General features: G+C 37.1%; 102 protein-coding genes, 1 other RNA gene and 7 pseudogenes (2 of these 110 only partly in view). 44 read left to right on the top strand and 66 right to left on the bottom strand.

Features of this window, described 5'->3' with window-relative positions:
* A protein-coding gene (gene uvrA, locus DYI00_RS02945; RefSeq protein WP_011577815.1) for an excinuclease ABC subunit UvrA crosses the window boundary here: on the top strand, positions 1 to 1,372 show its 3' end. Its footprint begins 1,454 nt before the window's first position; only the last 1,372 of its 2,826 coding nucleotides appear in the window; its start codon lies beyond the left edge, outside the window; the stop codon is at positions 1,370 to 1,372.
* A gap of 50 nt (positions 1,373 to 1,422) precedes the next feature.
* Here uvrA and DYI00_RS02940 read toward each other — a convergent pair whose 3' ends face one another.
* Positions 1,423 to 2,043, bottom strand: a complete 621-nt coding sequence (locus DYI00_RS02940) for a M48 family metallopeptidase (RefSeq protein ID WP_011577814.1) — start codon at positions 2,041 to 2,043, stop codon at positions 1,423 to 1,425.
* A 79-nt stretch (positions 2,044 to 2,122) separates the two neighbouring features.
* On the opposite strand from DYI00_RS02940, the gene DYI00_RS02935 reads away from it, so the two are divergent.
* The 14 genes and pseudogenes from DYI00_RS02935 to DYI00_RS02870 form a co-directional block, all read left to right on the top strand.
* Entirely contained in the window at positions 2,123 to 2,968 is an 846-nt protein-coding gene (locus DYI00_RS02935; RefSeq protein ID WP_011577813.1) for a glycosyltransferase family 25 protein, read from the top strand.
* A 79-nt stretch (positions 2,969 to 3,047) separates the two neighbouring features.
* Positions 3,048 to 4,082, top strand: coding sequence for a bifunctional 3,4-dihydroxy-2-butanone 4-phosphate synthase/GTP cyclohydrolase II (locus DYI00_RS02930; RefSeq protein ID WP_104709268.1), 1,035 nt, complete (start codon positions 3,048 to 3,050; stop codon positions 4,080 to 4,082).
* An 84-nt stretch (positions 4,083 to 4,166) separates the two neighbouring features.
* A complete protein-coding gene (locus DYI00_RS02925; protein WP_011577811.1) occupies positions 4,167 to 4,982 on the top strand; it encodes a DUF3943 domain-containing protein in 816 nt (271 codons plus the stop codon).
* A gap of 10 nt (positions 4,983 to 4,992) precedes the next feature.
* Positions 4,993 to 5,439 carry a hypothetical protein gene (locus DYI00_RS08385; protein ID WP_011577810.1) on the top strand — a complete coding sequence of 149 codons (447 nt, stop codon included), beginning with the start codon at positions 4,993 to 4,995 and terminating at the stop codon, positions 5,437 to 5,439.
* Positions 5,440 to 5,500: 61 nt separating this feature from the next.
* Positions 5,501 to 5,869: a hypothetical protein gene (locus tag DYI00_RS02915; RefSeq protein WP_231899491.1), complete on the top strand. Its 369-nt coding sequence runs from the start codon at positions 5,501 to 5,503 to the stop codon at positions 5,867 to 5,869.
* Between the two features lie 592 nt (positions 5,870 to 6,461).
* Positions 6,462 to 7,040: a GTP cyclohydrolase II gene (gene ribA, locus DYI00_RS02910; RefSeq protein ID WP_011577809.1), complete on the top strand. Its 579-nt coding sequence runs from the start codon at positions 6,462 to 6,464 to the stop codon at positions 7,038 to 7,040.
* Between the two features lie 155 nt (positions 7,041 to 7,195).
* Positions 7,196 to 7,978 (top strand): HpaA family protein, encoded by a 783-nt coding sequence (locus DYI00_RS02905; RefSeq protein WP_011577808.1) that lies wholly within the window; start codon positions 7,196 to 7,198, stop codon positions 7,976 to 7,978.
* A gap of 32 nt (positions 7,979 to 8,010) precedes the next feature.
* A complete protein-coding gene (locus DYI00_RS02900) occupies positions 8,011 to 8,844 on the top strand; it encodes an outer membrane protein (RefSeq protein ID WP_011577807.1) in 834 nt (277 codons plus the stop codon).
* Between the two features lie 113 nt (positions 8,845 to 8,957).
* Positions 8,958 to 10,313 (top strand): trigger factor, encoded by a 1,356-nt coding sequence (gene tig, locus DYI00_RS02895; protein WP_011577806.1) that lies wholly within the window; start codon positions 8,958 to 8,960, stop codon positions 10,311 to 10,313.
* 19 nt (positions 10,314 to 10,332) lie between these two features.
* A complete protein-coding gene (gene clpP / locus DYI00_RS02890) occupies positions 10,333 to 10,920 on the top strand; it encodes an ATP-dependent Clp endopeptidase proteolytic subunit ClpP (RefSeq protein ID WP_011577805.1) in 588 nt (195 codons plus the stop codon).
* Between the two features lie 4 nt (positions 10,921 to 10,924).
* Positions 10,925 to 11,452 carry a peptide deformylase gene (def, locus tag DYI00_RS02885; protein ID WP_011577804.1) on the top strand — a complete coding sequence of 176 codons (528 nt, stop codon included), beginning with the start codon at positions 10,925 to 10,927 and terminating at the stop codon, positions 11,450 to 11,452.
* Between the two features lie 2 nt (positions 11,453 to 11,454).
* Positions 11,455 to 12,975: a YifB family Mg chelatase-like AAA ATPase gene (locus DYI00_RS02880; protein ID WP_011577803.1), complete on the top strand. Its 1,521-nt coding sequence runs from the start codon at positions 11,455 to 11,457 to the stop codon at positions 12,973 to 12,975.
* Between the two features lie 24 nt (positions 12,976 to 12,999).
* The gene (locus DYI00_RS02875; RefSeq protein WP_104709269.1) at positions 13,000 to 15,060 is read left to right on the top strand and encodes a heavy metal translocating P-type ATPase; all 2,061 of its coding nucleotides are present in this window, start codon (positions 13,000 to 13,002) and stop codon (positions 15,058 to 15,060) included.
* 54 nt (positions 15,061 to 15,114) lie between these two features.
* Positions 15,115 to 15,748 (top strand): annotated as a pseudogene (locus DYI00_RS02870) (restriction endonuclease subunit S); the annotation flags it as partial.
* Between the two features lie 406 nt (positions 15,749 to 16,154).
* Here DYI00_RS02870 and DYI00_RS02865 read toward each other — a convergent pair.
* The 3 genes from DYI00_RS02865 to secA all read right to left on the bottom strand — a co-directional run bounded on the left by DYI00_RS02865 (position 16,155) and on the right by secA (position 21,943).
* Complete coding sequence (locus tag DYI00_RS02865; protein WP_011577798.1) at positions 16,155 to 17,654, bottom strand: outer membrane family protein; 1,500 nt, start codon at positions 17,652 to 17,654, stop codon at positions 16,155 to 16,157.
* 469 nt (positions 17,655 to 18,123) lie between these two features.
* On the bottom strand, positions 18,124 to 19,356 hold the full coding sequence (locus DYI00_RS02860) for an FtsX-like permease family protein (RefSeq protein ID WP_011577797.1): 1,233 nt from the start codon (positions 19,354 to 19,356) through the stop codon (positions 18,124 to 18,126).
* Entirely contained in the window at positions 19,346 to 21,943 is a 2,598-nt protein-coding gene (gene secA / locus DYI00_RS02855; protein ID WP_104709276.1) for a preprotein translocase subunit SecA, read from the bottom strand. The genes DYI00_RS02860 and secA overlap by 11 nt, the downstream gene beginning before the upstream one ends.
* Positions 21,944 to 22,077: 134 nt before the next feature.
* Here secA and lolA point away from each other — a divergent pair, with 134 nt between their 5' ends.
* The 3 genes from lolA (at position 22,078) to DYI00_RS02840 (ending at position 23,629) form a co-directional block, all read left to right on the top strand.
* Positions 22,078 to 22,632 (top strand): LolA-like outer membrane lipoprotein chaperone, encoded by a 555-nt coding sequence (gene lolA / locus DYI00_RS02850; protein WP_104709270.1) that lies wholly within the window; start codon positions 22,078 to 22,080, stop codon positions 22,630 to 22,632.
* A gap of 64 nt (positions 22,633 to 22,696) precedes the next feature.
* Positions 22,697 to 23,080, top strand: a transfer-messenger RNA (tmRNA) gene (gene ssrA, locus DYI00_RS02845).
* Between the two features lie 21 nt (positions 23,081 to 23,101).
* Positions 23,102 to 23,629, top strand: a complete 528-nt coding sequence (locus tag DYI00_RS02840) for a hypothetical protein (protein ID WP_011577794.1) — start codon at positions 23,102 to 23,104, stop codon at positions 23,627 to 23,629.
* Positions 23,630 to 23,635: 6 nt separating this feature from the next.
* Here the strand turns inward: DYI00_RS02840 and DYI00_RS02835 are convergent, their stop codons facing one another.
* A complete protein-coding gene (locus DYI00_RS02835; RefSeq protein WP_104709271.1) occupies positions 23,636 to 25,003 on the bottom strand; it encodes an outer membrane family protein in 1,368 nt (455 codons plus the stop codon).
* A gap of 81 nt (positions 25,004 to 25,084) precedes the next feature.
* A complete protein-coding gene (locus DYI00_RS02830; RefSeq protein WP_011577792.1) occupies positions 25,085 to 26,362 on the bottom strand; it encodes a DDE transposase in 1,278 nt (425 codons plus the stop codon).
* 161 nt (positions 26,363 to 26,523) lie between these two features.
* On the opposite strand from DYI00_RS02830, the gene csd3 reads away from it, so the two are divergent.
* From csd3 to DYI00_RS02800, 6 genes are all read left to right on the top strand, one after another.
* Positions 26,524 to 27,747 carry a peptidoglycan DD-metalloendopeptidase Csd3 gene (gene csd3, locus DYI00_RS02825; protein ID WP_011577791.1) on the top strand — a complete coding sequence of 408 codons (1,224 nt, stop codon included), beginning with the start codon at positions 26,524 to 26,526 and terminating at the stop codon, positions 27,745 to 27,747.
* Positions 27,747 to 28,382 (top strand): NUDIX hydrolase, encoded by a 636-nt coding sequence (locus DYI00_RS02820; RefSeq protein ID WP_011577790.1) that lies wholly within the window; start codon positions 27,747 to 27,749, stop codon positions 28,380 to 28,382. The genes csd3 and DYI00_RS02820 overlap by 1 nt, the downstream gene beginning before the upstream one ends.
* Positions 28,383 to 28,392: 10 nt before the next feature.
* Positions 28,393 to 29,640: a plasminogen-binding N-terminal domain-containing protein gene (locus DYI00_RS02815; RefSeq protein WP_011577789.1), complete on the top strand. Its 1,248-nt coding sequence runs from the start codon at positions 28,393 to 28,395 to the stop codon at positions 29,638 to 29,640.
* Between the two features lie 3 nt (positions 29,641 to 29,643).
* Entirely contained in the window at positions 29,644 to 31,023 is a 1,380-nt protein-coding gene (gene glcD / locus DYI00_RS02810; RefSeq protein ID WP_011577788.1) for a glycolate oxidase subunit GlcD, read from the top strand.
* A gap of 20 nt (positions 31,024 to 31,043) precedes the next feature.
* On the top strand, positions 31,044 to 31,808 hold the full coding sequence (gene dapB / locus DYI00_RS02805; protein WP_011577787.1) for a 4-hydroxy-tetrahydrodipicolinate reductase: 765 nt from the start codon (positions 31,044 to 31,046) through the stop codon (positions 31,806 to 31,808).
* A 182-nt stretch (positions 31,809 to 31,990) separates the two neighbouring features.
* Positions 31,991 to 32,185, top strand: coding sequence for a hypothetical protein (locus DYI00_RS02800; protein WP_041600198.1), 195 nt, complete (start codon positions 31,991 to 31,993; stop codon positions 32,183 to 32,185).
* 281 nt (positions 32,186 to 32,466) lie between these two features.
* On the opposite strand, the pseudogene DYI00_RS08380 reads toward DYI00_RS02800, so the two are convergent.
* From DYI00_RS08380 to DYI00_RS08345, 13 genes and pseudogenes are all read right to left on the bottom strand, one after another.
* Positions 32,467 to 33,042 (bottom strand): annotated as a pseudogene (locus DYI00_RS08380) (DEAD/DEAH box helicase).
* A 567-nt stretch (positions 33,043 to 33,609) separates the two neighbouring features.
* Positions 33,610 to 33,771: an AAA domain-containing protein gene (locus DYI00_RS08375; protein ID WP_231899510.1), complete on the bottom strand. Its 162-nt coding sequence runs from the start codon at positions 33,769 to 33,771 to the stop codon at positions 33,610 to 33,612.
* Positions 33,772 to 34,180: 409 nt separating this feature from the next.
* The gene (locus DYI00_RS08370; protein ID WP_231899497.1) at positions 34,181 to 34,393 is read right to left on the bottom strand and encodes a hypothetical protein; all 213 of its coding nucleotides are present in this window, start codon (positions 34,391 to 34,393) and stop codon (positions 34,181 to 34,183) included.
* Positions 34,394 to 34,672: 279 nt separating this feature from the next.
* Complete coding sequence (locus DYI00_RS08365) at positions 34,673 to 34,969, bottom strand: hypothetical protein (protein ID WP_011577783.1); 297 nt, start codon at positions 34,967 to 34,969, stop codon at positions 34,673 to 34,675.
* Positions 34,970 to 35,005: 36 nt separating this feature from the next.
* Entirely contained in the window at positions 35,006 to 35,182 is a 177-nt protein-coding gene (locus tag DYI00_RS08360) for a hypothetical protein (protein ID WP_011577782.1), read from the bottom strand.
* A gap of 27 nt (positions 35,183 to 35,209) precedes the next feature.
* Positions 35,210 to 35,473 carry a hypothetical protein gene (locus DYI00_RS08355; protein WP_225236247.1) on the bottom strand — a complete coding sequence of 88 codons (264 nt, stop codon included), beginning with the start codon at positions 35,471 to 35,473 and terminating at the stop codon, positions 35,210 to 35,212.
* Between the two features lie 410 nt (positions 35,474 to 35,883).
* Positions 35,884 to 36,204: a hypothetical protein gene (locus DYI00_RS08350; protein WP_225236261.1), complete on the bottom strand. Its 321-nt coding sequence runs from the start codon at positions 36,202 to 36,204 to the stop codon at positions 35,884 to 35,886.
* A 249-nt stretch (positions 36,205 to 36,453) separates the two neighbouring features.
* Positions 36,454 to 37,446, bottom strand: a complete 993-nt coding sequence (gene csd6 / locus DYI00_RS02760) for a cell shape-determining L,D-carboxypeptidase Csd6 (protein WP_011577780.1) — start codon at positions 37,444 to 37,446, stop codon at positions 36,454 to 36,456.
* Positions 37,443 to 38,348, bottom strand: coding sequence for a GTPase Era (gene era / locus DYI00_RS02755; RefSeq protein ID WP_172460799.1), 906 nt, complete (start codon positions 38,346 to 38,348; stop codon positions 37,443 to 37,445). Before era ends, csd6 begins: the two co-directional genes overlap by 4 nt.
* On the bottom strand, positions 38,348 to 39,679 hold the full coding sequence (gene hslU, locus DYI00_RS02750) for an ATP-dependent protease ATPase subunit HslU (RefSeq protein WP_011577778.1): 1,332 nt from the start codon (positions 39,677 to 39,679) through the stop codon (positions 38,348 to 38,350). The genes era and hslU overlap by 1 nt, the downstream gene beginning before the upstream one ends.
* Positions 39,679 to 40,221: an ATP-dependent protease subunit HslV gene (gene hslV / locus DYI00_RS02745; RefSeq protein ID WP_011577777.1), complete on the bottom strand. Its 543-nt coding sequence runs from the start codon at positions 40,219 to 40,221 to the stop codon at positions 39,679 to 39,681. Before hslV ends, hslU begins: the two co-directional genes overlap by 1 nt.
* 3 nt (positions 40,222 to 40,224) lie before the next feature.
* Complete coding sequence (gene rplI, locus DYI00_RS02740; RefSeq protein ID WP_011577776.1) at positions 40,225 to 40,674, bottom strand: 50S ribosomal protein L9; 450 nt, start codon at positions 40,672 to 40,674, stop codon at positions 40,225 to 40,227.
* A gap of 63 nt (positions 40,675 to 40,737) precedes the next feature.
* Positions 40,738 to 42,877 (bottom strand): annotated as a pseudogene (locus DYI00_RS08345) (GmrSD restriction endonuclease domain-containing protein).
* Between the two features lie 137 nt (positions 42,878 to 43,014).
* On the opposite strand from DYI00_RS08345, the gene glnA reads away from it, so the two are divergent.
* Positions 43,015 to 44,460 carry a type I glutamate--ammonia ligase gene (glnA, locus tag DYI00_RS02725; RefSeq protein WP_011577772.1) on the top strand — a complete coding sequence of 482 codons (1,446 nt, stop codon included), beginning with the start codon at positions 43,015 to 43,017 and terminating at the stop codon, positions 44,458 to 44,460.
* 174 nt (positions 44,461 to 44,634) lie between these two features.
* On the opposite strand, the gene DYI00_RS02720 is transcribed toward glnA, so the two are convergent.
* From DYI00_RS02720 to rho, 3 genes are read right to left on the bottom strand one after another with little or no spacing between them, the layout of a single operon-like run.
* Complete coding sequence (locus tag DYI00_RS02720; protein ID WP_011577771.1) at positions 44,635 to 45,468, bottom strand: tetratricopeptide repeat protein; 834 nt, start codon at positions 45,466 to 45,468, stop codon at positions 44,635 to 44,637.
* Positions 45,469 to 45,479: 11 nt separating this feature from the next.
* Entirely contained in the window at positions 45,480 to 46,247 is a 768-nt protein-coding gene (gene murI / locus DYI00_RS02715; RefSeq protein ID WP_011577770.1) for a glutamate racemase, read from the bottom strand.
* Positions 46,248 to 46,281: 34 nt separating this feature from the next.
* Positions 46,282 to 47,598 carry a transcription termination factor Rho gene (gene rho / locus DYI00_RS02710; RefSeq protein ID WP_011577769.1) on the bottom strand — a complete coding sequence of 439 codons (1,317 nt, stop codon included), beginning with the start codon at positions 47,596 to 47,598 and terminating at the stop codon, positions 46,282 to 46,284.
* A 261-nt stretch (positions 47,599 to 47,859) separates the two neighbouring features.
* On the opposite strand from rho, the gene rpmE reads away from it, so the two are divergent.
* From rpmE to DYI00_RS02685, 5 genes are read left to right on the top strand one after another with little or no spacing between them, the layout of a single operon-like run.
* Positions 47,860 to 48,063: a 50S ribosomal protein L31 gene (gene rpmE / locus DYI00_RS02705; RefSeq protein WP_000715278.1), complete on the top strand. Its 204-nt coding sequence runs from the start codon at positions 47,860 to 47,862 to the stop codon at positions 48,061 to 48,063.
* Positions 48,064 to 48,087: 24 nt separating this feature from the next.
* Positions 48,088 to 48,951, top strand: coding sequence for a 16S rRNA (cytidine(1402)-2'-O)-methyltransferase (gene rsmI / locus DYI00_RS02700; protein WP_011577768.1), 864 nt, complete (start codon positions 48,088 to 48,090; stop codon positions 48,949 to 48,951).
* A 12-nt stretch (positions 48,952 to 48,963) separates the two neighbouring features.
* Entirely contained in the window at positions 48,964 to 49,647 is a 684-nt protein-coding gene (gene rlmB / locus DYI00_RS02695; RefSeq protein WP_011577767.1) for a 23S rRNA (guanosine(2251)-2'-O)-methyltransferase RlmB, read from the top strand.
* Positions 49,648 to 49,658: 11 nt separating this feature from the next.
* Positions 49,659 to 50,624 (top strand): hypothetical protein, encoded by a 966-nt coding sequence (locus tag DYI00_RS02690; protein ID WP_011577766.1) that lies wholly within the window; start codon positions 49,659 to 49,661, stop codon positions 50,622 to 50,624.
* Complete coding sequence (locus DYI00_RS02685) at positions 50,621 to 51,442, top strand: hypothetical protein (protein ID WP_011577765.1); 822 nt, start codon at positions 50,621 to 50,623, stop codon at positions 51,440 to 51,442. Before DYI00_RS02690 ends, DYI00_RS02685 begins: the two co-directional genes overlap by 4 nt.
* Before the next feature lie 16 nt (positions 51,443 to 51,458).
* On the opposite strand, the pseudogene DYI00_RS02680 reads toward DYI00_RS02685, so the two are convergent.
* A pseudogene (locus DYI00_RS02680) lies at positions 51,459 to 51,813 on the bottom strand (hypothetical protein); the annotation flags it as partial.
* A gap of 163 nt (positions 51,814 to 51,976) precedes the next feature.
* A complete protein-coding gene (locus DYI00_RS02675; protein ID WP_011577762.1) occupies positions 51,977 to 52,789 on the bottom strand; it encodes a 3'-5' exonuclease in 813 nt (270 codons plus the stop codon).
* 134 nt (positions 52,790 to 52,923) lie between these two features.
* On the opposite strand from DYI00_RS02675, the gene feoB reads away from it, so the two are divergent.
* Together feoB and DYI00_RS02665 are read left to right on the top strand one after the other, a co-directional pair.
* Complete coding sequence (gene feoB, locus DYI00_RS02670; RefSeq protein WP_011577761.1) at positions 52,924 to 54,852, top strand: ferrous iron transport protein B; 1,929 nt, start codon at positions 52,924 to 52,926, stop codon at positions 54,850 to 54,852.
* A gap of 148 nt (positions 54,853 to 55,000) precedes the next feature.
* Positions 55,001 to 57,304, top strand: a complete 2,304-nt coding sequence (locus DYI00_RS02665) for a TonB-dependent receptor family protein (RefSeq protein WP_011577760.1) — start codon at positions 55,001 to 55,003, stop codon at positions 57,302 to 57,304.
* A gap of 40 nt (positions 57,305 to 57,344) precedes the next feature.
* On the opposite strand, the gene fliP is transcribed toward DYI00_RS02665, so the two are convergent.
* The gene (gene fliP / locus DYI00_RS02660; RefSeq protein ID WP_370447428.1) at positions 57,345 to 58,040 is read right to left on the bottom strand and encodes a flagellar type III secretion system pore protein FliP; all 696 of its coding nucleotides are present in this window, start codon (positions 58,038 to 58,040) and stop codon (positions 57,345 to 57,347) included.
* 146 nt (positions 58,041 to 58,186) lie between these two features.
* On the opposite strand from fliP, the gene glmU reads away from it, so the two are divergent.
* The 5 genes from glmU (at position 58,187) to DYI00_RS02630 (ending at position 64,318) form a co-directional block, all read left to right on the top strand.
* Positions 58,187 to 59,488: a bifunctional UDP-N-acetylglucosamine diphosphorylase/glucosamine-1-phosphate N-acetyltransferase GlmU gene (glmU, locus tag DYI00_RS02650; RefSeq protein WP_011577758.1), complete on the top strand. Its 1,302-nt coding sequence runs from the start codon at positions 58,187 to 58,189 to the stop codon at positions 59,486 to 59,488.
* A gap of 97 nt (positions 59,489 to 59,585) precedes the next feature.
* Entirely contained in the window at positions 59,586 to 61,952 is a 2,367-nt protein-coding gene (locus tag DYI00_RS02645) for a ribonucleoside-diphosphate reductase subunit alpha (protein WP_011577757.1), read from the top strand.
* Positions 61,953 to 62,013: 61 nt separating this feature from the next.
* A complete protein-coding gene (locus DYI00_RS02640; RefSeq protein ID WP_011577756.1) occupies positions 62,014 to 62,958 on the top strand; it encodes a Gfo/Idh/MocA family protein in 945 nt (314 codons plus the stop codon).
* A 56-nt stretch (positions 62,959 to 63,014) separates the two neighbouring features.
* Positions 63,015 to 63,782 (top strand): sulfite exporter TauE/SafE family protein, encoded by a 768-nt coding sequence (locus DYI00_RS02635; protein ID WP_011577755.1) that lies wholly within the window; start codon positions 63,015 to 63,017, stop codon positions 63,780 to 63,782.
* 35 nt (positions 63,783 to 63,817) lie between these two features.
* Positions 63,818 to 64,318: a methylated-DNA--[protein]-cysteine S-methyltransferase gene (locus tag DYI00_RS02630; protein ID WP_041600195.1), complete on the top strand. Its 501-nt coding sequence runs from the start codon at positions 63,818 to 63,820 to the stop codon at positions 64,316 to 64,318.
* Positions 64,319 to 64,362: 44 nt separating this feature from the next.
* On the opposite strand, the gene xerH is transcribed toward DYI00_RS02630, so the two are convergent.
* The 24 genes and pseudogenes from xerH to DYI00_RS02510 form a co-directional block, all read right to left on the bottom strand.
* Positions 64,363 to 65,448 carry a tyrosine recombinase XerH gene (xerH, locus tag DYI00_RS02625; RefSeq protein ID WP_011577753.1) on the bottom strand — a complete coding sequence of 362 codons (1,086 nt, stop codon included), beginning with the start codon at positions 65,446 to 65,448 and terminating at the stop codon, positions 64,363 to 64,365.
* 51 nt (positions 65,449 to 65,499) lie between these two features.
* A complete protein-coding gene (locus DYI00_RS07955) occupies positions 65,500 to 65,670 on the bottom strand; it encodes a hypothetical protein (protein WP_011577752.1) in 171 nt (56 codons plus the stop codon).
* A 137-nt stretch (positions 65,671 to 65,807) separates the two neighbouring features.
* The gene (locus DYI00_RS02620; protein WP_011577751.1) at positions 65,808 to 66,980 is read right to left on the bottom strand and encodes a pyridoxal phosphate-dependent aminotransferase; all 1,173 of its coding nucleotides are present in this window, start codon (positions 66,978 to 66,980) and stop codon (positions 65,808 to 65,810) included.
* 152 nt (positions 66,981 to 67,132) lie between these two features.
* Complete coding sequence (locus DYI00_RS02615) at positions 67,133 to 67,945, bottom strand: outer membrane protein (protein WP_104709273.1); 813 nt, start codon at positions 67,943 to 67,945, stop codon at positions 67,133 to 67,135.
* Between the two features lie 504 nt (positions 67,946 to 68,449).
* A pseudogene (locus DYI00_RS02610) lies at positions 68,450 to 69,898 on the bottom strand (SIR2 family protein); the annotation flags it as partial.
* Positions 69,899 to 71,194 (bottom strand): (Fe-S)-binding protein, encoded by a 1,296-nt coding sequence (locus DYI00_RS02605; protein WP_011577747.1) that lies wholly within the window; start codon positions 71,192 to 71,194, stop codon positions 69,899 to 69,901.
* Complete coding sequence (gene hemN / locus DYI00_RS02600) at positions 71,191 to 72,564, bottom strand: oxygen-independent coproporphyrinogen III oxidase (protein ID WP_104709274.1); 1,374 nt, start codon at positions 72,562 to 72,564, stop codon at positions 71,191 to 71,193. The genes DYI00_RS02605 and hemN overlap by 4 nt, the downstream gene beginning before the upstream one ends.
* On the bottom strand, positions 72,564 to 73,079 hold the full coding sequence (locus DYI00_RS02595) for a DUF2603 domain-containing protein (RefSeq protein WP_011577745.1): 516 nt from the start codon (positions 73,077 to 73,079) through the stop codon (positions 72,564 to 72,566). Before DYI00_RS02595 ends, hemN begins: the two co-directional genes overlap by 1 nt.
* A gap of 36 nt (positions 73,080 to 73,115) precedes the next feature.
* Positions 73,116 to 74,213, bottom strand: coding sequence for a chorismate synthase (gene aroC / locus DYI00_RS02590; protein ID WP_011577744.1), 1,098 nt, complete (start codon positions 74,211 to 74,213; stop codon positions 73,116 to 73,118).
* A complete protein-coding gene (rnc, locus tag DYI00_RS02585; RefSeq protein ID WP_011577743.1) occupies positions 74,210 to 74,914 on the bottom strand; it encodes a ribonuclease III in 705 nt (234 codons plus the stop codon). The genes aroC and rnc overlap by 4 nt, the downstream gene beginning before the upstream one ends.
* A gap of 10 nt (positions 74,915 to 74,924) precedes the next feature.
* Complete coding sequence (gene rnhA, locus DYI00_RS02580; protein WP_011577742.1) at positions 74,925 to 75,356, bottom strand: ribonuclease HI; 432 nt, start codon at positions 75,354 to 75,356, stop codon at positions 74,925 to 74,927.
* The gene (locus DYI00_RS02575; protein WP_011577741.1) at positions 75,357 to 76,364 is read right to left on the bottom strand and encodes a tetratricopeptide repeat protein; all 1,008 of its coding nucleotides are present in this window, start codon (positions 76,362 to 76,364) and stop codon (positions 75,357 to 75,359) included.
* A gap of 10 nt (positions 76,365 to 76,374) precedes the next feature.
* Positions 76,375 to 77,589 (bottom strand): SurA N-terminal domain-containing protein, encoded by a 1,215-nt coding sequence (locus DYI00_RS02570; protein WP_011577740.1) that lies wholly within the window; start codon positions 77,587 to 77,589, stop codon positions 76,375 to 76,377.
* Positions 77,589 to 79,013: an Asp-tRNA(Asn)/Glu-tRNA(Gln) amidotransferase subunit GatB gene (gene gatB / locus DYI00_RS02565; RefSeq protein WP_162494924.1), complete on the bottom strand. Its 1,425-nt coding sequence runs from the start codon at positions 79,011 to 79,013 to the stop codon at positions 77,589 to 77,591. Before gatB ends, DYI00_RS02570 begins: the two co-directional genes overlap by 1 nt.
* Complete coding sequence (locus tag DYI00_RS02560) at positions 79,013 to 80,308, bottom strand: M16 family metallopeptidase (RefSeq protein ID WP_041600194.1); 1,296 nt, start codon at positions 80,306 to 80,308, stop codon at positions 79,013 to 79,015. Before DYI00_RS02560 ends, gatB begins: the two co-directional genes overlap by 1 nt.
* A 1-nt stretch (position 80,309) precedes the next feature.
* The gene (locus DYI00_RS02555) at positions 80,310 to 81,401 is read right to left on the bottom strand and encodes a dehypoxanthine futalosine cyclase (RefSeq protein WP_081430802.1); all 1,092 of its coding nucleotides are present in this window, start codon (positions 81,399 to 81,401) and stop codon (positions 80,310 to 80,312) included.
* Entirely contained in the window at positions 81,373 to 84,117 is a 2,745-nt protein-coding gene (gene bamA / locus DYI00_RS02550) for an outer membrane protein assembly factor BamA (protein WP_011577736.1), read from the bottom strand. Before bamA ends, DYI00_RS02555 begins: the two co-directional genes overlap by 29 nt.
* Before the next feature lie 21 nt (positions 84,118 to 84,138).
* Positions 84,139 to 85,221 carry an aminofutalosine synthase MqnE gene (gene mqnE / locus DYI00_RS02545; RefSeq protein ID WP_011577735.1) on the bottom strand — a complete coding sequence of 361 codons (1,083 nt, stop codon included), beginning with the start codon at positions 85,219 to 85,221 and terminating at the stop codon, positions 84,139 to 84,141.
* 803 nt (positions 85,222 to 86,024) lie between these two features.
* Entirely contained in the window at positions 86,025 to 86,492 is a 468-nt protein-coding gene (locus DYI00_RS08990; RefSeq protein WP_496559796.1) for a KwaA family protein, read from the bottom strand.
* Between the two features lie 211 nt (positions 86,493 to 86,703).
* Positions 86,704 to 87,225, bottom strand: a complete 522-nt coding sequence (ppa, locus tag DYI00_RS02530) for an inorganic diphosphatase (protein WP_011577733.1) — start codon at positions 87,223 to 87,225, stop codon at positions 86,704 to 86,706.
* 54 nt (positions 87,226 to 87,279) lie between these two features.
* Positions 87,280 to 88,308, bottom strand: a complete 1,029-nt coding sequence (locus DYI00_RS02525) for a glycosyltransferase family 25 protein (RefSeq protein WP_041600275.1) — start codon at positions 88,306 to 88,308, stop codon at positions 87,280 to 87,282.
* 21 nt (positions 88,309 to 88,329) lie between these two features.
* Entirely contained in the window at positions 88,330 to 88,905 is a 576-nt protein-coding gene (locus DYI00_RS02520; RefSeq protein WP_011577731.1) for an adenylate kinase, read from the bottom strand.
* Positions 88,902 to 90,656, bottom strand: a complete 1,755-nt coding sequence (gene aspS / locus DYI00_RS02515) for an aspartate--tRNA ligase (protein ID WP_011577730.1) — start codon at positions 90,654 to 90,656, stop codon at positions 88,902 to 88,904. The genes DYI00_RS02520 and aspS overlap by 4 nt, the downstream gene beginning before the upstream one ends.
* Before the next feature lie 26 nt (positions 90,657 to 90,682).
* The gene (locus DYI00_RS02510; RefSeq protein ID WP_011577729.1) at positions 90,683 to 91,624 is read right to left on the bottom strand and encodes a chemotaxis protein; all 942 of its coding nucleotides are present in this window, start codon (positions 91,622 to 91,624) and stop codon (positions 90,683 to 90,685) included.
* A gap of 74 nt (positions 91,625 to 91,698) precedes the next feature.
* Between DYI00_RS02510 and ligA the strand changes: the two genes are divergently transcribed.
* Positions 91,699 to 93,663 (top strand): NAD-dependent DNA ligase LigA, encoded by a 1,965-nt coding sequence (gene ligA, locus DYI00_RS02505; RefSeq protein ID WP_011577728.1) that lies wholly within the window; start codon positions 91,699 to 91,701, stop codon positions 93,661 to 93,663.
* Between the two features lie 26 nt (positions 93,664 to 93,689).
* Here the strand turns inward: ligA and acpS are convergent, their stop codons facing one another.
* The 4 genes from acpS to DYI00_RS02485 are packed head-to-tail and all read right to left on the bottom strand — an operon-like array spanning position 93,690 to position 95,511.
* Positions 93,690 to 94,037: a holo-ACP synthase gene (acpS, locus tag DYI00_RS02500; protein ID WP_011577727.1), complete on the bottom strand. Its 348-nt coding sequence runs from the start codon at positions 94,035 to 94,037 to the stop codon at positions 93,690 to 93,692.
* A 6-nt stretch (positions 94,038 to 94,043) separates the two neighbouring features.
* Entirely contained in the window at positions 94,044 to 94,595 is a 552-nt protein-coding gene (gene fliL, locus DYI00_RS02495; RefSeq protein ID WP_011577726.1) for a flagellar basal body-associated protein FliL, read from the bottom strand.
* 8 nt (positions 94,596 to 94,603) lie between these two features.
* Positions 94,604 to 95,206: a 16S rRNA (guanine(966)-N(2))-methyltransferase RsmD gene (gene rsmD / locus DYI00_RS02490; protein WP_011577725.1), complete on the bottom strand. Its 603-nt coding sequence runs from the start codon at positions 95,204 to 95,206 to the stop codon at positions 94,604 to 94,606.
* Positions 95,185 to 95,511, bottom strand: a complete 327-nt coding sequence (locus DYI00_RS02485) for a hypothetical protein (protein WP_011577724.1) — start codon at positions 95,509 to 95,511, stop codon at positions 95,185 to 95,187. Before DYI00_RS02485 ends, rsmD begins: the two co-directional genes overlap by 22 nt.
* 482 nt (positions 95,512 to 95,993) lie before the next feature.
* On the opposite strand from DYI00_RS02485, the gene DYI00_RS02480 reads away from it, so the two are divergent.
* Positions 95,994 to 96,731, top strand: coding sequence for an outer membrane protein (locus DYI00_RS02480; protein WP_011577723.1), 738 nt, complete (start codon positions 95,994 to 95,996; stop codon positions 96,729 to 96,731).
* Positions 96,732 to 96,771: 40 nt separating this feature from the next.
* Here DYI00_RS02480 and DYI00_RS08335 read toward each other — a convergent pair.
* From DYI00_RS08335 to DYI00_RS02445, 7 genes and pseudogenes are all read right to left on the bottom strand, one after another.
* Positions 96,772 to 97,536 (bottom strand): annotated as a pseudogene (locus DYI00_RS08335) (R.Pab1 family restriction endonuclease).
* Positions 97,523 to 98,515 (bottom strand): hypothetical protein, encoded by a 993-nt coding sequence (locus DYI00_RS02470; RefSeq protein WP_011577720.1) that lies wholly within the window; start codon positions 98,513 to 98,515, stop codon positions 97,523 to 97,525. The pseudogene DYI00_RS08335 and the gene DYI00_RS02470 overlap by 14 nt, the downstream one beginning before the upstream one ends.
* A gap of 45 nt (positions 98,516 to 98,560) precedes the next feature.
* Positions 98,561 to 100,882 carry a DNA topoisomerase (ATP-hydrolyzing) subunit B gene (gene gyrB / locus DYI00_RS02465; RefSeq protein WP_011577719.1) on the bottom strand — a complete coding sequence of 774 codons (2,322 nt, stop codon included), beginning with the start codon at positions 100,880 to 100,882 and terminating at the stop codon, positions 98,561 to 98,563.
* An 11-nt stretch (positions 100,883 to 100,893) separates the two neighbouring features.
* The gene (gene dnaN, locus DYI00_RS02460; RefSeq protein ID WP_011577718.1) at positions 100,894 to 102,018 is read right to left on the bottom strand and encodes a DNA polymerase III subunit beta; all 1,125 of its coding nucleotides are present in this window, start codon (positions 102,016 to 102,018) and stop codon (positions 100,894 to 100,896) included.
* 54 nt (positions 102,019 to 102,072) lie between these two features.
* On the bottom strand, positions 102,073 to 103,140 hold the full coding sequence (locus tag DYI00_RS02455; RefSeq protein ID WP_011577717.1) for a phospholipase A: 1,068 nt from the start codon (positions 103,138 to 103,140) through the stop codon (positions 102,073 to 102,075).
* A gap of 14 nt (positions 103,141 to 103,154) precedes the next feature.
* Entirely contained in the window at positions 103,155 to 104,483 is a 1,329-nt protein-coding gene (locus DYI00_RS02450; protein ID WP_104709275.1) for a sodium-dependent transporter, read from the bottom strand.
* A gap of 9 nt (positions 104,484 to 104,492) precedes the next feature.
* On the bottom strand, positions 104,493 to 105,821 hold the full coding sequence (locus DYI00_RS02445; RefSeq protein WP_011577714.1) for a sodium-dependent transporter: 1,329 nt from the start codon (positions 105,819 to 105,821) through the stop codon (positions 104,493 to 104,495).
* Positions 105,822 to 106,026: 205 nt separating this feature from the next.
* On the opposite strand from DYI00_RS02445, the gene ybgC reads away from it, so the two are divergent.
* Both ybgC and DYI00_RS02435 read left to right on the top strand, forming a co-directional pair.
* The gene (gene ybgC, locus DYI00_RS02440; protein WP_011577713.1) at positions 106,027 to 106,428 is read left to right on the top strand and encodes an acyl-CoA thioesterase YbgC; all 402 of its coding nucleotides are present in this window, start codon (positions 106,027 to 106,029) and stop codon (positions 106,426 to 106,428) included.
* Complete coding sequence (locus DYI00_RS02435; RefSeq protein WP_011577712.1) at positions 106,418 to 106,678, top strand: HP0495 family protein; 261 nt, start codon at positions 106,418 to 106,420, stop codon at positions 106,676 to 106,678. Before ybgC ends, DYI00_RS02435 begins: the two co-directional genes overlap by 11 nt.
* Positions 106,679 to 106,932: 254 nt before the next feature.
* Here the strand turns inward: DYI00_RS02435 and murD are convergent, their stop codons facing one another.
* The gene (gene murD, locus DYI00_RS02430) at positions 106,933 to 108,201 is read right to left on the bottom strand and encodes a UDP-N-acetylmuramoyl-L-alanine--D-glutamate ligase (RefSeq protein ID WP_011577710.1); all 1,269 of its coding nucleotides are present in this window, start codon (positions 108,199 to 108,201) and stop codon (positions 106,933 to 106,935) included.
* The gene (mraY, locus tag DYI00_RS02425; RefSeq protein ID WP_011577709.1) at positions 108,202 to 109,263 is read right to left on the bottom strand and encodes a phospho-N-acetylmuramoyl-pentapeptide-transferase; all 1,062 of its coding nucleotides are present in this window, start codon (positions 109,261 to 109,263) and stop codon (positions 108,202 to 108,204) included. It abuts the gene before it with no gap.
* Positions 109,264 to 109,394: 131 nt separating this feature from the next.
* Here mraY and DYI00_RS02420 point away from each other — a divergent pair, with 131 nt between their 5' ends.
* The 3 genes from DYI00_RS02420 to DYI00_RS02410 all read left to right on the top strand — a co-directional run bounded on the left by DYI00_RS02420 (position 109,395) and on the right by DYI00_RS02410 (position 111,800).
* On the top strand, positions 109,395 to 110,228 hold the full coding sequence (locus tag DYI00_RS02420) for an HpaA family protein (protein ID WP_011577708.1): 834 nt from the start codon (positions 109,395 to 109,397) through the stop codon (positions 110,226 to 110,228).
* A gap of 84 nt (positions 110,229 to 110,312) precedes the next feature.
* Positions 110,313 to 110,501: a 50S ribosomal protein L28 gene (rpmB, locus tag DYI00_RS02415; protein ID WP_011577707.1), complete on the top strand. Its 189-nt coding sequence runs from the start codon at positions 110,313 to 110,315 to the stop codon at positions 110,499 to 110,501.
* A gap of 162 nt (positions 110,502 to 110,663) precedes the next feature.
* On the top strand, positions 110,664 to 111,800 hold the full coding sequence (locus tag DYI00_RS02410) for a potassium channel family protein (protein ID WP_011577706.1): 1,137 nt from the start codon (positions 110,664 to 110,666) through the stop codon (positions 111,798 to 111,800).
* Here the strand turns inward: DYI00_RS02410 and DYI00_RS02405 are convergent.
* The 4 genes and pseudogenes from DYI00_RS02405 to DYI00_RS02390 all read right to left on the bottom strand — a co-directional run.
* On the bottom strand, positions 111,785 to 112,366 hold the full coding sequence (locus DYI00_RS02405; protein WP_011577705.1) for a restriction endonuclease: 582 nt from the start codon (positions 112,364 to 112,366) through the stop codon (positions 111,785 to 111,787). The genes DYI00_RS02410 and DYI00_RS02405 overlap by 16 nt on opposite strands.
* A gap of 3 nt (positions 112,367 to 112,369) precedes the next feature.
* Entirely contained in the window at positions 112,370 to 112,987 is a 618-nt protein-coding gene (locus DYI00_RS02400; protein ID WP_011577704.1) for a hypothetical protein, read from the bottom strand.
* Positions 112,981 to 114,636 (bottom strand): ABC transporter ATP-binding protein, encoded by a 1,656-nt coding sequence (locus tag DYI00_RS02395; RefSeq protein WP_011577703.1) that lies wholly within the window; start codon positions 114,634 to 114,636, stop codon positions 112,981 to 112,983. Before DYI00_RS02395 ends, DYI00_RS02400 begins: the two co-directional genes overlap by 7 nt.
* 90 nt (positions 114,637 to 114,726) lie before the next feature.
* Positions 114,727 to 115,343, bottom strand: a pseudogene (locus tag DYI00_RS02390) (outer membrane family protein); it runs 824 nt beyond the window's last position.

The raw sequence follows: 115,343 nt of genomic DNA, 5'->3' as shown, positions 1-115,343 counted from the left end.
GATTAGCGGAGGAGAGAGTCAAAGAATACGAATCGCTAGTCAAATAGGGAGTGGTTTGACAGGGGTTTTATATGTTTTAGATGAACCTAGCATTGGCTTGCATGAAAAAGATACGCTCAAACTCATTAACACCCTTAGGAATTTACAAAAAAAGGGGAACACGCTCATTGTCGTAGAACATGATAAAGAGACGATTAAACATGCGGATTTTATTGTAGATATTGGGCCAAAGGCTGGAAGGCATGGGGGCGAAGTGGTCTTTAGTGGGAGCGTGAAAGAATTATTACAAAATAACCATTCTACCGCCCTATATCTCAACGGCACTAAAAAGATCGAGCGGCCTAAATTTGAACTCCCTAAAGAAAGGCATTTTTTAGAAATTAAGAATGTCAATATCAATAACATTCAAAATTTAAGCGTTCAAATCCCCTTAAAACAATTAGTGTGCATTACTGGGGTGAGCGGGAGCGGTAAAAGCTCATTGATTTTACAAACCCTTTTACCTACGGCTCAAACCCTTTTAAACCATGCCAAAAAAGCTAAAAGCTTGAATGGGGTGGAGATTGTAGGTTTGGAGCATTTGGATAAAGTGATTTATTTAGATCAAGCCCCCATAGGCAAAACCCCACGAAGCAACCCTGCCACTTACACAGGAGTGATGGATGAAATTAGGATTTTATTTGCCGAGCAAAAAGAAGCTAAAATTTTAGGTTATAGTGCGAGCCGTTTTAGCTTTAATGTTAAGGGAGGGCGGTGTGAGAAATGCCAAGGCGATGGGGATATTAAAATAGAAATGCATTTCTTACCTAATGTGTTAGTCCAATGCGATAGCTGTAAGGGTGCTAAATACAACCCCCAAACTTTAGAAGTCAAGGTGAAAGGCAAATCCATTGCTGATGTGTTGAACATGAGCGTCGAAGAGGCTTATGAATTTTTTGCTAAATTCCCTAAAATCGCTGTGAAGTTAAAAACCCTTATAGATGTGGGATTAGGCTATATCACTTTAGGGCAAAACGCTACCACTTTAAGTGGGGGGGAGGCTCAAAGGATCAAATTGGCTAAAGAATTGAGTAAAAAAGACACAGGCAAAACCCTTTATATTTTAGACGAACCCACCACCGGTTTGCATTTTGAAGATGTGAATCACCTCTTACAAGTTTTGCATTCTTTAGTGGTGTTAGGCAATTCCATGCTAGTGATTGAGCATAATTTAGACATCATTAAAAACGCTGACTATATCATAGACATGGGGCCTGATGGGGGGGATAAGGGCGGAAGAGTCATTGCGAGCGGCACGCCTTTAGAAGTCGCAAAAAATTGCGAAAAAACCCAAAGCTATACTGGAAAATTTTTAGCTTTAGAGTTAAAATAGCTTTGCATAGGTTTTGTTTGTTTTTTAATTTTAATGGTTGTTTGAGATTTTTAGGGTTCTAGTTGCTTGAGAAGTTGGGAATAAAAAATAATATTTTGTTTTAAATGATTTCTTAGAGTTTGGTAATTGTGGCAAAAGGTTTCTACGCAACGCCAAAAATTTTTAGAATGGTTTTTGTGGATCGTGTGGGCGAGCTCATGAATGATGACATAATCAATTGCTTCTTTTTTAGCACCAATCAATAATAACGCAAAACTCAAGCGGTTATGATAAGAGCAACTCCCTAAAACTTTGGCGTTATTTCTAATATTAAAACCGGTGTATGCAGTTTGCATTTTTTGCGCGATTAAGGGGAGTTTTTGCTCCAAATAAGTTTTTAAAATTTTTTTAAGATCTTTTAGGGTGTAATCGTTAGCGTTTTTGATCTCATCAAAGATGAGGATTTTGTCTTTATAAGTTTGTAGATTAGCGTGTAGGGTAAGGTATTTTTCTTGCATAATTAAAAGGGTTTTTTTTAGCCAAATTTCTTGCTCTTTTAAAAAAGCATTCGCCCTAGCTTGAGAGCAAGAATAGGGCATTTTTAAAAACACTTCTAAAGAGGGCGTTACGCTCAAACTTAAGGTTTTAATTTTTTTACTTTTTTGAATGGTAATAGGAATATTGTCTAACATAATGTGCATTTTACTAAAATTTGCGCTAAAATGGGCTTATTTGATATTGATTTTATTTGCATTAAAGATTAAGGCAATCATGCGTGTTTTTATTATCCATTTAAGCCCAAAAACCTGTCGTAATTTTTCTTTAAAAGAAACCCATATCGCCCCCCTTTTAGAGAGCCTTAAACTTCAGGGGATCTCTTATGAAATCTTTGATGCGATCTATTCTAAAATCTCTCCCACTCAATTACACCCCTTGATTTTAGAGCATTTGCACCCTTCTTTTATGGTTGAAGATTTATTGGCTTTTTGTAAAGATAAAAAACACCCCCCTTGCATGTTAAAAAATTTCTTTTACGCGCTCAAGCATTGCGGGAAGAGGATGGGGTTTGGGGAGCTTGGGTGTTATGCGAGCCATTATTCATTGTGGCAAAAATGCGTAGAACTCAATGAAGCGGTTTGTATTTTAGAAGATGACATCACTTTAAAGGATAATTTTAAAGAGAGTTTGAAGTTTTGTTATCAACACATCAACGAATTAGGCTATATCCGTTTGATGCATTTAGAAGAGAATGTGGCTAAAAAAAAGACTTCCATTAAAGGGGTTTCTCAAATCTTAAATTTTAAAGATGGTATTGGCACTCAAGGGTATGTTTTAGCCCCAAAAGCTGCGCAAAAATTATTAAAATACAGTGCGAAAAAATGGGTTATGCCCATAGATTGCGTGATGGATAGGCATTATTGGCATGGGGTCAAAAACTATGTGTTAGAAGAATTTGCGATTTTTTGCGATGAAATGAACGCTCAAAATTCCAACACAGAAAAACAAAGGCCTAAAAAATTACCCTTAAGCATCAGGATAGGCCGCTCCTTACATAAAAGTGCAATTAAACAATGGAATATTTTGAAATTGTTTTTCCCTAACCAAATAATCAAGTAATAATCGTTATTAAACATGCTATATTTCTTATTTTTTAACACTCAATATTAATATTATTGAATGAAATTAGGGAGTTAGAATGGTTTTAAAACGAGTTATTGAAGCATTAGAAGCGTATAAAAATGGCGAAATGCTTATTGTCATGGACGATGAAGACAGAGAAAATGAGGGGGATTTGGTTTTAGCGGGGATTTTTTCTACCCCTGAAAAAATCAATTTCATGGCCACGCATGCTAGGGGGTTAATCTGTGTGTCTTTAACCAAAGATTTAGCGAAAAAATTTGAATTACCCCCTATGGTTAGCGTGAATGATTCTAATCATGAAACCGCTTTCACGGTATCTATTGACGCTAAAGAAGCCAAAACCGGGATTTCTGCTTTTGAAAGGCATTTAACGATTGAATTGCTTTGTAAAGACACGACTAGACCTAGCGATTTTGTGCGCCCGGGGCATATTTTCCCTTTGATCGCTAAAGATGGAGGCGTTTTAGCGCGCACAGGCCATACCGAAGCGAGCGTAGATTTATGCAAATTGGCTGGATTAAAACCGGTGAGCGTGATTTGTGAAATCATGAAAGAAGATGGCTCTATGGCGAGAAGAGAGGATAAATTTTTGAGCGATTTTGCCCTTAAACACAACCTTAAAACCCTTTATATCTCTGATTTGATTAGCTATCGTTTGGAAAATGAAAATTTGCTTAAAATGTTTTGTCAAGAAGAAAGAGAATTTTTAAAACACCAGACGCAATGCTACACTTTTTTAGACCACCAACAAAAAAACCACTACGCTTTTAAGTTTAAAGGCACAAAAGCCAATCATTTAGCCCCTTTAGTGCGTTTCCACCCTATTAAAGAGGATTTTGATTTTTTAACGACTGGTGCGTTTGATGTGTTTTTTAAAGCGTTAGAGTATTTGAAGCGCGAAGGAGGTTACTTGATTTTTATGAACACGCATGCGAGAGAAAACGAAGTGGTGAAAGATTTTGGGATTGGGGCGTTAGTGTTAAAAAATCTTGGAATAAAGGATTTTAGGCTTTTAAGCTCTTCTGAAGATAGGCATTATAAGGCTTTGAGCGGATTTGGACTTAAACTTACAGAAACGATTAGTCTTTAAGGCTTGTTGCATTTATTGAGTATACGGTGGTGTTTTTAAGATACAATACAATCTTTTAAGTTAAGTAGTAAAGTTTATAGGCTAATGAAAACCATCATAAAATTGGCGTTAATGCCATTAAGAGCGAGTTTAAAAGCATTCCAAAAGCTTTATATTGTTTGCGTGGTTGTTTGGGGGTTGGGTTGTGGTTTTTTAAACGCTAACAGCATCCAACTAGAAGAAACGCTCAGACGCCCCACTAAAAACCTCTCATGGCATTATTTTAAAAAGAAGTTTGAAAAGAGCAACACGATCCCTTATACCCCCAATAGCCGTTGGAAATATTTAGGCACGAGCATTGGGATTTTGGGTGCGTCGTTGGTGCTAGGGATTGTAGGGTTGTATTTCATGCCAGAGAGCGTGACGAACTGGGATAGAGAAAAGTTTGGCGTTAAAAGCTGGTTTGAAAATGTCCGCATGGGGCCAAAGCTCGATCATGATAGCTTTATTTTTAATGAAGTTTTGCACCCTTATTTTGGGGCTATGTATTATATGCAACCACGCATGGCTGGGTTTAGTTGGATGGCTTCGGCGTTTTTTTCTTTTATCACTTCTACATTTTTTTGGGAATATGGCTTGGAAGCGTTTGTGGAAGTGCCTAGCTGGCAGGATTTGGTGATCACGCCTTTACTAGGATCTATACTAGGGGAAGGGTTTTACCAGCTCACGCGCTATATCCAACGCAACGAGGGCAAGCTTTTTGGATCGTTATTTTTGGGGCGTTTGGTCATCGCGCTGATGGATCCTATTGGTTTTATTATTAGGGATTTAGGGCTTGGGGAAGCTTTAGGGATTTATAACACAAAGGAATTCCACTCTAGCTTAAGCCCCAATGGTTTGAACTTGACTTACAAATTTTAAAGGAGCATTTATGTCTAGCGATTTCAAAAACATTTTCATCGGTGCGGATAACAATAAACGCACTAGCCCTAACTTGAGCGATAACGAAAAAAACCATATTAATACAATTTCGTTATCATCTATTATTGATGCTAGCCTTCTCGCCTTAAGGAATACAAGGAAGCTAGAGCCAACTACCTTCTCTAAAATCTCTGTCAATCCTAATCGATCTCTATCGGCTCAACTAAACGAGTATGATAGGAAAAAGTCAGCGTTAAAGTATAGAGAGAACTACGGAATGAAAAATTTCAACATTACAAGCGGTAAAGTCAATCAAAGTCTCATCAATGCTATGAGAATTTACAAAATTAAACCGACTTTAAAAATGACCTTAAGTGGAGCGATGAATAACCCTAACTTAAAGGCGTTTGATGAGCTTACTGAAAAAGAAAAATACAGCATAACCGCTCCTTTCTAGGTTGTATAAACACCTGCTTAACGATGAGTGCGGGTGTCTTTCAGCTAACAGAGAGCTTAAATTGAGCTTGTGGCAAGATTATGGGTTTGACACAGCCATTGATATGATTGTGGATTATTATAGCGGATCTGTTGATGCTATCTTTTCTCAATACCTAATGAGCGAAGCAGAGAATGTTCAAAGAAACAAGGAATTGGAAGCGGATATTAAAAAGCTATACCCTAAAATCGGTTACCTTAAAGCCAATGGCGTTTATTTAGGGAGTAAAGAGCCTAGTTTCCTTATTTACGCTTTACAAGAGAGCGCGGATCTATTGACAACCATTAGAGGGTTTGGATACAAACACAAACAAGATAGCGTTTTGCATTCTAGGAACGAGAGAGCGTGGTTGTATTTCACTACCCCTTTAAAATTCGCGTTCTTTGAATAAAAGGGGTCAAAGGATTAAAGCCGCTAACCACACCAAATATGGACCAGAATTGAGAAATCCCTAACTCCCCCAAATTCTTAAAGAATTAATCAGAGACTTTTAAACACACCATAGCCTTGATGAAAAAGTCCTACAAAGCAGTGTCTGTTGGTAGCGTAACGATAAAGTCCATTAAAGCCAAGCTAGGGAATAACCATTGCCATAAAGTAAGCGCTAGCCATCAAATGGGGGTGTTAAAGTGGTCTCTAGGTTCAACACTAAAACCCCTTTTCATTAGACAGCGCGCTTAAAGCCAATCAATTTGATACTAGCACAGGGTATTGTTTTATAATGAACAAGACCTTTTAAGTCAGCTTATCAATCTTACCGCTAAATTGTCTCACAATATCTCATTAGCGGTAAGGCAAGTAGAAACTCAATCAAATCAAAAATGTATTGACTTCACAAATCTATAACGGAGCTTATCAGTTTAGGGGCGATGGGCAATAATGCTCTTGGTTTTTAGAATATTTTATTAATAAAAATTACAAAGAGTTTTGATAGAATACCTTTTTTTAAAAGATGTGTTTTTAAACTAATTTTAGGAGTATTCTTGAAGCGATTAGAAGTTTCTAACCAAGCCAAATTACCCACTCAATTTGGGGAGTTTTATATCCAGTGTTTTAGAGAAAAAAACTCTAATGGCTCTAAAGATCATTTGGTGATTTTCACCCTTGATTTTCCAGAAAATCCTTTAGTGCGTTTGCATTCAGAATGCTTAACCGGCGACGCTCTAGGCTCTCAAAAATGCGATTGTGGGGTGGCGTTGCAAATGGCGTTAGAAAGGATTTCTAAAGAAGGGGGGCTAGTGATTTATTTGCGCCAAGAAGGGCGTGGGATAGGGCTGTTTAATAAAGTCAATGCCTACGCTTTACAAGATAAGGGCTATGATACTATTCAAGCCAATGAAATGATAGGGTTTAAAGACGATGAAAGGGATTATGGTATTGCAGGTGAGATTTTAGAATACTACCGCATTAAAAAAATGCGCTTGCTCACAAATAACCCTAAAAAAATCGCCGCTTTAGAAAAATACGCTGAGGTTACAAGAGAGAGCTTGATCGTGTGCGCTAATGAGCATAATCAAGGGTATTTAGAAGTCAAAAAGCTCAAAATGGGGCATTTGCTATAAAAACCTTTTAAAGAGTTTTAAAGGCAATCCAAACGGCTAAAAAAGATCAATAATCTTTTGGCATGGCTTGTAAGCTTGAAAATGTTAGGGTAAAATAACTTTTTAATAAAAGCATGTCTGTTATTGATGGAAGTTAAATATTAAGGATAGAATTGATGGAAAAAAACCGCTGTTTTAAAAATTTTGCGTGGAAAAAATGTCTTTTAGGTACGAGTGTGGTGGCGTTACTAGTAGGGTGTAGTCCTAATATTATTGAAACCAATAATGTCGCTTTGAAATTGAATTACCAATCCACTAGAACTAAAATGCAAGCGTTAGATGAAAACATTTTGCTCTTAAAACCGGCTTTTCAGTATAGCGATAATGTGGCGAAAGAGTATGAAAACAAGTTCAAAAACCAGATTGCACTAAAGGTTGAAGAAATCTTGCAAAATCAAGGCTACAAGGTCATTAGCGTGGATAGTAGCGATAAAGACGATCTCTCTTTTGCACAGAAAAAAGAAGGGTATTTGACTCTTTCATTGAGTGGGGAGATTGTTTTACGACCGGATCCTAAAAGAACCACGCAGAAAAAATCGGAACCTGGGTTATTATTTTCCACCGGTTTGGACAAAATGCAAGGGGTTTTGATTTCAGCCGGTTTTATCAAGCTCACGATCATGGAGCCTATCAGTGGGGAAACTTTGGATTCTTTCACGATGGATTTGAGCGAGTTGGATATTCAAGAAAAATTCTTAAGAACCACCCATTCAAGCCATACTGGGGGGTTAGCGAGCACGATGGTTAAGGGCTTGGATAATTCTAATGACGCGATCAAGAGCGCTTTGAATAAGATGTTTGTGGATATTATGCAAAAAATAGACAAAAAACTCACTCAAGCGAATTTAGAATCTTACAAGCAAGACGCTAAAGAACTAAAAGGTAAAAGAAACCGATAAAAACAATCAAAAAAAGTTAAGTCAAAGAACGCTTGGAAAGGTTGCTTAAGAAGGGGGTTTCGGCGTTCTTTTTGGGTGCGAGTTTGAACGCTAATGATTGGACTTACACGATTGTCAAAAAAGAAGAATTAGGGCATAAGCGATTTTTAAAAAAGAAATGTTTGAAAAATACGGCACGCCACCCATGTTTTGCTAGACCCAAAAGGGCGAAGAGAAAACCTCTTAATTTAGATAAAAATTCCTACTATTATGGCACTAGCGTGGTGCAAATGTCATGGTTAGAGAGTAAAGAAACCTTTAAAAACCATTCAGAGTATAAAAATATTCCTTTTGCTGAAGTCAGTTTGATCTTTGGTTACAAGCATTTTTTCCCTAAAAAAGAGCACTATGGGTTTCGTTATTACGCTTTTTTGGATTACGCTTATGGGTTTTTGCCTAAAAGTAAAAGCGATTTCAAGGCGAGTTTGAGAGAGAGTTTGCAAATCCCTAAAAGCTATCAAAACAAATTGCAAAAAAAAGAGACTTTTATCAACACCCTTATTTATGGCATGGGGGCGGATATTGTATATAAAAGGGCTTTTGGGACGCTGATTTTAGGGGTAAATCTCGTGGGGGAAACCTGGTTTTATGAAACAAATATCTTTAAACAATGGGCTAAAAACCCTCTAAATACTTACCACCCCAACATGTTTCAAGTGATGTTAAATGCAGGGTATCGTTACCGCTTTTCAAGGCATAAAAACTGGGCAATAGAATTGGGCACACGCATCCCTTTTTTAATTAATCGTTATTTTAAGACCCCTTTATACTCCCTTTATTTTAAGCGTAACCTTTCGATTTATCTCACTTCAACTTATGATTTTTAGCCTAGTTTTTTAAAATCCTTTGAAAACTAGAATTAAAAGCGCTTTTTATCAACCGAAATTCAAACAAATTAAGCTATAATGCCTATTTAATTTTTTAACCATTAAGGAAAAAAATGAATCTTGAAGTAAAAAAGATTGACACCGCTAACTCCCATTTGAGCGCTAAGCCTTCCATTGAAGATTTAAAAAAGCGTTATGATAAAATCGCTCAAAAAATCGCCCAAAAAGTTAAGATTGACGGCTTTAGAAGAGGTAAAGTCCCCCTTAGTTTAGTGAAAACCCGCTATCAAGCTCAAATTGAGCAAGACGCCCAAGAAGAAATGTTTCAAGAGATTTTAAAAAACGCTCTTAAAGAATTAGGGATTGAATCTAAAGACTTGATCGGTAGTCCCAATCTCACTAAATTTGAAAAAAAAGACACGCATTTTGAAATAGAAGCGGACATCGGCTTAAAACCCACGATCGTTTTAGACAAGATCAAAGAGTGTGTGCCTAGCGTGGAAGTGGAAGCGGTGGATGAAGAAAAGGTTAATGAGCGTTTGAAACAGCTCGCTAAAGACTATGCGAAGTTTATAGACACTGATGCTCAAAGAAAAGCTCAAAACGATGATAAATTAACGATTGATTTTGAAGGCTTTATAGACAATGTGCCTTTTGAAGGGGGCAAGACTCAAAATTTTAGTTTGATTTTAGGCAGTAAGCAAATGCTAGAAGATTTTGAAAAAGCTCTTTTAGGCATGCAAGCGGGCGAAGAAAAAGAATTTTCTTTGACTTTCCCTAGCGATTATCATGCAAAGCATTTAGCTGGCAAAGAAGCTCTCTTTAAAGTGAAATTACACCAAATTCAAGCGCGTGAAGTGTTAGAAATCAATGATGAACTCGCTAAAATCGTGTTAGCTAATGAAGAAAATGCGGCGTTAGAGCTTTTAAAAGAAAGGGTTAAGGGGCAATTATTTTTAGAAAATAAGGTCAGACTCTATAATGAAGAGTTAAAAGAAAAATTGATTGAAAATTTAGATGAAAAAATCCTTTTTGATTTGCCTAAAACGATTATAGAGCAAGAAATGGATTTGTTATTCAGGAACGCTCTTTATTCCATGCAAGCAGAGGAAGTCAAATCCTTACAAGAAAATCAAGAAAAAGCTAAAGAAAAGCGTGAAAGTTTTAGGAATGATGCGACAAAAAGCGTGAAAATCACTTTCATTATTGACGCTTTAGCTAAAGAAGAAAAAATTGGCGTGCATGATAATGAAGTCTTTCAAACCTTGTATTATGAAGCGCTGATGACAGGGCAAAACCCAGAAAATCTCATTGAGCAATACCGCCGAAATAACATGTTAGCAGCAGTGAAAATGGCGATGATTGAAGATCGAGTGCTTACTTATTTCTTGGATAAAAACCTATCTAAAGAACAGCAAGAAATTTTGGAAAAAATGAGGCCTAACGCTCAAAAAACTCAAGTGAGTTGAATAATAAAAAGGAGAAATGGTGGGATACATTCCTTATGTGATAGAAAATACTGATCGAGGGGAGCGCAGTTATGATATTTACTCGCGCCTTTTAAAGGATCGCATTGTTTTATTGAGCGGTGAAATCAATGACAGCGTGGCGTCTTCTATTGTGGCTCAACTCTTGTTTTTGGAAGCTGAGGATCCAGAAAAAGATATTGGCTTGTATATCAATTCTCCCGGTGGGGTGATAACAAGTGGTCTTAGTATTTATGATACGATGAATTTTATCCGCCCTGATGTTTCCACGATTTGCATCGGTCAAGCGGCTTCTATGGGGGCGTTTTTATTGAGCTGTGGGGCTAAGGGCAAGCGCTTTTCATTACCTCATTCAAGGATTATGATCCACCAGCCTTTAGGGGGGGCTCAAGGGCAAGCGAGTGATATTGAAATCATTTCTAACGAAATTATCAGGCTTAAGGGTTTGATGAATTCTATTTTGGCTCAAAATTCAAAGCAAAGCTTAGAACGGATCGCTAAAGACACGGATAGGGATTTTTACATGAGCGCTTTAGAAGCTAAAGAGTATGGCTTGATTGATAAGGTGTTGGAGAAAAATGTAAAGTGATTGCATGGCGTTATTAGAGATTATCCATTACCCTTCTAAAATCTTAAGAACGATTTCTAAAGAGGTCGTTTCTTTTGATGCAAAATTCCATCAGCAATTAGATGACATGCATGAAACTATGATCGCTAGTGAGGGGATAGGGTTAGCGGCGATTCAAGTGGGCTTGCCTTTGAGAATGTTGCTTATCAATCTCCCACGAGAAGATGGCGTGCAGCATAAAGAGGATTGCCTAGAAATCATTAACCCCAAGTTTATAGAAACTAAAGGATCAATCATGTTTAAAGAGGGGTGCTTGTCTGTGCCGGGGTTTTATGAAGAAGTGGAGCGCTTTGAAAAGGTTAAGATAGAGTATCAAAACCGCTTCGCTAAAGTGAAAGTTTTAGAGGCGAGCGAGTTGTTAGCGGTAGCCATCCAGCATGAGATAGACCATCTCAATGGCGTGCTGTTTGTGGATAAATTGTCCATCTTGAAGCGTAAGAAATTTGAAAAAGAACTCAAAGAATTAAATAAAAATCCCAAAAACAAGTCCTAGCCATGATTAACACGATATTTTGCACAACCATGCAAAGGGGAGTAGCAGAAATCGTGGCTGTGGAAGCGACTTTCACGAGAGCTTTACCGGCATTTGTGATTTCAGGGCTCGCTAATAATTCTATCCAAGAAGCCAAGCAGCGAGTCCAATCAGCCTTACAAAATAACGATTTCACTTTCCCGCCTTTAAAAATCACAATCAACCTTTCCCCTTCAGATTTGCCTAAATCAGGAAGTCATTTTGACTTGCCCATCGCTCTTTTAATCGCTTTACAAAAACAAGAATTAAGCTGTAAAGAGTGGTTTGCTTTTGGGGAGTTAGGGCTTGATGGTAAGATCAAACCCAATTCTAATATTTTCCCCATGCTTTTAGACATTGCCATTAAACGCCCCCATGCAAAAGTCATCGTACCTAAAGCGAATGAAGAGCTTTTTTCGCTCATTCCTAACTTGCAATGCTTTTTCGTGGAGCATTTTAAAGAAGCCTTAGAAATTTTACAAAACCCTGAAATTAAAGCACACACCCACATTAAAAATCTCCCTTTTGAAATGATAGAAATCCACCACAAAGAATATTATTTTTCAGACACCTACGCTTTAGATTTTAAAGAAGTTAAGGGGCAAGCTATCGCTAAAGAAGCCGCCTTGATCGCTAGTGCTGGGTTTCATAACTTGCTTTTAGAAGGAAGCCCAGGGTGTGGTAAAAGCATGATTGTTAATCGCATGCGTTATATTTTACCCCCTTTAAGCTTGAATGAAATCTTAGAAGCCACAAAACTGCGTATTTTAAGCGAGCAAGACAGCACCTATTACCCCTTAAGGAGCTTTAGAAACCCGCATCAGAGCGCTTCAAAATCTAGTATTTTAGGCTCAAGCTCTCTCAAAGAGCCAAAACCTGGCGAAATCGCATTAGCGCATAACGGCATGCTTTTTTTTGATGAATTGCCCCATTTTAAAAAGGATATTTTGGAAGCTTTAAGAGAGCCTTTAGAAAACAATAAATTAGTGATCTCGCGAGTGCATAGTAAGATTGAATACGAAACCTCCTTTTTATTTGTAGGAGCTCAAAACCCTTGCTTGTGTGGGAATTTGCTCAGCCAAACCAAGGCGTGCCGTTGTCAAGATAGAGAAATCACACAGTATAAAAACCGCTTGAGCGAGCCTTTTTTGGATAGGATTGATTTGTTTGTGCAAATGGAAGAGGGGAGTTATAAAGACGCACCGTTGCATTCTTGGACTTCAAAAGAAATGCATCAATTGGTATTATTAGCTTTCAAACAGCAAAAATTAAGAAAACAAAGCGTTTTTAATGGTAAACTTAATGAAGAACAGATAGAACAATTTTGCCCTTTAAACGCTGAAGTGCAAAAGTTGTTAGAGCAGGCGGCTGAAAGGTTTAATCTGTCTATGCGCTCTGTCAATAAGGTCAAAAAGGTCGCTAGGACGATTGCGGACTTAAACGCTTGCGAGGGTATAGAAAAATCTCACATGCTTAAAGCGTTGAGTTTTAGAAAGATTTCTTAAAATTTTTTTAATAAGGGAGAGAAAATGCAAGAATACCACATTCACAATTTGGATTGCCCTGATTGTGCAGCTAAATTGGAAAGGGATTTAAACAAACTGGACTGTGTGAAAAAAGCTCAAATCAATTTTAGCACCAGCAAGTTGTTTTTGGATACGAGCGATTTTGAAAAGGTTAAGGCTTTCATTAAGCAAAACGAACCGCATTTGAGCCTGTCTTTTAAAGAAGCCGTAGAAAAGCCCTTGAGTTTTACCCCACTCATTACGACAATTATTGTCTTTTTAGGCGCGATTTTAATCTTACACTTAAACCCTAGTGCTTTCATTGAAAAGGCGGTGTTTGTGGTGTTAGCTTTAGTGTATCTCATAAGCGGTAAAGATGTGATTTTAGGGGCGTTTCGTGGGCTTAGAAAAGGGCAATTCTTTGATGAAAACGCTCTCATGCTCATTGCGACTATTGCGGCTTTTTGCGTGGGGGCTTATGAAGAGAGTGTGTCTATTATGGTGTTTTATTCAGCGGGTGAGTTTTTGCAAAAACTCGCTATCTCGCGCTCTAAAAAATCCCTTAAGGCTTTAGTGGATGTCGCCCCTAATTTAGCCTACTTGAAAAAGGGCGATGAATTGGTGAGTGTTACGCCTGAAGATTTGCAAATCAATGATATTGTGGTGGTGAAAGTTGGCGAAAAAGTGCCTGTTGATGGCGTGGTGATTAAAGGCGAGAGTTTGCTAGATGAAAGGGCGTTGAGTGGGGAGTCCATGCCTATTAATGTCAGTGAAAACTCTAAAGTGCTTGGGGGGAGTTTGAATTTAAAGGCGGTGCTTGAAATTAAAGTAGAAAAAATTTATAAAGATTCTTCTATCGCTAAAGTGGTGGATTTAGTCCAACAAGCCACGAATGAAAAGAGTGAAACAGAGAAATTTATCACTAAATTTTCACGCTACTACACCCCAAGCGTTTTATTTATTGCGTTAATGATCGCTGTATTACCGCCCTTGTTTTCTATGGGGAGCTTTGATGAGTGGATTTATAGGGGGCTTGTGGCTTTAATGGTGAGCTGTCCTTGTGCATTAGTGATTTCTGTGCCTTTAGGGTATTTTGGAGGCGTGGGAGCGGCGAGTAGGAAAGGTATTTTGATGAAAGGTGTGCATGTTTTAGAGGTACTTACCCAAGCTAAAAGCATCGCCTTTGATAAAACCGGCACCTTAACTAAAGGCGTTTTTAAAGTGATGGATATTGTGCCACAAAACAGGCATTCTAAAGAAGAAGTTTTGCATTACGCTTCTTGTTCGCAGCTCTTATCCACGCACCCAATTGCTTTATCCATTCAAAAAGCTTGCGAGGAAATGTTAAAAGACAATCAGCACCAACATGACATTAAAAATTACGAAGAATTGAGCGGAATGGGGGTTAAAGTGCAATGCCATGCGGATTTGATCATCGCAGGGAATGAAAAAATGTTTGATAAATTCAATATCGCGCACAGCCCTTCCCCACAAAATGGCACGATCGTGCATGTAGCTTTTAACCAAAATTATATAGGTTATATCGTAATTAGCGATGAGATTAAAGATGACGCTATAGAGTGTTTAAGGGATTTAAAAGCACAAGGGATAGAAAATTTTTGCATTTTGAGTGGGGATAGAAAAAGCGTGACAGAAAGCATTGCAAAAACTTTAGGCTGTGAATACCATGCGAGCTTGTTGCCTGAAGAAAAAACGAGCGTGTTTAAAAACTTTAAAGAGCGCTATAAAGCCCCGGCGATTTTTGTTGGCGATGGCATCAATGATGCGCCAACTCTAGCGAGTGCTGATGTGGGGATTGGCATGGGGAAAGGATCAGAATTGAGTAAGCAAAGTGCGGACATTGTGATCACGAATGATTCTTTAAATTCATTAGTGAAAGTCCTAGCGATCGCTAAAAAAACTAAAAGCATTATTTGGCAAAATATCTTGTTTGCTTTAGGGATTAAGATGGTTTTTATCGTGCTAGGGCTTATGGGGGTAGCGAGCTTGTGGGAAGCCGTTTTTGGCGATGTGGGGGTTACGCTTTTAGCCTTGGCTAATTCCATGCGCGCGATGAGGGCTTAAGAAAGAGCCTTTTTATCGCTAGTGCATTAAGAAGCTTAAAGGGGAAAAATGCATAAAATAGAGCAATTACTCCAAACTCTAGTGCTGATGGGGTGGAGTTTAAAAAAATTGGGGAATTATTCAAAAGAAATGAGGGTATAAATATTGCAGTCGCACAAATGAAAAAACTGCACTCAGAGATTGGTTAAGGTTAGAATTTTTGCAGGTGGAACAACAAAAAGCTGACATAAATTATAAAGATATTTCCAAAAAAGACATTATCCATTGCGAAAGCGTCATTATTAAATCAAGGGGTAACATAGGATTTGAATACTACGATCAGCCATTTTCTCACAAAAATGAAATTTGGTCGTATTCCTCAAAAACTAACCAAACGCTAGTGAAATTTTTATACTACTACCTTTCTAATAATCAACATTATTTTCAAAAATTAGTGCAAAGCTCATCGGTGAAAAACCCCCCCCAATTAAGCGTGTCTGATACAGATGAGCATGAGATGCCAATCCCACCCCTAGAAATCCAACAAGAGATTGTTAAGATTTTAGATCAATTTTCAGCTTTAACCACTGATTTGCAATCCGGTATCCTAGCCGAAATAGGAGCGAGAAAAAAGCAATACGAGTATTACCGAGAAAAATTATTGACTTTCAAACCGCTAAATCCCCATAAAGATTTTAAAAAATGCTAAAAGTATTTTTCAAAATCAATAAAATAATTTTAAAGAGCTTGATTTTAATCAAGCGATAGTTTATTAAAAAAGCGGTCTTTTAGGGGTTAGGGGGATTTTTCCCCTTAAAAAGTGAGTTTAAAATAAAGCTTAAAAAATAAGTTTTTAAAATAAAACAAATTTTAAAATGATAAAACAAAACAAGCCAAAATCTCATTGAAAAAAAGTTTTAGTATCCATATTCAAAGCGTAATGAAATAAAAAAACTTAAAAATTTTAATGCCTTTTACAAATAAGTCTTAAGCTAAAATGGGTGGCAAAAGCTTTTTGATTTTAGGATTAAAGATAAAGTACCAGCTACTTTAATGGGTGTTTATTGCTAGGTGTTCCAACAAGCCCTTTTAAAAAGGGTTATCATTAAAGGGGTTTAAAGTTTCCACACCAATTCGGTAAAAATGTGGCTTCTGTCTTGATCGGTCGCGGGCTGGCTGTTTAATTTTGGTCCGTTCCATCCCATTCTATAGCCTTGATGCATGAAAACATTGTAATATTCAAATTTAATATCAGCTGAGAAGTTTTTAGAAAATTTATAGCCCAAGTTGAGCGACAGGCTTTGCTCGTTAGCCCTAGGTCCATAAGTCAAGCGTCCCAATAAACCCCAAACGAGTTTTTTATGCACCCCACCGCCAAAGGCAAACACGGTAAAAGCGTTCGCATCCATCATGTAAGACAAAGAATTGATGGTGTTTGCATAAACGCTATTGGTCCAAAAGTCAAAGCCCAAGCGGTTACCATGATAACCTATCATCCAGTTAGCGTTCCCAAAGGCTTTGTAAATGCCGGCACCAAAATTGTATTCATTCCATTCAAACTTTTGCTTGATCATCAAACTATGTCCGTTTTTACCGGCTAGCATGCCAAATTGATAAGTGTCCCAATACCTTTTAGGATAAATGGGGTTGAGCACGGTAATATCCGTTTGAGAGCGAAACCCCAAGCCATTAAAATGGGGGTTGCTGTCATAAGTGATGGTGAAGTTAGGATCATATTCATTAAAGGGTGAAAAATAGAAAAAAGGCTGAATGCTCCAACCCTTATAATTCCAAATTATATAGAAAGCATGCACCCCAGGGTTGATGGTTTTTCCATTTTTAAGGGTGTAGGTTTTAGGCGAATAGAAATTATAAAGCCATTCGTTATAGGCAAAGCCACGCCCAAAAGAGCTAAACCACCAGAATTTAAAACGCCCTAAATTCAAGGTCATATCCAAGCCTTGCGTGTAACCACTCATATAATCTGCCGGTGATTCGTATCTTCCGCCTCTAATTTCAAAAATATCTTTGTAGTTGTAGCGCAAATAAGCGTTGTAGATCACATAATTTCTTGTGTTATTGGCGTAACTTTTAGCGCAAGTGGAAGCCGCTAAAGCTTCTTGATTGGCTAATTGCGTCATCTCAGCTTGAGTCATTTTGTCGTATTCGCCTTGGGTTAAATTCCCTGCGGCTAACCCACAACTAGCCCATGGTTTTTGCCCCACAAGACCGCCCCAATAACCCACATAGTTCCAAGCCATAGGCCCATAGGTTTTGCCATTAACTTCGTTAATAAAATCTTTTGTATTATCATAAATAACAGCCCCTCCCCAACCTCCAAGGCTCCCATCCAAATGATGTCCTTTAGCCGTAACGCTTTTGGGTAAAATCTCGCTGAAATCCAATTGCATGTAAGCCATAACCGTCATAAAGGTTTCTGTGGGGTAGAGCCCTTTATCGGTATTGATGGGTTTGTTATTAAAACCGATTTTAGAAAAGCTTTCAGCACCTGCCTTGACCTTAGCGATTTTGCCCAAATCAAACGCTTGAGCTTGAGAAGAGATTGAAAAAAGGATCGTTGCGATAGTTTTGAAAGATGCAACTTTGACATTCATGTTTAACCTTTAACATAAACTAAATTCTAAATTGATAGAGCGAGACACAACCATTTAAAAAATTTTCATAATCAATCTCGAGCAATGGCGGCGTCTGATCAATTTGTCCATCTTTCCATCCTTTTTACTATGAATTTTGACTTGCAACATTGGTTTTCATTGTTTGTTAATATTAGCATAAAATGATTGGGTTTTTGGTAATTTTAAAAATAAAATTTTAAAAATAAAATGTTTAATGGGTTATCAATTGAAACAAAAACTCTGTTTTTTTGAATATTCAAACTCATTTCTCTTAAGGGGATAGGGGGTATTTTAAAAAACCCTCCCCTACAACCCCCAACTAAAAACCCCCTAACCCAAGAAGACCGCTTTTTTAAGAAACTATCGCTTGATTAAAATCAAGCTCTTTGGCATTAACCTTTAAAAAATGCCTTTAGCATTTTTAAAACACTCCATTAAACAAAGCCTTTTATTCATTCCTCAACACGCTTAAAGCATCAATACTAGAAGCTTTTTTGGATGGGTAATAAGAAGAAAGGGCTACGATGATAATAGAGCCTATTAAAGTGAGGAGAAAATCTATTAAAGATAAATCTAAAGGCAAGGTATTGATACCATAAACATCTTCTGGGAGCGAGATAATAGGGAACACGCTCAAAACATACATGCTCACAAACGCTAAAACCACCCCAAGGCTCACGCCGCCTAAACCAATGATATTACCCAAATAAAAGAAGGTTTTTTGAACTTCTTGCTTACTGCTTCCCATGCTAAAGAGTAGAGCGATTTCTTTACGCCTGTTCATCACCACCATTAAAAGCGAGCTAATAATATTTAAAGATGCCATTAAAATAATGAGCATGAGCACAATGAATAACGCTCTTTTTTCTAACTGCATCGCCGAGAAAAAATTCCCATTTTGTTGCCACCATCCTTCAATCCCTATGCCATGGTGGTTGATGGTTTTGAGAGCGTTGCGTAAATTTTCAATATCTTTCATAGGCGTTTTAGAATAGACATGCACCCCATCATAAAGTCCTAAAGGCAATCTCCTGATCGCGCTTACGGCTTGAAGGCTTGCATACATGTAGCTCATATCATACGATCTTAATCCTGAATCAAAATCGCCTTTGATGATAAAGCGTTTCATAATAGGGGAGAGGGTTAGACCTGTGGGCTCTAATTCAGTAAAAAACAAGTCGGCTTTTTGGTTGAGATCCAAATTCAAGCTATATCTCAAGCTTTTTCCCACAATCAAACTAAAAGGGTTTTTGATGAGATCTTTTTCATCAATATTTTTTAAAGCGTCGTTTAAAACTGCATTAATGCGTCTTTCTTTAGAAAAATCAACCCCAAACACAACCCCACCATTCATAGAATGCACGCTTTTAATCAAACTTTGGGTTTGCAAATAGGGGCTAAAAAGCAAATTAGGGAACTCTTTTTCTAAGATTTGAACCACTCCTTCGCTAATCCCATAAGGGCTTGTGGTATAAAGCGTTAAGGGGTAATTCATCACAAAAAGCTTTTTTTCAAATTCCTTACTCATGCCATTCATGATCGCCATAGCTACAATTAAAACCATCACGCCAACAGCCACGCCAAAGAAAGCTAACAAAGCGGTGATGCTAATAAAAGGTTGGCTTTTATCAAAACGCAAATAACGCTTGATAAGGAAAAAAATTAAGGATCTATTTGGCAAACAAGCCCTTTTTAGGCCCACTTTTAGCGCAACAATCTTTATATTTTTTACCGCTCCCGCAAGGGCAAGGCTCGTTTCTTTTAGGGGTTTTAGAAAAAACTTTTATGGCTGCATTCAAGTCTTCATCTAAAGCCTCTTCATGGCGGTAGGTTACGCTTTCATGCTCTCTTTCTTCGCTAAAGTTATCCAAATAACGCTCTGCATCGCTAGAATCTTGCTCATTTTCAAACTGAATCTTAGAAAAGGTTTTGATCGCTTCCACTTTAATGTCTTCAATAAGCTCCAAGAAAAGGTTGTAACTCTCTTTTTTGTATTCTACGAGAGGGTCTTTTTGGTTATAGCCTCTTAAATTAATACCGGTTTTGAGATTATCCATCGTATAAAGGTGCTCTCGCCATGCGTTATCTAAAATCTGCAAATACACAATGCGTTCAATCCGACTTCTTTGTTCGCTATCCAAAGCTTTCATTTTGTTTTCATAATCGTTTTTGAGCTTTTCGGCTACAAAATTTTCAATAGAATCGGCTTGTTCTAAATTTTCTAACTCAATGTTGGTGTTAAAATCTTCTTTTAAGATGTTTTTAAGCCCTAAAAGTTCCTCTTTAGATAAGTTTTGATTGTCAAAAGCTTTGAGTTTAGAAAAGATTTGATTGAGCGCATATTCCCTATTTTCAGCGATTTTAACGCTAATATCGTAATTGACATCTAACAATTCATCTCTAAACTTGTACACGCTTTTCCGTTGCTCATTGGCGACATCATCGTATTCTAACAAATGCTTACGGCTTTCAAAATGCAAGCTCTCCACTTTTTTTTGTGCGTTTTCCACCGCTCTTGTTACAAGCTTGGATTCAATGTGTTCGCCATCTTTGAGCCCTAATTTTTCCATCACCCCCTTAATCCTATCGCTCCCAAAAATACGCAACAAATTATCTTCTAAACTCAAATAAAACTGGCTCACTCCCGGATCACCCTGCCTCCCGCTTCGCCCTCTTAGTTGGTTGTCAATCCTACGGCTTTCATGCCTTTCAGTGCCAATGATATACAGCCCCCCAAGCTCTTTAATCTCATCAGTGAGTTTAATATCAACGCCCCTTCCGGCCATGTTGGTCGCAATCGTAACCGCCCCCTTAAGCCCGGCGTCTTTGATGATTTCAGCTTCTTTGGTGTGTTGTTTAGCGTTTAAAACGGTGTGAGGGATACGCTCTTTTTTGAGTAAAGCGTGTAAGGTTTCACTCTTTTCAATGCTAGCTGTGCCAACTAAAACGGGCTGACCTTTATCGTGTAGTTCTTTAATCTTAAGGATCACAGCATCAAATTTTTCTTTTTCACTCTTATAGATTAAATCGTTCAAATCTTTTCGTTTGATCGCTAAATTAGTGGGGATAGACACCACTTCTAAATTATAAATTTCTAAAAATTCTGTGGCTTCGGTTTGAGCCGTGCCTGTCATGCCAGAAAGTTTAGAAAACATCCTGAAATAATTTTGGAAAGTAATATCCGCTAAAGTCTGGCTCTCTTCTTTAATGCTCACGCCCTCTTTAGCCTCTAAAGCTTGATGCAAGCCCTCACTAAATCGCCTCCCTTCAGACAAACGACCGGTAAATTCATCCACAATCACCACTTCATTATTAGCTACAATATAATCTTTATCAATAAAAAAGAGATAATTCGCTTTCAAGGCTTGATCTAAATGGTGCGATAAGGTGGCGTTTTCAATCTTGTATAAATTATCCACTCCAAAAAGATTTTCCGCTTTTTTAATCCCCTCTTCAGTGATCAAAATCGCGCGGTTTTTTTCATCAATCGTGAAATCCACTTCCACTTGCATGCTCTTAGCGACTTCATCAGCCTTGTTGTAATTTTCCATGCGCCTATTCACAGGCCCTGAAATGATTAAGGGGGTTCTTGCTTCATCAATTAAAATAGAATCCACCTCATCAACAATGGCAAACGCATGGGATTTTTGCACCTTATGCTCTAAAGAATATTTCATGTTATCCCTTAGATAATCAAAGCCAAATTCATTATTAGTGCCATAAACAATGTCTTTAGAATAAATTTCTAATCGCTCATCATCATCTCGCACGCTCGCTGTGATTGTGCCTACGCTATAACCTAAGAAATGATACAAAGGCTCCATTTCTTTAGAGTCCCTATGCGCTAGGTAATCATTAACGGTTACCACATACACGCTTTCGCCTTTTATCGCATTTAAAGCCACCGCTAAAGTAGCGACTAAAGTTTTTCCCTCGCCAGTTTTCATTTCAGCGATTTTGCCATCGTTTAAGACCATGCCCCCAATGAGTTGCACATCAAAATGGCGCATGTTTAAGACTCTTTTGCTCGCTTCTCTAGTGATGGCAAAACTTTCTGGTAAGACTTCTAAAAGGGTTTTTTCTTGCAAATCTTTTTCCACCGATCGCACACGCTTTTTTAACTCTTCAAAAGCGTTTTGAAGCTCAGTATCGCTCATTTTTTCATAAGTAGGCTCTAAGGTATTGATAGCTAGGACTTTTTTTTTGTATTGTTTGATCCAGCGATCGTTTCTAGTGCCAATGATTTTCCCAATTATTGCTTTTATCATCGTTGTGATAACCTTTAAGAGTGCTTTAATCATAAAGCGTCAGTTTTTAGCTCCATTTTAGCATGGATAAAATAAAAGTCTTGTAAAATAAAGGGTTTTATTGGAATAGGATATTATTTTAAGGTTTTACTATAATGAAAGCTTTTTTAAAGATTTTGATGGTTTTAATTTTTATAAGCGTCGCTCATGCTAAAAATCCTTTGACGCTTTCTAAAGAAGAAGAGGTTTTGCATAATTTGCAAAGTTTTAGTGCACATTTCAAACAGGTTTTAAAAAATGAAAAGCCCTTAGTTTATTATGGGGTTTTAAAGGCTAAAGCCCCTAATCTGGCTTTATGGGTTTATGAAAAACCCTTAAAAAAAGAAATTTATATGAACGATAAAGAAGTAGTGATTTATGAGCCTAATTTATTTCAAGCCACGATCACGCCCTTGAAAGACAAGACAGATTTTTTTACCATTCTCAAGCAATTAAAAAAGCAAGCTGATGGCTCTTTTAAAACGATTATCAATAAAACCATTTATCGTTTGGTTTTTAAAGACAGCAAACCTTTTTCGTTGGAATTTAAAGACGAAGTGAATAATCTAGTCACGATCACTTTTTCTCAAGTAGAAATTAACCCTAAAATCGCTATTGAAATCTTTGTCTTTAAGCCTAAAGATGAAAATATTGATATTGTGCGCCAATGATTTTAACTTTTCATTACTCTTTGTTAGTCAAAATGATCTAGAATATCAAGCATTTAAAAATTATGGGGCTGATTTTGGATTTCGACAGATTTCTTGTCGTGCAGATGCATGCCAAGTGCTACTTGTAAAACAGCAACAAAAATAACTGTAAACAACACAGATTACGCTCCGGCTTACGCTAAAGTTGCGTGAGTTAATCTCCTTTTGGAGCTGGACTGATTAGAATTTCTAGCGTTTTAATCACTCCATAACCTTAAGCTAGACGCTTTTAAAAGGTGGTTCGCCTTTTAAACTAAGATAAAGAACTCTTGAAACTATCTTAAGGTTTTAGAAAGTTGGACCAAAGCTAGTTTTAAGGCTAAAAAGCTAATCAATTTTCTAAGCATGTAGAAGTTTGTGTTTAGGACAAGATTTTTGGACTGGGGTTCGATTCCCCACAGCTCCACCAAATAAAAAGTAAGGAAGGTAAATGCAGAAGTTTTTCTCTCATTTTAGAAAGTGGGCGTTGCCCTTTTATTTTGTCAGTGTTTTAGCAGCGATTGATATTGGTGAATTGACACAAGCCCAAGCCAATAGCGTGAAATTAAGCGATGCGTTAGTGAGCTTGAGCGATAAGCTTTTAGAAAAGGCAGTGGACAGGGGGCGTAATGCGGATTACATTAAAGAGTTTAACGATTTGCATGAAAAAATCAAGCATTTACGCTTGATTTTAGAGCCTAAACCCAAAGACAAAAAAAACAACCCTGAATTAAAAGATCATCAAGGCTCTGAAACAATAGAAATTGGCGAAGCGATTAAAAAGGCTTTAGGCAATCCGGTTGATCCACAAGACGCACTAGAAGTCGCTTTGCAAATTGACAAACAATTGGATCTTTACAAACAAGACGACTTGATTGATGTTAAGCCCTTAAAGGATATTTTAGACCAACTAGAAACTGAATTGAGAAAGTCTATTAATCTCCAAAAACAATGGCTCAATTCCAACAAACCTAATTGATAGGGTTTAAAAAAAGAATTTCAAACTCACCATGAGATTGCTCCTATCTTGCGTGTTCGCTTTAAAGGCTTGATTAAAGGGGCTAGTGAGGTTGTTGGTTTTATAGCCAGCATGCATGCTCACTACATAGTATTCTAAATTCACATCAATATTAAAAAAAGAATTCCATTTATAGCCCAAGTTCAAATTGAGTGTTGTTTCGCTCGCTCTCGTAGAATAAGTGTATCTCCCTAAAATCCCCCATAAAAACCCCCTATACACGCCCCCACCAAAAACATACCCACTCAAAGAATCAGGTGCGATGGCGTTACTGAAAATCCCACCATAAACGCTATTATTTCTTATGTTAATAGGGAGGGGGTTACCATACCAACCAATCTTTGCGTTAGCGTTGCCAAAATTTTGATAATAGCCAAAGCCAAAATTAAACTCGTTGTAATCAAAGCGCTGATGGATGAGAAACGATGAAGCCCATTTGCCAATCTTAGAATTGCGCCAATACACATCGTATAAATCTTTAGCATAAATGGGGAAAATCACATTAAAAAGGGTTTGAGCCCGCAACCCTAAACCTTTAAACTTTTGGTTGCTATCAATGTGGATTTTAAGCCCGGGCGCTTCGTAAGTCTTGGGTGAAAAATAAAAAAAGGGCGTGACTTGAACATATTGGCTAAAAAAATCAAGTTGCACAGCATGGATACCATCATCAACTTCTTTTCTGTCATCTTCAGTCACAATAGGGGCATACCAATCTCGTATCCATTGCCCAAAAGCTAAAGCGCGCCCAAAAGAGCTAAACCATTTTAATGCCACTTTAGAATGGATCTTATAATCCACTTCAAAGCCTTGCGTATAGGAGCTCATAAAATCCATGTTAGAAAGGTAACGCCCTAGTTTGAGCTGGAATTTATCGCCATAAGAATAGAACAAATAAGAGTTATATAATACATAATTGCGCGTGTGGGCGTTGCTTTCTAGGCGAGAATTTTTCCAAGGAGCGTTGCCTAAAAACCCCCACCAACGCCCTATATAGTTATAAATTTCTGAGCCATAGACTTGATGGGTGGCTTGATCAATTAGGGTTTTGGTAGAATCGTATGCAAGCCCTCCTAAAATCCCCCCAACGCCTATTTTTAAGCTGTGTTTTTCAATGTTTTTAGGGAGTAGGTTAGAATCCACTTGAAGTTTGATTGTAGCGGTCACAAAGGTGGCAGTAGGGAAAATCCCCTCTTTAGAATTGAGTTTGGAGTGGTTAAATCCGACTTTAGAAAAAGATTCCGCTACCCCACTAAACTTATAATCAAAAGCCAGTAAAGGGCTTTGAATATAAAGAATAGGGAGTGTGAATAAGGATAATTTTTGAAATCTTAACACCGCATCGATCCTTTCTAATTTCCCACTCGCATAATAGTCTATCTTTCTTAAAAAATCATTAAAAATGAAAATATTAAGATCTTATTCTTTGTTGGTTTGCATCAATTCAAAAGAATACCCTAAAGCCTGATAAATTTGATTGGTGTAATGGACTTGATTGTCTTCTAAACTCTCTTGAAAAGACTTTTTAAAATGCGGATCTAATATGTTTAAAAACATCTCTAGCCCTATCGCACTGGAATAATTCACCCAGTCATGCTTTAAATCGCTCTCCAATAAGGAGGCGTATTCTATAAGCGTTTCATCGCTATTTTGTAAGGCATTGACAATGAATAAACCTTTTCGGTCTTTAGGCTGGGTGAGCAAGAGTAAAGAAGGGTTGAAATTGATTTGCACCGAAAGGATTTTAATGGGTCTTTCTTTTAAAAGCCCTATTTGAGAAAGAATCAGACCGCTTTTAATCGTAGGGGTGTTTAAAATCAAGGTAGAATCTTTAAAAAAAGTATCATCTTTTTTAAAATTTTTAGAAAAGCTCGTGGCTTGTTTGTAAGAGATATTTTCTTGGTGTTTGATCTCAATGTTTAAAGACTCTGTGATTTGTTTTAAGCGTTCGCCTATTAAACCATCATCATCGTATTCAATCACGGGCGAATTAGGGCTGATAAAAGCCGTGAGCATGCTTAATTGCTCTTTATAATCAATCCCCCCAAAATACAAGCGCTCGTTTAAAGGAAGCTTGATATTGTTTTCTAATTGCGTTTTATTCACGGTGGGCACATAAGTAGGGATGCTAATAATGGTGTTTTGGAGCAAATTTTCCACGCCCTCTTTAGTCAATAAAGCTATCACAAAAGGGAATTTTTCTTTTTCAATTTCTTTATAAGTTTGATCTAGTTTTTTAGGGGTTTCTTCATCGCTGTCAAAGACTTGGATATTAAAATTATTGTTTTTGGTGTTCAAATACGCTAAAAGGGTGTTCATCACCGAAATTGCATAACGACCCACGACCTTTTTAGGCAATAAAACCGCTAATTCAATCTCAGGCTCATAGCTTTCTTTAGGCTGGATTTGAGAAGCGATAAGGATGGGGTTGAGTTTATTTAAGATGTCTTTGTAGTAGGTTTTAAGGCTTTCATCTTGATTGTTATGATCGTATTGAGACACAAAAGAAAAGATTTGATTTTGCACCATCAAGTCTTTCAAACACTCTAAAGAGCAGGGCTCTGTTTTGACAACTTGCTGGTTTGCTGGGGGCAAAGGGGAAAACAAATAGCTTTTTGCATGCAAGTTGATTGTGCAAAAAGTAGAAACAACCAATATAAGGCGTTTGAAAAATCTTTTTCTTAAGGCGTATCGCATTTTTAATATCTTTAAACTGAATTTCCTAAAATTTTATTATAGAATAATTAATCGCCAATCCCAAACAAACTAAATCGCACTTTAAACTTGTATGGTTTTTCTTTAATGGCTTATGTTATACTAATAGAATACAGATTTGATTGAAGGCATTAAGTAACTGCATGGTATTTTTTCATAAGAAAATTATTTTAAATTTTATCTATTTTTTAGTGATTGCTTTTTTATCCCATTTATCTTATGGGGTGTTTTTAAAAGCCGATGAGGTAAAAACGCAAACGCTTAACCCCTTAATGGGCGAAAGGCTTGTGTGGGATAAGCTCACGCTGTTAGGGTTTTTGGAAAAAAACCATATCTCGCAAAAACTCTATTACAATTTGAGCTCACAAGATAAAGAATTGAGCGCTGACATTCAAAGCAATGTGACTTATTACACCTTAAGAGACGCCAATAACACGCTCATTCAAGCCCTTATCCCCGTAAGCCAGGATTTGCAAATCCATATTTACAAAAAAGGGGAGGATTATTTTTTAAATTTTATCCCCATTATCTTCACTCGTAAAGAAAAAACCCTCCTTCTTTCGTTGCAAACTTCACCTTATCAAGATATTGTCAAAGCCACTAAAGACCCCCTTTTAGCCAACCAATTGATGAACGCATATAAAAAAAGCGTGCCTTTTAAACGATTGGTGAGAAACGATAAAATCGCTATCGTTTATACAAGGGATTATCGCGTGGGGCAAGCGTTTGGCCAGCCAACTATTAAAATGGCGATGATTGGCTCTCGCTCTAACCAATACTATCTTTTTTCCCATTCAAACGGACGCTATTATGACTCTAAAGCGCAAGAAGTGGCAGGGTTTTTACTAGAAACCCCAGTGAAATACACCCGCATTTCTTCGCCTTTTTCATATGGGAGATACCACCCTATTTTAAAAGTCCGACGGCCTCATTATGGCGTGGATTATGCGGCTAAACATGGCAGTTTGATTTATTCTGCTTCAGAGGGTCGTGTGAGTTTTATAGGGGTTAAGGGAGGTTATGGGAAAGTGGTTGAAATCCATTTGAATGAATTGCGCTTGGTGTATGCTCATATGAGCTCGTTTGCTAAAGGGTTGAAAAAAGGATCGTTCGTTAAAAAAGGGCAAATTATAGGTAGAGTGGGGAGTACAGGTTTTAGCACCGGACCGCATTTGCATTTTGGCGTGTATAAAAACTCTCGCCCCATTAATCCTTTAGACTATATTCGCACCGCTAAAAGCAAGTTATACGGCAAACAAAGAGAGGTTTTTTTAGAAAAAGCCAGACGATCTAAACAAAAATTAGAAGAACTTTTTAAAACCCATTCTTTTGAAACAAATCCATTTTATCTTTTAGAGGGCTTTTAATGTCTTATTTTAAAAATATTCCCAGCCAACAATCTTTGATCCATTATGCTAGCGTGTCTTTAGAGCCTTGTTCTGGCTCTCATTATATAGAATTAAAACGCATGCATTATAATGAAGAGAATATAGAAAAATCATGGGATATTATCAAATCTTTAGACAGCGTGGCTATTTTGCTTTATGAAAAAGAATCCGATTGTTTTGTGATTGTGAAGCAATTTCGCCCGGCCATTTATGCACGCCATTTTCATTTTAAGCATGAGATTGACGGATACACGCATGAATTGTGTGCAGGGCTTGTGGATAAAGCCAATAAGAGTTTAGAAGAAATCGCTTGCGAAGAAGTGTTAGAAGAATGCGGTTATGAAATTAGCCCTAAAAATTTAGAAAAAATAGGCCAGTTTTATAGCGCGACTGGGTTAAGCGGGAGTTTGCAAACCATTTATTACGCTGAAGTGCACGAGAGTTTGAGGGTTTCAAAAGGTGGGGGGATTGATGCAGAAAAGATTGAAGTGTTGTTTTTAAAAAGATCAAAAGCCCTTGATTTTATAGCGGATTTTCAATACGCTAAAACCACCGGATTGTCTTTGGCCATTTTATGGCATCTAAAAAATTTTAAAAATACTAAAAATGTTTAAAAGGAATTGTATGTTAAGGCGTTTGATAGGACTTTTTTTAGCTAGTTTTATAAGCTTGCAATCAGCCTCTTGGCAAGAACCCTTAAGAGTGAGCGTGGATTTTGTAGATTTACCCAGAAAAATCATTCGTTTTCCTGCCCATGATTTGAAAGTGGGGGAGTTTGGTTTTGTGGTGACAAAACTTTCAGATTATGAAGTTATCAACTCTGAAGTGATTATTATCGCTGTTGAAAATGGCGTCGCAACAGCGAGATTTAAGGCGTTTGACTCCATAAAACAAAGCCATTTACCCACCCCAAGGATCATCGCTAAAAAAGGCGATTTAGTCTATTTTAGGCAATTCAATAACCAAGCGTTTTTGATCGCCCCCAATGATGCAATTTATGAGCAAATCAAGGCGGCAAATACGGATATTAATTTCATTAGCTCCGATTTGTTGGTGACTTTTTTGAATGGCTTTGATCCTAAAATGGCGAATTTGAGAAAAGCGTGCAATATTTATAGCGTAGGGGTGATTTATTTAGTGACCACTAACACGCTCAATATTTTGAATTGCGAGAGCTTTGAGATTTTGGAAAAAAGAGCGTTGGATACAAGCGGTGTGACTAAAACTTCCACGCCGTTTTTTTCTAGAGTTGAGGGCATTGATGCAGGCACGCTAGGGAAACTCTTTTCAGGCAGTAAATCTAGAAATTACTTCGCTTACTATGACGCTTTAGTGAAAAAAGAAAAACGAAAAGAAGTAAGGATTGAAAAGAGAGAAGAAAAAGTTGATGCTAGAGAAAATAAGCAAGAAATCAAGCAAGAAGCCATTAAACCCTCTCACAAAGAGCCTAAAAAAGCCAATCAAAACACAGAAAACGCTACCCAACAAAGCATCAAAGAAAATAACATCTCTCCAAAAGGCACGCAAGAAAGTAAAAACGCTCCCACTTTAGAAGAGAAAAACTACCAAAAAGCAGAGAAAAAGCTTGATGCCACAGAAGAAAGGCGCCGCTTGAAAGATGAAAGGAAAAAAGCCAAAGCCGAACAAAGGGCGAGAGAATTTGAACAAAGAGCGAGAGAACATCAAGAAAAAGATGAAGCAGAACTTGAAGAAAGAAGAAAGGCTTTAGAGTCCAATTTGAAAGATGAAAGGAAAAAAGCCAAAGCCGAACAAAGGGCGAGAGAATTTGAACAAAGAGCGAGAGAACATCAAGAAAAAGATGAAGCAGAACTTGAGGAAAGAAGAAAGGCTTTAGAGTCCAATAAGAAGTAGACCATGTTAGAGAAGCGACACCTTAAATATTTTAAAAATTTAGTAGGGGAAGAGGATTTCTTCACTGATTTAGCGCATTTGAACGCTTATTGTTATGACGCTACCAAAGAAAGGCATTTGCCTAGCGGCGTGATTTTCCCTAAAAACGAGCAAGAAATCAGCCAAATTTTAAAATATTGCAACGAGCATCGCCTTATCGTTGTGCCTAGGGGGGCTGGGAGCGGTTTTACAGGGGGAGCGTTGAGCGTGAGTGGGGGGCTAGTTTTAAGCGTAGAAAAGTATTTGGACAAAATTTTAGAGATTGACACTAAAAATCTAATCGCTAGAGTAGAACCGGGTGTGATTAACAAGCATTTCCAAAACGAAGTGGAAAAATTAAACTTATTCTACCCCCCAGATCCAGCGAGTGAGAATCAAAGCACTTTAGGGGGGAATGTCGCTGAAAATGCCGGTGGCATGCGTGCGGCCAAATACGGCATCACTAAAGATTATGTCATGGCTTTAAGGGTGGTTTTAGCCAATGGCGAAGTGATAAGGGCAGGTAAAAAAACGATTAAGGATGTCGCAGGCTTTAATGTTGCAGGGCTTATGATCGCTAGTGAGGGGTGTTTGGGCGTGATTTCTGAGATCACTCTAAAGCTTTTAGCCAAACCGCCCCTAAAACAAAGCGCGATGGGGGTTTTTAATCATATTGAAGACGCCATGAACGCTGTTTATAAAACAATGAGTAGCGGTGTTACGCCTGTGGCGATGGAATTTTTGGATAATTTGAGTATTAAAGCGGTTGAAGAGAGGTTTTCTAAAGGCTTGCCCAAAGACGCTGGAGCGATACTCATCACTCAAGTAGATGGCGTAGTTAAAGAGCAGATTGCATGGCAACTCAATGAGATAGAAAAGCATTTTAAAGCCAATGGTTGCGTTGGTTTTAAAGTGGCTCAAAACGAACAAGAAGAGCAGGATTTATGGTTTTCAAGGCGTAACGCTTCCCAAAGTATTAGCGTTTATGGTAAAAAAAAGTTGAATGAAGATGTTACCGTTCCTAGGGCGAGTTTGCCTAGTTTGTTACAAGAAGTCGCTAAAATCAGCCAAAAATACGGTTTTAAAATCCCTTGCTTTGGCCATACAGGCGATGGCAATGTGCATGTGAATATCATGTTAGAAGATCCTAAAAAAGATTTAGAAAAAGGCCATAAGGCTATGGAAGAGATTTTTCAAGCCGCTATTAATTTAGAGGGGACTTTAAGCGGGGAGCATGGCATAGGCTTGTCTAAGGCAAAATTCATGCCTTTAGCGTTTAATGATAGTGAAATGGAGCTTTTTAGGAATATTAAAAAAGCCCTTGATCCTAATAATATTTTAAACCCTTTTAAAATGGGGTTGTAAAAATAAAACAAGGAAGTCGCATGAAAATCGGTGTTTATGGAGCGAGCGGTCGTATAGGGAAATTACTCTTAGAAGAATTGAAAGGGGGGTATAAAGGATTAGTGCTATCTAGCGTGTTTGTGCGGCAAAAATGCGAAATAGATTTTAGCTCTTTTTCACACAAACCCCTAGTAACCAATGATTTAAAAGCGTTTGTGAGAGCTTGCGAATGCGTGATTGATTTTTCTCTACCTAAAGGTGTGGATAGCTTGCTAGACACTCTTTTAGAATGCCCTAAAATTTTAGTCTCTGGCACAACCGGTTTGGAAGAAAAAACGCTAGAAAAAATGCAAAATTTAGCCCTAAAAACGCCGCTTTTGCATGCACACAACATGTCTATTGGGATCGCTATTCTTAATCAATTAGCCTTTTTAGCTTCTTTGAAATTAAAAGATGCGGATATTGAAATTGTAGAAACACACCATAATCTTAAAAAAGATGCTCCGAGTGGCACTGCGTTGAGTTTGTATCAAACTTGTGCTAAGGCTAGGGGGTATGATGAAAAAAACGCTCTTACCACTCATAGGGAAGGTTTGCGCTCTAAAGAAAGTATTGGCGTAGCCGCTTTAAGGGGGGGCGATGTCGCTGGAAAGCACACGATAGGGTTTTATTTAGAAGGCGAATACATAGAGCTTAGCCATACAGCGACCAATCGTTCTATTTTTGCTAAAGGGGCTTTAGAAGTGGCTCTATGGCTTAAAGATAAAGCTGCTAAAAAATATGAAATCAACGAGATTTTTGATTGAAATGAGTCCTTTTATAAAATAGTTAAAGCGTTTCTTAATCCCACTCAATGGTAGGTTTTAAAATGCGATTTTGATTGGTTTTGGTTTCATTTACTTTTTGTTTAATAATAAGTCTTATTATCCTAGCTAGATAATTTAAAATATTTAAGTTATTAAAAAATTTTAAAACAAAAGGATATAAAATGAAAACGATTAGAAATGGCGTGTTCGTCGGTGCATCTTTACTCGGCGGTTGTGCTAGCGTTGAGACTCGCTTTGACGCTCTGCGTGTTGCTTGCATTAAAGACGCTTCCATAGAAAAAGAATTGCACTACACACCTAAGGACTTTGGTAGCCCTTATTTTACCGATCAAACCCATTGGGATAGCAGGTTTTAGGGGGGTTATTCTTAAAAAATGTTTTGGTTCTTTTTGCTGAAGGCTGATTGAGTCAAACATTTCAAAATATCCCAAAATAAAGAAAAATTAAAATAAACTAAAGTCAATCTAACTCAAGCTCTCATCTAGGATCTTTGAATATTTTTAAAGTCATGCGATGGATTGGTAGATTATAAGGTTATGGCTCACCATAAAGTGAAACATTCAAAAAAATAAGTTTGTAAATTAGAGCGTTTTTTGAGATAGAAAATATCTAATGGTTATATTTAGAAATAAATTATCTATCTACAGGCTTGCAAAATAGTGCTAAAGATATTATTCTTATCGCTTTGCAAATTCTCAAAGAAAGACTTTTTACCCACAAAAATGAGATTTTCTTTTGCTCTAGAAATAGCTGCATTCAAGCGTTTAGAATCTAGTAAGAAAGAAAGATTGCCATAAGTTTTTACGGTGGAATAAATAATAATGTCTACCTTCTCGCCCTAAAAAGCATCCACGGTGTCTATTTTGGGTTTGCCAAAATTCTTGAAGTCGCATTTTTGCATCTCTGATCGCAAGCGTCTTTTTTGCGTGCGATAAGGTGTGATAACCCCTATGGTTTTTCTAATTTTTCTTTGATTAAGAGTGTGATCGATCTGCTCTAAAAGCTCTATGATTTTTTGAATCTGGGCTTTGTTATAACTGCTTGTTTTTTCTAGTTTATGCTCCCCTTCAACATTAATCTAACGGATAATATTCTTAGGATTGTAAAATTGCGAGATGTTTTTGATCGCTCCGTTCTTAAGTTTCCTTTCATAAAAAAGCTGACTAACCATCGATCCAATAGGGGTAGGCATTCTAAATTGTTCGTTGAGCATGGCTTTGTTATTCTTTGGAATATGCTTATAGAGATTTTCAAAAAACTCTCTTGCAATAATTAGCGATCAATGGCGTCTGAATTTTGAATATTATCGCTCTCTAATTGTTTTAGGAGATGTTTTGTCAATGCTAGGTGGCTAGGTGGGAGCTAGTGGTGATCGCCTATTAGGATCAATTTTTAGTGCGAAGTGCAGGAATCAAGATTTCTGGTGCTGTGGTCCTGCCCACCTCATCCACGATGGTAACATCAAATTCCATCAATTCAATCCCAATATTTTTAGCAGCAAGCCCAACACAAGTACCCCTAGGATTTGATGCTGACTCACTAAAAGTTGTTTGATGCCATCATCAATATATCAATATCTTTAAAATCCTTGTCTTTTATACGCTCATGCCATTCTTTCATATAGTGGTGTAAATCGGTGTTTTTGGATGCATTTGTTGGATTCTGTGTTGTCTTTTCTTACTATCTTTTTTTTGTATAAGATGACCACCAAGTTTCCAAAAGATAGGGTTTGATGTTTTCATCTTGCACCTTATCTTCTTTACCGATACGCACCATTGATCTAATACCCTACTTGCAAGCCGTTCAACACATTATCTACAGCTATATTTTGCTGAGAGATAATACACACCCTAGCAAAACGGCTAGCGTTGAGAATTTGAAATACGATTTCTTTAATCACGGTTGTTTTGCCTGCCCCTGGGAGACCTTGGATTAAAAAGATATTCTTTTCATTGAGAGCTTTTAAGACAATCTCTTGCTGATTTTTTGTTAGTTGCTGATTATAAAACTTTTCAAGGCGTATGCGAAGGGGGGTATGGAAAATTATCTTTGGATTGAGTAAGAAACGCTTGAAATCCTGATTAACAATCTCGTTTTATTGAACCGTTCTAATGCTCTTTTTTGTCGCTCCAAAGGGGCACTATAATCTGTCTTTAAAAGTAAATAGCCTTCTTGTGGGAATTCAACACCCATAGTTTTAAATTTTATGCAGATCTCATTGTTTGGTTTTATCAACTCCGCCGATCACTTTGCCTATTCTTTGGATTGCTTTTCACCAATAAAACCATTCACCTTCGCTTCAGTTGTTCTATCTATTAAAATGGAATCGGTAGTTGAAAGTATATAGATGATTATTTTGCATATAAGATTGAATCCACTTGAGTGTAAGAATTAGTTTGAATTTGATGTTCAATGATTTGTTGCCATTTTTTAAAAGGGTCATACTCAAGTTCTTGATGTTGGCTTAAACGCATCTTGGTTTGAATATAGATTAGCATGTCCTCCACACTCACACTGCGTGCCACCGCCAATTCATCATAATGCATTCGATCTTTTGTATACATAAAAGTGATTCCTTGTTCTAGGGGAAAAATTTTGTCATTGAGTTTTTCAGTGAAATTTTCAGGTAGTTCTCTAATCTCTTGCAACACGAGATGATTAGAAAGCGTATGTATCGCTTTCTAACAAGCTGTCATAATATTACCCACACCCTGAAAGTATCTCTTGGCGTATACTTCTTATATTTAAATTCCTTGTATTCAATGGGTAGTAGGAGTTGTATCCCATGAAACAAACACTTGGTCATTTTCCGATCAATTACATATTCATACCTAGGCGACACTTCAAAAAACACTCTCTTCTAAAATGGGCTTATAAGGCAAACCTTTACACAAATCAGCTTGGAAAAATTGGGAGTCTTTTTTATTTTGCGATGTGATCAGAATATAAAATTTCTCTTGGGGGTTATAAGAACCCCATAACTTCTTTTCATGTTCTCCAAATGCTAAACTCATGCGTTGCCCATAAATATTCCATCCGCTTTCTTTATCTCCACCATGTGCATAAATTTCACTTTTATTGACACAAGCAAGTTTTCCAACATAGAGAAAGTCTTGGGGCAAGAGATGGTTTGGTTCCATAGTTTGGATATGCGTTAAAATCTCATCTATCTTGCATTATATCTCCTTTATTTTGTTTTGAGTCTTGGTGATAAAGCGCCGAGCCTTGTTAATATTTTCTTGTCTCTCTTCCATCCACTCTTGCATTTTAGTGGCATTCTGTGAGTGCTTCGTGGTATCTTTGGTGCAAAGCCACCACTCTCTAGGCATTGTCATAAGGGAATTTTTTCTCATACTCGTCTAAATGTTCCTTGATGCATTTTAAAATTTTAAAGCTGCTCTCATAAGCCAATTTAAGCAGATGTTCTTGTCCGCACGATTGCACATTCTAGCATCTATTCTTTCTAAGTCTTGAGCAAGCTGTAATCTGATCTTCTGTTTTTCTAATTTTAACTCTACCAAAAGATTTTCATATTGCTTTCTTAAATTACTGCGTATTATTTCTAGTTGTTTGGTCTGTTCTTTAGCGGCACGATATTGACCATAGGAGTGGATCATATCAGCTAAACTAAGCGCTACATCCATACAGATTAAGACCGGACTTACTTAGCAAATCCTTTTGTTCCATAGCGTATGGCACTATAGATGATTTTTGTGTTGCACATGCCACGCACAACATCCATCAGTTTTGAAAAGATCGATACTTATCATGATTGTTTGCAGAGTGTTTCTACTTCCATAAAACACTCCTGATCCCCATGGGTTGTGCGGACATGTGTTCTCCCTTTGATCTTTGTAGGCACTAGTGCCTTTGAATCGATCTTAAAAACTAAAAACCGTTCTTATCCTTTGGTTCTAAACGCACTCCGATCTCATTTGACACATCCTTAAAGTCTTTTGCATGATCTTAATAAGCACAATACCTAATTAATATCCTTGCGTGCATTGTAAAGTTCCTTAAATTCTTGTGGGTTTAAATCTTCTCCTACGATGAGTCACCCACGATGATGAGCTACTAGATCCTCATATTCACGCCATCTTTTTACTTCTTTTGTCACTGCATTTTCCAAAAATACCACCCAATCTGTGCGGTTAAATTCTTTGGTTTTAGCATGTAAATTTAAAATGGTGTGCCCATAAGTGCTGATCTTATGTTTTTCATCTACAGAACCCCACTTTACTAAAAAATCTAGGTGTTTTTGGATGGTTATAGGATCAATCTCTGTAACTTGTGGTAATTCATTAAGATTTAATCCATCTCCAAAAGCACGCAAGCAAAACAAAGCGAATCCCCCCACATCTTCAATTCTTTCCAAACAAAGCCTTAAATTTATATCCCTAATACGGAACGCTCACATCTATAAAACCAATGTCATGCTTCACTCTTATAACTCCCAAAATTCTCTCTTCATGATTCTAATTAATATTTCTTAATCATTTGTTATTTTTAAAGCTTCATTCCTTTTTCACTCCGCAAAGTTACACGATTATTTCCAATGCCAATGACTTTAGTTTCCATTACTTTGTCTTTTATCGTGGCTTTGACCTTAGTGCCTATCTCTAACTTATTTTTCCACCACAATAGACGCTTGATTGTTTTCAATCTCTATATAGAGTTCTTTTTGAGAATTGGAGCTATAAGAGAGCTTGTTTTGTTGGTAGGCTTTGTAATCTTGGTTAAACACCACATAAAACAAGCGTTTGTTTTGAGAGTTGGGGTAAGGGATCACATTGATAGAAGAAAAAGCGATATTCTTTTTTTCGTTTTTCGCAAACACCCTTTTTTTATACTCTTTAAAAGCGTTGAATTTCATGCCGTCATAACGAGTGAAATTGGGGTTATAAAAACTCATGTAGCGTTCAAAATCGCCTTTAGTCCAAGCGTCTTTCCATTGAAAAAGGGTGCTTAAAATCATAGCCAATTCTTCTTTAGTGCTAGGGAAAAACTTGTCTTCATAGGTGATAAGAAACGCTTTTTCGCCTTTCAATATTTTATCATAAGAGCTTAAAAGTTGATTTTCAATCGCAATGCAACCCTTGGTGTTCAATTCATTCCTATCGCCATTTAAAGGCATTCCATGCACCCAAATGCCATGCCCAGTGCGTTTTTTCAAGGTGTCATACAAATTAGGGTAATTCGTTACAAAAGCTAAAACGCCATAGTATTGATCCAAGCGCTCTAATTTCTGCGTGATACGATACACTCCAATAGGCGTAGCCAAATCGCCCTCTAAAGTTTTATCGCCCTTTTTAGAACCTACGAGGGCTTTAGAGCCATTGATTTTTTTAAGCATGTTGTCATTGATTTCATAAAACTCTAAATTGGGTTTAGACTTATCAGCGACAAATAAAAACTGCTTGTTTTGATAATAGCCAAAATCCGTGTCCTTATTTTGAAGCTCTTCTGTCCAAAAAGATTTATCCGCTAAATAAGAATCTAGCTTTTGACCCACCACTTCTAAGCCTTGCTTTTGATAAAGCCGCACAATTTCTGACAAACGATCACTAGCACTCAATCCCACAAAGCCCATTAACAGAGCCGATAATATTTTTTTCAATCCCTATTCCTTTGATAAATATAACCCAGTTTTTGCAAGCTCTTTTCTTCCTTGCTCCATGATTTTTGAGCGATCACTTGCAAGTTTAAAAAAACTTTTTTTTCGCCCACTTCTTGCATTTTCAACCGTGCGTTAGTCCCGATGCGTTTGATATTCACCCCATTTTTGCCTATCACGATTTTTTTTTGGCTTTCTTTTTCTACGATGATGTGTGCATACACCTTATCTATACATTCTTCTTCTATAAATTTATCGATGATCACATCGCTTTCATAAGGGATTTCATCGCTCAAAAAACAAAACAAACTCTCTCTAATGATTTCCTTATAAATATCGCGCATTTTTTCATCGCTCATTAAATCCTTTTCAAAAAGCCATGCACTAGGGCTTAAATGTTCGCTAATGCATTCTAAAAGTGCATTTAAATTTTGAGATTTTTTCGCACTCAAAGGTATGAGAGACAAGAATTGCGATGCGTATTGTTGATACTCCTGTAATTTTTGTAAAACTTGCTTATGCGTGGCTGTATCAATCTTACTTAAAGCCAAAATGTGGGGTTTTTGACACAAATTCAAAAACTCTTCATACCCTTTTAAATCATCATGCACAGAAGCTAAAAAGACGCACAATTCAGCATCGCCCATCGCTTTTAACGCCTGTGAGAGCATGCATTGGTTGAGTAATTTTTCTTGATGGTGGAGTCCTGGCGTGTCTAAAAAAATGATTTGGCTCTCATAACCTTCTTTATCTTTAAAAGGCACAATGCATTTCATTAATTTTCTTGTCGCATTAGCCTTATGCGAAACGAGAGCTAAATGAGCGTTTAATAAAGTGTTTAAAAGAGTGCTTTTTCCAGCGTTTGGTTTGCCTATAAGAGCTACAAAGCCCACCTTAGTTTTCATTATAAAATATACTTCACTAAATTTTCATCAGCCACTAAATCCCCTAGCTTTGATTGGACTAATTCTTTAGTGATAGTCACCTTTTGCCCAGAATAATCCTCCGCTTCAAAACTAATGTCTTCTAGCACTTTTTCAATGGTGGTGTGCAACCTTCTAGCGCCTATATCTTCGCTTTTTTGATTGGCGTTATAAGAAAGTTTGGCTAACTCTTTGATCGCATCGTCTTCAAACGCAACTTCTACGCCCTCCACTTTTAAAAGGGCTTGGTATTGCTTGATGATAGAGGTTTTAGTTTGGGTTAAAATCATATACATGATTTCTTCGGTTAAATTCTCTAACTCCACCCTTAAAGGGAAACGCCCTTGCAATTCAGGGATCAAATCGCTTGGCTTAGAAAGATGGAACGCCCCTGCTGCAATGAATAAAATATGCTCTGTTTTAATAGAACCATACTTTGTATTGACTACACTCCCTTCTACGATTGGTAACAAATCCCTTTGAACCCCCTCTTTACTAGGATCTTGACGGCCTCCTTCTTTAGGGCTTATAGCGATCTTATCAATTTCATCAATAAAAATCACCCCTGAACTTTCCGCACGCTTCAAGCCTTCCATTTTAATGGCTTCACTATCTAAAAGCGTGTCGCTAATTTCTGCTTTTAGGGCTTCTTTAGCCTCTTTGACGCTTAAAGTTTTTTTGACTTTATCCTGTTCTTTATGAAAAACCTTAATCAAGTTTTCTTGAACCCTTAAAATTTCAGGCGGCACATTAGAGTCAATCTCTATGCTTTTTTTACGCACTTCAATTTCAATTTCTCTACTATCCAATTCGCCTTGCACGATTCTTTGTTGCATTCTTAAAAGGCTATTAGCGTATTCTTGTTTTTTTTCTTCGCTTACGCCACTAGGCAAGGGGGGTAAAAGTTTTTTAGCGATCTTTTCTACAACTGCCTCTTCAATCTTGTCTTTTAACTTTTCTTTATGCTCATTTTCCACTAAAAGCACGCTGTTATTGACTAAATCTCTTACCATAGACTCCACATCACGACCCACAAAACCCACTTCCGTGTATTTGCTCGCTTCCACTTTCACAAAGGGGAGTTTCATGATTTTTGCCATTCTTCTTGCGATTTCAGTTTTACCCACACCGGTAGAGCCAATCATTAAAATGTTTTTAGGCGTGATTTCTTCTTGTAAGGATTTTTCAAGTTGCAAACGCCTATAACGATTCCTTAAAGCGATAGCGATAAATTTTTTAGCTTCCTTTTGCTCAATGATGTATTCATCTAAATAAGTGACAATCTCTCTTGGGGTCATATTCAATTTAGACATTAAAGCTCCAAAATTTTAATATTCGTGTTGGTGTAAATGCAAAGATCCCCTGCGATTTTTAAGGATTCTTCTACGAGTTTTTTAGGCTCTAAATGAGCGAAACAATCTAAAGCCCTAGCCGCGCTCAAAGCGTAATTCCCCCCACTCCCAATAGCGGCGATTTTATTATCTTCAGCTTCTAAAACATCGCCTGTGCCACTCAAAATAAAAATATGATCTAAATTTAAAACGATCATCATGGCTTCCAATCGGCGTAAATACTTATCTTTGCGCCATTCTTTGCTAAAATCCACAACGCTTTTAAACAAATCCCCTTTTTTGCTCTCTAAAATGCGTTCAAACATATCAAACAAGCTAAAAGCGTCCGCAGTACTCCCAGCAAACCCACTTAAAACCTGGTTGTGATACAAGCTTCTGATTTTAGTCGCATTGGCTTTGACTACGCAATTACCCAAAGTTACCTGCCCATCGCCTCCAATGAGCGCAAACTTCTTATTATTAAATTCCCCTCTATAGCCCAAAATCGTCGTCGCTTCAAACATTTTCTACTCAGCCACTACATCAATTTTAAACACGCCCACAATCCCTGATCCAAGCTTGACTTCAATCTCATAAATCCCTGTGCTTTTAATGGGGTGTTTGAGCTCAATGTCTTTTTTATCTAAATTTAAATTTGCATGGTGTTCTTTCAAACGCTCGGTGATCTCTTCTTTAGTGATCGCTCCAAATAAAGAGCCATTCGCACCGACTTTTTTATGGATAGTTAGTGTGACGGTTTGTAAGGTCTCTGCCATTTGCAATTTTTGTGCTTTTTCTAGGGCTTCTGTTTCAGCTTTCTTTTTAACTTCGGCTTTGTATTTGTTGATCACTTCGTTAGTGGCTAGTTTGGCTTTTTTGTTGGCGATTAAGAAGTTATTCCCATAGCCATCTTTAACCTCACACACTTCACCCGCTTTGCCTAAATTTTTCACATCTTCTAGTAATAGAACTTTCATTAATATCCCCTTTAAGTTTTAAGTAGTTTGTAATTATACTCTTTATTTTAATAAGTTGGGTTTTTATTGCCTATTCTTACCATTCATCTGTTTTTCTAAAGCCTGTTTGATCAATTCTAAACAATAAGGGATATTCTCTTTTGTTTCCAACTTTACTTCCACATCTCCAACGCCTAAATGACCGGTATTGGAAACATCTCTGATCTTTAGTTTTTCCTTTATTTCATCTTGCAACTCAGAAAATTCCATTTTTAAAAACAAATTTAATTCATCTTTTTCTTTTAAGAGAACAATGCTCGCAAAAATGGTGCCATGCTTATAGGTTATGTAATGTTTCGTAAAATTTTCAATTATCCTTTCATCAAGATTTTTAATCCCTTCTCTCAAAATCTCAAATAACCCCCTTGAATAGGGTCTAAATTCATAAGAGTTTAAATCATAAACCTTTTTTGCTTTCTCAGATTTATATTCCTCTAATGTTTCAGGGTCTAGCTTTGGGTAAGTCCAAATCTTTAAAGCTAGATCTGCTAAATCATTAGCTCTTTTTTCAATCTCTTTTTCGCCAAAAGATTCCAAACCTTTCAAACTTTGATTGAGCTTTAATGGGCTTTGTTTGAAGCCGTTTTCCATATCCCTTTTTTCTTGGAAAGATTTATTGCTATACTCAGGGTTATAACCGGTTCGAGTGAGATTCCCTATTGTGTGGAGATATTTCTCGTGTATTGCTTCAAAATTTTCGCCCAAATCCCTTTCCCATTCTTAAAGTAAGGGTTTGAGGCATTATATGTTCTATAGTGCATTTCTTAGTATCGACCGGCTCTTTTTGTGTCAAAATTTTCTAACCTTTCAAAAAAGTATTCATTTTTTTTTTTAAAAATGATAAAAATCTCTCGTAATAAAATGATCTTTAAATTCAGAATCGTTCGGAAATCTTTGATTCCCTGTTAGCGACCCAAAATGCTCCTCTATGCTTTTAAGGTATTGACTTTTATTATTAATCTTTTTTGTAAAAGGGGCAAAAACTTATTGAGTTCATTTGTAGGAATCCCACACACCGCCCTTCTGCAAATATAGCTCTCTGTTAAAGCGATAATAGGGATAAAATCCTGCTTGGATAAAACGCCATCCTTATAATCGCTATAAAGCTCCAATAATAGCGGATACACCACATCCATTTCTAAATCTACAAGAAAGCTTAAAGCCTTGTTTAAATCTTTATTTGGCTTCTTTTTTGAATGCGATCTGACAAAAATACCCGCAATATTTTTGCAAATCCTTTAATAAATCCTCTATTTCTATCCCCTTTTCCTGTTGGTAATTTTTGAAATTCACATAAACTTTTTTAATAGTGGGAATCTCTCCTGTTTTGATCGTGAGATAATGCCTGACAAACTTATTAAACAATGTTTCATTTTGTTTAAAATCCTTCTCCATAGCCCTCCAGTATTTCTTATAAAAGGCTTCCTGTTTTTCAACCTCTGTTTCCATTATGATATAGTTTCTGATCAAATCCGTTTGCGTGAGTTCGATACCTTTTGAGTTCATGCTCTCAAAGATGAGTTGAGGATCATCTTTCCCTTTTTTTAAAGTAATAGAAACTATTGTGAGTTTTTTTAATCCTTTAAAAATCGCTTTCAGTTTGTCGGTGTTTTTATTGATCCATTCTTGAAATAATTTAAAATTTTGCTCTATTTTTACCGAAGGTTCACTCGGCTTTTCTCTATTTTCATCAATCAAAGATAATAGGGTATCTTGATCGGATTCTGAGAGAATGAGCCTAAATTTCTTATCGCCATTTTTACCCATACTAGTGAGATAGCAGTTCTCTATATCAATGAGATAATCAATGAGATCGCGGTTCTCTATTCTTGTGGGCAAAAATTTTTCCGAAATTTCAACTTTTTCGCTTAGATGATTCCTTAAAGCGATGAGTAAAAGCGTGATGGTAGTGAGCCTTTGTTGACCATCAATGATGAGTAATTCATTACCGCTCATGCTACATGCACGCTTTTGCACAAACAAAATAGAGCCGATAAAATGCTCATTCATTTTATCATTTTCACCAGCTTTTATAATATCATCCCATAATTGTTTGCATTGCTCCTTTTCCCAACTATACAACCTCTGATAGATGGGAATGACAAATTGTTCCCCTGGATTTTTACCGAATAAAGTTTAATATGTCAATAGTGTTTGCTTCCATTAATACCCCTTAATACCCCTCAAATTTTATCGCATGTATCTTTAAGAAAACTTAACGCAAATCTTACTTTTTTACCCCATAAATGCTATAATCACCCCTATGAAATCAAACCAAACTCGTATAATTGAAGGCCATTAATGATAACAAGAACTCAAAATACTGAAAGCAAAATCAAAGAATTTTTTGCATTTTGCAAAGAAAATGAAGTGGAATTTGTGGATTTTAGATTCAGCGATATTAAAGGCACTTGGAATCATATCGCTTATTCTTTTGGGGCTTTAACGCATGACATGTTTAAAGAGGGGATCCCTTTTGATGCGAGCTCTTTTAAAGGTTGGCAAAGCATTGAACACTCTGATATGATTTTAACCCCTGATTTGGTGCGTTACTTCATTGACCCTTTTAGTGCAGATGTGAGCGTGGTCGTGTTTTGCGATGTTTATGATGTGTATAAAAACCAGCCTTATGAAAAATGCCCTAGAAGTATCGCTAAAAAAGCCTTAAAGCATTTAAAGGATTTAGGTTTGGGCGATGTGGCTTATTTTGGTGCGGAGAATGAATTTTTTATCTTTGATTCCATTAAGATTAAAGACGCTTCCAATTCCCAATACTACGAAGTGGATAGCGAAGAGGGCGAATGGAATAGGGATAGAAGTTTTGAAAATGGCGTGAATTATGGGCATAGACCGGGCAAGCAAGGGGGCTATTTGCCTGTGCCACCGACGGATACGATGATGGATATTCGCACTGAAATTGTGAAAGTCTTGAATCAAGTGGGGCTAGAAACTTTTGTTGTCCATCATGAAGTCGCGCAAGCACAAGGTGAAGTGGGCGTGAAATTTGGGGATCTAGTGGAAGCGGCTGATAATGTCCAAAAACTCAAATATGTGGTTAAAATGGTCGCTCACTTGAACGGCAAAACCGCCACTTTCATGCCAAAACCTTTGTATGGGGATAATGGGAGTGGGATGCACACCCATGTGAGCATTTGGAAAAACAATGAAAACCTTTTTAGTGGCGAAACTTACAAGGGCTTGAGCGAGTTGGCGTTGCATTTTTTAGGGGGCGTGTTGCACCACGCTAAAGGGTTAGCCGCTTTCACTAACGCTTCTACTAATTCTTATAAACGCCTAATTCCAGGCTATGAAGCCCCATCTATTCTAACTTATTCTTCTAACAATAGGAGTGCGAGCGTTCGTATTCCTTATGGGATTTCTAAAACTAGCGCGAGGTTTGAATTCAGATTCCCAGATAGCTCGTCAAACCCCTACTTGGCTTTTGGGGCTATTTTAATGGCAGGTATTGATGGCGTTAAAAATAAGATTGATCCGGGCGAAGCGATGGATATTAACCTTTTCAAATTGACTTTAGATGAAATCAGAGAAAAGGGCATCAAACAAATGCCCCATACTCTAAGGAGATCATTAGAAGCGATGTTAGCCGATAGGCAGTATTTAAAAGAGGGGCAAGTCTTTAGCGAAGAATTTATCCAAGCCTACCAATCGCTTAAATTCAATACCGAAGTGTTTCCATGGGAGAGCAAACCCCATCCTTTTGAATTTATCACCACTTATTCATGTTAAAAATGAATGGGCGGATAAACCTCATTCTAAAAGTTTCAAATAAGGTAAGGCAAAAATCCACTATTTTAAAAAAGAGTGGCTGAGAAAATTGATTTTTTGCTTTTTAGTTTTGTTCTAATGTAAAGAGCTTGATTTTAGTCAAGTGGTAGTAGAGATTGGGTAGTATTCTAAAAATTACAAAGCTTCCATAGCTTTTTCATAACCAAACTCCGCAGATTTTTGCAGGAATTTTTTAGCCTTGTTCTTTTTCTTTTTGGTGCCAAGCCCTTCTTTATAAGCGATTCCGATTCTATAAAGGATCTCCCCCATTTGTTGTTTGAGCAAAATAATATTGTTTGAAATTTCAGCGATATCTTCCCAAGAAGGTGTCTTATGAGGTATCCCAGCTTGAATGGCTAAACTCGTAAGTCTTCCAAATTTCTTTCCAAATTTTTCAGGATTCGCGCTCAAACCTGAAAGATCAATGAATCGTGTTCCAATAAGCATACTAGTAAATTCCGCAAGGTTTGGTCTAAAATTGTTAGCAAAATTTGTGCTTTTATTAGAAAATATGCGAACCACATGCCTGTAAGTCTTAAGCGCTTGTTTCAAATCCTTTTTCATCCCTAAGCCTTCTGTTTGCATGTGCCCTAAAATTAAAGCACCTCCTAAAAATCCGCTCCCATACCCTTTGATAGCGTTTTTTGCATAGAGTTGCGCTTTTTTGTAATCCACTTTCACGCCCTTTCCCTCCAAATACATTTTGGCTAAATAAACATTGCCAAGCCCAATGCCGTATTCTTGCGCCTCTCTAAAATCTTTAAAGGCTTGCTTGTATTGGCCTTGATTAAAATGGTCTAAACCATTTTCAAAATAATATGTCTTATGATTTCGCGCAATTTTATCCCAATCATCCCTTATACTAATATATTCATCAGCTATACAAAGCGAAAACGGCAACAATAAACCCAATAAAAGCAATAGAGGCTTTAAAAAAGAGAGAGTGGTGCGATAAAAATCTTTAAACATGTCAGATCCTTTTACAATTTGAGCCATTCTTTAGCTTGTTGTTCTAGCCAGATCACATCGCCACTCGCATGAAATTCTATTTTAGGGAATGCATAGACATTTTTCTTAAGGGCGTATTTTTGTTGCAAATATTCTACAATAGCATCGCCAGAGTGGATGAGTAGGGGGGGCGTTGAAAGGGCAAAATGCTCCACAAAATAGCTCTCAATTTTTTGAGCGATTAAGGGAAAATGCGTGCAACCTAGAATAATTACTTCAGGAAAAATCTTTAATGGGGCGAAATAATAACGCATGCAAGTTTCTAGCAATTCGCCCTCTAAAACATTTTCTTCAATCAAAGGCACAAAAAGAGAAGTGGCTAAATGCGAAACATTCAAATAGCCTTGTTGTTTTAGGGCGTTATCATAAGCGCTAGATCGGATAGTCGCTTTTGTCCCTAGCACTAAAATAGGGGTGTTTTTATCTTTAACATGTTGTTTGATTGCTAAAATACTTGGTTCAATCACGCCCACAATAGGGATTTTGGAATGCTTTTGCATTGTTTCTAAAGCCAAAGCGCTCGCCGTGTTGCATGCCACAATCAACAATTCAATCTCATGGGGTTTGAAAAAATCCAAAGCTTCTAAGCTAAATTGCTTGATCGTGGCGGAGTCTTTGGTGCCATAAGGCACTCTAGCGCTATCGCCATAATAGATGATTTCATCAAATAATTGTGCTTTTAAAAGGCTTTTTAAAACGCTAAACCCCCCCACACCGCTATCAAAAACGCCTATTTTCATGACACTATTTTTAATGGGATTTTAATGAGAGATTTTATTTTTCGTTCATTAAATTTAAAAATTCTTCGTTGTCTTTAGTTTGTTGCATTTTAGAATACACAAAGCTTAAAGCTTCCACATCATCCATTTGTTGCATCACATTTCTTAAGACCCACACTTTAGTCAAGCGGTCTTTTCCAAGTAAGATATTATCCTTTCGTGTGCCGGATTTTAAAATATCAAAGGCCGGATAAATGCGCCTGTCTGCAATATTTCTCGCTAAAACAATTTCGCTATTCCCAGTGCCTTTAAATTCTTCAAAAATCACCTCATCCATTCTTGAACCCGTTTCAATCAACGCAGTAGCGATAATCGTTAAACTCCCACCCTCTTCAATATTCCTTGCGGCTCCAAAAAAGCGCTTGGGTCTGTGTAAAGCGTTTGCATCCACGCCCCCACTTAAGACCTTACCGCTTGAAGGCGTTACAGCGTTATAGGCTCTTGCTAAACGAGTGATAGAATCTAATAAAACCACCACATCTTTGCCCATTTCCACTCGTCTTTTAGCTCTTTCTAAAACCAATTCAGCGATTCTTATGTGGTTGTTTGCGGGCAAATCAAAAGTGGAGCTAAAAACTTGACCTTTAACGCTTCGTTGCATATCTGTTACTTCTTCAGGGCGCTCATCCACTAAAAGGATAATCAATTCCACTTCAGGGTGGTTAGAAGTGATGCCTTGAGCGAGTTCTTTCATAAGCTCCGTTTTCCCAGTTCTTGGTGGCGCGACGATCAAAGCCCTTTGACCCTTACCCACAGGGCTAAATAAATCCAACATCCTACCGGTAACTTTAGTGGGTTCGTATTCTAATTTGATTTGTTCATCAGGGAATAGGGGGGTTAGGTTGTCAAACAAAGGGCGATTTTTAATCTCATCTAAAGGCAAATAATTGATAGCTTCTATTTTTAAAAGAGCGTAGTATTTTTCTTGGTCTTTTGGGGAGCGCACTTGACCGGTAACAATATCGCCATTCCTTAAAGCAAAGCGTCTGATTTGAGAAGGGCTAACATAAGTGTCATTATGCCCATCTGAAAAACTCCCATCAAACCCCCTTAAAAAGCCATAACCATCGGACATGATTTCTAAAATCCCAGTAAAAAGAATGTATCCGCCTTGCGTAACTTGGGTTTTTAAAATTTCAAATATCAAGTCTTGCCGCTTGAATTCTTGGGGGTTTTCTACTTTGAGCTTGTTAGCGATTTCTAAAAGCTTTTCGGTAGGGTAAGTGCGTAAATCTTCAATGTGATAACCGCTCACTGGCGTGTGCGTTTTGACTTTGTGCGAACTTTTATGCGTAGGCGCGTTTTCGTTCATTAAATTTCCTTTTATTTAATTAAAAAGAGATTTCTAGTTGTTTCAATTAAGATGAATACAAAAAGCAAAATAAGGCAAAAAATAGTGTAACCAACAAGATATTAACCAATAGCGTATGCCATTAAAGTGTTGGATTCTATAATCACTATGCTATCATAAGTTTTTTAACAAAGCAAATTTTATTTTTAACTTTTAAGAGCGTTTGATTTGTGATGACTTATGCTATAATCCCAAGTTTAAATCTAAAAAAAGGACATTTGAATGAAAAAAGGCATTCACCCAGAATATATCCCATGCAAAGTCACTTGCGTAACGAGCGGAAAAGAGATTGAAGTTTTAAGCACTAAACCTGAAATGCGTATTGATATTTCTAGTTTTTGCCACCCTTTCTATACCGGTAGCGATAAAATCGCTGACACTGCAGGGAGAGTAGAGAAATTTAAGCAACGCTACAATTTGAAGTAACTCTTTTAAAAAGCGTGGTTTTTTGTGCTGTATTTTTTGCCCACTCCTATAGGTAATCTCGCTGACATTACGCTACGTACCTTAGAAGTTCTAGAGCGTTGCGAGATTTTTTTGTGTGAGGATACAAGGGTGAGCAAGAGGCTGTTGCACTTGCTCGCACAAAACCCTATTATTGGTCATTCTTTCCCTAATATCGCTACTAAAAAAAGGGAATTTATCGCTTTCCATTCGCACAATGACCAAGAGTTTTTAAGTCAAATAGAGCTTTCTTTTTTTGACAAAGAAATCGCTGTGATGAGTGATGCGGGCATGCCAAGCTTGAGTGATCCATGCATGAGTTTAGTCGCTTACGCTTTAAAGCATAATATCCAATACGATGTGTTGCCTGGGGCTAGTGCACTCACTACGGCGTTTTGTGCGAGCGGGTTTTTAGAAGGGTGCTTTTTTTACGCCGGTTTTTTGCCTCATAAGAGTAAGGAAAGGCGCTTAAGAATTGCTAAGATTTTAAACGCTTTAGCGTATTTGGAGGAAAAAACCCCAGTGGTTTTTTATGAAAGTCCGCACCGGTTGTTAGAGACTTTAAAGGATTTAAACGATTTGGCTAGTGGCATGCATTTGTTTGCGGCTAAGGAGCTTACCAAACTCCACCAGCACTATTATTTAGGAGAAATTTCTCAAATAATGACGCAGTTACAAAAGAATAATATCCAAGGGGAGTGGGTTTTAGTGCTTTTGAATGAGAAAAAAATAGAGCCTTGTATGGGGCTATCGGCGTTATTAGAGTTGGATTTGCCTCCTAAAATTAAGACTAAAATTGAAGCCACTATGACACAACAAAACGCTAAAGAGCTTTATAGCCAGCGTTTGTTAGAAGAAAAAAATCAATAAAAGGGGTTTAGTATGCAAGCAGTGATTTATGGCAAACAGGTGGTTATGCATATTCTAAACTCTCATCAAGAAAAGTTGCAAGAAATCTATCTTTCTAAAGAAATAGACAAGAAACTTTTTTTCGCACTCAAAAAAGCATGCCCAAACATCATTAAAGTGGATAATAAAAAAGCGCAAAGCTTGGCTAAGGGGGGGAATCATCAAGGGATTTTAGCTAGAGTGGAATTGCCCATAGCCATTTCTTTAAAAGAGATTAAAAAAGCTCAAAAACTTTTAGTGCTTTGCAGTATTACGGATGTGGGGAATATTGGGGGTATTTTTAGGAGCGCGTATTGCTTGGGTATGGATGGCGTTATTTTAGATTTTGCTAAAGAATTGGCTTATGAGGGGATTGTGCGATCGAGCTTGGGGCTTATGTATGATTTGCCTTTTAGCGTCGTGCCTAACACGCTGGATTTAATCAATGAGTTAAAAACGAGTGGGTTTTTGTGTTTAGGTGCGAACATGCAAGGCTCTAGCCCAAAAGAATATTTAGCCTTAAAAAAATGCGCTCTTTTTTTAGGGAGCGAGCATGAGGGGTTGTCTAAAAAAATTCTTGCTAAAATGGATACGATATTAAGTATAAAAATGCGGCGCGATTTTGACTCGCTCAATGTGAGTGTGGCAGCAGGGATCTTAATGGATAAAATCAACTAGGTGGTCAATGAATGGAACAGAATAAAAAAAGTTTAGAAAATTTAGATCTTTCTGATGTTCAAAAAAACTCTAAAGACATTTCTGGTGTGGCTTTAGAAGAATTATCTCTTAAGACTTTGGATAAAAATTTGCAAATTTTAAGAGAGATTGGGGTGCAAGAAATTTGCAAGGCGACTAAAATCGCTTCTAAAAACATCCATTCTATTTTAGAAAAACGCTATGAGTCTTTATCAAGGGTGCATGCTAAAGGCTTTATACAGATTTTAGAGCGCGAATACAAGCTTGATTTGAGTGCATGGATGAAAGAATTTGATAAGGTGTGCGTGTTTAAAGAGGGTGTGAGCGAAGAGCAAGATAAAGAAACAGACCCTGAAGAAACAACCAAAAACCCTTTGAAAGTTGAATTGGATTATAGCATCAATCAGGCTAACACTTCATTGTCCAAAAAATCTTCCAAATGGAAACCCTTTGTTTTAGTTTTAGGGGTGATTATCATTGTTTTAGCGGTTGTTATCATTCAAAACAGCTCTTCTTTAAAAGAAGGAAGAGAGCAAGAAGAATCCGTCCCATCCAACGCCAAAGATCATTCTTTTAATGAAACAAATCCTAAAAAAGAGGGCGAGTTAGAGCCAACGCCTAATCCAGAAGAAAAACAAGAAAAACAAAAAGAACAAGAAAAAGAAGCCATTAAAGAAACGCTCGATACGATTAATATCACGCCTAAAAAAGATATTTGGGTAGAGGTGATTGATTTAGATGAGAAGAAAAATTCCTTTCAAAAGATCTTAAAAAAGAGTTTTCCTTTAGAAACCAAAAACCACCGCTTGTTATTGCGATTCGGGCATGGGTATCTCACTCTTAAGAATAACAATCAAGAGCAAGACTATAACGATAGCAAAACCAAACGATTTTTATACGAGCCAGCCAAAGGTTTGACCCTCATCAATGAGTCTCAATACAAAGCATTCCAGCGATGAAAAATCTTTTTTTAGCTTTTATTGTTGGGGGGGTATTCTTGAACGCTGATGCTTTAGATGATAAGATTGAAAATCTAATGGGGGAGCGATCCTATCATATCAATAAGCATTTTTTGGAGCATTTGTTTAAAAATCGTAAGGATTTCTATCAAATGGGACGTTTGGATTCCTTAAAATTGCTCAACACTCTAAAAGAGAATGGGCTTTTATCGTTTAATTTTGACAAGCCAAGCATCCTAAAAATCATTTTCAAGGCTTCAAGCAACCCTTTAGCGTTTGCTAAAAGTATCAATAATTCTTTGAGCATGATGGGGTATTCGTATGTTTTGCCCATTAAAATGCAAAGTTCTTCGGACGAGAATATTTTTTCATACGAGCTTAAAACGGAATATGTTTTAGACCCTAACATTTTGATAGAGACGATGAAAGGGCATGGCTTTAATTTTGTGGATATTAGGCGCATATCCTTGAAAGAGTGGGAATACGACTTTACCTTACAAGAAATCAAGCTCCCTAACGCAAGAGCTTTGATTTTGAATAGCGATCCTGTGGAATTTAAGGAAGCGAGTGGGAAATACTGGCTTAGCATGAATCAAAAGGCGTATTTAAAAATAAGCTCCAACAACCCTTTGTGGCAACCAAAAATCATTTTTTATGATGAAAATTTAAAAATCATTCAAATCATTGCTAAAGAAAACAGACAACAAAAAATCGCTCTTAATTTGCTCAATGGCGTGCGTTTTATCCAAATCACTGACGCAAAAAACCCTATCATTTTAAAAAATGGGATCAGCGTGGTTTTTGATGCGATGCCATGAGTAGGGGCACTAACCCTTATCCCACTTGATTGAGATTTGAAAAGAGATAAATTATCTTGCTAATAGCTTTCACCCAATATTTACCAAAAAAAATCTTTTGTATCACACAGCCTATTGATAGTGCCACCCCCCCTATAAATGCACTAGTAAAGCGCCAAGCAATAGTGAAGCACCACTAACAATAGAAATTCCAAAGCGCGTTTTAAAGATTTTACCCTTTTTGCCAAATGCCATGTCTGCTACAAACGACCCACCAAAAGAAATCAAAAAAACCAAATCAAATGTTCAAGCATCAATAACCAATCGCTTTCGCTATTTCTAGTAGCCGCTACAATGACAAGAAACGAGAAAAAATACACGCTTGCAGATGCAAGCGGTGCTTCTTGGCGTGGTTTTTGAGATGAGTAGGGGTAACTTCTTAGCACACAAGCCATACAAAATATCCACTTTTTAAGATTTTAATTAAATATGGTTTTATGTTTGATTATAAAAATTGAAGCTTTTAAATGCGTTTAATTAGGTTATTGTGAAATCTCAAACAAACTCCCTAATTTCTTTTTCTAAAGCGTTAATAAACACGCTCGAATAAGATTTTTCCTTGGGGAATTTTTCTAAAAAATCGCTCAGTAACCCAAGGTATTGCTCTTTATTTAAAGCCCCTTTCAACACTTCGTATTTTAAAAAAAGCCAATAAGTGTTAAGCACATCGCTTTGACAATAGCTATCAATAGTGTCTTTTTTCTCTTTTTGGCTTAAATCAGAGTTATGATAAATCGTATGCACTAAATCCCCACTCACATCAAATTTACCAGGAATATTCATCATGGAGCAAATACCATTCAAATTCAAACCCCTAACCGTTCCATAATGGCTCAAGCTATCCATTAAATCCAAATGAAACTGCTCGCTATAACGGTGGCGGTAATTTTCCCACTTATTTTCTTGATTATAAAAGGCGTCTAAAGTTAAATTGTATTTAAGGGCTTTAAGCGTGAGTAGGGGCATATCAAAGCCTCTGCCATTAAAACTAATCAGGCGTGGCTGCTTTTCGTTAAAATATTTAAAAAAGTCTTCTAAAAGCTCTTTTTCGCTTATAAAACCCTCTTTATTTTCGTGTTTTTGACCAAAATTCCCCACTTTGATAAACTTCCCATAATCATCGCCGATGACCGCTGCAATAGAAATGACTTCATGCAAATAAAGGGGTAAAAACTCGCTCCCACTCTTTTCTTTTTGCTTTTCAAAACTCAATTCACAGATTTTTAAATCATCATCTTCTTTTAATTCAAAATGCTCTTTGCACAATTCTACGCTAGGAATAGTTTCTATATCAAACACGCACAACACACACGCCCCTTTAAAAAATTTGTCAATCTTGTTTTATTATAATAATTAATCTTATAGTGCTATAATGCTAATTTCTAATAGGAAAACTATATAACAAAAAAATTAAAGAAACTTTAATGGAGAATAAATTCAAAATGAAAGAAATCACCATCGCTCTTGTAGGTCAGCCTAATGTAGGGAAATCATCTCTCATCAACGCCTTAAGCAACGCCCATTTGAAAGTGGGGAATTTTGCCGGGGTTACCGTGGATAAAATGGAAGTGAGCTTAGTCCATAAAGAGCATCAAATCACTATCATTGATTTACCTGGTACTTACGCGCTCAATGACTTCACTACTGAAGAAAAGGTGACTAAAGATTTTTTAGAAAAAGGGCAATACGATCTCATTCTTAATGTGGTAGATTCCACCAATTTAGAGCGCAATTTAGCCTTAAGTACACAATTATTAGACACGAATCAAAAAATGCTGCTCGCGCTTAACATGTGGGATGAGGCACAAAAAGAAGGCATCAAGATTGATACAGAAAGGCTTTCTAAAGAATTGGGGGTTGTATGTGTGCCTACGAGTGCAAGATCTAAAGAAGATCGCTTGAATACAGGGCGTTTATTGGATGAAATTGTCAAACTTTATTCTCAAAATACTACCAATAATGAAATCATAAAAGTCCAATCTCAAAGCTTTAAAGAGTCTTTAAAATACAGCCAGAGCGCTCAAAGAATCGCTAAATTAGTGATCAGTGAAAACAAACAAAATGCGAGTTTTGAGCACACTTACAAGATTGACAAGATTTTGATGCATAGGCGTTATGGGATTTTCATTTTTTTAGGGTTTATGTTTGTCATTTTTTCTTTGAGTTTTTTGATAGGAGGGGAGTTGCAAAAAGTGCTAGAAGAGGGGTTTAATTTTTTAAGCGATAGCGTTAAAGAGCATGTGGCTAATGAAGATTTAGCGTCTTTAATCGGCGATGGCATTATTGGGGGAGTGGGGGCGACGGTTTCATTCTTGCCGTTGATTGTGGTGCTGTATTTTGGGATTTCTTTACTAGAAACGACGGGTTATATGAGTAGGGTGGCGTTTTTATTGGATGGAATCTTGCATAAATTCGGCTTGCATGGGAAAAGCTTTATCCCTTTAATCACCGGTTTTGGCTGCTCTGTGCCAGCTTACATGGCAACAAGGACTTTGCAAAATTATAACGAACGATTGATCACGCTTTTTGTGATTGGGTTTATGAGTTGCTCAGCAAGGTTGCCTATTTATGTGTTATTTGTAGGGTCGTTTTTCCCCTCTTCAAGTGCGGGATTTGTGCTGTTTTGCATTTATATTTTGGGGGCGGTTGTGGCGCTAGTGATGGCCAAATTACTCAAACTAAGCGTGTTTAAAGGGCAGACAGAATCATTTATTATGGAAATGCCTAAATACCGCCTCCCAAGCACTAGAATGATTTATTTTAGTATCTATACCAAATCGCTTTCTTATCTCAAAAAGGCTGGGACTTATATTTTAATGGGGGCGGTTTTAATCTGGTTTATGTCTCAATACCCTAAAAGCGATGCGGCGATGAAAGTTTATAAGCAAGAAAGCTTATTGGTGGATAAAAATACCGCTCTTTCAAGCGAAGCTAAAGAAGAAAAACTAAAAGAATTAAAAATAGGATTGGAAAAAAAGAATCTAGAGAATAGCGTTGTGGGGAAAGCAGGGGTGCATTTAGAGAAAATCTTTAGCCCTATGGATTTTGATTGGCGTTTGAGCGTCTCGCTTGTAACAGGGTTTATGGCTAAAGAGGTGGTGGTTTCCACTTTGGGGGTGTTATTTTCTTTAGAGGATCAAGATGAAAAATCTAACGCTTTTAGAGAGATCTTAAGAAAAGAAGTCAGTGTGCCTAGTGGGATCGCGTTTATCGTGTTTGTGATGTTTTATATCCCTTGTTTTGCAGCGACCATTACTTTTGGTAGGGAAGCTGGGGGAATAAAGTTTGTAGCGTATTTATTCATCTTTACAACCGTTGTGGCGTATTTCTTTTCATTGATAGCTTTTTATGCAACTAAAATCTTTTTTTAAAGGAATTCAAATAAAAGCTTGATTTTAATCAAGCGATAACCCTTTAATTTAAATGGCAATGATTTCAAAAATTTAAGCTGAATATAATAATAGTTATTATAAGCTTTACCTTGTTTTAAAGAGTAACATTTTTTATAAAGGTTAGCAAATGAAAAGAATATTAGTCTCTCTAGCTGTTTTGAGTCATGGCGTGCATGCTGTAGAAACTCATAATCTAGAAAGAGTAGAAGCTTCAGGGAGAGCCAACAATGAAGAAGCGCCTTTAAGTTGGAGAAGCAAAGAAGTTAGAAACTATATGGGATCTCGCACGGTTATTTCTAACAAACAACTCACTGAAGGTGCGAATCAAAGCATTGAAGAAGCCTTGCAAAATGTGCCAGGCGTGCATATTAGAAACGCTACAGGTATTGGAGCTGTGCCTAGCTTTTCTGTTAGAGGTTTTGGTGGGGGGAGTTCAGGGCATTCTAATACAGGAATGATTTTAGTGAATGGGATCCCTGTTTATGTCGCTCCCTATGTTGATATTGGCATGCCTATTTTCCCTGTAACCTTTCAATCTGTGGATAGAATCAGTGTGACTAAGGGTGGGGAGAGCGTGCGTTATGGTCCTAATGTTTTTGGCGGCGTGATTAATGTGATCACTAAAGGCATTCCTACCAAGTGGGATAGTCAAGCGAGTGAGAGAGCCACTTTTTGGGGCAAGTCTGAAAATGGAGGGTTTTTCAATCAAAATTCTAAAAACCTTGATAAAAGCTTAGCCAATAACATGCTTTTTGACACCTATTTAAAAACAGGGGGTATGATGAATAAGCATTTTGGAATTCAGGCTCAAGCGAATTGGATCAAAGGGCAAGGGTTTAGATACAACAGCCCTACAAATATTCAAAATTACATTCTAGATTCGTTGTATCAAATCAATGATAGCAATAAAATCACCGCTTTTTTTCAATACTATAATTATTTTATGGCAGATCCGGGATCTTTAGGTATAGCTGCTTATAATCAAAATCGTTTTCAAAACAACCGCCCTAATAACAATAAAAGCGGAAGAGCGAAGCGATGGGGGGCTGTGTATCAAAACTTTTTTGGGGACACGGATAAAATAGGGGGGGATTTCACTTTTAGTTACTATGGGCATGACATGTCAAGGGATTTTCAATTTGATTCTAATTTTTTGAATGTCAATACTAATCCTAAATTAGGTCCTGTTTATACGGATCAAAATTATCCAGGATTTTTTATCTTTGATCATTTAAGGCGCTATATTATGAATGCATTTGAACCTAATTTAAACTTAGTTGTCAATACTAATAAAGTTAAGCAAACTTTTAATGTGGGCATGCGTTTTATGACAATGGATATGTATTTTAGATTGGATCAAAGCACATGTGAAAAAGCAAATATTATTGATGGCGTGTGTCATATGCCCCCTTTTGTCCTTTCTAAAACACCTACTAACAATCAAGAAATGTTTAATAACTATACAGCGGTATGGTTGAGCGATAAAATAGAACTTTTTAATTCTAAATTAGTGCTGACTCCAGGGCTTAGATACACTTTCTTAAATTACAATAATAGAGAGCCAGAAAAGGACGATTTTTCTGTATGGAAGACTACAAAACAGCGTCAAAATGAATGGAGCCCGGCCTTTAGTATTGGCTATAAACCTGTGGAAAATTGGATATGGTATGCAAATTATCGCCGTAGTTTTATCCCCCCACAACATAAAATGGTAGGCATTTTTAGGACTAATTACAATCAAATTTTTAATGAAATTGAAGTGGGGCAACGCTATAGTTATAAAAATCTATTGAGCTTTAACACCAATTATTTTGTGATTTTTGCTAATCGTTATTATGCGGGAGGCTATAGCCCACAGCCTATTAATGCTAGGAGTCAAGGGGTGGAATTAGAATTGTATTACGCACCGATTAGGGGTTTGCAATTTCATGTAGCTTACACTTATATTGATGCGCGCATCACTTCTAACGCTGATGATATTACTTATTATTTTACAGGCATTGTCAATAAACCCTTTGACATTAAAGGGAAGCGTTTGCCTTATGTGAGCCCTAACCAATTTATATTTGACATGATGTATACTTACAAGTACACGACTTTTGGCATTAGTAGCTATTTTTATAGTCGTGCTTATAGTTCTATGCTTAATCAAGCTAAAAGCCAAACCGTGTGCCTGCCCTTAAACCCAAAATATACAGGGGGGTTGGAGTATGGTTGTAATTCAGTGGGGTTATTGCCTTGGTATTTTGTGTTGAATGTTCAAGTAAGCTCAGTTTTATGGCAAAGCGGTAGGCATAAAATCACAGGGAGTTTGCAAATCAATAACCTTTTTAACATGAAGTATTATTTTAGGGGAATTGGCACAAGCCCTACAGGAAGAGAGCCTGCACCAGGGAGATCTGTTACAGCGTATTTGAATTATGAATTTTAAATCCCTTTCAAGCCATTTTTTGGCTTGAATGTTTTTAACGCTACACCATTTTAAAACTCGCTACTAAATTTTCGGTCAATAAATTAAACCCATCTACTAAAATAAACACTAAAATTTTAAAAGGTAAAGAAATCATTACAGGCGGGAGCATCATCATACCCATCGCCATTAAAATAGAGCTTATGACCATATCAATCACTAAAAAAGGCAAGTAGAGTAAAAAGCCGATTTGGAACGCTGTTTTCAATTCGCTTATCATAAACGCTGGGATTAAAACGCTCAAACTCACATCATCAGGGGTTTTGGGGTTAGGCAGTTGTCTGATCCTAAAAAAAAGGGCTAGATCCTTTTCTCGTGTGTTTTTAAGCATGAATTCTTTAAAAGGCAAAGCGCTTTTTTCAAACGCTTCTGTGTAAGAAATCTTTTTATCCATATAGGGTTTGATCCCTATATCATAAGCTTTTTTCAAGCTAGGCTCCATGATGAAAAAAGTCAATATCAAAGAGAGTGAGACAAGAATTTGAGTGGGTGGGGTTTGTTGCGTGCCTAAAGCGGTTCTTAAAAAAGAAAACACCACAATCAAACGAGTGAAACTCGTCATCACTAAGATTAACGATGGGGCTAAAACTAAAAGCGTGAGTAAAGCAATGACATTAAGGGTGGTTACGAGTTGTTTAGGATCATTGGGAGCGTTTAAAGAGAGATTGACACTAGGTAGTGTGTTATCAGTGCTCATTAAAGGACAAATAAGAGCAAATATCAAAAAAATGATTTTTAAAAAACGCAAAATTCTAGCCTTAAATCTTTGATGAAAAACAAGTTAAATTATAAGATAAGGCATGTTAAAATTCCCTAAAATAACCCCTAAATTGAAGGATTTTAATGCTTTCTGTGATCATACTAGCCGCTGGTAAAGGCACTCGCATGCACTCTAGCCTGCCTAAGACTTTACACACTCTTTGTGGGGAGCCTATGTTATTTTATATTTTAGAAACGGCTTTTTCAATCAGTAACGATGTGCATCTTATCTTACACCACCAACAAGAACGCATTAAAGAAGCGGTGTTGGAGCGTTTTAAGGGAGTGGTTTTTCACACTCAAATCGTGGAAAAATATTCAGGAACGGGTGGGGCTATCATGCAAGAAGACAAAACGCCTATTCTTACCAAACATGAGCGGATTTTAATCTTGAATGCAGACATGCCCTTAATCACTAAAGACGCTCTCACCCCCTTATTAAAAAGCCACAATAACGCCATAGGTTTACTGCATTTGGCTGATCCTAAAGGTTATGGGCGTGTTATTTTAGAAAACCATCAAGTCAGAAAGATTGTAGAAGAAAAGGACGCTAATGATGAAGAAAAAGCCATTAAAAGCGTGAATGCTGGCGTGTATTTGTTTGAAAGAAAGTTTTTAGAAAAATATTTACCCAAACTCCATAACCAAAACGCCCAAAAAGAATACTACCTCACGGATTTAACCGCTTTTGGTATCAATGAAAATGAAAAAATTGATGCCATTTTCTTAGAAGAAGAGTTTTTTTTAGGGGTGAATTGCCAAACAGAAAGGGCGAAGGCTGAAGAAATCATGCTAGAAAGGTTACGCAAAAACGCTATGGATTTAGGGGTAGTGATGCAATTACCCAAGAGTATTTACTTAGAAAAAGGCGTGAGTTTTAAGGGGGAGTGTGTTTTAGAGCAAGGGGTACGTTTGAGTGGGACTTGTTTGATAGAAAATGCACACATTAAAGCTTATAGCGTTATAGAAGAGAGCCAAATTGTTAATAGCAGTGTGGGACCATTTGCCCATGCACGCCCTAAAAGCACGATTTGTGATAGCCATGTGGGGAATTTTGTAGAGACGAAAAACGCTAAACTTCAAGGCACTAAAGCAGGGCATTTGAGCTATTTAGGGGATTGTGAGATAGGAAAAAACACAAATGTAGGGGCTGGCGTGATCACTTGCAATTACGATGGCAAAAAGAAACACCAAACGATCATTGGTGAAAATGTCTTTATAGGGAGCGATAGTCAGCTAGTCGCCCCTGTAACTATTGGCTCTAATGTTTTAATTGGCAGTGGCACAACCATCACCAAAGACATTCCTAGCGGTTTTTTAAGCCTTTCACGCACCCCTCAAACTAACATTGAAAATGGGTATTTTAAGTTTTTTAAGAAGTCATAAAACAAGAAATCTTAAGGCGTAGTTTTTTTTAAGCACTTTGTTATTATAATTCCGAATTTAAAAAACAAACGATTTAATTCAAATTTAAGGATAAGTTTTGATTACAGTAGTTAAACGAAATGGGCGCATTGAGCCTTTGGACATTACAAAAATCCAAAAATACACTAAAGACGCTACGGACAATTTAGAGGGCGTGAGCCAAAGTGAGCTGGAAGTGGATGCAAGGTTGCAATTTAGAGACAAGATTACTACTGAAGAAATCCAACAAACTTTGATTAAAACCGCTGTGGATAAGATAGATATTGACACGCCTAATTGGAGCTTTGTCGCCTCAAGACTTTTTTTATATGATTTATATCATAAAGTGAGCGGTTTTACAGGATATAGGCATTTGAAAGAGTATTTTGAAAACGCTGAAGAAAAGGGCCGTATCCTTAAGGGCTTTAAGGAAAAATTTGATTTGGAGTTTTTAAATAGCCAGATCAAGCCTGAAAGGGATTTTCAATTCAATTACTTGGGGATTAAAACCTTGTATGATCGCTATTTGTTGAAAGATGCCAACAATTACCCTATTGAATTACCTCAGCATATGTTTATGAGTATTGCGATGTTTTTAGCGCAAAACGAACAAGAACCTAATAAAATCGCTTTGGAATTTTATGAAGTCTTAAGCAAATTTGAAGCGATGTGTGCGACCCCCACTTTAGCGAACGCTCGCACCACCAAGCACCAGCTAAGCTCATGCTATATTGGCAGCACACCGGATAATATTGAAGGGATTTTTGATAGCTATAAGGAAATGGCGTTGTTATCCAAATACGGTGGGGGGATTGGTTGGGATTTTTCTTTGGTGCGCTCTATTGGGAGTTATATTGATGGGTATAAAAATGCGAGCGCTGGCACGATCCCCTTTTTAAAAATCGCTAATGATGTGGCGATTGCGGTTGATCAATTAGGCACACGAAAGGGTGCGATTGCGGTGTATTTGGAAATCTGGCACATTGATGTGATGGAGTTCATTGATTTAAGAAAAAATAGTGGCGATGAAAGAAGAAGAGCGCATGATTTATTTCCGGCTCTTTGGGTGTGTGATTTGTTCATGAAAAGGGTTTTAGAAGATGCGATATGGACTTTGTTTGACCCTTATGAGTGTAAGGATCTCTCTGAACTTTATGGGCAAGAGTTTGAAAAACGCTACTTAGAGTATGAAAAAGATCCTAAAATCATTAAAGAATACATTAACGCTAAAGATTTATGGAAAAAAATCTTAATGAATTATTTTGAAGCCGGCTTGCCTTTCTTGGCTTTTAAAGACAACGCTAATCGGTGCAATCCAAACGCCCATACAGGTATTATTAGATCAAGCAATCTATGCACGGAGATCTTTCAAAATACCGCACCCAACCACTATTACATGCAAATAGAATACACCGATGGCACTATGGATTTTTTTGAAGAAAAGCAGTTGGTAACCACAGATAGTAATATCACTAAATGCGCTAACAAGCTCACCAGCACGGATATTCTTAAAGGCAAACAAATCTATATCGCTACTAAAATCGCCAAAGATGGGCAAACGGCGGTGTGCAATTTAGCGAGTATCAATTTAAGCAAGATCAACACTGAAGAAGACATTAAAAGAGTCGTGCCGATTATGGTCAGGCTATTAGATAATGTGATTGATTTGAATTTTTATCCTAACCGCAAAGTCAAAGCCACCAATTTGCAAAATAGAGCCATAGGGTTAGGGGTTATGGGTGAAGCGCAAATGCTTGCAGAACATAAAATCGCTTGGGGGTCTAAAGAGCATTTAGAAAAAATTGACGCTTTAATGGAGCAAATCAGCTACCATGCGATTGATACGAGCGTGAATCTAGCGAAAGAAAAAGGGGTTTATAAGGACTTTGAAAATTCAGAATGGAGTAAGGGGATTTTCCCTATTGATAAAGCGAATAAAGAAGCCTTAAAGCTCACCGAAAAAGGGCTTTTTAATTACGCTTGCGATTGGCAGGGTTTGAGGGAAAAAGTCAAAACTTTTGGCATGCGTAATGGCTATTTAATGGCGATCGCTCCTACTAGCTCTATTTCTATTTTAGTAGGCACAACCCAAACAATTGAACCTATTTATAAGAAAAAATGGTTTGAAGAAAATTTGAGCGGGCTTATTCCAGTCGTTGTGCCTAATTTAAGCGTAGAAACTTGGAATTTTTACACATCAGCCTATGATATTGACGCTAAAGATTTGATCAGAGCGGCAGCCGTGCGCCAAAAATGGATCGATCAAGGGCAAAGCATTAATGTGTTTTTACGCGTAGAAAACGCTAGCGGTAAAACCTTGCATGAAATCTACACGCTCGCTTGGAAATTAGGGTTAAAATCCACTTATTATTTGCGTAGCGAAAGCCCTAGCATTGATGAAAAAAGTGTGTTGGATCGCTCGGTAGAATGCCATAATTGCCAATGATATAAGCTTAAATAAGCTAATCTTTTGCTAACATAAGATTAAAATTCTTGAAGGAAGATAAATGCTTTTTGCTATGATTGGTTCAGGGGGGTTTATCGCTCCTAAGCACTTGCAGGCTATTAGAGATACGGGTCATTTTTTGGATTGCTCTTTTGATATTCATGATAGCGTGGGGGTTTTGGATGAGTATTTTGCACAATCGGAGTTTTTTACGGATATTGAAGATTTTGAAGAGTATATAGAACAATCTAAAAATATGGGTAAAGAAATCAACTATTTGAGCGTTTGCACGCCCACACACACGCATTTTGATTATATTCGTTTTGGGCTAAAATACGGCATGCATGTGATTTGTGAAAAACCTTTAATTTTAGATCCTAGCGAAATACAAGAATTAAAAGATTTAGAAGTGAAATACCAAAAAAGGGTGTTTTGCCTTTTGCCTTTGCGTTTGCATTGCGATACGATCGCTTTAAAAGAAAAAATTCAAAGCGAATTGGAAAAAAACCCGAGCAAGGTTTTTGACATCACGCTCACTTATATCAGCGTGCAAGGGAAGTGGTATTTTTCTTCATGGCGAGCGGATGTGAATAAGAGTGGGGGGCTAGCCACTCATATGGGGATAAGCATTTTTGACGCTTTGATCTATTTGTTTGGAGGCGTTAAAGACAAGATTCTTAATATAGATGAGCCTGATCGCGTAGGGGGGATACTCTTTTTGGAGCATGCTAAAATAAGATGGTTTTTTTCAATCAACCCAGAACACATGGGAGTGTCCAAAGAAAAAATTTATCGCAGGATGATTATAGAGGGCGAAGAAGTCAATCTCACGCAAGGTTTTGACAATTTGCACACAGAAAGCTATAAACAGATTGTAACTCAAGGGGGGTTTGGTTTGGATGACGCTTTGGCGTCTCTCAAATTAGCTTATGAAATAAGAGGTCTTTCTGTCAGCGAACCCAATGAAGATTCGCATGTGTTGTGTTGCAAGAAAACATGCGAGTGAAATTTATTCCTTTTTAATTTTCTTTTAGAGAGGTTTTACTTCTTTAAAGGTTGTTTATGGATATCTATGGGTTATACATAGCGATAGGATTATTTACGGGCATTTTATCAGGGATCTTTGGCATTGGTGGAGGGATGATTATTGTCCCTATCATGCTCGCAATTGGGCATTCTTTTGAAGAATCCATTGGTATTTCTATTTTACAAATGGTGCTTTCATCATTCGTTGGCTCTGTTTTGAATTTCAAAAAAAAGTCGCTTGATTTTTCTTCGGGGTTATTGATAGGGGTAGGGGGGTTGATAGGGGCGAGTTTTAGCGGACTGATTTTAAAAATCGTTTCAAGCAAGATTTTAATGGTTGTTTTTGCCCTTTTAGTCGTGTATTCTATGATCCAATTTATCTTAAAGCCCAAAAAACAAGATTCTATAACGGACGCTAAACACCATCATTTACAAGGTTTAAAATTATTTTTAATTGGCACGCTTACAGGGTTATTCGCTATCACTTTAGGCATTGGTGGGGGGATGCTCATGGTACCTTTAATGCATTATTTTTTAGGGTATGACTCTAAAAAATGCGTGGCGTTGGGGTTGTTTTTTATCTTATTTTCTTCTACTTCGGGAGCTTTTTCTTTAATCTATCACCACATCATCAATAAAGAAACGCTGTTAGCAGGGGCGGTTGTAGGATTAGGCTCTATTATGGGCGTGAGTATTGGGATTAAATGGATCATGGGGCTTTTGAATGAAAAAATGCATAAAGTTTTGATTTTAGGGGTGTATGGTTTGTCGCTATTGATTGTTTTATACAAACTCTTTGGCTAGAATGTCGTTTTTTAGAAGAAATGAGTAAGTCATTGATGGATTTATATCACTACTATTTTAAAACCCCTAAGAGTTTCCCCTTAGAGTATTTGCATTTGTGTGCTAATGAGAGCCATTTATTAAGATTGGATTTTGATACGACAAATTTTTCTATCTCTATGAATACCCCATTAAAACTCAGCGTTCAAGCCTTGGAGCGTTATTTCTTAGGACAACTTTTTGAATTTGATGTACCTTTAGATCTGATAGGGACTTTTTTTCAAAAACAAGTTTGGTCTGCGTTATTAACTATCCCTTATGGTAAAATAAAAAGTTACGATGAAATCGCAAAGCTCATTAATAACCCTAAATCTTGCAGAGCTATTGGCAACGCTAATCACAATAACCCTATTTCTTTGATTGTGCCTTGTCATAGAGTGGTGCGTAAAAATGGCACTTTAGGTGGGTATAATGGGGGCATAGAAGTCAAAAAGTGGCTGTTAGAATTTGAAAGCAAAATTTTAAACCAACAAGCTAAAAACTTTTTAATTTTTTAAAATGGGGTTTTAGTTGCTTTGTTTATAGATAGGGGTGGTATTTTTCAACTTTCTTCCCAAATACTCGTCGCTTCTTCTAGACGCTGTTTATCAAAATGCGTGTAAATCCTACTCGTATTCAAGCTCGCATGCCCTAGAGCTTCTTGAACTAAAATCAAGTCATGGCGTTTTTGATAGAGCAAGGTTGCAAAAGAATGCCTCAACATGTGCGCCCCATTTTTCTCTCGCCTGAGTCCTGCAAAATTGATGATTCGCTCCACTTGCTTATACAAATAAGCTTGCGTTAAAGCCATGCCTTTTTGATTACAAAACAATAAATCATTTTTAACAGGATATAATTCCCTTTCTATGAGCCATTCTTTTAAAAGGTTTTCAATGTGAAAAGCTTTTAACACCACCGCTCTGTATTTATCGCCCTTACCCTTAATCAAAATCGTATAACAACCATTTTCTAAAGTAAAATCCTTTATTTTAAGCTGTAAGGCTTCATTAGAGCGCATGCCTGTAAAAACAATGATTTTAATGAGTAGGCGGTTTCTTACACGCACTTTAGCGGACATTTCTATGGTATCAATGCTCTCTAAAAATTTTTCTAATTCTTCGCTATTTAAGTAGGTAGGGAGCTTGTTGCCCGCACTTTGACTCACTCCGCTGATATTTTTAAGCGTGATATTGTAGATATAAGATTTTTCATTTTCATCTTGATTTTGCTTGTCTATATAGCTAAAAAGTCCTAGTAGGGCAATCCTATAATTTTTTTTAGTGGCTAAACTCAAACCTCCCGTATAAATGCTCAAAAATTCAGCCAACATGACTTCGTCTATATTTTTGAGCGAATTAAAAGCAAGTCTTTCAGTGATTAATTTGCTGAAATACTCATGAAATTTAAGTAGGGGTAGCGCGTAAGTATTGATACCCAATAATCCAGCGTTACGAGCTTTTTTGCAAACTTTTTCTAATTGGCTTGAGCTGATGCATGCTTGATTCAATTCATTCAAGCATTCAAAAACCTTATTTTGGTCTTTCACTTGGGAATTAGACAAGCTTGTGCATTTGTAACGCAAAAAGCGCCCAATCCATAGCAAAAGGTTCTCTATAGGGTCGTTTAATTCTTCTAGGGGGTGTTTCATTTAGATAGATTCAGTTAATGTGGTGTCAGACCTTCTTTTTGAAAAAAATTTTTAGGATACCCACTTGCCTTTGAGATAATTTTTTAGGTTAGGACTGATACTATAAGAGCTGTCTTTGTTAAAAAATATAGATAACAAACCACTATCTAATTTAGAAGAAAACAATTCTTTATTTTTTTCACTGCTAATAACAAGCATAAAACACTCATTCCAATTTTCCATACTTATTCCTTTTTTGTATTATAGTCTAAAATTAGAAAAATAGTTTAGTTATGAAAACTGCACTTTTCAAACTTTTAAATCAAACTGTATTATACCACTACGCCACATTAAATCCCCCCTTTTTTAATACAAATTTTTTATCCCTTTGATTTGACAAAGCGAGCGATACGTTCGATCCCGTTTTCAATCTGTTCTTCTGAGCAAGCAAAAGACAAGCGAACATAACCTTCTAATCCAAAAGCTTTTCCAGGCACTAACGCCACGCCTTCTTTTTCTAATAACTCATGGCAAAATTGCATTGAATCCCCCCCACAAAGGCTACCGATATTGATAAAAAGATAAAACGCTCCATCAGGTTTTAAAGCATTCAATCCTTCAATTGCATTGATTTTTGCGTGGGCTAAATGACAACGCTTTTCAAAAGCTTGGCGCATCGTTTCAATTTCTTTATCCACTAACCCTTCAAGTGCTACAATAGAAGCCATTTGCGTGATGGAATTGATATTAGAAGTGCATTGGCTTTGCAAGTTATTCATCAATTTGACTAATTTTTTATCTTTGCTCGCCGCATAGCCTATCCGCCAGCCTGTCATCGCTACTGATTTGCTTAAACCATTAATGGTAATGGTGCACTTTTTCATCTCTTCGCTCACCGCTGCACAAGAAACAAACTCGCCTTTATAGATAAGCTTTTCATAAATTTCATCGCTAAGCACCCAAATTTTAGTCTCTTTTAACACTTCGCTTAAGGCTTCTAATTCCGCCCTACTATAAAGCATACCAGTAGGATTTGATGGGGTGGTGAGAATGAGCATTTTCGTTTTAGGGCTTAAGGCGTCTTTAAGCTGTTTAGGGGTGATTTTAAAATGGCTTTTTTCATCGGTTTGAATGAATTTGCTCACTCCCCCACTGTATTTCACAAGCTCAGGGTAAGTTACCCAAAAAGGCACAGGGATAATCACCTCATCGCCCTCTTCAATTAAGGCTTGAATCACATTAAACAAGCTTTGCTTAGCACCATTACTCACTAAAATTTCGCTTGGTTCATAATCCAAGTTGTTTTCTTTTTTTAATTTATGAGCGATCGCTTTGAGTAATTCAGGGATCCCAGCTACCGGAGTGTATTTTGTAAAGCCGTCATTTAGGGCTTTTATGGCCGCATCTTTAATCGCTTGTGGGGTGTCAAAATCAGGCTCGCCCGCTGAAAAACTTAAAATATCTTTTCCTTGCGATTTTAATTCTTTAGCGAGCGTACTAATAGCGATCGTTGTGGATTCTGAAAGGGATTGGATTTTAGAGGAATACAACATGCTTAATCCTTGTTAAATATTTGAGCTATCATAACATGATCAAAAAGATTTTAATTCTAATTTTCAAAAAAACTTTTAAAAATGCTTCAAAAGAAAGCGGTGGCTCATGGAGAAAGCTCTAATTGAAAATTCAATTAGAGAAAAAACAAATCTCAGAAATTGTAACGATACCCTACATAAAGGCTGTATTGACGGCGGTAGGTAAAGCTCAAATTCCCATGATTAAAATAATAAACATTAATGGTAGGAATCTTCACGCCAAAGTCAAATTCCTGATGCCGACCAATATGGGTGCGAATCCCTAAATTAAAAAGAAACTGGAAAATCGCCGGATCAAGGCTATATGAGGTGTGCTTATAAGGGCTTTTGGTTTCCAAAAAAGCCCCTGTCGTATTACCCCAAGAGTTACCCGCAATTTGAGCTCCAAAAAAGAATCCAAAAGTCGCATCTTCTTTATTGATGACATTATACAAAGTGTCAATACCCACACCATAAGTGAACATATCGGATAGATTACCCATAGTCCCTACTTTGGTTGCACACGGTTCGTGAAGTTCACACACTCCGCCATTATCTGAAGTCAAAGCATTCGCTCCAAATACGGCATGACCATAATCCATAAAGCCATAATAACGTGTGCCAAACCAACGCTTTTCTCCAAAAAACTGCTTATAACCCACAGTGATCCCCAAGCCCTGCATAACGGCTAAATAATCGGTTTTACCCACAGGGAATTTAGGGTAGTTAAACTCACTGCTTTTGGGAGGGTTTTTAACGGTTTGCGAAGCCTGACCGACTTGATAGCTAATCCCCAAATACCAAGCGTTTTTCTCGCCCTTCACTGCTTTATACTCTTTTGGCTTTTCCAATTGCTTCTGCACATCCGCATTACCTTCTGTTGCCAAAAGACTATTACCTAACACTGCCGATAAACAGAGTGTTTTAAACACTACAAACTTTTTCATACAACATTTTTCCTTCTAAAAGTCTACATTTCACATAATAATAACATAATAATGCTACAAAAAACCTAAATTCTTAAGAAAAACACCCCTAAAACTTAAAATTTTAAATTTTCTCAAGCGTTTTAGCGGATCTTACTCTGTGGTTTTTCTATTTTTTTTGGGGTTTCTTAATAGGATTTAACAAACTTTCAATGTTTTAAATAATAAGTATTATAAAATAAGATATTCTTTTTTAAAATTATTCTCACACCATTTAAGCAAAGCGAGCATCCTATCGAGAGCATCATCTTGCATTGCTTGTTCAAGTAGTTGCTCATGAGAAAGTTGCTCATCATTAAATCTTTGATAGGTTGTTGTTTCTCTATTCATATATTTATTTTTTAGTTCCAATAATATTTCTTGATACTGCTCGCTATTTAAAATGCATATTCCATGCATGTTAGAAGTTAGAAGTAGATAAGCTTCATCTTCTTGTATTGTCTTTCTATTTTGATTCCCTTCCCAAATATCGAGCAGAAATTTTTTTACTTTTTGATTGACATCACCGTTATTTTTTGTGATGGGAAATAAATCACAAATTAGAATATAGGAAATCAATATCTGTGTGTCATTAGGAAGTTTCATTATCTTTTGAATGTGCTCGTTGATTAGGGCTTGTTGTATAGAATCCAAATCAACACTATGTTGTTGCAAAATACCAAGTAAATTTTGCATCCAGTGTGAACCCCAGTATGAATGTTCTAGACATACTAAATTCCCTCCAAAACCCTCAGTCAGTTTCCTAATAAAAGAAAAAAGAATATGATACAAAGTAGAAAAATTGATTTCCTTTTGAGACTTATCCCACTGTGTTGTAATGAAATATCCCACCGACTCATAACTATTCCACAGAATGCCTTCACCTATTTTTTCTTGGCATATTCCAACAATAGCATCAAATGTATTTTGATCCAATTTTATCCAAGTGCTTAATACCAAAAAAATTCATAAAAAGTCTGCTAATTCTAATTGATTAAGAACGCTAGAGTTTTTTAGTGATATTTCATCAATTCTTTCTTTCATTGCGTTATAATCAAAATTAAAAATCATTCTCCTTATTTGCTTAGTTGAAGAAATGATTCCGCTGTAATTTTTAGAAGTATCTTTTGGTTTAGCTTTTATCTCTTTTATAAAACTTCGCAGTTCCTCAGAATGCCCTTTTTTTCCAAAAAGTTCTTGGGTATAAAGAATGTGGATATTCTTCTTTTTGTAAAATTCAAATTCAATCATATCAAACTCTTTGGCTGTTTTAATAAAATAGATTGGTTTTACACTTTTTGAGTGAGAATTTACCCAAGAAATAATTTGCTTTACATTTTGATCGCTCAATGAGTAGCCAAGCAAAATCACTGTATCCGTTGAAAAAACTCCCTTAATGTAGTTTTCAATCAAAGGGAAATGCTTACTATATTCTAGGTAGTCTTGCTCTTTAAATACAATGTTGTTTTCATCTAAACTTCCGTGCATTTTAATAAACTTTGCAAAGCCGGTTGAACTCCCAATGTCCTTATCGCTCTTTATAATATTAAAAAATCTTCCCTCTTCATTGATTGCTTGTTCAAATAGATTGTCCCAATTTGTTGTGATTAAATTTTTAATATTCAATTTGACCATTTCTAAATGCAAATCATTTTTCTTTGCATTATCAGGGATTAGAGATTTTAAAGTTTGGTAGTAAAAACTTTCTCCAAATTGATTGTAAAATTTTTCTGCAAGGACAAGGTAATTCTCGTTCTCTTTGGTATCGCCATAAAGACGCTTTTGAAACTCTTTAATTAAATCACCCCATTCAGGCAATCCTGAGTTAGTGCTTATTCTAGCTCCTGCAAATATGCTTAAATAGTTTTCATTGTGAGCTTTTCTAATGTCATCTATTGATGTTCTAATAAACTCTTTGTATTGTTGGTTATCCACTCAAACCCCTTCAGTGCCCCTTAAAGCCTTAGCGATGAGTTCTAGGGGGTGTGAAAAGTGGGGGGTGTTGGGGTTATTTAAAGACTTTAGGGCGTTGTTAAGTTGCATATGGCATGCCCCACATTCTGCACTCAAAATTGTAGCTTTTGTGTCCAGTATCTCTTTAGCCCTAAGAAACCCCACTTTAGAAGAAAATTGCACCTTTTCTGTTTGCATGGTAATCCCCCCAAAACCGCAACAATTATCTGGCATTTCCTTAATTTCATAATGCGAGTTAAGCAAGTTTCGCACTTCTTTATGGGCGTTTAGGGTTTTTTTGGCATGGCAAGGGTTATGGTAGGTGATCACCTCTTTTTTTTCATTAGGGGTTTTTTCTAAAAGATTTTTTAAAGGGGTGTGTTTTTCTAAAAACACGCTCGCAAGATAGATTTTAGGCGTGATTTTTTCCAAGCGTTTCAAATACAAATCCTTATCTTTTTCGCCTAAAAACACCTTGCAATAATCATTAATGAGCATGCTAGCGCATGTGGCTTCAGGCACAATGATCGCATCGACTTCATCTAAATAGCTTTCAAACCATTCTATGTTTTTTTTCACTAAAAAAAGCGTGGTGTCTTTATCGCCGGTAAAATACGCAGGAGCTGCGCAGCATTCTTGTTTAGGAATGATCGCTTGAATGTTAAGCTTTTCTAAAATATACAATAAGCTCTCCCCTACTTGCTGGTAGTGGTAATTGCTCAAGCACCCTATAAAAATCGCCACTTTTTGAAGGGGGTTTTCTAGAGGCTTCATTTCTGTGTGCGTTTGCAAAAAACTTTTTTTATTTAAAGGAGGCAGAGTGCTTTTTTTAAAGCGTTTGAATAAACCTTTAAAAAGAACTCTGGGCTCTAAACTATCCCCTACTTGCTTGAAAGCACAAGGAGCTAAAAAATGTGCAACTGAAAACACTCTATCCATTCTTTTTCGGTTTTTTAAAAGGGAAAAATAGGATTTTTTATACCAAGCAATGCCATGCTTTTGAGCGATTTTTTCCCTAGCTTTTTCTATTAAAGTGTCTATGGGTAAATGAAAAGGGCAAGTTTCCACGCAAGCGGTACATAAAAAACAAGTTTCTAAAAGGTGTTTTAAATTCGTGTCTAATTTGAGCTTGTTTTGAGCGTTTAAGCGCATCAAATCCAAAAAGCCCCTAGGCGAAGTCGTCTCATCTTTATGAATGCGATAAATCGTGCAACCTGGCACGCATTTAGCGCATTTAACACAAGTATCTCCTACTTCTTCAAAAATATTTCCGCTCATAGCGTTTTACTGAAATGTTTTTCGCCCCCACGCAAATACGCATCAAACTCCATAGCCATGTTTCTTACAAGCATGCCCCCTGTTCTTGTCATCTCAAAGCCTTTAGCATTGAAAGAAAGTAAGCCCGCTTCTTCATAAGGCTTTAATTTCTCTAATTCTTTTTTAAAATACGCTCTAAAATCAATAGAAAATTTTTCTTCAATCTTAGAGTAATCCAATTTTAAATTACTCATCATTTGCATGATCACTTCTTTTCTTAACACATCTTCTTGGGTTAGCGCTACGCCCCTTTCTACCGGTAAAAGCCCCAAATCAAGGGCTTTTTCATAATGGCGCAAATCTTTATAATTTTGCGTGTAATAATCGCCCCCTTCACCAATGCTCGTAACACCAATACCAATAGTTTGAGTGAATTTTTTCGTGGTATAGCCTTGAAAATTACGGCGTAACTCTGCCTTTTGAAGGGCTAAATACAATTCATTATCGCTTTTAGCGAAATGATCCATGCCTATCATTTGATAATGGGCTTTTTCTAAAAAACTAATGAGAGCCTCTAAAATCTCTAGCTTGTCTTTAGGGCTTGGCAATAAGGTTTCATCAATTTTACGCATCGTTTTTTTCACCCAAGGCACATGCGCGTAATTAAACACCGCTAATCGATCTGGGTCTAATTTCAAAACCCACTCCAAAGTTTTTAAAAAACTCTCTTTAGTTTGATTGGGTAAGCCATAGATCAAATCAAAATTAACGGATTTAATGCCATAATCTCTAGCGAGTTTTACCGCATCTTGAACCATTTCAAAAGGCTGGATCCTATGAATAGCTTTTTGGACTTCAAAATCAAAATCTTGTACCCCAAAACTCAAGCGGTTAAAACCTCTATCAAATAAAGTTTGCATGTGATTTTTAGTGAAATGCCTAGGGTCAATCTCGCAACTCATTTCAATATCTTGGCTAAAATTAGGGAAAACTTCTTGAATGCTTTGTGTGATCTCATCTAATTGAATGGGCGAAAAAAAGGTCGGCGTGCCACCACCATAGTGGAATTGTGCGACTTCTCTGTTTGTGTCCATCGCTTTTTTCAAAAGGGCGAGTTCTTTTTTAAGATAGCTAATATAACGGATTTTTTTCTCTTCTAAGCTTGTGTAAATGACAGAGCATGCACAAAAATAACACGCGCTCCTGCAAAAGGGCAAATGCGTATAGAGCGATAAGGGCATGGGGTTTTTGAGATTATCATGGGAAAAAAACGCTTTTTTCAAGCTCTCTTCATTAAAATTTTCTTTAAACTCCACCGCTGTGGGGTAGCTTGTGTATCGTGGACCAGGTTTAGAGTATTGTGAAAATTTTTCAAAATCAATGGTTTGCATTAAAAATTTTCCTCATCATTGCTGTCAAAATTTTCAAAATTATTTTCATTAAATGGGGGTTGTTTGAACATGTTGTCAAAATTAAAGAATAAATTAGGGTGTTCTTTTTTGATTTGTTTGACAAAGTTTAGGGTGTTGATATTGGGTAAATTCCCATCTTTTTGGCGTAAATTTTCTAATAATTGCAAAGAGACTTCGCGCACATCTTCAAAATCAATCGGCGCTTGAATGATAATATCCCTTTCTAATTCCGCTTTAAGCCGGGCTTCAAAAGCTTTTCTGGCGTTTTCTGCTAAAAGAGAGATCACATTATCTGGCACTAAAACATAATTTTTATCTTCTTCATCGGAAATAAAATAAGCCTCATTTTTTTTAAACGCCCCTTTTTCTAACTCTAAAAGCATTTCATTAGAACTGATTTTTTTAAGCAAGGCTCTGTTTTTTTGAGTTGTGAGACTATTGATAAGTTTTTGTGATTTGGTTTTAGAAACTCGTTTTCTAGGTAACTTTTCCATTTGTATCCTTTTTAAGATGATTGTATCCAATTTCGTTTAATTCTCATTATAAATCGTTTTTAAATACTCTATTTTTGAAGTCAAATTGAGTAATACCATATCGGCTAACACTAACGAGAGTAAACTCTCACACACCACGCTACCTCTAATCGCAATGCAAGGGTCATGCCTGCCCTTTAACAAGCATTCGCATTCATTACCCTTAATATCTATAGTTTGTTGAGATTGGAAAATGCTTGGCGTGGGTTTAAAATGTATCTTAACAATAATTTCTTCCCCATTGCTCATGCCTCCTAAAATCCCCCCACTACGATTACTCAAAAACCCTTTTTGATTCATTAAATCATTATACTCTGAGCCTTTTAGTAAAGAACTTTCTATTCCCTTACCAATTTCAACCGCTTTTACCCCATTAAACCCCATCATCGCTTCAGCGATTCTAGCGTCTAATTTAGCGTATAGCCCTTGACCTAATCCAATGGGGAGTTTTTGATTTCTTTTTAAACTCCTTGCTCTAATCAAAGCCACTCCCCCTATGCTATCGTGGTTTTTGATAGCGTTTCGAATGGCTGTTTTTTGCACTTCTTCTTGTTCTTTATCCAGAGCAAAAATTTCACTTTTTAGCGCGTGATTAAAATCATAGTTTTTGGCTTCAATGCCCCCTATTTTAACAATCCCGCTTTCACAAACAATACCAATTTCTTTTAAAAGCATTTTAGCAAACGCCCCAGCTGCGACTCTTATAGCGCTCTCTCTAGCCGAACTTCTCCCCCCACCCCTAAAATCTCTGATGCCGTATTTGTGAAAATAAGTGAAATCCGCATGGCTAGGCCTAAAAAGGTTTTTAATGTTATCGTAATCCTTACTCCTAGCCCTTTGATTGTGGATTAAAAACCCTATGGGCGTCCCTGTGCTAAAATCTTCAAAAACCCCACTTGTTATTTCCACTTTATCGTCTTCTTTTCGTGGCGTGGTGAAAGCATTCCTTCCCCCTTGACGGCGCTTCATTTCATTTTCTAATAATTCATAGTCTATTTTAATCCCGCTAGGCATACCGTCTAAAACCCCCCCTATGACGCTCCCATGCGATTCTCCAAAAGTCGTGAGCCTTAAAAAATGCCCTAAAGTATTCATTTTATCCCCTTAAGTTTTTGGAGCGCTTGATAGGCACATTGCTGTTCGGCTTCTTTTTTACTTTTGCCTTTAGCGGTCGCATACATTTGATTTTGAATGTATAAGACCATTTCAAATTCTTTATGGTGAGCGGGTCCTTTTTCTTTGAGTAATTGGTAAGTGGGGATCACGCAAAATTGCGCTTGGGTTAATTCTTGTAAAGCGGTTTTATAATCTACGGACAAATGCTCCAAATCCAAACGCTTGTAAGCGCGATTGAGTAAATTTTGCATGATTTTACGCACTTTATCTAACCCTGCTTCCAAATACACCCCAGCCATTAAAGCTTCAAATGCACTTGATAGAATAGAGGGTTTTTCTCTCCCTTTAGAGGTTTCTTCAGAAGAAGAGACGCGCAAATAATCTTGTAAAGAAATCGCTCTCGCTAATTTCGTAAAACCCTGCGCGCTCACGATAGAAGCCCTTAATTTAGAGAGTTTTCCCTCATCGTATTGATAAAATTTATGGTATAGCAACTCCCCTATCACCAAGCCCAACACCGCATCGCCTAAAAATTCCAAGCGTTCATTGTTTAAAGCGAGTTTGCAAGATTTATGCGTTAAGGCTTGCTCCAATAAATGCTTGTCTTTAAAAGAATACCCTAAAGCTTTTTCTAGCGTTATATAAGGGCAATCTGCAAGCTTATTATTTTTGTTTTTCATCTTATCCCTTTCAAGTGGTCGTTTTGACCCATTTTTGCGCCTCTAATTTAGCGAGACTATCGCATCGCTCATTTTGTGCATGCCCATTATGCCCCTTGATCCAAATCGCCACAATAGAATGCCCTTTAGAAACTTCTAAAAATTCTTTCCATAAATCCACATTTTTGACTTTAGCAAAATTCTTTTTTTGCCAACCAATAAGCCACACATTGATCGCTTGGCACACATATTGCGAATCGCTATAAAGCGTGATATGGCATGGGCGTTTTAAGATTTTTAAAGCTTCATTCAACGCCCTTAATTCCATGCGGTTATTGGTGGTGAATTTTTCACCCCCACTGATGATTTTTTCTTTATCCTTATAGCGTAAAATCGCCGCATACCCACCTGGCCCAGGATTGCCTAAAGAAGAGCCATCGCAAAAAATTTCAATTTCTTGCATTTAGTCCACTCCCATGACATGCATTTTTCTGGAGATTTTAAGTACCATATCCATAAACGCTAATTGGTAACACACAGGACACCTATGGCTTTCAAAAGGAAAAACTTGTTTGCAATTCTTGCAGCGGTATTCAAAAGTCAAGTTCGCTTTTTTAGGGCTATTCAATAGAGCGCGTAAAACCTCTAATTCAAAGATTTGACAAAACTTACCATCTAAAAGCAGCCCTTTAGCGCGTGCGATGTCTTGCAAAAGGGCATGTTTTTCTAAAATAAAAGTAGGGATATTTTGATCCCATAAAAGATCGATCATTTTTTCTAAATGTTCGGTTTTATCAATCTCTTGCCAAAAAAGATTTTCATCACAAAATTTTAAATAATTTAAAGCGATTTTTTTCAAATCTAGCGAATTTTTTGCCACATGCAAGATTTTACTCACATCTTCCTTGCTCTCTATTAAATGCATTAAATAAAGGTAGTTTTTAATCGTTTCAATTTCAGGCACTTCTAATTCTTCTAAGCATTCTAAAGTCTCTAAAGCCTTTGAATAATCTTTTTCTAATTCATACACATGCATGAGTTTTAACAACGCTTCCACATTCCTTGGAGAAAAACGCAAGATTTCTTTCACGGTGTCTTTTGTTTTTTGCAAATACCCCACGCTAAAATAATTTTTAGCTAATAAATCTAAAGTAGCGGTTTTTTCTTCATCTTTTAAAGGGCGCGTTAAAAGCCCTTTTAAGATTTCCATGCTCATTTCTATGTCCGCTTTAGAATACGCCCTAGCTAAAAACATCAAACTAGAAAATTTAGCATGCTTTAAAAGCTCGTCTAAATTTTCACTACTCACATAAGCGTTTTGATTTTGAGCGAATTTTTGTAAAAATTTTTTGTTTTTCTTTTGGGTGAAATACGCCCTAGCGTGTTCTAATAAAATAACAAGAGCGATAATGAAAGTGAATAAGGCGATAGAAAAAAGAGAATCTTTATAGAGGAAATTGAAATGTTGCACGATCTAAAGATCACTCTCTAATCATCACAATCCTAGACTTGACGCGCAATTTTTCAAAATGCTCTTCTAAAATTTTATCTTTAGACTCTTCCACTAATTTTTGAGCGATGAATTGCTTGGCTTGGCTGAAGCTCACTTCGTTTTTACCCTTTTTTTCTTTGATATAAAAGGTGATAAACTGCCCCCCACCACCATTCATGATAGGCGTGAAAGAATCTTTTTCATGGGAGATAAAAACTTGAGCGATTTGAGGATTTAGGGTTTTCATCTCTATTGTTTCATTGGCTTTATTCACCCCTGGTACCTCTAAATTCGGATCAGACATCGCCCTTTCCAAATCTTCTTGGCTTGTAGAACTATAACGAACGGTTTCCACTTCCATGGGGATACTGAATTGCTCTTTGTGTTTGTTGTAATATTCGCGCATTTTGGTTTCAGAGCTAGTATCCACATTGGTAAGCAAGATATTACGCAACAATTCTTGCATTTCCAAATGCTCTTTAAGTTGATCCCTATAAGTTTTATAATGCCCTTCAGCCATGATCATTTGCTTGAAATGGTCTAAATCCATGCCTTGTTGTTGTGCCATCATCGCCATTTCTTGATCCAGTCTGTCATCATCTATATGGATTTTTAAGCGCTCAATTTCTTGGTTTTTAATGCGATCAGCAATCAAGCGATCCCGTGCTTGATTCTTACTCACCTTAAATTTTTCTTGCTCTTCTTGGATTTGATACAGCGTGATGGGCGAGCCATTAACGAGTAAGGAAATGCCCCCTACGACCTTATCTTCAAGGGTTTTATTGGAAGAATTGTTGGAATTCCCAAAAATAGCATTGAATTGCGAGCTAGGACCTATTTCTTTTTTTTCGCTTTGAGCGGCTTTTTCTTTAGATTGCAACGCATTATTTTGATCACTTTGGTTTTGGAGGGCTTTTTTGCTTTCTTTGATTTTTGGAGGCGTAATCTTTTGAGACGGACTTTTAGCATCCCCATGATGGACTTCTGCCCTAGGCTTCGCTCTTATTTTGGTTGTTTTCTTTTCTTCTTTGCTTTTTGCTTCCTTGTTTTTCAATTCCTTATTCTTTATCTCTTGGCGGATTTTTTTATCCAAAGAAGATTCTTGGGTTTTACTTTGCAAGGCTTCCACTTTAGATTCAGGCTCTGCATAAACCACCCCAACCAACAATAAAGCCTTCAAAACATAAGAAAAAATTCTTCTCATCAATCCAATTTCTCTTTCAAAATAGCGTTCACCACGCTAGGATTAGCGCCTTTTAAATTTTTCATCGCTTGACCTACAAAAAACCCAAAAAGTTTATCCTTACCGCTTTTATATTCAAGTACCTTATCAGCGTTGTTTTTAAGCACTTCGTCTATCACTTTGACTATCGCTTCTGTATCATTGACTTGAGACAAGCCCATTTGTTCAATGAGTGCATCCACATCGCCCCCACGCTCTTCTAAAAGCTTGTCTAACACATCTTTAGCGCTCTTACCAGAAATTTTGCCCTCATCAATGCGTTTGGCTAAAGTGCCTAGCGTGTGAGCGCTAATGGCACAATTTTCTAAAGTGATCTCGGCTTTCAAGCGCCCCAACAATTCCACGCAAAGCCATGTAACGCTCGTTTTAGCCTTAACTCCAAGATTGAGCATGCTTTCAAAATACTCCGCCAATAAAGGATCGCTCACCAATAAATTCGCATCGTCTTCTTTAATGTTAAAATCTTTCATGTAGCGGATTTTTTTAGCGCTAGGCAATTCATTGATCTTTTGAGCTTCTTTTAAAAACGCTTCATTGATAAAAACAGGATACAAATCCGGATCTTTAAAATAGCGATAATCCGCCGATTCTTCCTTATTACGCATTGAAAGGGTGATCCCTTTGGTAGTGTCAAAAAGGCGCGTTTCTTGAACAACCTCTTCATTATAGTGTCCGCTTTCCCACGCCACGCTTTGGCGCTCTATTTCGTATTCAATCGCTTTAGCGATAAATCTAAAGCTATTTAGGTTTTTAATCTCCACTCTTGTGTAAAGCTTTTCATCGCCCTTGGGTCTAATGGAGACATTCGCATCGCACCTAAAATTCCCCTCTTGCATGTTCGCATCAGAAATCCCTATAAAACGCACGATAGCATGGAGTTTTTTCAAATACGCAATGGCTTCTTCACTAGTTTTCATATCAGGCTTACTGACAATTTCTAATAAAGGGGTACAAGCACGGTTCAAATCCACTAAAGAATAACTGCCCTCATGGATATTTTTACCAGCATCTTCTTCCATATGGACCCTTTCAATACGCACGATTTTTACGCCCTCTTGAGTGTCAATTTCTAATTTTCCATCGCTCACAATAGGGACTTCAAATTGCGAGATTTGATAAGCCTTAGGCAAATCGGGGTAAAAATAATTTTTTCTTGCAAAAATGGAATTTTGATTGATATTGGCTTCAAGGGCTGTGCCTAGTTGAATGGCTTTTTTGAGTGCTTCTTTATTCAATACCGGCAAAGCTCCCGGCAAGCCCAAACACACAGGGCAGGTGTTAGAATTAGGAGATTCTCCAAAACTTGTAGAGCAAGAGCAAAAGATTTTGGTTTTGGTGTTGAGTTGGACATGGACTTCTAGCCCAATTACAGCTTCAAATGGCATTATTTACCCTTTTTCTTGTTGCTCACAATGGCAAAAGTCAAGTCATTGATTTCAGTGTGTGCTTTAATGAAATCATTGATTTCTTTCAAACTCATTTTTTGGATTTGATTGAGTAGCGTCTGATTGAAATCTAAAGGCAACCCTAAATAAAAATAGTTGTAAGTGGTGTTCAAGCGGCTAGAAAGCGTTTCATTCCTTAAAGGCTCAGAACCTAGTAAAAACTTTTTAGCGTCGTCTAATTCTTGTTGCGTCATGCCTTTTTCTACAAAATCTTTAACTATCTTTTTCACCAATGCAACGCTTTTAGCTTGAGTGCTGAGCTTGGTTTGTAAATAACCGCTTGCAAAATGCGACACTTTAGAAAAACTAGAGCGGATATACACGCTATAAGCCAAGCCCTCTTGAACTCTGATTTTTTCCATTAAACGAGAGCCAAACCCTCCCCCAAGCACAAACATCATCACTTTAGATTTTGCTAGATCTTGTTTTAAATCTTTGATTTTAAAGGGTGCACCAAAATACACGAAAGCCTGCTCCGTGTCTTTATAGAGGATTTTTTCACTCTTTTTATCACTCGCTTCAAAATAAGGCTCATTATACGCCTTACCTTGTGGCAAGAAATTAAGGGCGTTATTCAAACGCTTAAGGGTTTGATCAATTTTTAAATCGCCCCCAAGCACCACTACGAGTTTATTGAGTTCAAAAACCTTAGAAAATTGTTGTTTCAAATCGTCTAGCTTGATTTTTTGAAGGCTCTCTTTAGTGCCTAAAGATGCGTTAGCTAAAGGGGTGTTAGCAAAAAGCTCTTGTTTTAAAGTCAATTTGGCTAAATAGTCAAAATCGCTCTCTTTTTGCAAAAGTGCAGCTAACATTCTAGTTTTGACTTTTTCTAAAGCGTTTTGCGTGAAATTAGGGGATTTTAAAAGCTCTTTTAGACGCATTATGGCTTCATCTTCGTATTCTTTCAAAAATTCTAAAGTGATTTGCAAATCTTCTGTGTTGGTATCCACATTCAAACTAATCGCTTTTTGCTCTAAAGCTTGTGCAAACCCCACCGCACCAAGCTCTTTAGTGCCCTCATTTAAAACTTGTGCAAACAATTTGGCTAAACCTAGCTGATTTTTATCGCCCAAGCTCCCACCTCCCCTAAAGACTAAATGGACGAACCCCATAGGCAACAAATGGTTTTCTTCATAAATCACAGGGACTTTAGCCTGGTTGATTTCTTGAAGCATTAAAGCACTCGCTTGCAACCCCATAAAAACTCCTAATAAAGTAATCAAAATTTTCTTCATCTCATGCCTTTGTTGTAACAGAGTATCGTTTTAAGATTTCATAAGCGGTGTTTCGTTTAACCGCCACGCTCCCAATGTCTTCAATGAGCCCTATCATTTCTGCTTCATTCATGCAAAAACTCGTCCCAGCCGCTTTCACTACATTTTCTTCCATCATCACGCTCCCTAAATCATTCGCTCCAAACAATAAAGCTAACTGCCCTATCATAGATCCTTGAGTCACCCATGAGCTTTGTATGTTTTGAATGTTATCTAAAAAAATCCTACTGCATGCCAAATAGCGCAAATACCGATTGGAACTCGCTTTTTTAATGCTAGGGATTTCTTCTTTTAAGGGGGTGTTATTAGGCTGAAAGCTCCATAAAATAAAAGCCCTAAAGCCACCGGTTTCATCTTGCAAATCGCGCACCCTTTGTAGATGCTCCATTACATCTTCTTCATTATCCACGCTCCCAAACATCATGGTAGCTGTGCTTTTGATCCCACAAAGATGTGCAGTCTTATGTACTTCAATCCACCTGTCGCTACTCAATTTTTTAGGAGCGATCACATCGCGCACCCTGTCGCTTAATATTTCTGCACCCGCCCCTGGAATAGAGCTTAAACCGGCGTTTTTCAACCTTTCTAAAACTTCTTTCAAGGACAATTTAGAGATTTTAGAAATGTAATCAATTTCAACCGCACTAAAACCATGGATAGTGATAGTGGGGAATTTTTGGGCGATATGGCTCACTAAATTTTCATAATAGTCTATTTTAAGCTGCGGGTGCACCCCCCCTTGAAAGAGGATCTGCGTGCCACCAATGGCTAATAATTCTTCAATTTTTTGATCAATTTCTTCATAGCTCAACACATAAGCGTCTTTTTCTTTTAGGGTGCGCTTGAAAGCGCAAAACTTGCAATCCACAAAACAAATATTAGTGTAATTGATATTCCTATCCACAATAAAAGTCGTCAAGTTTTCAGGGTGCAAGCGTTGTTTCACTCTTAAAGCCCTTTGCCCTAATTCTTTCAAGGGTGCGTTTTTCATTAAATCTAACATTTCTTCTCTGTTGATACGCATTTTAAAACCTTGTTCCCATAGAAAATTCAAAGCGTTGCGTGTAATCGTCCATGTTGGGGTTAAAACACAGCCCTTTACATTTTTTGCCATTACCATCGCCCCACTGGTTAAAGAACGCTAGAGGGAAGATGAGCACTAAAGGTCCCATAGGCGAAATCCATTCAATCTGTAAGCCCGTAGAAGCCCTCCAAGTCGCCCTTTCAAACCCAGCCCCAACAACGCCATAATCTTTAAAATCCGCCGTAGTCGTGGGAGCGTTATAGAAGAAATTCCCTCTATTTGGGGTTTTAAAGGTTAAGAAACCAAAGTCAAAAAACCACGCTAAACGCATTTTAGCCGCTTTCAACACGCCATAGCTCAATTCAGTAGAAGCGGTAAAAATCCCATCGCCTCCAAGCCACAAGCCAAATTCATCTTTAGGCGTGATTGAGCCGTTCCTAAAGCCTCTCACCGTAGTCACGCCCCCCATGTAGAAAGTGGAGTTTAGAGGCAAGTAATCATTGGTGTTATACCTAAAGATATAACCTCCTTGCGTTTTAAAGCGAGCGATCAAATCCACTAATAAATATTTTTGCAAGCTATGATAAGCTGCAAATTTACCATAAACTTTAGTGTTACGGACATTCCCGCCTAACCCATTCCAAGAATTGAGAGTGCCAGGACCTGGTAAGCCTGCCATTGTTACATAGGAATTGAAAATGATCCCATTTCTAGGGAAATAATAATCATCGGTGTTGTCATAGCTCAAATCAAGTGTGAAAGAGCTAGTGATAGGCGTGTGGTAATCCCTATCCCAAATACCGGTAACCGGTGGCGTTTCCCCTACCTTAACGGATCCGGGTGTAGAACAGCTTTGCACTTGATGGAGCCCTAACAACAAGCCCAAACCAGACACACAGATAGGCTGAGAAGGGATAATCACTTGTTTAGTGGAAGAATAGTAGCGGTTATACAAAGGACTTCTGAAACCAAGGAGTTTGGTCACATTCAAGTTATAGCCCAAACTCACATGAGTCCTGTTACCCAACATGCGCCCAAAATTCACCCCAAAGCCCCCACCTTGCTGGGTGTATTGATAGCCCACCATGTAATCTGCATAAAGGTTGATCGTAGAGCTATACCAGCTGTCAAAAAGCCTTGGGTTGGTCAAACTCAAATTCCCAGAAAACATGCGCCCTAACCCTCTTGGCGAACCAGGAATTCTGCGCCCCCCTGTGGCAATGTTAGCATACAAGCTCACGCTTTGGCCTGTCCCAAAAAGGTTTCTTTCACTCACGCTCCCATTAAGCATAAGTCCTCCAAAAGAGCCATAGCCTAACCCGAATTGCAATTGTCCAGTGCGCCCTTCTTCTACGCTCACCAACAAGTCCATCAGCGAGCTATTGACCCTTTTTTCTTCAATTTTGACTTTAGAGAAAAACCCTAAACGCCTTAAAGAATTTTCAGAATTCCTTAATTTAGTCAAGCTATATTTGTCTTTGGGTCCTAATAATAACTCCCTTCTAATAATCCTATCGCTCGTGCGCTGATTCCCTGAAATGATAACATCATTGATATACACCAAGTCACCCACTTCAATGTGATAAATGACTTTCACAAGCCCATTCTTTTCGTTCTTATCTAGGTCTGGTTTCACCACCGCAAATGCATAACCCTTATTAGCGATTTCAGTTTTTAGAATTTGTGCATCCGCTCTTAAAAGCTCAATATTGAAGACATCCTTTCTCTTCACTTTAAGCGCTTTTTCTAATGTTTTTAAAGGGATTACCGGTTTGTCAATCTCTATCAAAATATCAGAAACCTTGTATTGGATCCCTTCTTTGACTTTATAATGGAGCGTGGCGTTACGAGTAGAAAAATCCGTTTTCAAAAAAGGCGAAGAAATGTTAGCGTCCAAGAAACCTCTGCGCATATACACATCTTGGATACGCATGGAGTCGTATTCTAGCTGATCTAGACGTAATTTTCCGTCATTCAAGCCCCACATCCAGCCCATAAAATCTCGCTGCTTGTTCGCGCTCAAAGACTCAATCACACGGCGTTTTAACTTCGTGCTCCCCTCATAAATGGATTGTTTGATATGGATATTGCCTCCCCTATTCACATCAAACACGATTAATAACGCCCCCTCATTGACCTTTTCGGTACGCACTTCCACCACGCTCCCATAATAGCCCTCCGCTTCTAAAGCGGTTTTTAAAGCCGTTTTAGCATGCTCTAATTTTTGCTCATCAAAGGTATCGCCTTTTTTGATCCCCATTTGGGTTTTTAAGCTGTCTTTTTCTTTTTCGCTCCCATAACCCTTGATTTCCACCCCAGCAATTCTGGCTTTTTCATCAAAATGGAACTCCAGCATGCCGTTTTCAAAAGTGGCATAAACATCTTTAAAATACCCTTGATTAAACAAAGCCAAAACAGCGGTGTCTATCTTTTTAGAATCCACAATATCGCCCACGCGAATCTTGACAATCTCATTGGCGAGCATGTCAGACATGTAGGAAAGCCCCACATAAGAAACGGACTTGACCTTTATTTCTTTAGGCGTCTCGTTTGTCGTTTCGTTTTTTGGAGCTTCGGTTTCTTTTTGAGAAGCCACATCGTTTGGTTTAGAGCCGTTGTTTTCTAAAGCTTCAACGCTAGTATTAAAATAAACAAAAACAAGAGAAGTGAGAATAATTCTTTTAATATCGATTTCCTTGATTGGTTTTAGCTTGAGTGTTTTAGTTGCGTTATTATAACCACTCAATCTTAAAAATACTAAAAATCCTTAAAATTTTTGTATCAAATTATACAAACTATCCCTTTCTGCCGCAACAAATCCGGCATCTTTGATTTTAAAAATCAAATCTTCTTTGTCTAAACCATGCCGGCTTTTAGCGCCTGCTGCACTTTGGATGCTCTCTATTTCTATCGTGCCGTCTAAATCGTTAGCGCCAAATTCTTGAGCCACTAAAGCCAAATTCAAGCCTAAAGTCGCCCAATAAGCTTTAATGTGGGGGATATTATTTAAAAGAATGCGAGATATGGCGATGGTTTTTAAGATTTCTATTGCACTAGGGGATTTTTCTATTTTTAAATAATTGTTTTCTTTTTGATACAATAAGGGGATAAACGCATTAAAACCCCCTTCTTTATTTTCCACTTTATTTTTAGGGCTTTGAATTTTTTTGATTCTTAACATGTGATCGATGCGATGGATTTTATCTTCAATATGCCCAAAAAGCATGGTAGCGTTACTCATTTTGCCTAATTTATGCCAATAAGCATGGATTTCTAACCACCGAGAAGATCCCACCTTACCATTACAAATTTTACGCCTAATCTCTTCATCAAAAATCTCTGCTCCCCCACCTGGCATGGAATCCACCCCGGCTTTTAGCATGTCTTCTAACACCAACTCAAAAGGTTTGTTGAATTTGGCGCTTAAAAAATGCACTTCTGCAGCGGTCATGGCTTTTAAGTGCAAGTTAGGCATTTCTTGTTTAATGGTTTCAAACACCTTTAAATACCATTCATAAGAATAATTAGGGTTATGAGCGCTCACGATATGGACTTCTTTAATCCCCTTGTTGTAGGAGTTTTTAACTTTTTCTAGGATTTCTTCTAAACTCATTTCATAGGGGTTAGGGTTCTTTCTGTGGGCTGAAAAAGCGCAAAATTTGCAAGCGTCCGTGCAAATATTGCTAGGGTTTAAATGCCTATTGACATTAAAATACACGATTTTTTGGTGCATGTTTTGACGCATATGATCCGCCGCTTCCCCTAGCGTGTATAAATCGTAATCATAAAGCTTCACCAACTCTTTACTTTCAGTGATTTGATTGTCTAATACTTTTTCTAAAAAGTCCATTGTTAAATTACCCTTTCATTTTAAAAACAAGCATTGTAGCATTTTTAGATTAAGAATGCTTTTTTTAATTAATAACAATGCTAGAATGACTCTTACGCTTTTTGAGTGATATAAGTTAAGTAGTAATCTTCATTAAGGAGTTTTAATAATTCTGTAACATCTTTATTTTTTTGAATCATTTTAAAAGCGTTATCGGTATATAGGGGGCTTTCAAAATCTTTGGCGTAATTTTTAAATTTATTTTTATCATAAGAATTAAAAAAGTATCTAGCCTACTTGAATTGCTGTTTTCTTTCTTTTAACATCAAGTTGATTTTTTTAAGATTGACTGGCTTAATATCCGCATAATTTATCTTTATTTCAATTTCACGATCTAAAGTTTTGTGAATTTTAGCAATAAAACTCTATAAATACTTCATCTAAAGCACTCAAAATCTCAAATTTTTTAAAATAAATTGTTTTTTCTTTTAAATTGATAATCGCATCAATACGGCTCCCTAGCTCAATATTTTTTCACGAAGTTTGCATTCATATTGGACTTCCTCACCACTAAAATCAAGCCAAGCAAACCAACGCTTTTCAATCACATGTTTGGGGGGTTATTTTTTGGATACTGATCATAAAATCATCATAAACAAAAGCAAAAAAACTTAAATCTTTAAAATGAGGTTTAGTGCAATCGCATGGCTTTAAGCATTCTCCAATGCGTTTGAAAAAAGATAAATCGCTACCCTTAATAAAAAACCATTCATCATACTCTTCTCTAAGATGGGAGTCTTCATTCCCCTTAAATGGAATCTTTCTTATAGCCTTATAGCGCTCAAATCAACCCCCATAAAAATAGTTTTCTTTTTTTTTGATCCCTCAAAGTTTTTAATGCCCATGTCATAGGCTTTTATTTGCCTTTTTGTTTCACAAGCGCATTTAAACCATTTTCTAACATTTTTCATGATAAAAATATAATTAGTGCCTAAACTCTCAATTCTATAAACACGATAAGAAAGAAAAAACCATATGGGGTTAAGATAACTCACATTGTGCAACATAAATAAGATAAAAAGAAATATAGTAATGCATAAAAATACCACACCATGATAATTTTCATAAGATTTCATGCTAAAAGCGACCACACAAATAGCAAAAAAGACTAGTATTTGTTCGCTATGGATGGGGTAAATTTTTTGTATTACAATAGGGTTTTGCTCATGTTTAGGAACTTTAGGGCTTCTTTTAATCCAAAATAGCAACAAAAAACTCACTAAAACTGCCATCACAAACACGATTGATAGACCAATCTTTAGAAAATCACTTGCTATTATTAACGCTTGCTGTTGTTTAGAACATACACTAAAACAACCCGCATAAAAGTTGAAAAATTCAAGCATAATCTAGGAAACATTTTTATTATCCCCTCTCGCTAGTTTATTTCAAGCGTTAAAAAGGGCTTTACGACTTCATTTTAAGCCAAACCCTTTAAAATCTTTAGGCTTGATAAGCTTTTATGGCTTTTTCTAAAACTTTAATCGCACTCTCTTTGTTTTCAAACCCCTTGACTTTCACCCATTTATTAGGCTCTAGATCCTTGTAAGTTTCAAAAAAATGTTTGATTTTGTCTAAAGTGTGTTTGGATAAATCATTAACATCTTTGACATAAGAATGCGTGGGATCGACCTTATCTACCGGTAGAGCGAGTAGTTTTTCATCCATTCCGCTTTCATCTTCCATGTTTAAAACCCCAATCAAGCGCACCTTCACCACGCTTCCGGCTTGAAAAGCCATATCGCTTAAAACAAGCACATCCACAGGGTCACCATCAGCCCCCAAAGTGTTAGGCACAAAGCCATAATTTGCAGGGTAATTTTGTGCTCCATAAAGCACCCTATCCACCATTAAAGCCCCACTTTCTTTATCCAATTCATACTTGATATTAGAATGCTTGGATATTTCAACCACCACGCACAAAGCGTTAGCGTCATGGCTTGTTTCTAGTTTGTCTAAATTCATTGCAATCTCCTTGAATTGATAAAAAGACTTATTCTAGCATAAAGCCCATTCTTTTTAAACCTCTTTAGGGGTTTTTAAATGATCGTATTGTTTGCTGTATTCATTAAAGGCTTTTAAACGCTTTTTAGCGTTCAAAGTATAATAAAAAAGCCCCCTAAAACTTGATTTTTTAGGCGGAGTGGGTAATAGGTGGGCTTCACGCTCTTTTTTTTTGCAGTCTTTGGGTTTTTGGATTGTGCTGTTGGAAGAGTGCTCATTCAAGGAGAGGGCACAAGGTGTATAGGTCAGATTAGCCATATTGTGATAAGAAGAATTATTCATAAATATATCCACCGGCTCTATGATTTTAAAACGATTTACTGCCTCTGTGAAAGTTTTAGCGCCTTTAGGGGTTAAGTAATAGCCAGCCGTGGAAGCCACATACACGCTTGTGAGGTAAAAATGCTCTAAAAATAGCGCTTCTTTTTCATGCGTTGCGTAATGGCTTCTTTGCATTTTTTTAAGAAAACCTAAAGCAAAATGGATGCATTTATAAGTGGAAAGGTTTGAAAACTTGTCAATAGAAATACTTAAGATTTCTTTGCATTTTCCTAAAAAAGAGCGACTCTTTAAAGAATAATCAAAAGGAGCGAAGACAAACTCTTTAGGCAAAACATTGAGGTTGCTATCGTGATAATACCAATAGCAACCATAGAGTCTCACAAAATCAAAAGGGCTTTTCAAACAATCTTCTAATGCTTGAATAAAGTTAGACTCTAGTGCTACATCATCTTCTAAAATGATGACTGGTTGGTTTAATCTGGCACACTCTTTCCATAACAAGTAATGACTCAAATAGCACCCTAATTCAGGCAAAGTCAAACCATCGCTAATGTCTGAATGGAACCAATCAGATTGCAATAAACTTGGAGCGTCATAAAGCTCTTGAACGAGTTTTTCAAAATCTTGGTGTTTAGGGCTAATGGCTTCAAAGATTTGAAAAACACAACGCCCCTTAAATTTTTCATTAGACCCTAAAACTAATTTTTCAGTGTCTAAACGCCTTTTACTTTCTTTTAAAGAAATGATATAGACAGAAATCACAGCCAATTTCTCTAGTCGCATTTAATTCCCAAAAGACAAAATATATTCTTGCATTTCATGCACGATTTCTTCAATGCTTCTTTCGCCATTGATAGTTTTATACACTTTTTTAGCCTTATAAAAATTTTGGATTGCAATTAAGGGGTCTAAAAACACATGCATGCGGTTATGAAACACGATTTCATTATCATCAGCCCCTCTAGATCGCCCTAAAACCCTTTCTTTAGCGGTTTTTTCACTCACTTCTACTTCAATCACGCTTTTTAAAACCACTTCATTTTGGGCGTTCAATTCCTTGTCTAAAGCATTCATTTGCTCCACGCTTCTAGGATAGCCATCAATTAAAATGATCCCTTTTTCAGAGCTTTTAATCGCTGAAAGGATCGTTTCTACCACAATTTCTAAAGGCACTAATTCGCCTTGAGAAGTGAATTTTTCAATCAATAAGCCTCGATCGGTCTTTTTAGCACTCTCAGCCCTTAATAAATCCCCAGTTGAAAAATGAGCGATTGTTGCACTGTTATTTTTAGCGATCAATTCCGCATCAGTGGTTTTACCACTCCCTGGAGCTCCAATAATCAAAAATAGTCGTTTCAAATCATATCCTTTAAACTTAATTTTCTTAAGCGAATGTGTAATTCTCTTAGTTGCTCTTCGCTAATAGGGCTAGGAGCATTAGTCAATAAACATGAAGCTTTTTGCGTTTTAGGGAAAGCGATCACATCCCTAATGCTATTAGATTGAGTCATTAGCATGATCAGCCGATCAAAGCCTATCGCAAAGCCCCCATGAGGAGGAGCGCCAAACTTTAGCGCTTCTAGTAAAAAACCAAATTTCTTTTGCGCTTCATCTTCATGGATATTGATCCTTTCAAAGACTTTTTTTTGCATTTCTTCTTTATGAATCCTTATGCTCCCCCCACCAAGCTCCACACCATTAAGCACCACATCATACGCATACGCTTCAATTTCTTCTATATCTTCGCATTCTATATTTTTAGGCATCGTAAAGGGGTGGTGTGCGGCGTGATAGCCATTTTCTGTTTTTTCAAACATGGGAAAATTGACTACCCATAAAAAATTCCAGGCGTTTTTATCAATCAAATCAAGCATTTCAGCCACCTTTAAGCGCAAACGCCCCATGTAATCTAACACGATTTTTTTATCCCCTGCACCAAAAAAGACAATATCTCCTACTTGCGCGTTAGTCCTTTCTAAAATATTCTTAAGCCCCTTTTCGCTTAAAAATTTAACCAAAGGCCCTTTAATTTCATATTCTTTAATTTGCAAATACGCCAAGCCTTGAGCCCCAAACTGGTGCACAAATTCTTCTAATTCTTTTAAAACACTGCGGCTAAAAGTTGCATCAGCCCCCTTGACATTTAAAGCTTTGATGCGTTTGTTTTTGGAATCTTTTGCGATATTGGAAAAAATAGAATTTGAGCTGTCCATAAAACAATCCCCCACTTCCACTAAAGGCAATTCAAAGCGTAAATCGGGCTTATCGCTCCCATAATTTTCCATCGCTTCCTTATAAGGCATGCGCTTAAAAGGTGTGGGGATAGTATGCCCAATCGCCTTAAAAATCTCTCGCAACAAATCTTCTACCACGCCCATCACATCATTTTCATCGCAAAAACTCATTTCCGCATCAATTTGCGTGAATTCTGGCTGCCTGTCCGCTCTCAAATCTTCATCTCTAAAGCAACGAGCGATTTGAAAATACCTATCCATTCCCCCCACCATTAAAAGCTGTTTGAATAATTGCGGGCTTTGAGGAAGGGCAAAAAATTCGCCCTCATGCACCCTACTTGGCACTAAATAATCCCTAGCCCCCTCAGGCGTGGTTTTAGACAAAATAGGGGTTTCAATCTCTAAAAAGCCTTTTTGAGCCAAAGTGTTCCGAGCGATAAGAGCCACCTCACTGCGCAATTTAAAGATTTCATAAGCATTCAAAGAGCGTAAATCCAAATAGCGGTATTTCAAGCGTAAATCTTCATTCACATTTTTATTACCGATTTCAATCGGTGGGGTAGCGCTTTTATTTTCAATGACTAATTCTTCTAAAACGATTTCAATTTTTCCGGTCTTTAGTTTAGGGTTTTCTAACCCAGGCCCTCTCAAACGCGCCTTTCCTTTAGCCACTAGCACAAATTCACTCCTAACTTCTAAAGCCTTTTCATAAGCTTTAGAGCTAGGATCACACACTAATTGCACTAAACCGCTTTTATCCCTTAAATCAATAAAAACCACGCCCCCATGGTCTCTATAAGTGTTACACCACCCAGCAACCTTGACTATTTTATCAATATCTTTTTCACTAACTTCTGTGCAAAAATGACTTCGCATGCTTATCCCTTATAATAAAAATTGAATTATGAAAGCGTTTTTTTAAGCATTTCATGGATTTCAAGAATATTAGATTTTACCACAAAACCATCCGCTTCTAAAGATTGGGCTAATTGGCGATTGGAATCACTGCTCATGGATGAGTTGATAATCACAGGAATGTGATTGGTTTTTGGGTCAGCCTTAATGGTTTTTAGCACTTCAAACCCTGAAGTGTTAGGCATTTCTAAATCCGTAATAACCACGCCAACTTTTTGATAATGCTCCTTTTCATACAAATAATCCAACAATTCCCTCCCATTTGGAAAGGCTAAATAACGCAATTCTAAAGTTTGAACGATTTTTTCTAGGGTTTTAAGAGCGCTCAAGGAATCTTCAGCGATCAAAATGAGTTTTTGGCTTTGGATGGCTTTGATGCAACGCAAAGTCAAATCGTCTAGATCTTTCAAGCTAGGGAAAACATCGCTTATCATTTTTTCTACATCTAAAATTTGCATCACTCGCTGTTCATCAAAGCGAGTGATCGCACTAAGTTTGTTATTGGCTTCAATGCCTTGTTTATCCCCAGCGCTAATTTCAGTCCAATTTTTATGAATGATCCTTTCAATTTTTAAAACCTTTAGGGCGATTGAATGGTTAGAAAAATGGCATACAATCACTAAATTATGGTTATTTTTAACGCTATATTCTTTTAAATCACGGCTAGGATCATTCGCATCACAATACAACCACCTTCTCACATCCACTAAAGGAATGGACTCGCCCCTAACGCTAAGAAATCCAAGCATCACGCCATCGCTCCCCCCAAGAGTCTCAGTAACCTCCCCATCATAATGGATAATTTCTCTGATCTTAAAAATATTCACGCCATAAAGTTGGGCATCTTTTTCTTCATCTAATCTAAAGCATAGAAATTGCACTTCGTTGTTTAAGTGTAACGAAGTCGTTTTGTCAATGTCTTTCACCACCTATTTCCCCTAAACCCTATCAAAGATTAAATGTTATAATACTACCCTAATTTAGTTTAAAAGGTTTTTAGAATATGATAAAAAGCCAAAAAGAATATTTAGAAAGAATTGAATATTTAAACACCCTATCGCACCACTATTACAACCTTGATGAGCCGATCGTAAGCGATGCGGTCTATGATGAACTCTATCAAGAATTAAAAGCTTATGAAGAAAAAAACCCTAGCCAAATTCAAGCCAACTCCCCCACCCAAAAAGTGGGGGCTACTGCACTCAACCAATTCAATAAAAACCCCCATTTAACGAGAATGTGGAGTTTAGATGATGTATTCAATCATAACGAATTGCAAGCGTGGTTGCAACGCATTTTAAAAGCTTACCCTAGTGCTTCGTTTGTGTGTTCGCCTAAACTTGATGGGGTTTCGCTCAATCTTTTGTATCAAAAAGGCAAGTTAATGAAGGCGACCACTAGGGGCAATGGATTAGAAGGAGAATTAGTTACTACAAATGCCAAACATGTCGCTAATATCTCTCACACTATCCCTTATAATGAAGAAATAGAAATCAGGGGCGAAGTGATCATTTCTAAAGAGGATTTTAACGCTTTGAATGAAGAACGCCTAAACGCTAACGAACCCCTATTCGCTAACCCTAGAAATGCCGCATCAGGGAGTTTGAGACAGCTTGATAGCAAAATCACTAAAAAGCGTAAATTGCAATTCATTCCTTGGGGCGTGGGCAAGCACTCTTTAAATTTCTTAAGCTTTAAGGAATGTTTGGATTTTATTGTCTCGTTAGGTTTTAGCGCTATTAAACATTTAAGCCTAAACAAAAACCACCAAGAAATAGAAGCGAATTATCACACTCTCATTCAAGAAAGAGAGAGATTTTTTGCCCTTTTAGACGGCATGGTGATCGTTGTGAATGAATTGAATATCCAAAAGGAGTTAGGTTATACGCAAAAATCCCCCAAATTCGCTTGCGCTTATAAATTCCCCGCTCTAGAAAAACACACCAAAATTGTAGGAGTTATTAACCAAGTGGGGCGCAGTGGGGCGATCACCCCAGTCGCTCTTTTAGAGCCGGTAGAAATCGCTGGGGCTATCATCACTAAAGCGACATTACACAATTATTCTGAAATTGAAAAAAAGAATATCATGCTCAATGATAGGGTCGTAGTCATTAGAAGCGGCGATGTGATCCCTAAAATCATCAAGCCTTTAGAGTCTTATAGGGACGGTTCGCAATGCAAAATTATACGCCCCAAAGTTTGCCCCATATGCTCGCATGAACTCTTATGCGAAGAGATTTTTACTTATTGCCAAAACCTTAATTGCTCCGCAAGATTGAAAGAAAGCTTGATTCATTTTGCTTCTAAAGACGCTTTAAACATTCAAGGCTTAGGCGATAAAGTCATAGAGCAGCTTTTTGAAGAAAAACTCATTTTTAACGCCCTAGATTTGTATGCTTTAAAATTAGAAGATTTAATGCGGCTAGACAAATTCAAAATTAAAAAAGCTCAAAATTTATTAGACGCTATTCAAAAGAGCAAAAACCCCCCTTTATGGCGTTTGATCAATGCTTTAGGGATTGAACATATCGGTAAGGGAGCGAGTAAAACGTTGGCCAAATACGGCTTATATGTGTTAGAAAAAAGCGAAGATGAGTTTTTAGAAATGGAGGGCTTTGGGGTGGAAATGGCGCGTTCTTTAGTCAATTTTTATGCGAGCAATCAAGAGTTTATCCAATCATTATTTGATTTATTAAACCCTAAAAATAGCGATATAATTGAAGAAAAGCAAGAAAGCTCTTCAATTTTTAGCCATAAAACGATTGTTTTAACCGGCACGCTCTCTAAACCACGGCAAGAATACGCTCAAATCTTAGAAAATTTAGGGGCAAAAATTTCTTCAAGCGTGAGCGCTAAAACCGATTTTTTGATCGTTGGAGAAAATGCCGGCTCAAAACTTTCTCTAGCACAAAAACATGGCGTTAACATTTTGAATGAAGAAGAATTATTAAAATATCTTAAAGAATGAGAATAAAACCACTAAAAAAGCTGTTTTTAAGAAACAACCACAACCGCTATCGCAAAACCAGCGTCATGGCTGATACTTGCACTCAAACTTTGGATGTTAAAATAGTTCATTTTTTCTTTAGAAAGGGTGATTAAGGGGGCGTTTTTAGGGCTTTTAGAAATGCACATGTCTAAAAAACTCAATTCCTTGCCAATACCCACTTGAAGGGCTTTGGAGCAAGCCTCTTTGAGCGCAAAAAACCCAGCGATCGTGCTTGATTTATCCCTACATAAAAGAATCTCGCTTGGCGATAAAAAACGCTCTAAAAACTTCATTTTAAAGCGTTTCACACACCTTTCTACCCTAGCAATAGAGACAATATCTATGCCAATCATTTAAAATTATTGAATGATAAAATCAGTGAAAAAGACATTCTTAATAAAGCCATCAATCAAAAACGAATTCAAATGGCTTTTAATTTCATCTTTAAGCTTGTTTTTACCCTTATTAGTAACCACCTCTTCCACGCTTTTAGACGATAGAATTTCTATAATCGTATCCTTAATCGCTGTGTCTTTAACTTTCACTTCATTTAAAAGTTTTTCATTACTCAATTCTAATGAAATAGAAGCTTTGAGATAGCGTCTGCCATTTTGAGAGACTAAATTCACCGCAAAAGGCGTATCAATCGCATACAAAGGTCCAAGCACCAAATATTGCTGGATATTAGAGCCTTCTTTGGCTTCTTGATTTTTGTTCGCCATAGGATTAGCTTGAACTTCTTGGGCGTTTTTAGGGGCGTTTTCTTTAGATTCTTCCTTATTTCCCATAAGCAGCATGATAATCACCCCCACCAATAAAAGCATCACTAACACGCTCCCAATGATGACAAATAAAAGGGTTTTGCTTTTTTTAGGGGGTTGTTGCGCGGTATTTTCTTGTTCTTCTGCCATGCCTATTCCTATTGAAAATAAGTTAAAGTCGTTTTTCCAAATTTTTTCTGTTTGATTATAGCTAAAGTTGCGAGATTTTTAGGCATTTCATGCACGCTTTCATGCTCAAAAACCACTAAAAAATTTTTAAGATGGTGGCGTTTCAATAACATTTCTAAAGCTTGAAAACATTTTTCATAAATCCCTAAAAACCCGCTTGTTTCAAAAGGCGGATCCAAATAAAGGATATTCAAAACGCCATTTTTTAAGCGTAGCGTGGGCAAATGTTTGAAAGCGTCATCTAAAAAGGTTTGGATTTCAATTTCTTTTTTTAAGCGGTTTTTAACAAGAGAAATATTTTCTAAAAGCGTGGCATAAGCGCTTTTATTTTGCTCAAAAAACAAAGCGCTTTTAGCTCCCCTACTCAAAGCCTCTAATCCCATAGAAGCGCTGCCTGAAAACACTTCTATAAAATGCACTCCCTTAATTTCTGCTTGCAAAGCATTAAAAAACGACTCTCTTACGATCGCTTTGGTGGGGCGTGTGCTAGAAATTTTAGGCAAATTCAAGTCTAGCCCCTTACAGTCCCCCCCAATAATCTTAAATTTTTTTATTGGTTGATGATTTGGCATAATTTTTTAGTGTATTCTTCTAGTAATTTTTGGATCTCTTGCTCTTTAGAATATTTTATTTCTTTGCAAGGTTTTTCACTCTCTTTTAAAGCGTGGTAAAAATTTTTTATATCTTCTTTCACGCTCTGTTTAGTAAAAGGCTTTCTTAGGCACTCTTCTATGGAGCATAGGGGCTTATTGGTCTCTAGCTTTTCATCATCGCTTAAGACAAAGTCGCAAACTTCCACAGAAGAAAGGCAATCGCTCAAATAAAATTCCAAACTTTTTTGGCGTAACAAAGACTTGCAAGAAAGAAAAATTTTCAAAAAACCCCTTTGTCTCAATAGATTTAAATTGTTTTAAATTATAGCAAATCTTTCTTTCAAGCACCAACATTAACTAAACAAATCCAAAAAGTGTTTCATTTTGTAAAAAGTTAAAGAATAATGTTAAAAATAGGGTTTAAATAACATTTTTTTTTTTTTTTTAGTATAATGTTGTTGGGTAAGGGCAAAGGGCGAAAATATTCCTTCCTTCTTTACTATAACATTAGCATTTTTAGTAAACTTTTTCTTTTTACATTAAAATGTCCTAATGCTCTTACCTTATTAATAGAAAGCGTTCAATCCCTTTTAATTCTTTAAAATAAACTAGCTTTGGGGATATAGTGCCTGACATAAATGTTTGGTATCTATTTTTTAAAAATCCCTTTTTAAAATATCCGTCCCCCCTTTGAAAAATTGGATATACTAATACTTTATTAAATATTGAGTAGCAAAAATTTATATCAATGCTTTTAAGGATAAAGATGAATCTCAAAATTTCATGCCAAACGGCCCTTTTTTTAAGCTCTTTGGGTGCTGAATCAAGCGGGTTTTTTCTCAATGGCGCTTATGAAATAGGGCAAGCTTATTACAATAACGAACTTGCCACAAACAAAAAAACAGAATTCAAAAGCCATAACGAACAAAGCACTCAAGGCTTTGGCGTGGGGTTAGGCTATAACCAGCTTTTTGGCAAAAAAGGCTGGGCGGGCTTGCGCTATTATGGGTTTTATGATTGGGCGGAGGTGAAATTTGGCACGCAATATTTTGCACCAGGGAGTTATTTGCAAGCTAAAGGTGGGCTCAATTCTAATATGAATATCAACACTTATGGCGCGGGGGTTGATTTATTATTGAATTTTGTCAATTTGGAAAGATTTAGCATGGGGTTTTATGGTGGCATGGCTGTGGGGGGGACGACATGGAGCCCGCAAGCTAGAAATAGGACTATAACATGGAATACCACTTTAAACGGACAACAGGCAGAGCGGCTGCTAGCTGGGGATTATGGTGTGAGTATTGTGTTTAAAAGCACCGTGTTCCAGTGGTCCTTTAATTTTGGCGTGCGTTCAGTGATTGCCAAGCATACCGGCTTAGAGCTAGGCTTTAGAATCCCTATGGTTGCAACCCCCTACCTTACAATGATCAATGGCGATAGCAACTATAAAGAAACCTTTAAACGCCTTTATTCTTTTAATGTGTCGTATTATTTGATATTTTGAGTTTTATAAAGGGGCTTTTTTAATCAATTTGCATCATTAGTTAATTTTCAAGTATTTTTTCTAAAATCTTTAACACATCATTGTGGTGTGCTTGACTTAAAAGACCAAAAATTTTAAACATTTCTAAAAACATGAAAGCGTTATTTTGGTTGATAACTAAAAGGGCATGTTCTTTGAGTGTAGCCGTTCTCTCTAATAAGGGAGTAGCGGTTTTCAATTCCAAACAAAATAGAAAAGCAAAAATGCAGCATGGCTTGGGTTTTAGAGCCATATTGTTGTTCTCTGATAACAATTTCACTTAATTGATTATCGTTAAAAGAATGAATAAGCAAGGGGTAAGAAATGCGTGAAAGTTCAAAATCCATGCCAGCAAATTGATGGGATCTAAATCTTTCTCTTGTAATCATAAAATTATCTTCTATAAATTGTTTTTGTTTTTGTAAATATTCTAAAGTATTTTCTAAATTTTTTAAACTGATCAAATTCAATTGTTTGGCGTAATAAATAATTTCACTCAACTCATAAAGAGTTTTTATTTTACCATTAGCTCCTAAAAAATGATATTTTTCATCTTTTAAGGCAGTGAGTTTAAACTTTTCTCTATCTGTGGTGGGGACATCATAACCGATTTGCCATTCTATATAATATAATGCTTTAAACTAAAAGGGATTTTTCTAGTCGCTGTTAATACGCCATAATCACTAAAGGCATATCTGATTTTCACACGCACTTTGCCTGAAATTGAAGTTAAAGGAATAGGTATTCCAATCATTTTTTTATCGTAATCAATCTTAATCAAACCCACAAGGGTGTCCTTGAAACAATTTTTTAAAATATTCTAAACGCACTCTTTTGTCTTTTAAGAAAGCGTCTTTAATTTCTAAAAAAGCGGAATTATCAATAATAATATCCAAATTGCCAAAATAGTAAGGGATTTTAGGGGCGATTTCCTTAAAATAATGGATATATTGGTAATAAATCATTTTATCTTGACTGATGTGCACCGCATTAGTGCTTGGCGTGTTTAAAAAAGTCTTGTTGCGTTTAAGAGCGTTGATGTCTCGCATAGGGAAAAAATAGCCCACGCATGCATTAACTTTTTTAGCGTTAGGGTATTTATCCACATAATTGGCTATATAGTCAAAATCGTTTAAGCATAGCGTCGTGTTGCAATCAGTTTGAAAAATAAAACGCCTAATATATTCATAGTCCATTCGCCCTTGCTCATATAAAGCTATCACAATAGGAAATCCGTTGCTTTTAGTGAAATATTTAGAAGAAACAACGAAAGCGTCTAAAAGCCTATAATTATCCTTAAATAGTTTTAATTGTTTAAAATTAGCTTCTTTGATGAGGTAAGATAAAGGGTGTAACACGCAAATAAAAGCCGGCTTTAAAGCCACAAAAGATTTTAAAAAACTTATCCCTAAATCCCTAGCTTTCAAGTCATTATCTATCTCAAAAATAAAATCTTTGTTTTTAATATCTTGTTTAATAAAGGAAGTTCTATCATTATAAGGGGGATTGCCCACGATAAGTAAAGGCTCATCTTGGCTAATGCCATAATTTTCTCTTTTAGGATTGATGAGAGCGTTTATTATTAAAGCATCGCACTTATGGTCAATATCCGCTCCTATTTTTCTAGGGTGCTTGAGTTTTAAAAATTCTTTATTACCACAAGCAGTATCTAAAAGCGTATAGTTTTTAATATTGGCATGTTTTTTCAAAAGCTTGTAAGTGCAATCCACCAAGTAAGATGGCGTGTAGTAAGCCCCCAAATTCACGCTCTCTTGCTTGGTTAAATGTTTAGGGGTAGTGATTAAAATCCCTTACACATCCAATTGTTTCACATCTTTAGCATGCGCTTGGATAAAGGCTCTTCTAGGCTCTACTTCATCACCCATGCAAAGCGAAAACACCGCATCGGTTTTTTCTAAATCTTCAATTTTGAGTTTGATGAGACTGCGGTTTTCTTTATGCATGGTTGTTTCCCATAAATCATTGGGGTTCATCTCGCCTAGCCCCTTATAGCGTTGGATATTCGCTCCCTTTTTAGCATGATTTTCCACTTCTTCTAAAAACGCCAAAATATCCTTATTTTCCAAGAAATCTAAATTATATTCCATAAGTTTTTGATAAGTGTAATTCGCTTCTTCAAACAATACTTCTTTAAAAAGGTTGTCATCTAGGTTAAATTCCACCAAGCCTTTAGGGGTTTGTGCATGCAAATGCAAGCTCTCTTCAGTAACAAAAGAGCGTAAAACTTGATAATTCAGACTCTCTAATTTTTCCAAAATGCTTTTTTCTAAAACTTTCATATCAAGGGTTAAGGCGTCCTTAGTCTCAATCAAAAAGCGTAAAATTTCTAGCAAGTTGTAGCGTTTTTCTAATTCCAAAAGCGCATAGCGGTAATGGCGCACCACTTTCAACAAATTCATCAAATCGTTCTTACCAATCCCTTCAATATTCGCTGAATTGACGCCATGCTCAATTAAAAAATGATCCAAAGCGACACTGTCTTTAAGATAAATTTCTGTCTTGCCTTTCTTGTATTTATAAAGGGGGGCTTGAGCGATATAAACATGCCCTTGTTCAATCAGTGGGCGTAAATAACGATAGAAAAAAGTCATCAGTAGGGTTTGGATATGGCTCCCATCCACATCAGCATCTGTCATGATAATGATTTTATGATAGCGCAACCTTTCTATATCAAAACTCTCTTGAATGCCACACCCAAAAGCCGTGATCATGTTTTTAATTTCTTCTGATTTTAGGATTTTTGACAAATGGCTTTTTTCCACATTTAAAATCTTACCTTTTAAGGGTAAAATCGCTTGGAAAACCCTATCGCGCCCTTGTTTAGCACTCCCACCCGCACTATCACCCTCCACTAAAAAGATTTCACTCTCAAGCGGATCTTTACTCTGGCAATCGGCTAATTTTCCAGGCAATGTGCCAACACTCAAATTGTCTTTTTTCCTAGTAAGCTCTCTGGCTTTCTTACTGGCTTCTCTAGCTTTTGCAGCTAGTAGGACTTTATTGGCGATGATTTTAGCTTCGTTAGGGTTTTCTTCTAAAAATTGATGGATCTTATCATAGACTAATTTTGAAACTAATGCGCGCACATACGAGCTACCGAGCTTGGATTTAGTCTGCCCTTCAAATAACGGCTCGCTCATTTTCAAGCTCACAATAGCCACTAAACCCTCTTTAATGTCTTCAGAAATAGGGCGAGACTCTTTAGTTTTAATATTATTGTCAATATATTGTAAAATCGCCTTAGACAAGCCCATTTTAAAGCCCGCCTCATGCGTGCCGCCCTCAGAAGTTTTAATGTTATTCACAAAGCTTAAAGTGTTTTCATTATAATCATCAGCATACGCTAAAGCGACCTCTATGGAAGTGTGCGTTTCTCCATCCATGCTTTTAAATGAAATAACGGAGGTGAGCAACTCTTTTTTAGTGCTGTCTTTAACGAATTGTTTCAAGCCATCTTCATAGAAATAAGTCTCTTGTAATTGGGTCTTTTCTTCTTTGAAAGCAATTTTTAAACCATCGTTAAGATACGCCATTTCTTTGAAGCGTTTTTGCAAAATATTCGCTTGAAATTCAACGACCTCCATCACGCTTCCATCAGGGAAAAATTCAATAGTCGTGCCACTTTCTTTAGCGTTTTTAGTCTTACCAATGATTTCAAGCTCGCTAATGGGGATACCCTTTTCAAATTCTTGGCGATAGATTCGACCCTCTTTTTTAATAGTCATAATCAAGCGTTTGCTCAAGGCATTCACGACTGAAACGCCCACGCCATGCAACCCACCTGAAACCTTATAAGTATCATTATCAAACTTCCCACCGGCATGCAACATCGTTAAAACTACGGTGCAAGCGGGGATTTTTTCCGTGGGGTGAATACCCACAGGAATGCCTCGCCCATTATCTTCTACAATGCATGAGCCTTCATCGGTCAAAGTGATATTGATAGCATCGCAAAAACCCGCCATGCTTTCATCTACAGCGTTATCCACGACTTCATAAACCATGTGGTGCAACCCACCCACATTGGTATCGCCAATATACATTCCAGGGCGTTTCCTAACCCCCTCTAAGCCTTTTAAAACCTTAATACTATGGCTTTGATAATCTTGCATGCAATCAGCCTTTATAGTGTGATGGGCATCATCAAGGTAGAAATTTTAGCGTTCAAATGGCTTTGCTTTTCATCAAGAGGTTCTTGGATTAAAAAAGGTGCTGAAGGTGCATTGCAATGCAACACAAATTGCGTTGTCCCTAAAGCGTTCAAAGCCTCAAGGAAAAATTTCGCATTGACGCCCAAATGAAAGGCTTTTTCAATCTCCAAATCTTTTTCAATCTCAATAGAAGTCTTAGCGGTTTCGCTATGCTCAGAATCCAAAGATTCAAATAAAGCGTTGTTTTTTTCTAAAGTGAGTTTAATGGTGGGGCTTAAAGAACTGGATAATTTAATACTCTCCTTAAAGCCTTCCTTATTAAGAGTGAAAGAAGACGCGTATTCCTTAGGGAGGATTTTTTGATAATCAGGGTAATTCCCATCAATGAGCTTGGTGAAAAAAGTGTGCGTCTCGTTTTCAATTACCGCTAACATGCCGTCGCTTTTAAAACTAAAACTCTCATAAAAAAGTTTAAGGATTTCTAATAAAGCCCGTTTAGGCAAAATGCAAGAGATGTATTCTTCAGTAGAATTGACAGAGATATTTTCTAACTGCGTATAAGAAAGTCTTTTAGTATCTGTGCCTACCACTGAAAGGGTTTGATGGGTTTTGTCAAATTGCATTAAAACACCGGCTAGTTCTCTTTTATGGCTGGTTTGTTCAATCACAGGGGCGATTTTTTTAAACGCATCCACTAAAAAAGGGGCATTCACTTCTAAACTCACTTTTGGCTCTATAACAGGAAATTCAGGAAACTCGTCAGCGTCAAACATGGGGAGTTTGAAAGAGCTTTTATTTTGTTTGATCACTAGGCTGTCTTCTTTAGTCTCTAAAGTAATATTAGAGTCTTTCAAGCATGAGATAATGTCCAAAAACTTCTTCCCATTAATCGTGCCCACGCCCTCTTTATCCGTAGATTGCGTAGAAATATAGCTTTTTAATCCAATATCCGAATCGCTGGCTTTCAAAAAAAGCTTTTCTTGAATGACTTCTAAATGGATGTGTGAAGCGATAGAAGAAGCGTCCTTCTTATCCAAAAAAGCTTGCAAGTAGCGCAAAGCATTTTCTAAATCGTTTTTACTAACACTGATTTTCATAGTTGAATAATCCCTTGGAATTTTTACTTCCATTATAGCATAAAAGGACGCTTTTTAAGGGTTTAAGCGAATTCCTACCCCTATGCGATTGGAAAAAACATCGTATTCATATAAGCCATCGCCATAGCCATTAAACCACTGTGCATAAAACCCCACAAAAGGGTTAATGCGGTAGGTATAGCCCAAGCGGATAGCCCCATGCCAACGATTATAACGCCAATATTGCGTGAAAATATCATAAAGTTGCAATTCAAAATGGTGGCGCCCCCTCCTATAATCTATTTTAGCGTTACCATAACCCATATAATCAATCAAATTAGGGTTGGATTGATCATAAGGGACATAAGGCCAATAAGCGACCATGATTTTCAAGCCCCCTTTTTCCCACACCAAACGAAACACAGGGCGCTGCCCTGCACTCACAGAACGACAACCCCCCCAACGCACATTTTTTTGCCCATTATAATCTTTAACCACCACAGGTTGGCCTGGAAATTGGTTTTCAGGATTACCCTCTTTATTGAAAGGCTGATAACATTCCGCACCCCCCACGCCATTAGAAATGTGCTGCCAACCTGCCCAAATTTCAGAAAAATTCCCTATTTTACCCCCAAAAGGTTCAAAATTAATAGGATAAACATAAATGAGTTCAGGCATGTAATTGACCATTCGCATGGGAGCGGATTGAGGGTCGTTATAAATTTGAAACCAGTTGGTTTGGGTATAGGCCAAATAAAGCGTGCCTTTAGTCCAAAGAAAGCGCTTAAACACAGGCATTTTAAAACTAATCTGAAATTTAAACTCATTGCGTTGATACGGATTGATATTGGGGCGATACCATTGATAAACAGGGGTAAAACTATGATAAAAAGGCATGAAATAAGTGCCTTGATAATCCACTACATCTAAATATTTTTTAGCTAAATCTACCCAAGAATGATCTTTTGAGGCTTTTTTAGGAGCGACATACCAAGAATTGGATAAATTATTTTTGGTGGTAATGGTGTGCAAATCCTGCTTACGCAAATAATAGTCATAATCCAATTTAAGGCTATCTTGTAAAGAATTTTTACCCTCTAATTGACAAACCATAAGAACAAAGGACAGAAATTTGCTTCTCATCAATCCCCCACCTTTTATTTAAATTGCAAAATAAAAATCGCTAAAATCACTACAGGTACGATAAAACGCACGCTAAAAAGCCATATTTTGAACGCGTTTTCATTAAAAAAATGCTTCGTGGCTAAAAAAGCACTCTCTTTTTTCAAAAGCCATCCCACAAACAAGACTGAAAACAAGCCTCCTAACGGCATTAACAATGAAGAAGTGGTAAAATCCAGCCATTCAAACACGCTCCTATGGGCAAAGCTCAAAAACTTAGCGTATCGTTCACTCATAGAAAGAATCACTAAAATACCTAAAACATACACAACAATCCCTATCCATAACGACGCTTTTAAGTGCGAAAAATTAAAACGATTAGTAAGATAAAGTGCCAAAGGCTCTACCAGAGAAACCGTAGAAGTGATCCCAGCAAAAACAAGTGCTATAAAGAAAAAGAGCGAGACAATCTGTCCGCTCATGCCCATTTCAGCGAACACTAAAGGCAAGGAGATAAAAACAAGTCCCGGTCCTTGAGACACATCTGCATGGTATTCAAACACAAAGGTAAAGATCATCACCCCAGCAATCAAAGAGATTAAAATACCAGGTAAGACGATATATAAAGAACTTTTGAATAAATTCTCTTTTTTAGGCGTAAAGGCCGAATAAGTAATGATCGTGCCTACCCCCAAACTCAAAGAAAAAAACATTTGCCCCAAAGCGTCCATAAATACCTTAAAATCAATCTTTTGAATCTCAAAACTAAATAAATAATGCAAGGCTTTAGGCAGGCTTTCTAAAGTCATCGCATAGATTAAAAGCCCTATAAAAATCACAAACAATAAGGGCATGAGCACCACGCTCAACTTTTCAATCCCCTCTTTAATCCCTTTAGAAACAAACCAGATCGTTGGCAACAAGCATGCACTAAAGCCAATAACCGGCCAAATCAAGCTACCATTTTGAAGCAAATTGAACTGTATTTTGGCTTGCTCTAAATTTTTAGGCAAATCAAAAGTGACCACAAAAAGATAGTAAAGCACCCAGCCCAACACCACCGCATAAAAGGATAAAATGAGCGGACCGCCTAAAAGAAAAATAAAAGTGATTGGGTAATATTTTCCCCTTTTAGGATCCAATATTTCAAAATTAGAGACCGCATCTTTTTTCCCTAAACTCCCAATTAACATCTCCACTAAAAGCATAGCAACGCCCAAGCTTAAAGACAGTGCCAAATACAAAAGCACAAACGCACTCCCCCCATTATTCCCCACCATGTAAGGAAAGCGCCAAATATGCCCTAAACCAATAGAGCTGCCCAAAGTAGCTAAAATAAAACCTAATTTAGAAAAATTTCCCATGCCAATATTCTAATAAATCTTACCCACCCAGATAGAGAACACGATCAAGGGGGTGATATATTTGAGCAAGAAATACCAAATCTCAAACAACGCAGGGCTTAAAAAATGCACACTCAAAAAACGCAATTTTTCTTTTTTCACAATCCAACCCATAAAAATAAAGGTTGCCATCCCACCTAAAGGCATAATAATCGTGCTTGAGGCAAAATCCAACCAGTCAAAAAGACCTTTCCCAAAGAAACTCAACGAGTCTTTATAATCCTTGTGGAGGGAAAAAATCAACACCACGCCCACGACAAAAATCAACCCTACAAGCCCCCAAGTCACCTTAAAGCGAGACCATTGATACCTTTCCATAAAATACATCACGCTTGGTTCTAATAAAGCCACCGTGGAAGTGATACCTGCAAAAGCGAGCGCGAGCAACAAAAGGACTGAAACAAGAGTGCCCATCGGTCCCATTTTGCCAAAAACCACCGGTAAGGAAGTAAAGATTAACCCTGTGCCTTGTGAGACATTCGCCCCATGTTCAAACACAAAAGTAAAAATCATAAGCCCCGCCACAAGAGAAATCAAAATCCCAGATAAAACCACCCAAATAGTGCTTTTGAGCAAATTCTGTGTTTTGTCTGCAACCGCAGCATAAGTGATATTGATCCCTAAACCTATGCTTAAAGAAAAGAAAACTTGCCCCAAAGAAGCGGTGAATACTTGAGAGGTCAAATCCTGTGGTTTGAAATCAAACATGAAATGAAAGGCTTGAGAAAAGGACTTCAAACTCATCGCATAGAAAAGCAAGCCAAAAAAAGTCACAAAGAGCAAGGGCATTAAAACCAAATTGAGTTTTTCAATGCCTTCTTTAATCCCTCTAGAAACGATCCAACCTGTCAAAAATAAAACGCTAAAAAGCCCAACGGATTGCAACCCAATGGATTGCAAGGTATCATTAAAGATTTGTTCTGATTCTTGGATGCTATTAGGCAAATAAAAACTAACGCTCACTAAATAATAAAGCACCCAGCCTAAAATCGTGCTGTAAAAAGTCAAAATTAAGGGTCCAGAAATAAGCATAAACCCTGCGTATTTCCAGCGTTTTTTAGGGTTATTATCAAGCTCTTCAAAAGCTTCTGCAACATTTTTTTGCGTGCTTTGCCCAAGTAACATTTCAGCGATAAACATCGTTACACCAACGCTTAAGGATAAGAATAAAAACAACAGCACGAAAGCACCCCCACCGCTCACTCCTGTCATGTAAGGGAAGCGCCAAATATGCCCTAAACCAATCGCACTCCCTAAAGCGGCTAAAACAAACCCTAATTTAGAAAAATGATTACCCATTTTTAAACTATACAATCTCCTTGTAGATGATGAAATTAAGGGGCTATACCCTTAATAGTTTGGTTATAGCTATTATGAGTTTTGGATAGAAAAACCTTATTTCCAACAACAATCTAAAAATCACAAAAACTATCCTTGGATTGTACTATAATTAAGTAACATATTGTATAATGCTTGAGGAAGTTTCGTTATTCAAAGGGAAATAATGCGTTGTAGGGTGTATTATGAGGACACTGATTCTGAAGGCGTGGTCTATCATGCGAATTATTTGAAATATTGCGAGAGAGCTAGAAGCGAGTTTTTTTTTAAAAAACATGTTTTGCCAGAGAGTGAAGAGGGCGTGTTTGTCATCCGCTCTATCAAAGCGGATTTTTTCACCCCTGCAAGCCTTGGGCAAGTTTTAGAAATAAGAACGAAAATTAAGGAATTTAAAAAAGTTTCTATCGTGCTTTTTCAAGAAATTTATTGCGTCCAAAACGCTTCTTTAGAAGCTATTGCACCTTTTAAAGTCTTTGCTTCAGAAATCAAATTTGGCTTTGTGGATCGCCATAAATACAGCCCCATTGCCATTCCTGAATTGTTTAGGGAGTTGCTTAGTGCCATCTAATTTAGAAAAACCCACCATCATTTACCCTTGCATTTGGGATTATAGGGTGATTATGACCACCAAAGATTCAAGCTTATTGAAAGAGCTTTTAGAAGCCTACCAACGCCCCTTTAAATTAGAATTGAAAAACACTTCTAAAAATGCTAGATTTTATAGCTTTAATGCATCCATTGAAGTGGCAAACGAGTTAGAACGCAACGAGATCTTTCAAAAAATTTCACAATTAAAGGTTGTGGTTCATGCACTTTAATCTTGGCTGTTTTTATAAAAATTTAAATCTTTTTAATTATTTTAAAAAAAAGGATTTTAAAGCTTTTAAAACTCATTCTCTTAAGGGGATAGGGGGATGTTTTGAAATAACTCTCCCCCTTAACCCCCAACTAAACCCCCAAAACCCCTTTTAAAAGAGGTTATCGCTTGATTAAAATCAAGCTCTTCATTATTTTATTTTAAAAAATGCTTTTGAGCATTTTTAGAACTTATAATGTTTTATTAGAACAAGCTTTAATCTCTTAAAACAAACGCCTTAAATTTTTCACCCCTTTCTTTATACGAAGAAAATTGATCCAAGCTAGCCGCGCTAGGTGAAAGCAAAGCAACTTCATTTTGTTGCAAAACGCTTTTAATTTCTCCAACCGCCTTTTCTAACTCCAAGCAAACCTTACAAACAAGATTAAATTCTTGCGCTAACGCTTGGATAATAAAAGTGCTTGAGCCTATCGCATAAAGGCTTATTTCATAATGTTTCAACTCTTCAAAAAGGGGGGTTAAATTGACCCCTTTAATATCGCCCCCTAAAATCAAATGGATTTTTTGTTTTTTAAAAGTTTTTAGGGCTTGTAGGGTAGCATCAATATTAGTGGCCTTGCTGTCATCTACCCACAAACGCCCCTTTTTATCCCTAAATTCCTCCATTTTATGCGAACCAATTTTGAAAGCGTTCAATCTTTTAAGGGCGTTTTCTTTATAATCTTGCCATTTTAGATGGTTTATTTTTAAAAATCGCTCATAAGTTAAAATGGCTAATGCGGCGTCTAATAAAAACGCTCCCTTAAAAGAAAGGGCGTTAGAAGGGATTGCTAAATTTTCTAAAATCTCTTCACCCTTATCAAAAAAGATTTTTTGCACTTGCGAATTTTGAACGCTTGAATGTTCTTTGAATTTTAAAGGGAGGATAGCTAGGGAAGTTTTAGGCATCAATGTTAAAACCTTGAGTTTAGCGTTCAAATAATTTTCAAAATTGCAATGCCAGGTTAAATGATCCAACTCCACATTGATGAGCAAATAAATTAAAGGGTAAGCCTTGTTAGTGTAGTGCAAAGAAAAAGAGCTTGTTTCTAACACCCACAAGGGCGATTGTTTTTCAAACAATTCAATCAAGGGCGTGCCGATGTTTCCCCCACTCACAGCCTTAAAATCTTCTAAAAGCGTGGTGAGCATTTCTGTCGTGGTGGTTTTACCATTGGTGCCGCTAATGCTTATCATCGTGGGCGTGAAAGAAGAATCAAACAGGCTATCAATATAATCGTATTCGCTCACTAAATGCTTGGCTTTTATCACTAAAGGGTGCATAAAACTAATGCCAGGGCTGACTATTTCTAGTTGGGAATCATTGGGGTTAAAATCCTTACTAGGATAACAAAGAAAACCCTCTCCATCTTTAAAAGATGAAGTGAATTTATCATCAAAAAATCCCACTTCGTTATGGTTTTTTTTTAAAAAACGCGCTAGTGCTAGAGTGGTTTTTCCATGCCCAAACAAAGAGATTTTCATTTAACGCACCTTCAAGCTTAAAAGAGCGACTAAATTACTCAGCATAGAAATGATCCAAAAACGCACAATCACTTTATTTTCTGCCCAACCCTTTTGCTCAAAATGATGATGGATGGGTGCCATTAAAAAAAGGCGTTTTTTACGGGTTTTATAGCTCCCTACTTGCAAGATCACCGATAAAGTTTCTATTACAAAAATAGACCCCATTAAAACCAATAAGATTTCATTATGCGAAACAATAGCGTTATAAGCGATAAACCCCCCTAAAGCCAAACTCCCACTATCGCCCATAAACACGCTTGCTGGGTTGCAGTTATACCACAAAAAGCCAAAAAGCGATCCGATTAACGCTAGCGAAATAACAAACAATTCCCCTACATCTATGACTTTAGGATAAAGCAAGTATTTAGAAAATTCCGCATTCCCTGCCACATACACAAAAATAGAAAGGCTTAAGAGAGTGAAAATGCTAGGCACGCTCGCTAATCCGTCTAGTCCGTCGGTTAAATTCACCGCATTACTCGCAGATAAAAAAACCAACACCCAAAAACCAACCGCTAAAGCCGTGGGCATTTCAAACAAGGGGTTTTTTAAAAAAGGTGCATACAAAAAAGTATCCAACCCCTTAACGCTCAATAAAACAGAAACCACAAGCGAAAGGACAAAAAGCATGCCAAATTTCATTTTTGCGCTCATTCCAGCATTACTTTGTTGGTTGATTTTAGTGTAATCGTCTCTAAAACCCACAAAACTAAAGCCCACTAACACGATTATCCCTAACAACACATAAGGATTACCCAAAGACGCGCACAACAAGCTCGCAATAATGGTTGCAAAGACAAAAACAATGCCGCCCATCGTAGGGGTATCTTTTTTGTTTTGGTGGCTTGGCACGAAGCTAGAAATGGGTTGGTTAGCCTTTTTAGCCTTTGCCCATAGAATGAATTTAGGCATTAAAAAAAGCGTGAGAAAAAAGGCTATGAAAAACCCTAACCCTGCTCTAAAAGTCAAATACTGGAAAAGATTGATATTAAAATAGCCATATAATAGAGAATAGAGCATGAAATCCCTTGTGATAAAATCGCTGCACTTGAAATTAGACAAAAAAGAAAATTGTAGCGCAAATTGATGCCCTCAAATCCGCATGCGTTAAAGTATAATCAACGAAATATTTTAATCTTTGGGAGAGTGTTATGGAGCGTTTATTTTTTTCTCAAAAACTCTGTTTTAAAACGCTAATTATTTTAGGGCTTTCAATCGCATTAATGAGTTGTGCAAAAAAACCAGTCATTGAAACAACGCCGCAAAACGAGCAAGAAAAACCAATTCAAGTTACTAAAACCATTCAAACCACTCAAAAGGTAACGCCAATCAATTTTAACTACCCTGTGCATGTTGCAAAAGCCGCACCAAATCATCGTTTGATTGGTATTTTAGCACCCAATATTCAAATGAGCGCCAATCTAAAATCTTATAGCGCCTTGTTCCAAAACGCCCTACTTGATCAAATCCAAAGTATTTTTGAAAAAAGAGGCTATCAAACGCTTTCTTTTAAAGATGAAAACGCTCTAACTTCGCAAGATAAAAAGAAGCTTTTTGCACTTTTAGATGTGAAAGGGTGGGTAGGCGTTTTAGAAGATCTAAAAATCCATTTAAAAGACCCTAACAAGCCTAATTCAAACGCTCTCATCAATCAAAGTTCAGGCTCTGTGTTATTTAGTCTTTATGAGCCAGAGAGTTATCGCGTGATTTATGATTTTAAGGTAGGGTTGGGGGATTTTCAAGCAATCGTGCAAGCCTATAATAATCTTTCTTTAGGGTTTAATCTTAAAAACAATCTTTTCGCCGGTTTAGAAAAGAATAAGCAGGATGCGATACACCAGATTTTAAACAAAATCTACGCTTTAATCATGAAAAAAGCCATAACAGAATTGACAGAAAAAAATATTTCTGCATACAAAGAGGCGATTGATAAGATGAAAGGTTTCAAAACCCCTACCCCTAAAAAACGAGCTTTGGATGAGTGATTGAAAAATTTGTTTTAAAATCAGTCTTTTTTAAGGATTTTTTAAGTACAATGCTAAATTTATTTTAATATTTAAGGATACACAATGGCAAGAAGGTGCACTTTAACTTTCAAAGGGTCTATGATAGGCAATCATGTAAGTCATGCAAACAATAAAAACAAGCGTCGCTTACTCCCTAATTTACGCTCTATTAAGATCCAATTAGACGACGGCACGACTAGACGCATTAAGGTGGCTGCTTCCACTTTAAGGACCATGCGTAAAGGGGCTTAGCCGCTTAGGGTTTTATAACGAATTTTAAAACCCCTTGAATTGGAACTTCTTTTTAAATATCAATCCGGCTTATTTAGGCTTGGTTTTGAATGATATTTTAAGGGAGTTTAAAAATAAAACGCTTTCAAACGCTTTGAATTGATTTAGATCTAGGGATTGGTTTTGTTTAAAAAGTTGAAATTTTTTAAAATCAAAAAAGATAAGGAAAATCAGCCAGAAGTCAATTTAAATTCTGAAATCTATGAACAATTTAAGGTCTTTAGACTCCCGCTTATTTTAATCCAATTACTCGTGCTTTTAGGCACTTTAGGATACTTTGCCCTAGAAGATTACACCCTTGTGCAAGCTTTCTTCCAAGCGACTTACACCACGAGCTCGACAGGTTTTGGCTCTTTAAATGAGGGTCAATTTGGACCTGTAAGCGTTTTTTTAAGCTCCATTTTAATGTTTTGTGGGGGAGGAGCGATTGCATTTGGCGTGGCTATTTTAGTCAGCGTTGTCAATAAAGGCACGCTCACCAGATTGATTAAGGAGAGAGACATGATTTATAAAATCGCGCGCCTTAAGGATCATTATGTGATTTGTTACCATAACGAATACACGATTGAATTGAGCAAGCAATTCCGCTCCGCTCAAATCCCTTTTGTGGTCGTGGATAATGACCCTAATTTTGAAGAAGAGGCTATCAAACACAAATACCCCTACTATATTATAGGCGATCCACACACCAATTTAGCCATGCTCAAAACCCACTTGAGCAGCGCTAGGGGCGTTGTGGCGTTGTCTAAGATTTTGTCGGTGAATGTAGCGTTAATGGTGAGCGTGCGCTTGTTTGAAAAGGAATTGAAACGCAAACCCTACTACATCATTGCGAGCGCTCATAGCGATGAAGGCTTGGAAAAATTAAAAAAATTAGGGGCTGATATGGTGGTTTCCCCTACAAAGCTTATGGCACAACGGGTGAGTGCGATGGCGGTGCGCCCAGATATGGAAAACATCTTAGAGCGTTTTATCAATAAAAAAGACACGCTATTAGATTTAGAAGAAGTGATTGTCCCTAAAACCAGTTGGCTTGTGTTAAGGAAACTAAAAGAGGCCCATTTTAGAGAGATCGCTAAAGCCTTTGTGATTGGGATCACTCAAAAAGATGGCAAATATATCCCCATGCCCAATGGAGAAACGATTATTGCAAGCGAATCCAAGCTATTAATGGTTGGCACTTCAGAGGGCGTTGCGACCTGCAAGCAAATCATTGGCAGCAATCACAGACCCAAAGAAGTGGATTACATTTCCTTGTGATCTTTCCCATCCAAAAACCTAACCCATTCGTCCCTATCAATTAAAAGCACTTCATTAGCTTGAGCCAGTTTTTGAGCCGCTTGCGTGAAGTAGCTATTGGTGATCACGCAAGCTTTTTCGCAAGCGTAGTAAGCTTTAGAAGAGACCACCTCTTGAATGGCTTTGGGCGAAACTTTGTGTGAGTAGCGTTTGGCTTGAACCACCCATTTGACACCGTCTTTTTCTAAAATCAAATCCGCTCCATAATCGCTGCTTTTTTGAGTGATGCTAACTTCAAAACCCTTTGAAGTGAAAAATATTTTAGAATATTCTTCAAATTCAAAGCCGTTCATAGCGTCTATTTTTTGTAAAATGCGTTTGAGTTGGCACTCTTTATACGAAGAAATAACGCCTTGAAAAAGCACCAATATAGAAAAAACGCCAAGAATCGCTAACAATTTTAAAAGCAAATCATTAGATGAGGTAACTAGTTTCAATTCTAGGGATTTTTCCAATAAAACATGCCATGCTGAATAAATCCCTACCGAAAACAAAATGACAAGAATGAAAAGTAAAATCTTTTTCATGCTTTAAAGCCATGTTGCATTTTCTGTGGCGTTCAAACGCTCTTCTAAATTTTGCATAAGAGAGTAGTAAGCCTTATTAAGGGCTTTGATTAAGGCGTTATGATAGGGTTTGTCTTCTTGGGAAAAAAGAGAGGGGTTATCGCCTAAACGATTAGCATAATAAATAGGCACGCTGAGAGTGGTGGGGATTAAAAGGATGTCAAATGGGCAAGTGGTTTGTGAAACACACTCTAAAATCAAGCTCGCTTGAAGGTTTAAAAAACGCATGACATCTTTAGGGTTAGCGTTAGGCTCTATAGTTTTTTTAAGCCTTTCTTTAGTCGCTTTAAAATCCTTATAACCCTCTTCAAAAGAAATGAAAATATTGCCTGAAACATTGAGAGCGAAACCCTTTTTATCTTTTAAAAAATAAGCAATTTGCTGAATGATTGCTTTTTTAAATTCTTTTTGATAAAAGGGAGGCACAAAATGGGCGTTAAAAAAGATTTTAGGGGGGTTTAAAGTGAATGCGGTTTTTAAGACACTATTTTTAGGAGCATCTTTATATTTTAAATGGAGCGTTGCAGTATTAAAGATTTGACACCCTAGAAAGATAAAAACAACGCCTAAAATTCTTAGCATTCTATCAAACGCCCATGCTCTAATTTCACATGTTTAGTGGCTAATTTAAGCGTGCTTGGGTTGTGCGAGATAAGAATGATCAAGCGGTTTTCTTTCAACTCTAAAATGCTTTGTTTAATATTTTCTTCTGTGACGCTATCCAAAGCAGAAGTGGCTTCATCAAAGATTAAAACTTGCACATCTTTATACAAGGCTCTTGCAATAGCGATCCTTTGGCGTTGCCCACCACTAAGATTAGCACCAAATTCATCTAAAACGCTCTCTATACCATTGGGCATTTTTTCCACAAAATCTAAGGCTTGAGCTTTTTTCAAACATTCTTTGATCTTTATTTCATCAATTTCTAAACCATACGCTACATTTTCAGCCACGCTCCCATTAAAAATAAACACCCTTTGAGTGACAACGCTAATCTTTTCTCTCAAGGATTTTTGAGTGATATTCTCTATTTTTTGATCATTGATGAAAATCTCGCCCTTGCTTGGCTCATAAAGGCGTAAGATTAGATTCACCAATGAGCTTTTACCGCTCCCGCTTTCGCCTTTTAAAGCGATGATTTCATTTTGTTGGAATTTCAAACTAATATCGCTTAAGACATAACGCTCTTGGCTATTTGGCACATAAGCGAGCCATACCTTTTTAAATTCTATGGTGTGTATGGCGTTATCAAGCGTTAATGCCCCATCAATAATAGCCGGCTTTCTTTCTAAAATTTCATGGATCCTATCGCTAGCGACTAAAGCTTCTTGAAAATTAGAAACGATCCTAGTTAGGCGTTTAATCGGTGTATAGAGCATAAAAAGGGCTGTGATGAAAGAAAAAAACGCCCCCACGCTAATATTCCCCTTTATCACTTCATTCCCCCCTAAATAAATCACTAACGCTATCGCAATCGATCCTAAAAACTCCATTAAAGGCGAAGAAATTTCAGCTACAGCGATATTTTTGATACCGATTTTAAAAAACGCTTCATTTTCTTTCACAAAAGCCTTATGCTCTAATTTTTCGCCATTAGAGATTTTAATCGCTTCCACATTGTTAAAAACTTCACCCAAACGGGCGGTGATTTTGGCGTTACTCTCTTGGTGGGATTTGGCGAGTTTTTTAACCTTACGAATGATTTTACCAATAGGAATAGCCGCTAGCGGCATGATCACTAGCCCCACTAACGCCAATTTAGGGCTTTGATAAATCACCACCCCCACTAATCCAATAATCGTTAGCCCTTCTCTTATGCCCTCTGAAAGGTAATTGGACAAACTGGCTCTAATCAAACCTATATCATTGGTGATCCTTGCGATCAATTCGCCCTTTTTAGTCCTGTTGAAAAAATCCATTTCCATTTTGAGAAGAATTTCTAGCATAGCATTGCGTAATTTTTTAATAATATCAAGCCCAATAAAGTTGGTGAAATAAGTGCCAAGATACATACCCCCACTCTTACCCAAATACGCTAAAATCACTAAAAAAGGTAAAATTTTTAGCATATGAGTGTCTTTACTGATAAAAATTTCATCTAGAGTAGGCTTGACCAAATAAGTCCCCCAGGCCGTGCTTAAAGCGACCACTAAAGAAGAAAATAAAACCACTATAAAACTTTTATAATGTTCTTTAAGATATTTAGAATAACGCCTGAAAAAGAGTTTCAAATGTTTAACCTTTGAATTTGATTAAACTTGTATTATAGTGTTTTTATTAGGGGATTTTTAACGCTTTAATAAACAGCTTAAAGCTATTTATTAGAAAGTAGCGCTAAGGGTTGTCATCAAATGGCTTCTGTCAGAATAAAGTGCTTTTGAGCCAGGTGTGGGCAAATAGCTCCCCACTGTAAAGCCTGCATGCGTCATCACGCCCAAATATTCTACTTTCACGCTCGCTGTCAAATGCTTACTGATCTTATAGCCCACATTAAGAGCTGCACTCGCTTCATTAGCGATGGTGCTACTAGTCCAACGCCATAAAGTCCCATATAGCCATTTTTTATGCACGCCCCCACCAAAAATCCAGCCAGAGATTGCATCCGCAGTTACCACATGGCTTAAGGATTGCCCTATATCATAAACGCTATTGGTCCAAAAATCAATGCCTAAAGGGTTTCCTGTCGTGCCTATGTAAGCGTTTGCGTTTTTCCACACTTTATAAAACGCTCCCCCAAAATTAAACTCATTGAAATCAAATCGTTGCCTGATAAGCAAAGTTTGCCCTGCGGTGCCTGCTTTAACAGCGTAACGATAAGTATCCCTTTTAAGGGGGTCATGGACAGGGAGTAAAACATAAGCTTTGGTTTCTGATCTAAAGCCCACGCCATTGAAGTTAGGGTTACTATCATAGCCTACAACCACTCCAGGGCTATAAT

Origin of the sequence: Helicobacter acinonychis (assembly GCF_900461455.1) — a bacterium.
Lineage (GTDB): Bacteria > Campylobacterota > Campylobacteria > Campylobacterales > Helicobacteraceae > Helicobacter > Helicobacter acinonychis.
This window is presented reverse-complemented; position numbering and strand designations above follow the sequence as displayed.

Bases quoted from the DNA above. Each gene is read 5' to 3' on its own strand.
- DYI00_RS02935 (WP_011577813.1), top strand. From the start codon at position 2,123: ATGCGTGTTTTTATTATCCATTTAAGCCCAAAAACCTGTCGTAATTTT.
- fliL (WP_011577726.1), bottom strand. From the start codon at position 94,595: ATGGCAGAAGAACAAGAAAATACCGCGCAACAACCCCCTAAAAAAAGC.
- DYI00_RS02605 (WP_011577747.1), bottom strand. From the start codon at position 71,194: ATGAGCGGAAATATTTTTGAAGAAGTAGGAGATACTTGTGTTAAATGC.
- DYI00_RS02635 (WP_011577755.1), top strand. From the start codon at position 63,015: ATGGATATCTATGGGTTATACATAGCGATAGGATTATTTACGGGCATT.
- DYI00_RS02665 (WP_011577760.1), top strand. From the start codon at position 55,001: ATGAAAAGAATATTAGTCTCTCTAGCTGTTTTGAGTCATGGCGTGCAT.
- DYI00_RS02840 (WP_011577794.1), top strand. From the start codon at position 23,102: ATGCAGAAGTTTTTCTCTCATTTTAGAAAGTGGGCGTTGCCCTTTTAT.
- rpmB (WP_011577707.1), top strand. From the start codon at position 110,313: ATGGCAAGAAGGTGCACTTTAACTTTCAAAGGGTCTATGATAGGCAAT.
- hemN (WP_104709274.1), bottom strand. From the start codon at position 72,564: ATGCAAACCATTGATTTTGAAAAATTTTCACAATACTCTAAACCTGGT.
- DYI00_RS02685 (WP_011577765.1), top strand. From the start codon at position 50,621: ATGAAAAATCTTTTTTTAGCTTTTATTGTTGGGGGGGTATTCTTGAAC.
- DYI00_RS02930 (WP_104709268.1), top strand. From the start codon at position 3,048: ATGGTTTTAAAACGAGTTATTGAAGCATTAGAAGCGTATAAAAATGGC.
- mqnE (WP_011577735.1), bottom strand. From the start codon at position 85,221: ATGGACTTTTTAGAAAAAGTATTAGACAATCAAATCACTGAAAGTAAA.
- ppa (WP_011577733.1), bottom strand. From the start codon at position 87,225: ATGAATTTAGACAAACTAGAAACAAGCCATGACGCTAACGCTTTGTGC.
- DYI00_RS02615 (WP_104709273.1), bottom strand. From the start codon at position 67,945: ATGAAAAAGTTTGTAGTGTTTAAAACACTCTGTTTATCGGCAGTGTTA.
- DYI00_RS02420 (WP_011577708.1), top strand. From the start codon at position 109,395: ATGGAGCGTTTATTTTTTTCTCAAAAACTCTGTTTTAAAACGCTAATT.
- secA (WP_104709276.1), bottom strand. From the start codon at position 21,943: ATGATAAAAGCAATAATTGGGAAAATCATTGGCACTAGAAACGATCGC.
- DYI00_RS02815 (WP_011577789.1), top strand. From the start codon at position 28,393: ATGTTAAGGCGTTTGATAGGACTTTTTTTAGCTAGTTTTATAAGCTTG.
- era (WP_172460799.1), bottom strand. From the start codon at position 38,348: ATGAAAACTAAGGTGGGCTTTGTAGCTCTTATAGGCAAACCAAACGCT.
- DYI00_RS02405 (WP_011577705.1), bottom strand. From the start codon at position 112,366: ATGAAAAAGATTTTACTTTTCATTCTTGTCATTTTGTTTTCGGTAGGG.
- ligA (WP_011577728.1), top strand. From the start codon at position 91,699: ATGATAAAAAGCCAAAAAGAATATTTAGAAAGAATTGAATATTTAAAC.
- fliP (WP_370447428.1), bottom strand. From the start codon at position 58,040: ATGAGCACTGATAACACACTACCTAGTGTCAATCTCTCTTTAAACGCT.
- murD (WP_011577710.1), bottom strand. From the start codon at position 108,201: ATGAAAATCTCTTTGTTTGGGCATGGAAAAACCACTCTAGCACTAGCG.
- DYI00_RS08385 (WP_011577810.1), top strand. From the start codon at position 4,993: ATGTCTAGCGATTTCAAAAACATTTTCATCGGTGCGGATAACAATAAA.
- DYI00_RS08990 (WP_496559796.1), bottom strand. From the start codon at position 86,492: ATGGCAGTTTTAGTGAGTTTTTTGTTGCTATTTTGGATTAAAAGAAGC.
- dapB (WP_011577787.1), top strand. From the start codon at position 31,044: ATGAAAATCGGTGTTTATGGAGCGAGCGGTCGTATAGGGAAATTACTC.
- glmU (WP_011577758.1), top strand. From the start codon at position 58,187: ATGCTTTCTGTGATCATACTAGCCGCTGGTAAAGGCACTCGCATGCAC.
- DYI00_RS02445 (WP_011577714.1), bottom strand. From the start codon at position 105,821: ATGGGTAATCATTTTTCTAAATTAGGGTTTGTTTTAGCCGCTTTAGGG.
- DYI00_RS02905 (WP_011577808.1), top strand. From the start codon at position 7,196: ATGGAAAAAAACCGCTGTTTTAAAAATTTTGCGTGGAAAAAATGTCTT.
- rnc (WP_011577743.1), bottom strand. From the start codon at position 74,914: ATGAAAAACAAAAATAATAAGCTTGCAGATTGCCCTTATATAACGCTA.
- DYI00_RS02450 (WP_104709275.1), bottom strand. From the start codon at position 104,483: ATGGGAAATTTTTCTAAATTAGGTTTTATTTTAGCTACTTTGGGCAGC.
- DYI00_RS07955 (WP_011577752.1), bottom strand. From the start codon at position 65,670: ATGGAAAATTGGAATGAGTGTTTTATGCTTGTTATTAGCAGTGAAAAA.
- rlmB (WP_011577767.1), top strand. From the start codon at position 48,964: ATGCAAGCAGTGATTTATGGCAAACAGGTGGTTATGCATATTCTAAAC.
- DYI00_RS02595 (WP_011577745.1), bottom strand. From the start codon at position 73,079: ATGGAAAAGTTACCTAGAAAACGAGTTTCTAAAACCAAATCACAAAAA.
- rsmD (WP_011577725.1), bottom strand. From the start codon at position 95,206: ATGCCAAATCATCAACCAATAAAAAAATTTAAGATTATTGGGGGGGAC.
- DYI00_RS02400 (WP_011577704.1), bottom strand. From the start codon at position 112,987: ATGCTAAGAATTTTAGGCGTTGTTTTTATCTTTCTAGGGTGTCAAATC.
- gatB (WP_162494924.1), bottom strand. From the start codon at position 79,013: ATGCCATTTGAAGCTGTAATTGGGCTAGAAGTCCATGTCCAACTCAAC.
- DYI00_RS02720 (WP_011577771.1), bottom strand. From the start codon at position 45,468: ATGTTTAAAGATTTTTATCGCACCACTCTCTCTTTTTTAAAGCCTCTA.
- DYI00_RS02560 (WP_041600194.1), bottom strand. From the start codon at position 80,308: ATGAAGAAAATTTTGATTACTTTATTAGGAGTTTTTATGGGGTTGCAA.
- DYI00_RS02820 (WP_011577790.1), top strand. From the start codon at position 27,747: ATGTCTTATTTTAAAAATATTCCCAGCCAACAATCTTTGATCCATTAT.
- hslV (WP_011577777.1), bottom strand. From the start codon at position 40,221: ATGTTTGAAGCGACGACGATTTTGGGCTATAGAGGGGAATTTAATAAT.
- xerH (WP_011577753.1), bottom strand. From the start codon at position 65,448: ATGAAACACCCCCTAGAAGAATTAAACGACCCTATAGAGAACCTTTTG.
- DYI00_RS08370 (WP_231899497.1), bottom strand. From the start codon at position 34,393: ATGTATACAAAAGATCGAATGCATTATGATGAATTGGCGGTGGCACGC.
- rnhA (WP_011577742.1), bottom strand. From the start codon at position 75,356: ATGCAAGAAATTGAAATTTTTTGCGATGGCTCTTCTTTAGGCAATCCT.
- DYI00_RS02480 (WP_011577723.1), top strand. From the start codon at position 95,994: ATGAATCTCAAAATTTCATGCCAAACGGCCCTTTTTTTAAGCTCTTTG.
- DYI00_RS02830 (WP_011577792.1), bottom strand. From the start codon at position 26,362: ATGCGATACGCCTTAAGAAAAAGATTTTTCAAACGCCTTATATTGGTT.
- DYI00_RS02865 (WP_011577798.1), bottom strand. From the start codon at position 17,654: ATGAATGTCAAAGTTGCATCTTTCAAAACTATCGCAACGATCCTTTTT.
- aroC (WP_011577744.1), bottom strand. From the start codon at position 74,213: ATGAATACTTTAGGGCATTTTTTAAGGCTCACGACTTTTGGAGAATCG.
- DYI00_RS02640 (WP_011577756.1), top strand. From the start codon at position 62,014: ATGCTTTTTGCTATGATTGGTTCAGGGGGGTTTATCGCTCCTAAGCAC.
- rho (WP_011577769.1), bottom strand. From the start codon at position 47,598: ATGAACGAAAACGCGCCTACGCATAAAAGTTCGCACAAAGTCAAAACG.
- DYI00_RS08365 (WP_011577783.1), bottom strand. From the start codon at position 34,969: ATGGAACCAAACCATCTCTTGCCCCAAGACTTTCTCTATGTTGGAAAA.
- DYI00_RS02455 (WP_011577717.1), bottom strand. From the start codon at position 103,140: ATGAGAAGCAAATTTCTGTCCTTTGTTCTTATGGTTTGTCAATTAGAG.
- DYI00_RS02880 (WP_011577803.1), top strand. From the start codon at position 11,455: ATGATTAACACGATATTTTGCACAACCATGCAAAGGGGAGTAGCAGAA.
- def (WP_011577804.1), top strand. From the start codon at position 10,925: ATGGCGTTATTAGAGATTATCCATTACCCTTCTAAAATCTTAAGAACG.
- DYI00_RS02690 (WP_011577766.1), top strand. From the start codon at position 49,659: ATGGAACAGAATAAAAAAAGTTTAGAAAATTTAGATCTTTCTGATGTT.
- dnaN (WP_011577718.1), bottom strand. From the start codon at position 102,018: ATGAAAATCAGTGTTAGTAAAAACGATTTAGAAAATGCTTTGCGCTAC.
- DYI00_RS02875 (WP_104709269.1), top strand. From the start codon at position 13,000: ATGCAAGAATACCACATTCACAATTTGGATTGCCCTGATTGTGCAGCT.
- aspS (WP_011577730.1), bottom strand. From the start codon at position 90,656: ATGCGAAGTCATTTTTGCACAGAAGTTAGTGAAAAAGATATTGATAAA.
- rpmE (WP_000715278.1), top strand. From the start codon at position 47,860: ATGAAAAAAGGCATTCACCCAGAATATATCCCATGCAAAGTCACTTGC.
- rplI (WP_011577776.1), bottom strand. From the start codon at position 40,674: ATGAAAGTTCTATTACTAGAAGATGTGAAAAATTTAGGCAAAGCGGGT.
- DYI00_RS02800 (WP_041600198.1), top strand. From the start codon at position 31,991: ATGAAAACGATTAGAAATGGCGTGTTCGTCGGTGCATCTTTACTCGGC.
- DYI00_RS02940 (WP_011577814.1), bottom strand. From the start codon at position 2,043: ATGTTAGACAATATTCCTATTACCATTCAAAAAAGTAAAAAAATTAAA.
- tig (WP_011577806.1), top strand. From the start codon at position 8,958: ATGAATCTTGAAGTAAAAAAGATTGACACCGCTAACTCCCATTTGAGC.
- mraY (WP_011577709.1), bottom strand. From the start codon at position 109,263: ATGCTCTATTCTCTATTATATGGCTATTTTAATATCAATCTTTTCCAG.
- lolA (WP_104709270.1), top strand. From the start codon at position 22,078: ATGAAAGCTTTTTTAAAGATTTTGATGGTTTTAATTTTTATAAGCGTC.
- glnA (WP_011577772.1), top strand. From the start codon at position 43,015: ATGATAACAAGAACTCAAAATACTGAAAGCAAAATCAAAGAATTTTTT.
- ybgC (WP_011577713.1), top strand. From the start codon at position 106,027: ATGCGTTGTAGGGTGTATTATGAGGACACTGATTCTGAAGGCGTGGTC.
- acpS (WP_011577727.1), bottom strand. From the start codon at position 94,037: ATGATTGGCATAGATATTGTCTCTATTGCTAGGGTAGAAAGGTGTGTG.
- hslU (WP_011577778.1), bottom strand. From the start codon at position 39,679: ATGTCTAAATTGAATATGACCCCAAGAGAGATTGTCACTTATTTAGAT.
- DYI00_RS02620 (WP_011577751.1), bottom strand. From the start codon at position 66,980: ATGTTGTATTCCTCTAAAATCCAATCCCTTTCAGAATCCACAACGATC.
- glcD (WP_011577788.1), top strand. From the start codon at position 29,644: ATGTTAGAGAAGCGACACCTTAAATATTTTAAAAATTTAGTAGGGGAA.
- gyrB (WP_011577719.1), bottom strand. From the start codon at position 100,882: ATGCAAGATTATCAAAGCCATAGTATTAAGGTTTTAAAAGGCTTAGAG.
- murI (WP_011577770.1), bottom strand. From the start codon at position 46,247: ATGAAAATAGGCGTTTTTGATAGCGGTGTGGGGGGGTTTAGCGTTTTA.
- csd3 (WP_011577791.1), top strand. From the start codon at position 26,524: ATGGTATTTTTTCATAAGAAAATTATTTTAAATTTTATCTATTTTTTA.
- DYI00_RS02925 (WP_011577811.1), top strand. From the start codon at position 4,167: ATGAAAACCATCATAAAATTGGCGTTAATGCCATTAAGAGCGAGTTTA.
- DYI00_RS08355 (WP_225236247.1), bottom strand. From the start codon at position 35,473: ATGGATGTAGCGCTTAGTTTAGCTGATATGATCCACTCCTATGGTCAA.
- DYI00_RS02570 (WP_011577740.1), bottom strand. From the start codon at position 77,589: ATGAGAAGAATTTTTTCTTATGTTTTGAAGGCTTTATTGTTGGTTGGG.
- DYI00_RS08360 (WP_011577782.1), bottom strand. From the start codon at position 35,182: ATGAGAAAAAATTCCCTTATGACAATGCCTAGAGAGTGGTGGCTTTGC.
- DYI00_RS02630 (WP_041600195.1), top strand. From the start codon at position 63,818: ATGGATTTATATCACTACTATTTTAAAACCCCTAAGAGTTTCCCCTTA.
- feoB (WP_011577761.1), top strand. From the start codon at position 52,924: ATGAAAGAAATCACCATCGCTCTTGTAGGTCAGCCTAATGTAGGGAAA.